General features: G+C 42.6%; 118 protein-coding genes, 2 tRNA genes and 3 other annotated features (2 of these 123 cut by a window edge). Of the genes, 88 read left to right on the top strand and 32 right to left on the bottom strand.

Annotation, left to right across the window (positions count from 1 at the left end):
* The 3 genes from QN079_RS14635 to upp all read left to right on the top strand — a co-directional run.
* Positions 1 to 72, top strand: partial view of an L-threonylcarbamoyladenylate synthase gene (locus tag QN079_RS14635; protein ID WP_016609911.1) — the end only. 957 nt of this gene lie to the left of the window's left edge; the window shows 72 of its 1,029 coding nt (coding positions 958-1,029); the start codon falls outside the window, past its left edge; its stop codon occupies positions 70 to 72.
* An 81-nt stretch (positions 73 to 153) separates the two neighbouring features.
* Positions 154 to 1,398 carry a serine hydroxymethyltransferase gene (gene glyA / locus QN079_RS14630; protein ID WP_289230022.1) on the top strand — a complete coding sequence of 415 codons (1,245 nt, stop codon included), beginning with the start codon at positions 154 to 156 and terminating at the stop codon, positions 1,396 to 1,398.
* Positions 1,399 to 1,646: 248 nt separating this feature from the next.
* On the top strand, positions 1,647 to 2,276 hold the full coding sequence (gene upp / locus QN079_RS14625) for a uracil phosphoribosyltransferase (protein WP_289230021.1): 630 nt from the start codon (positions 1,647 to 1,649) through the stop codon (positions 2,274 to 2,276).
* A gap of 174 nt (positions 2,277 to 2,450) precedes the next feature.
* Here the strand turns inward: upp and QN079_RS14620 are convergent, their stop codons facing one another.
* Positions 2,451 to 2,687: a hypothetical protein gene (locus QN079_RS14620; RefSeq protein WP_005227896.1), complete on the bottom strand. Its 237-nt coding sequence runs from the start codon at positions 2,685 to 2,687 to the stop codon at positions 2,451 to 2,453.
* 126 nt (positions 2,688 to 2,813) lie between these two features.
* Here QN079_RS14620 and QN079_RS14615 point away from each other — a divergent pair.
* The 7 genes from QN079_RS14615 (at position 2,814) to QN079_RS14585 (ending at position 8,115) form a co-directional block, all read left to right on the top strand.
* Positions 2,814 to 2,886 (top strand) — tRNA-Thr (locus tag QN079_RS14615).
* 326 nt (positions 2,887 to 3,212) lie between these two features.
* Positions 3,213 to 4,397: an FtsW/RodA/SpoVE family cell cycle protein gene (locus tag QN079_RS14610; protein WP_015510439.1), complete on the top strand. Its 1,185-nt coding sequence runs from the start codon at positions 3,213 to 3,215 to the stop codon at positions 4,395 to 4,397.
* 9 nt (positions 4,398 to 4,406) lie between these two features.
* Positions 4,407 to 4,784, top strand: coding sequence for an arsenate reductase family protein (locus QN079_RS14605; RefSeq protein WP_010749085.1), 378 nt, complete (start codon positions 4,407 to 4,409; stop codon positions 4,782 to 4,784).
* Positions 4,766 to 5,104 carry a glycine cleavage system H family protein gene (locus QN079_RS14600; RefSeq protein WP_010749086.1) on the top strand — a complete coding sequence of 113 codons (339 nt, stop codon included), beginning with the start codon at positions 4,766 to 4,768 and terminating at the stop codon, positions 5,102 to 5,104. Before QN079_RS14605 ends, QN079_RS14600 begins: the two co-directional genes overlap by 19 nt.
* Positions 5,105 to 5,181: 77 nt before the next feature.
* Positions 5,182 to 5,431: a binding site (T-box leader), on the top strand.
* Between the two features lie 71 nt (positions 5,432 to 5,502).
* Positions 5,503 to 6,537 carry a methionine ABC transporter ATP-binding protein gene (locus tag QN079_RS14595; RefSeq protein ID WP_005227918.1) on the top strand — a complete coding sequence of 345 codons (1,035 nt, stop codon included), beginning with the start codon at positions 5,503 to 5,505 and terminating at the stop codon, positions 6,535 to 6,537.
* The gene (locus tag QN079_RS14590; RefSeq protein ID WP_005227919.1) at positions 6,530 to 7,216 is read left to right on the top strand and encodes a methionine ABC transporter permease; all 687 of its coding nucleotides are present in this window, start codon (positions 6,530 to 6,532) and stop codon (positions 7,214 to 7,216) included. Before QN079_RS14595 ends, QN079_RS14590 begins: the two co-directional genes overlap by 8 nt.
* A 44-nt stretch (positions 7,217 to 7,260) precedes the next feature.
* Positions 7,261 to 8,115: a MetQ/NlpA family ABC transporter substrate-binding protein gene (locus QN079_RS14585; protein ID WP_289230020.1), complete on the top strand. Its 855-nt coding sequence runs from the start codon at positions 7,261 to 7,263 to the stop codon at positions 8,113 to 8,115.
* Between the two features lie 38 nt (positions 8,116 to 8,153).
* On the opposite strand, the gene QN079_RS14580 is transcribed toward QN079_RS14585, so the two are convergent.
* The 3 genes from QN079_RS14580 to QN079_RS14570 all read right to left on the bottom strand — a co-directional run bounded on the left by QN079_RS14580 (position 8,154) and on the right by QN079_RS14570 (position 10,697).
* Positions 8,154 to 9,200: a helix-turn-helix domain-containing protein gene (locus QN079_RS14580; protein WP_289230019.1), complete on the bottom strand. Its 1,047-nt coding sequence runs from the start codon at positions 9,198 to 9,200 to the stop codon at positions 8,154 to 8,156.
* A gap of 248 nt (positions 9,201 to 9,448) precedes the next feature.
* Positions 9,449 to 9,766 (bottom strand): DUF960 domain-containing protein, encoded by a 318-nt coding sequence (locus tag QN079_RS14575; RefSeq protein ID WP_005227922.1) that lies wholly within the window; start codon positions 9,764 to 9,766, stop codon positions 9,449 to 9,451.
* A 316-nt stretch (positions 9,767 to 10,082) separates the two neighbouring features.
* On the bottom strand, positions 10,083 to 10,697 hold the full coding sequence (locus QN079_RS14570; protein ID WP_005227923.1) for a 50S ribosomal protein L25/general stress protein Ctc: 615 nt from the start codon (positions 10,695 to 10,697) through the stop codon (positions 10,083 to 10,085).
* Between the two features lie 300 nt (positions 10,698 to 10,997).
* Between QN079_RS14570 and QN079_RS14565 the strand changes: the two genes are divergently transcribed.
* The 3 genes from QN079_RS14565 to udk all read left to right on the top strand — a co-directional run bounded on the left by QN079_RS14565 (position 10,998) and on the right by udk (position 13,119).
* Positions 10,998 to 11,714 carry a 16S rRNA pseudouridine(516) synthase gene (locus tag QN079_RS14565; RefSeq protein WP_289230018.1) on the top strand — a complete coding sequence of 239 codons (717 nt, stop codon included), beginning with the start codon at positions 10,998 to 11,000 and terminating at the stop codon, positions 11,712 to 11,714.
* A 14-nt stretch (positions 11,715 to 11,728) separates the two neighbouring features.
* The gene (locus tag QN079_RS14560) at positions 11,729 to 12,412 is read left to right on the top strand and encodes a YjjG family noncanonical pyrimidine nucleotidase (protein WP_016609901.1); all 684 of its coding nucleotides are present in this window, start codon (positions 11,729 to 11,731) and stop codon (positions 12,410 to 12,412) included.
* Positions 12,413 to 12,495: 83 nt separating this feature from the next.
* On the top strand, positions 12,496 to 13,119 hold the full coding sequence (udk, locus tag QN079_RS14555) for a uridine kinase (RefSeq protein WP_005227927.1): 624 nt from the start codon (positions 12,496 to 12,498) through the stop codon (positions 13,117 to 13,119).
* 347 nt (positions 13,120 to 13,466) lie between these two features.
* Here the strand turns inward: udk and QN079_RS14550 are convergent, their stop codons facing one another.
* From QN079_RS14550 to QN079_RS14540, 3 genes are read right to left on the bottom strand one after another with little or no spacing between them, the layout of a single operon-like run.
* Positions 13,467 to 13,940, bottom strand: coding sequence for a GNAT family N-acetyltransferase (locus tag QN079_RS14550; RefSeq protein WP_289230017.1), 474 nt, complete (start codon positions 13,938 to 13,940; stop codon positions 13,467 to 13,469).
* Between the two features lie 13 nt (positions 13,941 to 13,953).
* Positions 13,954 to 15,270: a sensor histidine kinase gene (locus QN079_RS14545; protein ID WP_005227932.1), complete on the bottom strand. Its 1,317-nt coding sequence runs from the start codon at positions 15,268 to 15,270 to the stop codon at positions 13,954 to 13,956.
* 3 nt (positions 15,271 to 15,273) lie between these two features.
* Positions 15,274 to 15,948 (bottom strand): response regulator transcription factor, encoded by a 675-nt coding sequence (locus QN079_RS14540; RefSeq protein WP_289230016.1) that lies wholly within the window; start codon positions 15,946 to 15,948, stop codon positions 15,274 to 15,276.
* Between the two features lie 132 nt (positions 15,949 to 16,080).
* Between QN079_RS14540 and QN079_RS14535 the strand changes: the two genes are divergently transcribed.
* The 6 genes from QN079_RS14535 to QN079_RS14510 all read left to right on the top strand — a co-directional run bounded on the left by QN079_RS14535 (position 16,081) and on the right by QN079_RS14510 (position 22,302).
* A complete protein-coding gene (locus QN079_RS14535) occupies positions 16,081 to 16,803 on the top strand; it encodes a polyphosphate polymerase domain-containing protein (protein WP_289230015.1) in 723 nt (240 codons plus the stop codon).
* Entirely contained in the window at positions 16,793 to 17,470 is a 678-nt protein-coding gene (locus QN079_RS14530; protein WP_289230014.1) for a DUF4956 domain-containing protein, read from the top strand. Before QN079_RS14535 ends, QN079_RS14530 begins: the two co-directional genes overlap by 11 nt.
* Before the next feature lie 15 nt (positions 17,471 to 17,485).
* Positions 17,486 to 19,351, top strand: a complete 1,866-nt coding sequence (locus QN079_RS14525) for a carbohydrate-binding domain-containing protein (protein WP_289230013.1) — start codon at positions 17,486 to 17,488, stop codon at positions 19,349 to 19,351.
* A 170-nt stretch (positions 19,352 to 19,521) separates the two neighbouring features.
* A complete protein-coding gene (locus tag QN079_RS14520; protein WP_005231794.1) occupies positions 19,522 to 21,006 on the top strand; it encodes an ABC transporter permease in 1,485 nt (494 codons plus the stop codon).
* Between the two features lie 10 nt (positions 21,007 to 21,016).
* On the top strand, positions 21,017 to 21,682 hold the full coding sequence (locus tag QN079_RS14515; RefSeq protein WP_289230012.1) for an ABC transporter ATP-binding protein: 666 nt from the start codon (positions 21,017 to 21,019) through the stop codon (positions 21,680 to 21,682).
* A gap of 167 nt (positions 21,683 to 21,849) precedes the next feature.
* Complete coding sequence (locus tag QN079_RS14510) at positions 21,850 to 22,302, top strand: YaiI/YqxD family protein (RefSeq protein WP_015510428.1); 453 nt, start codon at positions 21,850 to 21,852, stop codon at positions 22,300 to 22,302.
* Between the two features lie 52 nt (positions 22,303 to 22,354).
* Here QN079_RS14510 and QN079_RS14505 read toward each other — a convergent pair whose 3' ends face one another.
* On the bottom strand, positions 22,355 to 24,097 hold the full coding sequence (locus tag QN079_RS14505; protein ID WP_081116884.1) for an ABC1 kinase family protein: 1,743 nt from the start codon (positions 24,095 to 24,097) through the stop codon (positions 22,355 to 22,357).
* Positions 24,098 to 24,279: 182 nt separating this feature from the next.
* Here QN079_RS14505 and QN079_RS14500 point away from each other — a divergent pair, with 182 nt between their 5' ends.
* The 12 genes from QN079_RS14500 (at position 24,280) to QN079_RS14445 (ending at position 37,072) form a co-directional block, all read left to right on the top strand.
* Positions 24,280 to 25,374 carry a D-alanine--D-alanine ligase gene (locus tag QN079_RS14500; RefSeq protein ID WP_115232835.1) on the top strand — a complete coding sequence of 365 codons (1,095 nt, stop codon included), beginning with the start codon at positions 24,280 to 24,282 and terminating at the stop codon, positions 25,372 to 25,374.
* Positions 25,375 to 25,460: 86 nt separating this feature from the next.
* Positions 25,461 to 26,810: a UDP-N-acetylmuramoyl-tripeptide--D-alanyl-D-alanine ligase gene (locus tag QN079_RS14495; protein WP_289230011.1), complete on the top strand. Its 1,350-nt coding sequence runs from the start codon at positions 25,461 to 25,463 to the stop codon at positions 26,808 to 26,810.
* A 290-nt stretch (positions 26,811 to 27,100) separates the two neighbouring features.
* Complete coding sequence (gene cshA / locus QN079_RS14490; RefSeq protein WP_005227956.1) at positions 27,101 to 28,624, top strand: degradosome RNA helicase CshA; 1,524 nt, start codon at positions 27,101 to 27,103, stop codon at positions 28,622 to 28,624.
* Between the two features lie 203 nt (positions 28,625 to 28,827).
* Positions 28,828 to 29,193, top strand: coding sequence for a holo-ACP synthase (acpS, locus tag QN079_RS14485; protein ID WP_015510424.1), 366 nt, complete (start codon positions 28,828 to 28,830; stop codon positions 29,191 to 29,193).
* A gap of 122 nt (positions 29,194 to 29,315) precedes the next feature.
* Complete coding sequence (gene alr / locus QN079_RS14480) at positions 29,316 to 30,437, top strand: alanine racemase (protein WP_225000623.1); 1,122 nt, start codon at positions 29,316 to 29,318, stop codon at positions 30,435 to 30,437.
* A gap of 9 nt (positions 30,438 to 30,446) precedes the next feature.
* Entirely contained in the window at positions 30,447 to 30,818 is a 372-nt protein-coding gene (locus QN079_RS14475) for a type II toxin-antitoxin system PemK/MazF family toxin (RefSeq protein WP_005227961.1), read from the top strand.
* 8 nt (positions 30,819 to 30,826) lie between these two features.
* Positions 30,827 to 31,123, top strand: a complete 297-nt coding sequence (locus tag QN079_RS14470) for a hypothetical protein (RefSeq protein WP_289230010.1) — start codon at positions 30,827 to 30,829, stop codon at positions 31,121 to 31,123.
* 299 nt (positions 31,124 to 31,422) lie between these two features.
* Positions 31,423 to 32,490, top strand: coding sequence for a dual-specificity RNA methyltransferase RlmN (gene rlmN, locus QN079_RS14465; RefSeq protein ID WP_231435901.1), 1,068 nt, complete (start codon positions 31,423 to 31,425; stop codon positions 32,488 to 32,490).
* Positions 32,491 to 32,684: 194 nt separating this feature from the next.
* Positions 32,685 to 33,368: a DUF969 domain-containing protein gene (locus tag QN079_RS14460; RefSeq protein WP_010749105.1), complete on the top strand. Its 684-nt coding sequence runs from the start codon at positions 32,685 to 32,687 to the stop codon at positions 33,366 to 33,368.
* On the top strand, positions 33,369 to 34,289 hold the full coding sequence (locus QN079_RS14455; RefSeq protein WP_005227977.1) for a DUF979 domain-containing protein: 921 nt from the start codon (positions 33,369 to 33,371) through the stop codon (positions 34,287 to 34,289).
* 30 nt (positions 34,290 to 34,319) lie between these two features.
* Positions 34,320 to 34,967 carry a pyroglutamyl-peptidase I gene (pcp, locus tag QN079_RS14450; RefSeq protein WP_005227979.1) on the top strand — a complete coding sequence of 216 codons (648 nt, stop codon included), beginning with the start codon at positions 34,320 to 34,322 and terminating at the stop codon, positions 34,965 to 34,967.
* Positions 34,968 to 35,410: 443 nt separating this feature from the next.
* Complete coding sequence (locus QN079_RS14445) at positions 35,411 to 37,072, top strand: peptide ABC transporter substrate-binding protein (RefSeq protein WP_005227982.1); 1,662 nt, start codon at positions 35,411 to 35,413, stop codon at positions 37,070 to 37,072.
* Positions 37,073 to 37,172: 100 nt separating this feature from the next.
* Here QN079_RS14445 and QN079_RS14440 read toward each other — a convergent pair whose 3' ends face one another.
* Positions 37,173 to 37,508: a DUF3899 domain-containing protein gene (locus QN079_RS14440; protein ID WP_005227990.1), complete on the bottom strand. Its 336-nt coding sequence runs from the start codon at positions 37,506 to 37,508 to the stop codon at positions 37,173 to 37,175.
* Positions 37,509 to 37,592: 84 nt separating this feature from the next.
* Here QN079_RS14440 and opp3b point away from each other — a divergent pair, with 84 nt between their 5' ends.
* The 5 genes from opp3b to QN079_RS14415 are packed head-to-tail and all read left to right on the top strand — an operon-like array spanning position 37,593 to position 42,611.
* The gene (gene opp3b / locus QN079_RS14435) at positions 37,593 to 38,534 is read left to right on the top strand and encodes an oligopeptide ABC transporter permease (protein WP_005227991.1); all 942 of its coding nucleotides are present in this window, start codon (positions 37,593 to 37,595) and stop codon (positions 38,532 to 38,534) included.
* Complete coding sequence (locus tag QN079_RS14430; RefSeq protein ID WP_005227994.1) at positions 38,534 to 39,577, top strand: ABC transporter permease; 1,044 nt, start codon at positions 38,534 to 38,536, stop codon at positions 39,575 to 39,577. Before opp3b ends, QN079_RS14430 begins: the two co-directional genes overlap by 1 nt.
* The gene (locus QN079_RS14425) at positions 39,577 to 40,629 is read left to right on the top strand and encodes an ABC transporter ATP-binding protein (RefSeq protein WP_216593164.1); all 1,053 of its coding nucleotides are present in this window, start codon (positions 39,577 to 39,579) and stop codon (positions 40,627 to 40,629) included. The genes QN079_RS14430 and QN079_RS14425 overlap by 1 nt, the downstream gene beginning before the upstream one ends.
* A 14-nt stretch (positions 40,630 to 40,643) precedes the next feature.
* Entirely contained in the window at positions 40,644 to 41,582 is a 939-nt protein-coding gene (locus tag QN079_RS14420; RefSeq protein WP_005227998.1) for an ABC transporter ATP-binding protein, read from the top strand.
* Between the two features lie 30 nt (positions 41,583 to 41,612).
* Positions 41,613 to 42,611: an RNA-guided endonuclease TnpB family protein gene (locus tag QN079_RS14415; protein ID WP_289230009.1), complete on the top strand. Its 999-nt coding sequence runs from the start codon at positions 41,613 to 41,615 to the stop codon at positions 42,609 to 42,611.
* Between the two features lie 144 nt (positions 42,612 to 42,755).
* Here the strand turns inward: QN079_RS14415 and QN079_RS14410 are convergent, their stop codons facing one another.
* Both QN079_RS14410 and QN079_RS14405 read right to left on the bottom strand, forming a co-directional pair.
* Complete coding sequence (locus QN079_RS14410) at positions 42,756 to 43,586, bottom strand: NUDIX domain-containing protein (RefSeq protein ID WP_005228002.1); 831 nt, start codon at positions 43,584 to 43,586, stop codon at positions 42,756 to 42,758.
* Between the two features lie 50 nt (positions 43,587 to 43,636).
* Positions 43,637 to 43,912: a hypothetical protein gene (locus QN079_RS14405; RefSeq protein WP_289230008.1), complete on the bottom strand. Its 276-nt coding sequence runs from the start codon at positions 43,910 to 43,912 to the stop codon at positions 43,637 to 43,639.
* Between the two features lie 207 nt (positions 43,913 to 44,119).
* Here QN079_RS14405 and QN079_RS14400 point away from each other — a divergent pair, with 207 nt between their 5' ends.
* The 11 genes from QN079_RS14400 to QN079_RS14350 all read left to right on the top strand — a co-directional run bounded on the left by QN079_RS14400 (position 44,120) and on the right by QN079_RS14350 (position 60,025).
* Positions 44,120 to 44,608: an immunoglobulin-like domain-containing protein gene (locus tag QN079_RS14400; RefSeq protein ID WP_289230007.1), complete on the top strand. Its 489-nt coding sequence runs from the start codon at positions 44,120 to 44,122 to the stop codon at positions 44,606 to 44,608.
* A 328-nt stretch (positions 44,609 to 44,936) separates the two neighbouring features.
* Positions 44,937 to 46,943, top strand: a complete 2,007-nt coding sequence (metG, locus tag QN079_RS14395) for a methionine--tRNA ligase (RefSeq protein ID WP_289230006.1) — start codon at positions 44,937 to 44,939, stop codon at positions 46,941 to 46,943.
* A gap of 262 nt (positions 46,944 to 47,205) precedes the next feature.
* Positions 47,206 to 49,884 carry a cation-translocating P-type ATPase gene (locus tag QN079_RS14390; RefSeq protein ID WP_005228006.1) on the top strand — a complete coding sequence of 893 codons (2,679 nt, stop codon included), beginning with the start codon at positions 47,206 to 47,208 and terminating at the stop codon, positions 49,882 to 49,884.
* A 170-nt stretch (positions 49,885 to 50,054) separates the two neighbouring features.
* Positions 50,055 to 50,483, top strand: coding sequence for a hypothetical protein (locus tag QN079_RS14385; RefSeq protein ID WP_005228008.1), 429 nt, complete (start codon positions 50,055 to 50,057; stop codon positions 50,481 to 50,483).
* A 495-nt stretch (positions 50,484 to 50,978) separates the two neighbouring features.
* A complete protein-coding gene (abc-f, locus tag QN079_RS14380) occupies positions 50,979 to 52,472 on the top strand; it encodes a ribosomal protection-like ABC-F family protein (RefSeq protein ID WP_289230005.1) in 1,494 nt (497 codons plus the stop codon).
* 475 nt (positions 52,473 to 52,947) lie between these two features.
* Entirely contained in the window at positions 52,948 to 54,021 is a 1,074-nt protein-coding gene (locus tag QN079_RS14375) for an ABC transporter ATP-binding protein (RefSeq protein ID WP_005228012.1), read from the top strand.
* Entirely contained in the window at positions 54,021 to 54,902 is an 882-nt protein-coding gene (locus QN079_RS14370) for a carbohydrate ABC transporter permease (RefSeq protein ID WP_005228014.1), read from the top strand. The genes QN079_RS14375 and QN079_RS14370 overlap by 1 nt, the downstream gene beginning before the upstream one ends.
* A 4-nt stretch (positions 54,903 to 54,906) precedes the next feature.
* On the top strand, positions 54,907 to 55,725 hold the full coding sequence (locus tag QN079_RS14365) for a carbohydrate ABC transporter permease (protein WP_005228015.1): 819 nt from the start codon (positions 54,907 to 54,909) through the stop codon (positions 55,723 to 55,725).
* A complete protein-coding gene (locus QN079_RS14360; protein ID WP_005228016.1) occupies positions 55,709 to 57,001 on the top strand; it encodes an MBL fold metallo-hydrolase in 1,293 nt (430 codons plus the stop codon). The genes QN079_RS14365 and QN079_RS14360 overlap by 17 nt, the downstream gene beginning before the upstream one ends.
* Before the next feature lie 16 nt (positions 57,002 to 57,017).
* Positions 57,018 to 58,301 carry an ABC transporter substrate-binding protein gene (locus QN079_RS14355; RefSeq protein WP_016609876.1) on the top strand — a complete coding sequence of 428 codons (1,284 nt, stop codon included), beginning with the start codon at positions 57,018 to 57,020 and terminating at the stop codon, positions 58,299 to 58,301.
* A 176-nt stretch (positions 58,302 to 58,477) separates the two neighbouring features.
* Positions 58,478 to 60,025 (top strand): bifunctional metallophosphatase/5'-nucleotidase, encoded by a 1,548-nt coding sequence (locus QN079_RS14350; protein ID WP_289230004.1) that lies wholly within the window; start codon positions 58,478 to 58,480, stop codon positions 60,023 to 60,025.
* 43 nt (positions 60,026 to 60,068) lie between these two features.
* On the opposite strand, the gene QN079_RS14345 is transcribed toward QN079_RS14350, so the two are convergent.
* Genes QN079_RS14345 through QN079_RS14335 form a run of 3 tightly spaced genes read right to left on the bottom strand, consistent with a single transcriptional unit; the run spans position 60,069 to position 61,655 of the window.
* On the bottom strand, positions 60,069 to 60,230 hold the full coding sequence (locus tag QN079_RS14345) for a hypothetical protein (RefSeq protein WP_005228019.1): 162 nt from the start codon (positions 60,228 to 60,230) through the stop codon (positions 60,069 to 60,071).
* A gap of 32 nt (positions 60,231 to 60,262) precedes the next feature.
* On the bottom strand, positions 60,263 to 60,613 hold the full coding sequence (locus tag QN079_RS14340; RefSeq protein WP_005233740.1) for a hypothetical protein: 351 nt from the start codon (positions 60,611 to 60,613) through the stop codon (positions 60,263 to 60,265).
* A 19-nt stretch (positions 60,614 to 60,632) separates the two neighbouring features.
* On the bottom strand, positions 60,633 to 61,655 hold the full coding sequence (locus QN079_RS14335) for a lactonase family protein (RefSeq protein WP_289230003.1): 1,023 nt from the start codon (positions 61,653 to 61,655) through the stop codon (positions 60,633 to 60,635).
* 118 nt (positions 61,656 to 61,773) lie between these two features.
* Between QN079_RS14335 and QN079_RS14330 the strand changes: the two genes are divergently transcribed.
* The 5 genes from QN079_RS14330 (at position 61,774) to QN079_RS14310 (ending at position 66,381) form a co-directional block, all read left to right on the top strand.
* Complete coding sequence (locus QN079_RS14330) at positions 61,774 to 62,127, top strand: PTS glucitol/sorbitol transporter subunit IIA (protein ID WP_005228025.1); 354 nt, start codon at positions 61,774 to 61,776, stop codon at positions 62,125 to 62,127.
* A gap of 15 nt (positions 62,128 to 62,142) precedes the next feature.
* On the top strand, positions 62,143 to 63,324 hold the full coding sequence (locus QN079_RS14325) for an AI-2E family transporter (RefSeq protein ID WP_144771112.1): 1,182 nt from the start codon (positions 62,143 to 62,145) through the stop codon (positions 63,322 to 63,324).
* A gap of 281 nt (positions 63,325 to 63,605) precedes the next feature.
* A complete protein-coding gene (locus QN079_RS14320) occupies positions 63,606 to 64,175 on the top strand; it encodes a TetR/AcrR family transcriptional regulator (protein WP_144771110.1) in 570 nt (189 codons plus the stop codon).
* Positions 64,176 to 64,208: 33 nt separating this feature from the next.
* Positions 64,209 to 64,748: a flavodoxin domain-containing protein gene (locus QN079_RS14315; RefSeq protein WP_144771108.1), complete on the top strand. Its 540-nt coding sequence runs from the start codon at positions 64,209 to 64,211 to the stop codon at positions 64,746 to 64,748.
* Between the two features lie 322 nt (positions 64,749 to 65,070).
* Positions 65,071 to 66,381, top strand: coding sequence for a family 20 glycosylhydrolase (locus tag QN079_RS14310; protein ID WP_144771106.1), 1,311 nt, complete (start codon positions 65,071 to 65,073; stop codon positions 66,379 to 66,381).
* 226 nt (positions 66,382 to 66,607) lie between these two features.
* On the opposite strand, the gene QN079_RS14305 is transcribed toward QN079_RS14310, so the two are convergent.
* A complete protein-coding gene (locus QN079_RS14305) occupies positions 66,608 to 67,468 on the bottom strand; it encodes a MurR/RpiR family transcriptional regulator (protein WP_005228070.1) in 861 nt (286 codons plus the stop codon).
* Positions 67,469 to 67,684: 216 nt separating this feature from the next.
* Here QN079_RS14305 and rpsO point away from each other — a divergent pair, with 216 nt between their 5' ends.
* The 4 genes from rpsO to celB all read left to right on the top strand — a co-directional run bounded on the left by rpsO (position 67,685) and on the right by celB (position 73,672).
* On the top strand, positions 67,685 to 67,954 hold the full coding sequence (gene rpsO / locus QN079_RS14300; RefSeq protein ID WP_005228072.1) for a 30S ribosomal protein S15: 270 nt from the start codon (positions 67,685 to 67,687) through the stop codon (positions 67,952 to 67,954).
* Positions 67,955 to 68,600: 646 nt separating this feature from the next.
* Positions 68,601 to 70,718, top strand: a complete 2,118-nt coding sequence (gene pnp / locus QN079_RS14295; protein ID WP_005231801.1) for a polyribonucleotide nucleotidyltransferase — start codon at positions 68,601 to 68,603, stop codon at positions 70,716 to 70,718.
* Between the two features lie 210 nt (positions 70,719 to 70,928).
* Positions 70,929 to 72,329: a glycoside hydrolase family 1 protein gene (locus QN079_RS14290; RefSeq protein ID WP_144771104.1), complete on the top strand. Its 1,401-nt coding sequence runs from the start codon at positions 70,929 to 70,931 to the stop codon at positions 72,327 to 72,329.
* A 2-nt stretch (positions 72,330 to 72,331) separates the two neighbouring features.
* A complete protein-coding gene (celB, locus tag QN079_RS14285; protein WP_144771102.1) occupies positions 72,332 to 73,672 on the top strand; it encodes a PTS cellobiose transporter subunit IIC in 1,341 nt (446 codons plus the stop codon).
* A gap of 117 nt (positions 73,673 to 73,789) precedes the next feature.
* Here the strand turns inward: celB and QN079_RS14280 are convergent.
* The 6 genes from QN079_RS14280 to mvk form a co-directional block, all read right to left on the bottom strand.
* Positions 73,790 to 75,201 (bottom strand): IS3 family transposase gene (locus QN079_RS14280; RefSeq protein WP_428206824.1). Its coding sequence is split into 2 segments (ribosomal slippage): positions 73,790 to 74,733 and positions 74,733 to 75,201, totalling 1,413 coding nucleotides; the frame shifts between segments, so codons are not numbered across the junction.
* A 97-nt stretch (positions 75,202 to 75,298) separates the two neighbouring features.
* Positions 75,299 to 77,221, bottom strand: a complete 1,923-nt coding sequence (locus QN079_RS14275; protein ID WP_144771100.1) for a heavy metal translocating P-type ATPase — start codon at positions 77,219 to 77,221, stop codon at positions 75,299 to 75,301.
* Positions 77,222 to 77,515: 294 nt separating this feature from the next.
* Positions 77,516 to 78,556, bottom strand: coding sequence for a type 2 isopentenyl-diphosphate Delta-isomerase (gene fni, locus QN079_RS14270; RefSeq protein ID WP_289230002.1), 1,041 nt, complete (start codon positions 78,554 to 78,556; stop codon positions 77,516 to 77,518).
* Positions 78,553 to 79,635, bottom strand: a complete 1,083-nt coding sequence (locus tag QN079_RS14265; protein WP_010749128.1) for a phosphomevalonate kinase — start codon at positions 79,633 to 79,635, stop codon at positions 78,553 to 78,555. Before QN079_RS14265 ends, fni begins: the two co-directional genes overlap by 4 nt.
* Positions 79,636 to 79,671: 36 nt before the next feature.
* Complete coding sequence (gene mvaD, locus QN079_RS14260; protein ID WP_060791519.1) at positions 79,672 to 80,670, bottom strand: diphosphomevalonate decarboxylase; 999 nt, start codon at positions 80,668 to 80,670, stop codon at positions 79,672 to 79,674.
* On the bottom strand, positions 80,663 to 81,595 hold the full coding sequence (gene mvk / locus QN079_RS14255) for a mevalonate kinase (RefSeq protein WP_015510390.1): 933 nt from the start codon (positions 81,593 to 81,595) through the stop codon (positions 80,663 to 80,665). The genes mvaD and mvk overlap by 8 nt, the downstream gene beginning before the upstream one ends.
* Positions 81,596 to 81,900: 305 nt before the next feature.
* On the opposite strand from mvk, the gene QN079_RS14250 reads away from it, so the two are divergent.
* Both QN079_RS14250 and QN079_RS14245 read left to right on the top strand, forming a co-directional pair.
* Complete coding sequence (locus tag QN079_RS14250) at positions 81,901 to 82,545, top strand: deoxynucleoside kinase (protein ID WP_010749130.1); 645 nt, start codon at positions 81,901 to 81,903, stop codon at positions 82,543 to 82,545.
* A gap of 89 nt (positions 82,546 to 82,634) precedes the next feature.
* Entirely contained in the window at positions 82,635 to 83,540 is a 906-nt protein-coding gene (locus QN079_RS14245; RefSeq protein ID WP_060791518.1) for a magnesium transporter CorA family protein, read from the top strand.
* Here QN079_RS14245 and QN079_RS14240 read toward each other — a convergent pair.
* A complete protein-coding gene (locus tag QN079_RS14240) occupies positions 83,537 to 84,172 on the bottom strand; it encodes a pentapeptide repeat-containing protein (RefSeq protein WP_010749132.1) in 636 nt (211 codons plus the stop codon). The genes QN079_RS14245 and QN079_RS14240 overlap by 4 nt on opposite strands.
* Positions 84,173 to 84,505: 333 nt before the next feature.
* On the opposite strand from QN079_RS14240, the gene nox reads away from it, so the two are divergent.
* The 4 genes from nox (at position 84,506) to rplT (ending at position 87,316) form a co-directional block, all read left to right on the top strand.
* A complete protein-coding gene (gene nox, locus QN079_RS14235) occupies positions 84,506 to 85,840 on the top strand; it encodes a H2O-forming NADH oxidase (protein WP_005228102.1) in 1,335 nt (444 codons plus the stop codon).
* 99 nt (positions 85,841 to 85,939) lie between these two features.
* Positions 85,940 to 86,063: a sequence feature (ribosomal protein L20 leader region), on the top strand.
* A gap of 47 nt (positions 86,064 to 86,110) precedes the next feature.
* Positions 86,111 to 86,632 carry a translation initiation factor IF-3 gene (gene infC, locus QN079_RS14230; protein ID WP_005228103.1) on the top strand — a complete coding sequence of 174 codons (522 nt, stop codon included), beginning with the start codon at positions 86,111 to 86,113 and terminating at the stop codon, positions 86,630 to 86,632.
* Positions 86,633 to 86,692: 60 nt separating this feature from the next.
* A complete protein-coding gene (gene rpmI / locus QN079_RS14225) occupies positions 86,693 to 86,893 on the top strand; it encodes a 50S ribosomal protein L35 (RefSeq protein ID WP_003128650.1) in 201 nt (66 codons plus the stop codon).
* Positions 86,894 to 86,956: 63 nt separating this feature from the next.
* Positions 86,957 to 87,316, top strand: a complete 360-nt coding sequence (gene rplT, locus QN079_RS14220) for a 50S ribosomal protein L20 (protein ID WP_289230001.1) — start codon at positions 86,957 to 86,959, stop codon at positions 87,314 to 87,316.
* Positions 87,317 to 87,353: 37 nt separating this feature from the next.
* On the opposite strand, the gene QN079_RS14215 is transcribed toward rplT, so the two are convergent.
* Positions 87,354 to 88,547: a tyrosine-type recombinase/integrase gene (locus QN079_RS14215; protein ID WP_289230000.1), complete on the bottom strand. Its 1,194-nt coding sequence runs from the start codon at positions 88,545 to 88,547 to the stop codon at positions 87,354 to 87,356.
* A gap of 52 nt (positions 88,548 to 88,599) precedes the next feature.
* Positions 88,600 to 89,220 (bottom strand): helix-turn-helix domain-containing protein, encoded by a 621-nt coding sequence (locus QN079_RS14210; RefSeq protein WP_289229999.1) that lies wholly within the window; start codon positions 89,218 to 89,220, stop codon positions 88,600 to 88,602.
* Between the two features lie 112 nt (positions 89,221 to 89,332).
* Here QN079_RS14210 and QN079_RS14205 point away from each other — a divergent pair, with 112 nt between their 5' ends.
* The 17 genes from QN079_RS14205 (at position 89,333) to QN079_RS14130 (ending at position 99,972) form a co-directional block, all read left to right on the top strand.
* A complete protein-coding gene (locus QN079_RS14205) occupies positions 89,333 to 89,515 on the top strand; it encodes a hypothetical protein (RefSeq protein WP_195452506.1) in 183 nt (60 codons plus the stop codon).
* Positions 89,516 to 89,809, top strand: a complete 294-nt coding sequence (locus QN079_RS14200) for a hypothetical protein (RefSeq protein WP_195452507.1) — start codon at positions 89,516 to 89,518, stop codon at positions 89,807 to 89,809. It abuts the gene before it with no gap.
* A 90-nt stretch (positions 89,810 to 89,899) separates the two neighbouring features.
* Positions 89,900 to 90,211 carry a hypothetical protein gene (locus tag QN079_RS14195; protein WP_289229998.1) on the top strand — a complete coding sequence of 104 codons (312 nt, stop codon included), beginning with the start codon at positions 89,900 to 89,902 and terminating at the stop codon, positions 90,209 to 90,211.
* A gap of 260 nt (positions 90,212 to 90,471) precedes the next feature.
* Entirely contained in the window at positions 90,472 to 90,687 is a 216-nt protein-coding gene (locus QN079_RS14190; RefSeq protein WP_289229997.1) for a hypothetical protein, read from the top strand.
* Entirely contained in the window at positions 90,684 to 91,589 is a 906-nt protein-coding gene (locus QN079_RS14185; RefSeq protein WP_289229996.1) for a primase alpha helix C-terminal domain-containing protein, read from the top strand. The genes QN079_RS14190 and QN079_RS14185 overlap by 4 nt, the downstream gene beginning before the upstream one ends.
* Positions 91,586 to 92,989 carry a DNA primase family protein gene (locus QN079_RS14180; protein ID WP_289229995.1) on the top strand — a complete coding sequence of 468 codons (1,404 nt, stop codon included), beginning with the start codon at positions 91,586 to 91,588 and terminating at the stop codon, positions 92,987 to 92,989. Before QN079_RS14185 ends, QN079_RS14180 begins: the two co-directional genes overlap by 4 nt.
* Before the next feature lie 291 nt (positions 92,990 to 93,280).
* Positions 93,281 to 93,553, top strand: a complete 273-nt coding sequence (locus QN079_RS14175; RefSeq protein WP_289229994.1) for a hypothetical protein — start codon at positions 93,281 to 93,283, stop codon at positions 93,551 to 93,553.
* 10 nt (positions 93,554 to 93,563) lie between these two features.
* A complete protein-coding gene (locus QN079_RS14170; protein WP_289229993.1) occupies positions 93,564 to 93,854 on the top strand; it encodes a hypothetical protein in 291 nt (96 codons plus the stop codon).
* Positions 93,855 to 94,058: 204 nt separating this feature from the next.
* A complete protein-coding gene (locus QN079_RS14165; protein ID WP_169793693.1) occupies positions 94,059 to 94,199 on the top strand; it encodes a hypothetical protein in 141 nt (46 codons plus the stop codon).
* Positions 94,200 to 94,489: 290 nt separating this feature from the next.
* Positions 94,490 to 94,948, top strand: a complete 459-nt coding sequence (locus QN079_RS14160; protein ID WP_003128326.1) for a hypothetical protein — start codon at positions 94,490 to 94,492, stop codon at positions 94,946 to 94,948.
* Positions 94,948 to 95,547, top strand: coding sequence for a hypothetical protein (locus QN079_RS14155; protein WP_289229992.1), 600 nt, complete (start codon positions 94,948 to 94,950; stop codon positions 95,545 to 95,547). Before QN079_RS14160 ends, QN079_RS14155 begins: the two co-directional genes overlap by 1 nt.
* 276 nt (positions 95,548 to 95,823) lie before the next feature.
* On the top strand, positions 95,824 to 96,108 hold the full coding sequence (locus tag QN079_RS14150) for a hypothetical protein (RefSeq protein WP_289229991.1): 285 nt from the start codon (positions 95,824 to 95,826) through the stop codon (positions 96,106 to 96,108).
* On the top strand, positions 96,105 to 96,734 hold the full coding sequence (locus QN079_RS14145) for a hypothetical protein (protein ID WP_289229990.1): 630 nt from the start codon (positions 96,105 to 96,107) through the stop codon (positions 96,732 to 96,734). Before QN079_RS14150 ends, QN079_RS14145 begins: the two co-directional genes overlap by 4 nt.
* 125 nt (positions 96,735 to 96,859) lie before the next feature.
* Entirely contained in the window at positions 96,860 to 97,225 is a 366-nt protein-coding gene (locus QN079_RS14140) for a hypothetical protein (protein ID WP_060792594.1), read from the top strand.
* A gap of 13 nt (positions 97,226 to 97,238) precedes the next feature.
* Entirely contained in the window at positions 97,239 to 97,586 is a 348-nt protein-coding gene (locus QN079_RS14135) for a hypothetical protein (protein WP_289229989.1), read from the top strand.
* A gap of 8 nt (positions 97,587 to 97,594) precedes the next feature.
* Positions 97,595 to 97,906 carry a hypothetical protein gene (locus QN079_RS16615; protein ID WP_353957172.1) on the top strand — a complete coding sequence of 104 codons (312 nt, stop codon included), beginning with the start codon at positions 97,595 to 97,597 and terminating at the stop codon, positions 97,904 to 97,906.
* Complete coding sequence (locus QN079_RS14130; protein ID WP_353957171.1) at positions 97,897 to 99,972, top strand: phage tail tape measure protein; 2,076 nt, start codon at positions 97,897 to 97,899, stop codon at positions 99,970 to 99,972. Before QN079_RS16615 ends, QN079_RS14130 begins: the two co-directional genes overlap by 10 nt.
* Before the next feature lie 147 nt (positions 99,973 to 100,119).
* Here the strand turns inward: QN079_RS14130 and QN079_RS14125 are convergent, their stop codons facing one another.
* The 4 genes from QN079_RS14125 to QN079_RS14110 all read right to left on the bottom strand — a co-directional run bounded on the left by QN079_RS14125 (position 100,120) and on the right by QN079_RS14110 (position 102,241).
* Positions 100,120 to 100,683 carry a GNAT family N-acetyltransferase gene (locus QN079_RS14125; protein ID WP_272017817.1) on the bottom strand — a complete coding sequence of 188 codons (564 nt, stop codon included), beginning with the start codon at positions 100,681 to 100,683 and terminating at the stop codon, positions 100,120 to 100,122.
* Between the two features lies 1 nt (position 100,684).
* Positions 100,685 to 100,876, bottom strand: coding sequence for a hypothetical protein (locus QN079_RS14120; RefSeq protein WP_272017816.1), 192 nt, complete (start codon positions 100,874 to 100,876; stop codon positions 100,685 to 100,687).
* A 266-nt stretch (positions 100,877 to 101,142) separates the two neighbouring features.
* Positions 101,143 to 101,216, bottom strand: a tRNA-Ile gene (locus QN079_RS14115).
* An 893-nt stretch (positions 101,217 to 102,109) separates the two neighbouring features.
* Positions 102,110 to 102,241, bottom strand: a complete 132-nt coding sequence (locus QN079_RS14110; RefSeq protein WP_289229988.1) for a hypothetical protein — start codon at positions 102,239 to 102,241, stop codon at positions 102,110 to 102,112.
* A gap of 102 nt (positions 102,242 to 102,343) precedes the next feature.
* Between QN079_RS14110 and QN079_RS14105 the strand changes: the two genes are divergently transcribed.
* A complete protein-coding gene (locus QN079_RS14105; RefSeq protein ID WP_289229987.1) occupies positions 102,344 to 103,963 on the top strand; it encodes an ABC transporter ATP-binding protein in 1,620 nt (539 codons plus the stop codon).
* Positions 103,964 to 103,987: 24 nt separating this feature from the next.
* Here QN079_RS14105 and QN079_RS14100 read toward each other — a convergent pair whose 3' ends face one another.
* Complete coding sequence (locus QN079_RS14100; protein WP_086337863.1) at positions 103,988 to 104,563, bottom strand: helix-turn-helix transcriptional regulator; 576 nt, start codon at positions 104,561 to 104,563, stop codon at positions 103,988 to 103,990.
* 552 nt (positions 104,564 to 105,115) lie between these two features.
* Between QN079_RS14100 and QN079_RS14095 the strand changes: the two genes are divergently transcribed.
* The 6 genes from QN079_RS14095 to QN079_RS14070 all read left to right on the top strand — a co-directional run bounded on the left by QN079_RS14095 (position 105,116) and on the right by QN079_RS14070 (position 110,789).
* On the top strand, positions 105,116 to 105,715 hold the full coding sequence (locus QN079_RS14095) for an MptD family putative ECF transporter S component (RefSeq protein WP_010750012.1): 600 nt from the start codon (positions 105,116 to 105,118) through the stop codon (positions 105,713 to 105,715).
* A complete protein-coding gene (locus QN079_RS14090) occupies positions 105,712 to 106,413 on the top strand; it encodes an energy-coupling factor transporter transmembrane component T (RefSeq protein ID WP_289229986.1) in 702 nt (233 codons plus the stop codon). Before QN079_RS14095 ends, QN079_RS14090 begins: the two co-directional genes overlap by 4 nt.
* Positions 106,410 to 107,846: an ABC transporter ATP-binding protein gene (locus QN079_RS14085; RefSeq protein WP_289229985.1), complete on the top strand. Its 1,437-nt coding sequence runs from the start codon at positions 106,410 to 106,412 to the stop codon at positions 107,844 to 107,846. Before QN079_RS14090 ends, QN079_RS14085 begins: the two co-directional genes overlap by 4 nt.
* Before the next feature lie 141 nt (positions 107,847 to 107,987).
* Positions 107,988 to 108,695, top strand: a complete 708-nt coding sequence (locus tag QN079_RS14080) for a response regulator transcription factor (protein ID WP_008379528.1) — start codon at positions 107,988 to 107,990, stop codon at positions 108,693 to 108,695.
* The gene (locus QN079_RS14075; protein ID WP_005228139.1) at positions 108,685 to 110,043 is read left to right on the top strand and encodes a sensor histidine kinase; all 1,359 of its coding nucleotides are present in this window, start codon (positions 108,685 to 108,687) and stop codon (positions 110,041 to 110,043) included. The genes QN079_RS14080 and QN079_RS14075 overlap by 11 nt, the downstream gene beginning before the upstream one ends.
* Before the next feature lie 107 nt (positions 110,044 to 110,150).
* A complete protein-coding gene (locus tag QN079_RS14070) occupies positions 110,151 to 110,789 on the top strand; it encodes a PepSY domain-containing protein (protein WP_010750007.1) in 639 nt (212 codons plus the stop codon).
* Positions 110,790 to 110,857: 68 nt separating this feature from the next.
* Here QN079_RS14070 and QN079_RS14065 read toward each other — a convergent pair whose 3' ends face one another.
* From QN079_RS14065 to QN079_RS14055, 3 genes are all read right to left on the bottom strand, one after another.
* A complete protein-coding gene (locus tag QN079_RS14065; RefSeq protein WP_008379536.1) occupies positions 110,858 to 111,028 on the bottom strand; it encodes a hypothetical protein in 171 nt (56 codons plus the stop codon).
* A 90-nt stretch (positions 111,029 to 111,118) separates the two neighbouring features.
* The gene (locus QN079_RS14060) at positions 111,119 to 111,553 is read right to left on the bottom strand and encodes an acyl-CoA thioesterase (RefSeq protein ID WP_008379539.1); all 435 of its coding nucleotides are present in this window, start codon (positions 111,551 to 111,553) and stop codon (positions 111,119 to 111,121) included.
* Positions 111,554 to 111,742: 189 nt separating this feature from the next.
* Positions 111,743 to 111,950, top strand: a binding site (T-box leader).
* Positions 111,951 to 112,147: 197 nt separating this feature from the next.
* Positions 112,148 to 112,375 carry a hypothetical protein gene (locus QN079_RS14055; protein WP_289229984.1) on the bottom strand — a complete coding sequence of 76 codons (228 nt, stop codon included), beginning with the start codon at positions 112,373 to 112,375 and terminating at the stop codon, positions 112,148 to 112,150.
* 109 nt (positions 112,376 to 112,484) lie between these two features.
* Here QN079_RS14055 and hisS point away from each other — a divergent pair, with 109 nt between their 5' ends.
* Together hisS and aspS are read left to right on the top strand one after the other, a co-directional pair.
* Positions 112,485 to 113,783, top strand: coding sequence for a histidine--tRNA ligase (gene hisS, locus QN079_RS14050; RefSeq protein ID WP_144771084.1), 1,299 nt, complete (start codon positions 112,485 to 112,487; stop codon positions 113,781 to 113,783).
* Positions 113,784 to 113,794: 11 nt separating this feature from the next.
* Positions 113,795 to 115,343, top strand: partial view of an aspartate--tRNA ligase gene (gene aspS, locus QN079_RS14045; RefSeq protein WP_015510364.1) — the 5' portion only. 227 nt of this gene lie beyond the right edge of the window; the window shows 1,549 of its 1,776 coding nt (coding positions 1-1,549); its start codon is at positions 113,795 to 113,797; the stop codon falls past the right edge of the window.

The following is a 115,343-nucleotide window of genomic DNA, read 5'->3' as shown; positions in this document are numbered from 1 at the left end:
AGCGGCTTAGGGGCTGCTTATATGAATCGGTTGAAAAAAGCTGCAAATCAAAGTTTCTTTCAAGAAAATTAGCAAAAAACCAGAATTCATTATAGGTAGCTTATGAAGAAATGTGATACAATGCTACCATTAAGGTAAAGGGGTGTTGTAAGCATGGATTATCAAACGTTTGATCCCGAATTGTGGCAAGCGATCGAAAAAGAAACGAATCGTCAACAAAACAATTTGGAATTGATTGCGTCTGAAAATATCGTTTCAAAAGGTGTAATGGCTGCGCAAGGTAGTATTTTGACAAATAAATACGCTGAGGGTTATCCAGGTCGTCGTTACTATGGCGGTTGTGAATTTGTTGATGTGGTAGAAAACTTAGCAATTGAACGGGCGAAAAGTATTTTCGGTGCGGCATATGCCAATGTTCAACCGCATTCTGGTTCTCAAGCCAACACAGCAGCTTATTTAGCGTTGATCGAAACAGGCGATACAGTATTAGGGATGGATCTTTCCGCAGGCGGTCATTTGACTCATGGCTCACCAGTGAATTTCAGCGGCAAGACCTATAATTTTGTTAGTTATGGTGTTGATCCTGCAACAGAAGTCATCGACTACAATGTCGTTCGTATTTTGGCGCGTAAGCATCAACCGAAACTGATCGTTGCTGGTGCCAGTGCTTACTCACGTACGATCGATTTTGCGAAGTTCCGTGAAATCGCTGATGAAGTTGGCGCAAAATTGATGGTGGATATGGCGCATATCGCTGGTTTAGTAGCGGCTGGTCTTCATCCAAACCCAGTTCCTTATGCGGACATCACGACTTCTACGACCCATAAAACATTACGCGGCCCTCGAGGCGGCTTGATTTTAACAAATGATGAAGACTTAGCGAAAAAAATCAATAGTGCCGTTTTCCCTGGTATCCAAGGCGGCCCATTAGAGCACGTGATCGCAGCGAAAGCTGTTGCTTTTAAAGAAGCACAAGATGAGTCGTTCAAAGAGTACTCTGAGCAAGTCATCCGCAATGCACAAGCAATGGCGAAAGTCTTCAACCAAGCACCACAAGCCCGCTTGGTCTCTGGTGCAACAGACAATCACCTATTATTGATCGATGTGCGCGGCTTTGATTTGAACGGCAAAGAAGCAGAAGCTTTGCTGGATCAAGTCAATATCACCGTCAATAAAAACTCGATTCCTTTCGAATCACTAAGTCCTTTCAAAACGAGTGGGATTCGCGTGGGGACACCAGCGATCACTAGTCGTGGCTTTAAAGAAGAAGATTGTGTCGAAGTGGCGAAATTGATCGTCAAAGTTTTAGAAAAACCAAATGATGAAGCCGTTTTGGCAGAAGTCACGGCGCAAGTCAAAGAATTGACGGACAACTATCCACTTTATAAAAATAAATAAAAGGGGACTGTGACAGAAGTTAAGGTCAGACAAGACGTCTCACGCGTTTTTCCTGCGCTATAGCTCTTTGATCACCGAAAGTGAGAAAGGGGCTAGAATGAACGCAGAGGCGCTTCTCATGCCGTCTTGTCTCCTTCCTTCTAACGCAATCCTTTTTTTGAGGAAAAGCAGTATTGCCTGTGGCAGATGGTTGTAACAAGAGCCGATTTGCTTTAAAATAAGAGAAAAACCAAAGGAGATTTTTTTAAATGGGTAAATTTCAAGTAATCGATCACCCGCTGATCCAACACAAATTAACAATGATCCGCGACAAGAACTGTGGAACAAAGGTTTTCCGTGAAGTTGTTAATGAAATCGCAATGTTGATGGCGTATGAAGTGTCTCGCGACATGCCGCTTGAAGATCTAGTGATTGAAACACCAATTGAAGAATCAACACAAAAAACACTATCTGGTAAAAAGGTAGCGATCATTCCGATCCTGCGCGCAGGTCTAGGCATGGTTGATGGTATCCTTGAATTGATCCCAGCCGCAAAAGTTGGTCATATCGGGATGTACCGTGATGAAGAAACGCTAGAACCACACGAATACTTCGTAAAATTACCTGAAGACATCGATGAACGTCAATTATTTATCGTTGACCCAATGTTAGCTACGGGCGGTTCAGCGATCATGGCGATCGACGCACTGAAAAAACGCGGCGCTTCAAACATGAAATTCGTCTGCTTAGTTGCTGCACCAGAAGGCGTGAAAGCATTGCAAGATGCCCAACCAGATGTTGACATCTATACTGCAAATCTTGATGAACGCCTAAATGAACACGGCTATATCGTTCCTGGTTTGGGCGATGCCGGTGACCGTCTATTCGGTACAAAATAAATCAATACAAATAAGACAAAGGCAACTGAAGTTTTGCCTCGTCAATGATGCCATGGAAGAAGATCGACAGCCAAAACGGTTCGATCGGTTATCCATGGCTTTTTTTAGCTTTTCATAAAATCAGACAATGAAAAAAGGAGAAAATCAACTGATTTTCTCCTTGCATTAAACGGGTTATAGTTTGGTTAATTGTTTGTAATTGATGATCAATACACCATTACTTTGCGAAACTAATTTCTGGTTTTCTGGGGTTTCGTTCAGCTCGACCACCGCAGAGTTTTTCAACTGCTTTGTGATGGTACCAGTTTGTTTCTTCCCATGGAACGTGAACATGACAGGAGTAGCGACCTCAAACGTTGAACCTTCTTGTGACGGGACAATTGTTGTTTCGAATTTACCAAATGTTGCCATGTAAAAACCTCCTTGATAATTCTATTATATCACAATTTTCGGAAAATTTCAGTAAGTAGATTTTTTTCAGCAGACCTCTTTACAAAACAACCGTTTTTGCATATAATTTTCTTTGTGCCATACAACGCCAGCTTAGCTCAGTTGGTAGAGCAACGCACTCGTAACGCGTAGGTCACAGGTTCGAATCCTGCAGCTGGCATAACCAAAACCATCACCTCATAGACAACCTATGACGTGGTGGTTTTTTGTTTTATTTGAAAACAGAGAGTGTGTTTTTTAGGAGAAAAATCAATCAGAAAGTATATGGTTCTAAAAGATAGCCAGATATTATTATGACCCAATGTTCTATGGCATTTATTTCATAATTTTAAGAAGCAGAAAAACGAATTGCACTTCATTTTTAACCCTCTTTTCCCGAAAATCATTAAAGTTTCTAAATTTTTTGTGAATGCTCATGGACAATCCTTTCTTTTCTCCTCAATTATCACTATAATGGATAAAGATTCTACAGAAGAGAGTGTGGACATGGAAAATTCACGAATAAAAACGAACGATAATCGAATTGACTACGGTGTGATTCTACCCGTATTTTTATTATGTCTGATTGGTTTGGCGTCCCTGTATGTGGCGCTGACACACGATCCGAATAATCCGAATATGCTGCGAACGTTAGGGTTTCAAGCTTTATGGTATGTGTTAGGCGTTGTTGCCGTGATCATTATCATGCAGATCAAATCAAAATGGCTCTGGAAATTGACGCCCTATATTTATGGAGCTGGGCTAGCCGTTATGCTGGCGCTGTTGAAATTTTATGATCGGACAATGGCTGACTCGACAGGATCGAAAAACTGGTTCCGTTTTGGTCCCTTTACCTTGCAGCCTTCAGAATTGATGAAGATCGCCTATATCATGATGTTGGCGTTAGTCGTCACGCAGCACAATGTCAAGCATCGGGAACGGGATCTGAAAACAGATGGGTTACTGATTGCAAAAATGTTAGCCGTCACGATCCCAGTCCTGATCCTGATCACCTTACAAAATGACTTTGGTACGATGTTGGTCTTTCTAGCGATTTTCGGTGGGGTCTTCTTGATGTCAGGAATCTCATGGCGAATCATCGTGCCAGTGATTGCGGCATTTGTGATTCTCGGCGGTGGAACGATTTTCTTAGTGACTACCGATGTTGGTCGCGAGTTTCTGTACAATACAGGAATCTTTAAAGAATACCAATTCGCCCGTATCGATTCGTGGCTAGATCCTTTTCATGATACCCAAGGGCAATCCTTCCAATTGGCGTATGCTCTGATGGCGATCGCCTCTGGTGGGATGTTCGGGAAAGGATTTAATGTCAGCGATGTGTATGTACCAGTCCGAGAATCCGATATGATTTTTTCGGTGATCGGTGAGAATTTTGGGTTTATTGGCAGCGCGTTTGTCATTTTATTGTATTTTATTTTGATCTATCGGATGATCCGCGTATGTTTCGATACCAACAATGAATTTTATGCCTACTTGGCAACTGGGATCATTATGATGATTCTCTTCCATGTGTTTGAAAACATTGGCGCAAACATCGGTCTCTTACCGTTGACGGGGATTCCATTGCCGTTTATCAGCCAAGGAGGATCTGCCCTATTAAGCAATATGATTGGGATCGGTTTGATTTTATCGATGCGTTATCAAGCTGAGACCGCACCAAAAACACTTTAAGGAGTTCACATGATTACATTTTATTGGTACCCAAAATGCAGTACATGCCGAAATGCGAAGCGTTGGTTAGAAGAGCACGAGATTCCCTTTGAAGCGATCGATATGGTAGCTACACCGCCTCAACCGGAACAATTGCTGGCTTGGATCCAATCAAGCGAAGCACCGTTAACCCGTTTCTTTAACACAAGCGGCATGAAATACCGTGAATTGCAATTAAAAGAAAAAGTGCCGACCATGACTGCCCAAGACGCAGCCGATGTGCTGGCAACCGATGGTATGTTGATCAAGCGCCCACTGCTGGTTAGCGGCGACCGCTTTTTGATTAATGGATTTAAAGAAAATGAATATGAAGGAGTCTTACTAGAATCATGGAAAAGAAATGCTTAAGAAAAAAAGATAATTTGTGGGTTTTGTTTAACGGGAAAGAATATTGTGTCGGTTTAACAAAAGAAGCGCAAGAAGAACTTGGTGCGGTCACGTTTGCTTCGATTCAAAAAGCAGGAACTGCTTTAAAACAAGGAGAGACCCTTGTTGAGCTGGAAGCGGAAAAAGCAGTCAGTGAATTTCCAAGTCCATTGACGGGCGTGATTTCTTCCGTAAATGAAAAAATCGATCAATCGATTGATACCTTAAATGATGAAGACGAAATGAACGCTTGGCTGGTCAGCTTCAAAGAGGTTGACCCAAGTCAATTTGAAGCCTTGTAAGTCAAACCTGTAAAAACGACTATTTTTTCAAAAAGAATTGACAGTCGGATAAGACGTTGCTATAATTTGCTCAATAAATGAATGCTTTGAAAAGAAGAGTACATGTTCTTAACGTACACAGAGAGCCCTGTTTGGTGCAAATGGGCAACGGAGAGAGGATGGAAGATGGTCTTTGAGCATGATAGGTGAGTGGAAACAAGCCTATCACGGGAGGCACCCGTTACAGTGCAGCAGTATGCGAAGCAATTCAAGTACTGAGCGAGGCTGTTGATGCGAATCGACAGTAAATCAAGGTGGTAACGCGGAAGTTGTGCTTTCGTCCTTTGTAACAGTATAATGTACAGAGGATGAAAGCTTTTTTTGTGTTTAACCAACCAAAGAGGAAAGATGGGAATAACATGGCATTAATCGAATTGTCGCATGTAAAAAAGTCATTCGGCAAAAAGCAAACGGCTGTCCACGCCGTCAATGATGTTTCACTGCAAGTGGAAAAAGGCGATATCTACGGAATCGTCGGTTACTCTGGTGCTGGGAAAAGTACATTAGTACGTTTGTTGAACGGCTTAGAATTGCCGACAGCAGGAGATGTAGTCATTAACGGTCAAAACATTTTGGCATTGAAAAACAAAGAATTGAGAAACTTCCGCAAAAAAATCGGCATGATTTTTCAGCACTTTAATCTTTTATGGTCTCGAACGGTGGCGGAAAACATTGAATTGCCATTGGAGTTGGCTGGCGTTGAAAAAGCAAAACGCCGTCAACGAGCGCAAGAGCTGATTAAATTAGTTGGGTTGGAAGGACGGGAAAATGCCTATCCGGCACAATTGTCTGGCGGACAAAAGCAAAGAGTCGGGATTGCTCGTGCATTAGCGAATGAACCAGAAATTTTGCTGTGTGATGAAGCAACGAGTGCGTTAGATCCACAAACAACAGAAGAAGTGTTGGATCTCTTGCTTTCCATCAATAAAAAATTGCATTTGACGATCGTCCTGATTACCCATGAAATGAACGTCATTCGCAAAATCTGTAATAAGGTCGCGGTGATGGAGCATGGGCAGATCGTGGAAGAAGGATCAGTACAATCGGTTTTCCGTAACCCACAGCAGGAAGTGACCAAACGTTTTGTTCAGCAAGATTTGGAGCCAGAAGAAGATGCTGAAGAATTACGGCAAGCCTTTTTACGAGAAAATCCGCAAGGGCATTTAGTGACCTTGACTTTTACACAAGACAACGCCAATGAACCAGTGATTTCACAAGCGATCCGTCGCTTCCAGATCGATGTCAATGTCGTTTACGGAAAGATCCAACAAACCAATGAGGGATCCTTTGGCGGCTTGACGGTTTTATTGACAGGTGAAGCAAGTGAGATCGAAAAAGCGATCGCCTTTTTCAAAGAACAGCAAGTAGGCGTGGAGGTGATTGAACGTGGATAAGTCATTTGTAGAAACCTATTTTAATTTTGAAAAGGTCGACTGGGCCAATATGCAGCAAGCAACCCTAGACACCTTGTTTATGACTTTCTTCTCCATGGTTTTAGTGGTCGTGATCGGTTTGCTTCTAGGATTGGCGCTTTATTCACTAGGGCGTAAACAAACAGCGGGAGCCAACATTTTCTATAACGTGGTTTCCATCATCAGTAACGCCTTTCGTTCAACGCCATTCATGATTTTGATGGTCTTGATCATTCCGTTTACAACATTATTAGTCGGTTCATTCCTAGGGGCAAAAGCAGCGATCCCAGCATTAGTTTTATCTGCGGCACCGTTTTATGCTCGGATGGTGGAAATTGCTTTTCGTGAAGTCAATCCTGGTGTGATTGAAGCAGCGGAAGCGATGGGTGCTAGTTACTGGGAGATCATCTACAAGATCGTGATTCCCGAAAGTGTTCCAGCATTGATTTCAGGACTGACGGTCACAACGATCTCAATGATTGGTTATACTGCCATGGCAGGCGCGATCGGTGCCGGCGGGCTAGGCGCTTTGGCTTGGCAAGAAGGATTTCAACGTGGAAATTACACTGTTACGCTTGTTGCAACAGTGATTATTTTAATTATCGTTTTCATTATCCAAGGAATCGGCGATTTCCTTGCGAAAGCCACCGATAAACGGTAAATGAAACGAAGAACAAAAAGTGGAAAATATGGGAGGAAATGGATATGAAAAAGATTTTTGGTATTGCAACAACCTTATTGTTAACTGCCGCTTTAGCAGCTTGTGGTACAGGCTCAAATTCAGGAAGCTCTGACTCATCTGCGGCTGAGGGAGAATCAACAAAATTAGTGATCGGTGCATCAGTTACGCCTCATGCGGAAATTTTAGAACAAGCCAAACCTTTACTAGCAGAAGAAGGCATTGATCTTGAAATCAAAACCTTCGATGATTATGTGTTACCCAACAAAGCATTGGAAAATGGCGATATCGATGCCAATTACTTCCAACACATTCCCTACTTGAACAAACAAATCGCAGACAATGGCTATGATTTTGTCAATGCTGGTGCGATCCATATCGAGCCAATGGGTCTTTACTCAAAACGAATCTCTGATATTTCAGAACTAGAAGATGGTGCAACGGTTCTTACTTCCACTTCTGAATCTGACTGGGGTCGTATCCTAACGATTTTACAAGATGCTGACTTGATCACTTTAAAAGACGGCGTTGATACAGAAACGGCAACCTTTGATGATATTGCTGAAAATCCGAAAAACTTAGAATTTAAACATGACGTCGATCCATCTCTTTTGGCGACTGCTTATCAAAACGACGAAGCAGACCTAATCGCCATCAATGCGAACTTCGCATTCGGGATCGATTTGAACCCAGCGGATGATTCTGTTTTATTAGAAGCGGATAATTCGCCTTATGTCAACGTGATCGCTTTCCGCAGTGGTGACGAAGATAGCGACAAAATCAAGAAATTGATCGAAGTGCTGCATTCAGACGAAATCAAAGACTTTGTGGAAGAGCAATGGCAAGGTTCAGTGAAAATCGTTGATGCTGACGCAAAATAATTCACTGCCAACTAAATGAACCTCAAAAGAGCGTGTCGCTACTTAAGCGGACGCTCTTTTTTTTGCGGAAAGGCAATGATCGGTTGGAAAAAAGAGAGCTCTTGCCAAATGCATTCATAGAGTAAGGGCAACTCGGGATGCTTTTTTAAGAGTTTTTCGTAATGGGGAAGCTGAGTCAAAAAAGCCTGGACCAAGCGTTGGGAACGTTCAGATAGGCAAGGATTTAGTGGCGGATAGACAAATAAATTGCCTTCCAGTAAGGCGCCCAAAAGATGGGCTTGGAAAATTTTCGACAAAAGCACTTCTAATGGCTGCTGGAGCGGATGCTCCGACAAAATCGGCGTGATGATTCGTCGCAAAAGGAAGGCTTCTTCTGTTGGTACATAAAAATGCTCCAGTGCTAGCAGCTGTTGCCACAAAAATAAATAGCTGCGTTCACCAACTAAATAAAAACGTGGCACAAAGCATGTTGGATAAACTTGCTGAGTAAACGTGGCGGGGGTGTTGGGATAAAAAGCGTTTGCCCGCAACTGATGAATCTGCTTCAGTTCTTGAAACGCTTGATTAGAAGAAAGCGTCGGGCTTGCTAAGAGGGTGAGTCGAAAAATCACATAGCGCAGTTGCCGTTCATTGCCAGTAATCAAAGGAAAACTGCGACGGTCGATCCTTAGATGATAAGGTGCCAAAAAAAAGGAAAAGGACAAAAAGCGCCGATGCAAACTGGAGGGGCTCAGGTAATACCGCTTGTGGAGGTCTGCAAAGGAAATGGTCGGCATTTTTAACAGTAACAAGAGCAACTGATAGTTTGTACTTTTATTAAACAATGCAGCAAGCATTTCTGTATGGGAGAAGTTTTTGCTGGCTAGGGGCTGCTGCAAATCATGAAAGGCACGAATGTGTCCTTGCTGCACATCATAATGGAAGGAAGGGTCCTCGTTTAAACAACTGGACAGTAGCCGACGGATCGTTTTGACGGAAAGATTTTGGTCGGCAGCAGCTTTATTCAAAGGAAGGGGATTTTCGCTCAAGAGCATCGTGGACAGACGCAGCATTTGCATAATATCTTTTTCAAGGATATTTTTCAAAACCAGGCACCTCTTTCAGCTGAATTTTGCAACTGTCCTTATTATAAGGGAACTTCACACGTTATTTTCACACACAAAAAATAGTCAATAAAACGTAATAAAAAACGGGGGATTCATTGGTTGCTTCCTCGAACCCTGTATATTATAGAATTAAATGAGAGGAGGGAATCAAAAAAAACCACCTTTTAAAATAAAAAGGGTGGTTTTTTATTTAAGTATCGTTATAAAAAGAGAAACACGAAGCGCTGTTAACGAGTCTCGCTAGGCAATAAAATCGTTTGCCGCTGCCCATCGTCATACACATAGACTTTTTGGGGATAGAGGTCGGAATAACGGTAAGGCAGATCAACGCCGAGTTCGATTTGACTTTGTGCTTGAGAAAAAAGCAGTGTGACACGACCGTGATTGTTTTGGACTTCAAAGGTGAGCAGATTTGTCAACGGAATAAACCCTTTCAAATCGAGATCGATGATTAACCAAATACTATCGATCAGTTCGCCAGGCAGTGTTTGAACAATCCCGCCAGAAGCGTAGCGGCTGCGGTGATCATCAAATGTTTCAAACATAAAAACCCCTCCTTCAAGTAGGCTTGCCAATAACATCAAATTTGTCTATTTATCATAATGAAGAACCGTCAAAAATGCAACTACTTCTGCTTTTCTTTTTGGGCAGCGACGCATTTTAACTATTTTCTTAAAAATTTGTTGGGTTGGCTGGACCAAGCTTTCCCATGGCGTCTTTCAGTGGAAAATAGTCAGTTGCAGCTCACCAGCTCTTCGTAAGAATGAAAAAGACTCTTAAAGGAAAAGCCCTTCAAGAGTCTTGCATTTCTTAGAAGTGTCTGTTGATTGAAAACGCGATCTTAAGAACGATGTTCTATGATTATTCTTCGTCTTCACCGATAACTGCTGGTTCAGCAGCTTCGCCAGCTTCTTCATCTTCAGAGATTTCTTGTGGTTCAGTAACCGCAACGATTTGTTCTTCTGGATCGGTCACGATCGTGTACTCGTCGTTCTTAGGCAGATCAGCCACTGTTAATGAATCGCCGATCTCTAATGACGTTACATCGATCTCAACACGTTCAGGCAATTTGTCTGGTGTTGCTGATACAACGACTGTATACAAGTTTTGTGCTAGAACACCACCAGCTTTGACACCAGCAGATTCGCCAATTAAGGTTACTTCTGCTTCTACTTCTGTTTCTTCATTCATATCGACAGATAGGAATTCAACGTGGGTTAAATTGCGTGTGAAGGTATCTGATTGATACTCTTTGATCAGTGTATTGACTTTTTTGCCTTCTAAACTGATCGTGATTACGGTATTCAATCCATTTTCACGCAAGATTTTTTCTAATTCTGCTGCATTTACAGCAATCGGTGTGCTTTCTACTTTGTACCCATTGACAATTGCAGGTACTTTTCCTTCGTGGCGCAACTTGTTCCGTAAAGAACGTGGGCGAACTTCTCTTTTCGTAACTTCTAATGATACTGACATAACTCAATTCCTCCTAAAATTTTCTCGTTAATAACGAGATTTTTTAAGCAAATTTTGTTAACTCTGCACATTAAGTGGTACGTGAGTGAAAACACGCAAAAGGGCAGTTGTGTACACAACTGCCCCAGAAAGTTTTGGTTCAACTTTTCTCCACCAGGTCATAACGCTGTGTATGAGAAACTATATTTACTTTACTCTTTAACCTTACGCAAAAAGACAAAGAAAGTCAAATCATTTGAAATCCTGGCAGTTTCCTTTCACTAGATCCTGAGCTATAATAGCCACTATGGAGAAAAATTTATGCGTTTAGATAAAGTGATCGAGCAACAATTGAATACTTCTCGTAAAGAGATGAAACGGTTGTTTCAGCAAGGAAAAGTCCTCGTGGATCAAAGGATTGAAGGGCGACCTGAGCGCAATGTCGATAGCGCCATCCATCAAATCATCGTTGCGGGTCGTCAGTTGGAAACGCAGGAACGCTATTATATCGTCAACAAGCCCAATGGTGTTGTTACAGCGAATGTTGATCAACAGCACCAGACAGTGATCGATTTGATTGCACCAAAGGACCAGCACCCAGATTTTTATGCCGTCGGTCGATTGGATCGGGACACGGAAGGGTTGGTATTAGTTACGACGAATGGTCAGTTAGGCTATGACTTGCTGCATCCCACGAAAAAGGTGACCAAGCGATATGAAGTGGTGGTCAATGACTTGGTGACTCCTGAAGATGTGGCGGCATTTGCCACAGGGATCACCTTTCATGGTGGCGTCACTTGCAAACCAGCTGCCCTAACGATCATCGATGCCCGAGCGGATCGTTCCTTTGTTTCGTTAGAAATTGCTGAAGGCAAGTTCCATCAAGTGAAAAAGATGTTTTTAGCCCGAGGGAAAAAAGTCATTCAGCTGAAACGAACAGCGATGGGTTCGCTAGTTCTACCAGATGATTTAGCAGTGGGCAGTTATCGCTCGCTGACGCAAGAAGAATTAAGAGGACTGGCGGCGCATTTCCGCTGAGAAAGAGGGAGAAAATGAAGTATAAAACATTATTATTTGATGTCGATGACACGATCCTCGACTTTCAAGATACCGAAGATCAAGCCTTAAAAGCACTATTTGAAGCTCATGGCTTGGAAATGACCCCAGAGCGCAAACAAAGCTATCAAACGATCAATCATGATTTGTGGCAGCAGTTTGAGCAAGGGAAAATTACGAGAGACCAAGTCATCAATGAGCGTTTCGGTTTGTTTTTTGAAACGCAAGGCATTCAGGTCGATAGTCCAGCAGTTGAATTGGCCTATCGGGAATTTCTAAATGAAGGACATAAACTGTTAGACAACAGTGATGAGATCTTAGCGGAGTTGGCGCAGCATTTTGACCTATACGTGGTGACGAACGGGGTTTCTGAAACCCAATATCGCCGCTTGGAAGATGCCAAATTAAAGCCGTATTTCCGTGATATTTTTGTTTCAGAAGATACAGGGTATCAAAAACCAATGAAAGAATATTTTGACTATGTGTTTGCTCGCATACCAAACGTTAAAAAACAAGAAACAGTCATCATTGGCGATTCACTGACTTCAGATATCTTAGGCGGACAACTGGCAGGGATCGATACGATTTGGTTCAATCCAAAGAAAAAAAACAGTGGTGAGATTCAGCCTACTTATGAGATCGAACGTTTGCAGCAATTACTTCCTTTATTGCAGCACTGATTCTACAGAAACAGTAGTAATTTGCCGAATTTTCGCTATAATAGAACCAGTGTGAATTTTTTAAGATGAAAGAGGTTAATTGAATGACGAATGGCAAGCCCATTATTATTGGTGTGACAGGTGGATCAGGTAGTGGAAAAACAAGCGTGAGTCGGGCGATCTTTAATCATTTCCCCAATCATTCTATTATGATGCTTGAACAAGACTCCTACTATAAAGACCAAAGTGATCTGAGCTTTGAAGAACGGTTGAACACCAACTATGACCATCCTTTTGCATTTGATACTGATTTGTTGATCGATCACTTGCAACAGCTGCTTGCATATCAAACGATCGAAAAACCCGTCTATGATTATGTCGCGCATACCCGCAGCGAAGCAACGATCATTCAAGAACCCAAAGAAGTCATTATCTTGGAAGGGATCTTGATTCTAGAAGATGAGCGATTGCGTAATTTAATGGATATTAAACTTTATGTTGATACAGACGATGATATTCGAATCATTCGCCGAATCAAACGTGACATGGAAGAACGTGGCCGGACATTGGATTCTGTGATCGAACAATACTTGACGGTGGTAAAACCGATGTATCATCAATTCATCGAACCGACCAAACGGTATGCCGATGTCATCGTACCAGAAGGCGGCGAAAACCACGTAGCCATCGATTTGATTACGACCAAAGTAGCGACCTTCTTATCCTAAGATTTCTTAATCCATCGATGGGAATGTTTCTATTGAAAAGTAACATTTGATTCATGAAAAACTGCTGATAGGCACTCTTTCTTGAGAAATGCTTATCAGCAGTTTTAATTTTATAAAAAACAGTAGTATTCCGACTAAATTTATGGTAAAGTAATCCTCATGCGACGAGTCGAGAAGGTCTAGCATTAGCTGACCAGATTGATAGCAGAGGCACACCGCGTAAGCAACCTACCGGATTTGTAGGGTGTCGGAATATTCCTTTTGTGGAGATAGGGTATTCTACTAGCAATAGTACTGTGAGTGAAGAAAGCTATGAACATTTTTGTTCACAGCTTTTTTTTGTTCATTTAGGTGAGAGAACAGCAATAGATAGTGGAAGACTCTCCCCAAAGATGGTAGCCCGTCCCGATCGGTTCAAAAGAAAACTTCTCATAAAAAGTAGAAAGATCCGTACATAGATACAGAGAATCAAAACCAGCTCCAGCAGCACGTTGCTTGGCTGTTTCGATCAAAAGGCGGGCACCGCCTTGGCCACGCCACAAAGGGTCCACATACAAGGCGTAAAGCCAAGGGGTCAAATCCATCCGACTGATGAAGTCGTTGGGGATCAAGCCGCCGCAGCCGATGATTTGATAACGTCCGTCTGCTGCGATTTCTTCGTTGACCAGCAGCAGCCATTGCGGCAAAGGATTTGCTGAAAAACTATGGGTCAGGCTATCCTCATAAACCATGAGGGAGTCGGGACCAGCCCACTGTTTTTGGAAGTAACGAATGGCTTCTGCTAAGTAGTCAGGGTGTTCTTTAAGGGTGATGACCTGCATTTGTTTTTCTCCTTTATCCTTCTTTAGGTAAACGAATCTGAAAAATAACCCCTCGTGGCTGCAAATCTTTGACCTGGATTTGTCCCTTGTGCTCTTCAACGATTTGCTTGGCGATCGCTAAGCCTAAACCATAGCCGCCGGTCTCTTTGGAGCGGGAACGATCCTCGCGGTAGAAGCGATCAAAGATACGGGCTTTTTCTTCATCGGAAATGGCTGGTCCTGTGTTTTTGACCTCGATCAGCCATTGCTTGTTAGAAATCTCCGATAAGAGGGTGATTTTATCACCGCTACTCGTATACTTTAAGGCATTATCTAGGAGGATCACGAGGACTTGATGGATTTTCTTTTGGTCAAAGCAAGCGGTCGTTTTGGCAAAGTTTTCGACAACAAAGTGTTTTTGATCCAATTCGGCAATTTCTTTGAAAGGTTTGACTAAGTCATCGATAAAAGGAGCTAGCTCGATGGTTTCTTTTGTCAAAAGCAATTGATTGGAATCACTGCGGGCGATCGTCAGCAAATCCGCCGTTAATCCAGTCAGCCGCCGAGTTTCCGCTAACGCTTGGGCGATGCTTTCAGATTCTTCAATGATCGTATGATTGGGCTTGGTAAACAGGCGTTCCAGACTGTTTTGAATGATCGTCAATGGTGTGCGTAGCTCATGGGATGCATTTTCGACAAATTCCTGCTGTTTTTTCCAGGAGGCTAAAATGGGGCGCATGTTCAAGCTGGAAAGCAAATAGCTGATCCCGATCGAAAGAATCCAGAAAAAGATCATCGATAAAATTAAAATCGTTTGGAAATTGTTCATCGCATTTTTGATTTGGTTAGTGTTCGCCAAGACTTGGATATAGCCGACACCAGCATCATTTGTTGGCGCTTTGGTGGTGATCGAACGAAACAAAAGGGTCTCTTCTTCCTCTGACAAGGACTGATCCACCACTGAAAAAGATGTGATACTGTCTAAGTGGCTTGTATCTAAAGATAAACTCGCCAGTTGTGAAAAGCGGCCGCCCAAGGTCTGCTTGTTTAATATCTCACCGTCTTCAGACCAGAGAATCAACTGGGTATTGAAGCGATTGGTCCCAGGGATCTTTGGCATGGCACTATCTGGTGGCAATACCTCTAGATTGGATTGCGAAGCGCTGATCTCTGCTTGGATCAAGCGGGTATCTTTGACTGCTTGTTCCAAAGAAATGTCGGTTTGCCGATAAGCCGATTGGTTGAACAATTGGAGGACGATGGTTCCTAAAAGTAAGAAAACCAACGCAAAGGCACTGACATTTAGGAGAAAGGAGTGCAGCCGTTGTCTCTTAGAGCGTTCTTTATTCATAGACTAGGCTCCTTGCATAATATAGCCGACATTTCGCAACGTACGGATCTCTTTGTCGATCCCTGTCTGGCGCAAGTGTTTCCGCAGATTGCTCATATAGACTTCGACGACAGTCAAGGTCGTTTCTGAATCAAATCCCCAGATGCGATCAAAAATCTGTTCCTTAGTCAAAATAATGTTTCTATTTTGTAGAAAATAAAGCAGCAGCTCAAATTCTTTCCCTTGGATCGGCAAAATCTGCCCTTGGTAACTGACCTCATTGGTGCCAAGGTTGCACAGCAATCCGTTATATTCCAGGGTATTTTCATTGAACAAACCTAAGGAGCGTTTTAGCAACGCTTTGATCCGCATCAATAATTCTTCCCGATAAAAAGGCTTGGTCAAATAATCATCTGCCCCTTTTTGAAAACCAGTCACTTTGTCTTCTAAGCCGTCTTTGGCTGTTAAAATCAGGACGGGTGTTTGGAGTCCTTTTTTTCTTAGGGCAGAAAGCACCTCATAACCGTTCATCTCTGGCATCATCAAGTCGAGAATAATCAAATCATAGATCCCCGTTTTTGCCTCGTATAAGCCTTCACTGCCATCATAGGCTTGTGTGACGTCACCGATCTCGCTGACGATTTCTTTCATATTATCAGATAATGTTTTGTCATCTTCGATCACTAATAGTTTAATCATGTTCCCACCTCTTTAAGGATAAGAATAGCACGAATAGCATAAAAAATGCTTAAAAAAACTGTTTTGACTTAAGCTGCATTTAAGATAGCTGCCGTAAATTCAGTGCATGGATTTCAAGGGAGGAACATTTTTATGAAATTGAAAAAAGTCTTTCAAAGAAAAGAGACAAAATATTTAATAGCCAAGGAACAATTTCCTGCATTTCTTGCTGAGCTTCAGCAAAGAATGGCGATCGATGAATATGGGCAGCACACGATTATGTCCTTGTATTACGATACCCACGATTACCGCTTTATTCGTCATTCGATGGACAAACCGAAATACAAAGAAAAATTTCGGGTCCGCAGCTATGGCATACCGACAGAGCAGCAGTTGATTTTTTTAGAGATCAAAAAGAAAGTCAATGGGGTGGTCTACAAACGCCGAGTCCCGATGCCCTATGCTGACTATTGTCTCTGGTTGCAAACAGGGGGCTTGCCACCAATGGCAGAAGCACCGCAAATCGCTGCAGAGATCCACTGGCTGTTTAAGCAAAACCCAGACTTGCTGCCGAAAGTGTTGATTGCCTATGATCGCTTGTCGCTGTTTATTGATGATGATAGTGAATTTCGCGTGACATTCGACCAAAACATTCGCTTTCGCACCTATGATCTTATGTTCGGTTCTGGCAGTGAGGGGGCGCTGGTAGCACCTGAAATCGGGGTGTTGATGGAAGTGAAAGCCCTCGGCGCTTATCCGTTATGGTTTGTGGAGCTGTTGAACAAATACAGCGTGCGCAAAGGTAGCTTTTCAAAATATGCCCAAACGTATCAACGGCATTTGTTCAAGAAGGAGGAATGGTTACATGTTATCTAGTCTGTTTTCTGGCGATACGAGCACCCTTGAATGGCGTAGCTTATTGATCTGTATTGCCGCCTCATTGCTTTTAGGAATATTGGTAGCGGCGATCCATATGATCCGCAATGTCTACACAAAAAACTTCGTCATTACCTTGGCGGTCTTACCGATCCTCGTTCAATCCGTGATCATGCTAGTCAACGGCAATCTTGGCACAGGTGTGGCGATCTTAGGCGCCTTCAGTTTGATTCGTTTCCGCTCGGTTCCAGGAGGGTCTAGAGAGATCACCAGCGTCTTTTGGTCGATGGGGATCGGTCTGGCAACTGGGATGGGCTACGTCGGCTATGTCGTGATTTTTTCCATCATCGTGGCGCTTTTCTTGACCCTTTTATACACGGTGCCCTTTGGCGATCGACAAGCCACGAGTGAACGAGAACTGAAAGTCACGATTCCAGAAGATTTGGATTATCCGCAACTATTCGATGATCTCTTTGAAAAATATACGCATTCTGCCAAACTGACATCGGTTCGAACGACTACGATGGGGAGCTTATATGAGTTGCGTTATCAGTTGCTGTTAAAAGACCAAGCGCAAGCAAAACAAATCATTGATGAAGTTCGGGTTCGTAATGGCAATTTACCCGTTGTTTTAGGCAAGCTCACCGCTAACCGCGATGAGCTGTAGAAGGAGGAACCTCTTATGAAAAAACTCATTTATCCGCTCTTACTCTCATCGCTGCTCCTAGGCGCTTGTGGGCAAACCGATAAAACCGATAGTAGTAGCACGAGCAGCAGCTCCAGTTCTGCAGCGGCTGTTTCAGGTTCTGCCGCAGTGACCAACGTTGCAACGACTCTTGATGATGCTACGGACTATTATGGCAGTTACGAAGAAGAAGACGTGGATGCCTCCTACGATGAGGCGACCGCCACGCAACTTGAATTGAATGACGGCGATACGACGGCTGTTGATGGCGTTGCAGTGGAAGACCAAACGGTGACGATCACGCAAGCTGGTACCTATGTCGTCAGCGGTTCCTTAAGTAATGGTCAACTGGTTGTCAACGTCAATAAAGAAGAAAAAGTCCATCTGATCTTTGCGGGTGTCACGATCACCAATGAAGACGGGGCGGCAGTCGTCATCGAACAAGCAGAAAAAGTCATCACGACCTTAGCCAGTGATACGACAAATACTCTGATAGATGGCAGCAGCTACACCTTGGCGGAAGGTGAGACGGAACCAGATGCCGCTTTTTATAGTAAAGAAGATTTGTCCATCAACGGTGATGGAACGTTGGTGATCACAGGAAATTACAGCAACGGGCTGCGCAGCAAAGATGATTTGGTTTTAGCTGGTGGCACGATTGAGATCACAGCGAAAAACAATGCCATCAAAGGAAAAGATTCCGTGTCGATCTTGGCAGGGAACTACACACTGAACACCACTGAAGGAGATGGCATCCAAGCGAATAATTCGGAAGATGCGGAAAAAGGCTACGTTGCGATCGATGGCGGTACCTTTACGATCCAAAGTGGGCGTGATGGCATCCAAGCAGAAACGAATTTGAGCATCCAATCAGCCAATCTCACGATCAAAACGGCTGACGGGGCACAAAGCCAGTCGCTAGTGACGGATGAAAGCTACAAAGGATTGAAAGCTGGCGGTGTGATGACCATCAGCAGCGGTACCTTTGCGATCGATAGTGCAGATGATAGCCTGCATGCCAACGATACCATCAACATCACAGGTGGTACGATCACTGCCAACAGTGGTGACGACGGCATACATGCGGACAATGAATTGACGATCTCCGATGGGACGATTGCTATCGAAGAATCCTATGAAGGACTAGAAGCAAGTGTGATCACGATTGCTGGTGGTACGACACACGTCGTGGCTAGCGATGACGGGATCAATGCCGGTGGCGGCAGTGATACAGAGGAAACCACTGGCCAATTTGGGCAAGACAGCTTTGGTGGCGGTCCTGGCGGTGGCGATACCGCAGATGACAGCAAACAAGTCATAATCACTGGCGGAACGTTGGTGGTCGATGCCGAAGGGGATGGCCTGGACAGTAACGGCAATGTCACTATGAGTAATGGGGTCGTCATCGTAAATGGTCCAACGACCGGTGGCAATGGCGCTTTGGATTATAACGGGACGTTTGAAATCACTGGCGGTGTCTTGTTAGCTGCTGGTACGACCGATATGGCCATGAATGTCAGTGGGGAAAGTCAACAGTCGATCGGGATCAGTTTCGATCAAACCCAAGCAGCAGAGACCCTTGTGACCTTAAAGGATAGTCAAGGACAGACGATCTTGTCCTATGCACCAAGTAAAAGCTACCAACATGTGGTCCTTTCTAGCCCAGATTTGACCGATAGCAGCTATACATTGGTCAGTGGGGGAACGAATGATGCGCAAGCTGTTTCTGGTTATTATGCTGGTGGGACCCTTAGTGATGGGACGGAATTAGGAACGTTGCCCGTCACGGAAACGATCGCCAACTTGACCCAATCAGGAGCGACAGCGACAACCAATCAAATGGGCGGCGGCTTTGGCCGTTAGTTGAAGATTCCTCGATCATTCCCTGGGGGTCATCAATAAAACGTGCAGATCGCAGAAGACAGCTGCGGTCTGTTCCAACGTTTTGAAAAATTAGGGGAAGATTTAAGTTCAATTTAAGCTAAGGTTCTTATAGTCGAAATACAATAATTTGCCATTCAGGAGGAACAAAGATGAATTTTTTGAAACGAGGGCTCCAAAGTTTATGGGCGAAAAAAGGCCGGAGTCTGCTGCTGATCGCCGTATTTTCTGCAATCTTGATTTTTGTATTGGCGGGTTTGACGATTCGCAGTGCAGCGCTAGTAGCGACTGAAAATGCTCAGAAAAGTGTCGGCGCAACCGTGACGTTGCAAGCCAACCGTGAGCAGGCTTTTCAGCAAAGAAGTTCTTCATCTGACAGCGATGACCAGAGCACACGTCCAGATCCAGGGAGTTTTCAATCGACACCCGTAGCGATCACAGATGCCCAAGCAATCGCTGATTTAGACGGGGTTGCTTCATATAGTTTTGAAGTCAGTACCTCGGCTGATGCCGTCAGCGGGATCGAACCGATCTCTAGCAGTGACTCCTCGACAGAGTCAGAAGCAACCGATAGCAGCGAGTCGGGGCAAATGGGCGGTATGCCAGGAGGTATGCCTGGTGGGAGTATGAGTACAGGTGATTTCCAAATCACTGGCGTATCAACCAGTGCGGCGTATACGACTTTTTCGGAAGGAACAGCGACGATCACGGATGGAGAAGGAATTACTTCTGAGGACGAAGGCACAAACCAAGTCTTGATTGAATCCTCACTAGCTGAAGCGAATGATTTGGCGGTCGGAGATACGTTTTCAATTACTGATGCAGAGGACAATGAAGTAGAAGTGACGGTCAAAGGAATCTATGAAACGAGTGAAGTTGGCAACAGCATGAGCCAAATGTTTAACTTTCTCAACCCGGCCAACACGATCATTGCCTCTTATACCCTTGCCAATACGTTGAGCGGCAATGAGGATACCATTGATTCAGCAACCTATACCTTGAGTGATCCGTCTGAAATGACGGCATTCGTGGAAGAAGCAGAAGGATTGATCGATACAGAAACCTATAGCATCCAAACCAATGATCAGATGTATCAATCGATGTTGACACCGTTGAATAATGTCGCGAGCTTTGCCAAAAATATTATTGTGTTAGTTGCTGCTGCCGGTATCATTATTTTGACGTTGATCGTGATGATGTCGATTCGGGAACGTCGCTATGAGATTGGCGTATTGCTCTCTTTAGGCGAGTCACGAGCCAAAGTGATCCTACAGTTTTTTACAGAGATTTTTGTCTGCATGGTATTTGCTTTAGGGATCGCGGCGGCTAGCGGTAATCTAGTCGGTAATGCCGTCGGAGAGCAATTATTGGCACAGCAAACCGAAACGACGACGGATCAGGCAGCTGCTGAAAACGCTGGACCTGGAGGCGGAGAGATGCCGCAAATGGGCGGAAACCGTGGCGGTTCTTTCCCATCCTTCACCCAATCAGCAGAAGTGGAGTCCTTAGAAATTACCGTTTCCCCTCAACAAATTGGTCTATTGGCATTACTCGGTCTAGGGATCAGCTTTGGCTCGATCTTACTCTCGTCGGCGGGCATTTTGCGGCTGAACCCGAAAAAAATCTTGGTTTCTTAGGAGGAACGACATGACATTACGAACAGAACAATTAGGCTATTGGTATCAAAGCGAAGCAGAAGCCCTGTTTCGTGGCGTTGACTTGACCTTCGAGCCTGGCAAGATGTATGCGATCTTAGGTTCCAGCGGATCGGGGAAAACGACCTTCCTGTCGCTGATCACAGGCCTAGATACCCCGAAAGAAGGAAAGATTTTCTACAACGAAGAAACATTAGCAAAAATCGGGCTGCGGGAGTACCGCCGCAAAGATGTGTCCATCGTGTTCCAAGCCTATAATCTATTGCCTTATCTGTCGGCATTGGACAATGTGGTGACAGCGATGGCGATCGCGAAGTCACAGCAAGCCGATAAAAAGGCCTACGCTTTAGCAAACTTAGCCAAAGTTGGCATCACGGAAGAGCTGGCACTGAAAAAAGTGACCCAATTATCGGGTGGGCAGCAGCAGCGGGTGGCGATCGTTCGCGCATTGTGCTGTGAGCATGAGCTGATCGTAGCCGATGAACCGACTGGAAACTTGGATGAAACGACGTCCAAAGAGATCGTCAAACTGTTTCAAGAAATTGCTCATGAGCAAAAAAAATGTATTATCTTAGTGACCCATGAGCAAGAAGTAGCCAAGGCTTGCGATGTCGCTTATGAGCTAAAAGAGCGAGCCTTTTCTAAAGTTGAAGGATAAGCTTTGCTTAGGGTAGCTGCTAGTTATTAGGGCGGAGGCAGTTGCTCTTCTTGAGGCTTTAAATACATCCTCAAGGAAACGGCTGTAAAGTCTGCTTGCATCTTCGCCTTGCTCCTCTTACAATAGAAGTAATTGTAAACGAAGAAACTTGTGAGGGGAGTGTGGAGATGCGACTTTTTATTGACGGCGATGGATCGCCAGTGAAAAACGAAGTGATCGAGCTGGCTCAGCAATATCAGCTGCCGGTGGTGATCGTCACCAGTGTCGATCATTACACGACCAAAGATTATCCTGCCCATGTTCACTTTGTCTATGTCGACAAAGGCTCGGATCGTGCGGATTATGAAATCGTGAAGGAAATAGAGCCGGGTGATTTTCTCGTTACCCAAGATTATGGGTTAGCCTCTTTGGTCTTGCCGAAAAAAGCGCGGGTATTTCATCATAACGGCACAGAGTATTTGCCAGAAACGATCGATTTTTTACTTGGACAACGCTACTTAGGTGCGCAGATGCGTAAAGCAGGCAAGCGTACAAAAGGACCGAAGCCCTTTACGAAAGAGGATCGGGAAGCCTTCAAACGAATCTTTGAAAACGAATTGCGACAGACCCTTGCAAAATAAGCACCCTCAAGACCCAGCTTCTGCATGAACCACGGGAATTGAAGGTGCTTATTTATTTCTTGCGAAAACGATCATAGAAGTATTTGCTGACTAAAGCCACGATCGCGAAAAATGCTAAGGTATATCCGAAGATCCCCATCTGATGGACGAAGGCTCCTTGTTGCGGGCTGGCGACCACCAATAAGGAAGAGCCAAGGATGACCGCAGCTAGAATAATACCGATCACCAGTCGATTGACCATCTGATCAAAGCGGTCCAATAGCTGTTTTTGTTCGCGGATCTCTAGATTCAATCGGTGTTTACCAGTCGCAAAAGTGTCTAAGACAGCCAAGGTCCGATCGGGAAGATGGCTAAGTGCCCGCAAGCTTTTTGCGGTTGCCAAGGCGCTTTTTTTCACCTCGTCTTCAATACTCAGCTGCTGTAGGAAATATTTTTGTGCAAAAGGCTGAGTGACTTCCATCATTGATAATTCGGGATCTAAGGCTTTGATCACACCTTCCAAGGTACCAAAAGCCTTGATCAACAAGGTGATGTCTCGATGCATCTGCAGTTGGTTATCATGGCAGATCGTGATGACTTCCGCCATCACTTTTTGCAAGTCGATATCCTTTAGCGGCATATTATAGTAGTTTTCAACAAATTTTTGCAGGTCTTGGTAGAAGGCGACTTCGTCAAAGGAACTGCCGCTGCTGTTGCACAACCGCAAGACGGCTTTACCGACTTCTTGGGTGTCTTGGGTATAAAGAGCAATCAACGCATCGGCTAAACGGCTGCGTAAAGACTGATCCAAATGACCCATCATCCCAAAGTCCAAGAAAATCACTTGGTAAGGCGGCATGACAGCTTCTTCTTGCCATTTCAACGAATAATCGACCCCGCCAAGGACACCGACGCGCTGCTTGACTTGAAATGGTTGTGGGCGGTTGGCTTGATCCGTGAAGACATGCAAGAAAAGATTGCCAGGATGTGGATCAGCGTGAAAGAAGCCATCTTCAAAGACTTGTTTCATAAAGTTTTCGACTAATAGCGTCCCCACTTGTTTTTTCACGGCTTTCACGGACTGATTGTCATAAACGATGTCTTGATTTTTGCGGGTCAGTAAGCAATTCAAGCTTTCACCTGCCATGTAATCCATGACTAATACTTTTTGGGTACACCATTCGGGATAAACTTTTGGCAATGCCAACTGCGGGTCTTGGTGATTGTTGCGGTAGAATTCCTGTGCGTTTTTCATCTCTTGCAAAAAATTCGTTTCATTGGCAAGTGATCGTCGGACTTCGCTTAGCACGCTTTTTAAATCCACCACATTGGCTTCTGGAATTGCGCGAACCAACGGCAGGGCTTTTTCAAAAAGATCGAGATCCACTTGAATTGCCGCAATGATCCCTGGATGCTGTACTTTGACGATCACTTCTTTGCCGCTGAGCAAGTTTGCTCGATGAGCTTGTCCGATGGAAGCTGAGGCGACTGGAATTTCATCAAAAGCGGAAAAAACTTCCGTTAGCGGTTGCTGCAGTTCTGTTTCCAGCAGTGCTTTGACCTTGGGAAATGGATCGCTTTTGACATTGTCCTGCAGCTGCTTGAATTCATCGACAAAGGTGCTGGAAAGCAGATCATTGCGGACCGAAAGCATCTGCCCGATTTTGATAAATGTTGGTCCTAATTCTTCAAACGCTTGACGCACCATTTCGGGGTGCTGCTGTTTGCTGATATTTTGAACGACTTTGTATTTCAAAAAGACTTGAACGATTTGTTTTAATCGTCCTTTTCTAGAAGGAGCGGTTTGTTCTGTCATAGGTCCCACCTCTTTAAACGTGCCGTGATATATTCATAGTACTGACAAAATGAAAAACATTCAACTAACGACTGTGTAAGCTTAAAGAAATTTCTGCAAGATTTAATGCCGGTTGGTCGATTTTGTGCTAAAATGTGGAAGACTTAGTTTGGTAGAATCAATGAATACAGGAGGAAATTCTTTTGAAAATCATTTTATTATACGGGGGACGCAGTGCAGAACATGAGGTATCACTGTTATCCGCTTTTTCAGTTGTTAATGCTGTATATTATAATTACTACCAAGTTCAATTAGTAATGATCACCAAAGAAGGACGCTGGTTAAAAGGCCCATTATTGACTGAGGCGCCAACGTCTCCAGATACTTTGGCATTGACCAATGAAGAAACCAAAGGGGAAGAAATTTCACCTGGGGCAATCTACGAAGAAGACGCGATCGTCTTTCCTTTACTTCACGGACCAAATGGCGAAGACGGCACGATCCAAGGGTTTTTAGAAACCATCGGAATGCCTTATGTCGGAGCCGGTGTCTTGACTAGTGCCTGTGGGATGGACAAAATCATGACCAAGTATATCTTGCAAGCTGCGGGGATTCCGCAAGTTCCCTATGTACCAGTCTTGAAAAATGCGTGGAAAGAAAATCCGAAAAAGATTTTCGATCAATGTGAAGGTAGTCTGCTTTATCCAATGTTTGTCAAACCTGCCAACATGGGCTCAAGTGTCGGTATCTCGAAAGCCGAGAACCGTGAAGAACTGCAAAATGCGCTACAAGAAGCGTATCGCTACGATACCCGAGCGATCGTTGAACAAGGAATCGAAGCTCGTGAGATCGAAGTAGCCGTTCTTGGAAACGAAGACGTTCGGACCACAATGCCGGGAGAAATCGTAAAAGATGTTGCCTTTTATGATTACAATTCCAAATACATTGACAACCGAATCGAGATGCAGATTCCTGCACAAATTCCAGAAGAAACACAAGCCAAAGCTCAAGAGTTTGCGAAAAAAGCCTATACGATGTTAGGCGGCAGCGGATTGAGCCGTTGTGATTTCTTTTTGACCAATAAAAATGAGCTCTTTTTAAATGAGCTGAACACGATGCCAGGGTTCACTGAATTCAGCATGTACCCACTGCTATGGGAGAAGACCGGCTTGCCTTATGGGGATTTGATTGAAGAATTGATCCAATTAGGGATGAATCGTTTCAATCAAAGACGTTCGTTCTTGACCAATGTAGAAGCAACAGAAAAAGAAGCAGAAAACGAAAACGAAGCAGAATAAATAGCAGGAAGAAAGCCAGCTCAACTCAAGGAAAATACTTGAAGCGATCTTGTGCTTTCTTTTTTTAGGAAAAAGGAGCGAACCTGATGAATTTTACTGTAAAAGAAGCCGCTGCCGTATTTGGTCAGCAAATTGAAAATGAAACACCACTTGCCTCTGTGGAATTCGACAGCCGTCTGATCAAAGAAAACAGTCTTTTTGTTCCCTTAGCGGGGACCCGTGACGGACATGAATTTGCCCAACAAGCCAAAGACAATGGGGCGATCGCCACACTGTGGAGCCACCCTACGATCGAACCGCCGCAAGACATCCTTGTGATTCCTGTCACGGATACCGTCAAAGCGTTCCAACAATTGGCACGAGCGTATAAAGAAAAGCTTGCACCGAAAATCATCGGTATTACTGGAAGTAACGGGAAAACGACCACCAAAGATATGGTGGAAGCGGTCATGGCCCAAAAGTACCAGACCTATAAAACCCAAGGCAACCACAACAATGAACTAGGCGTGCCTTTGACTATCTTGCATGCGCCAGAAGATACCCAAGTGTTGATTTTAGAAATGGGAATGGATCATGCAGGAGAAATCGAAGTCCTTTCGCGCTTAGCAGAACCTGACGCTGCCGCTATCACGTTGATAGGCGAAGCCCACATTGAAAACTTAGGGTCCAGAGAAGGGATCGCCAAAGCCAAAATGGAGATCACCGCAGGATTGAAAAAAGACGGCTTCTTTATGATGCCAGCTGATGAACCATTGTTAGAGCCCTTTGTTCCCAATTTAACGCAGACCATTGAAACTTTTGGCTTAACTGAGGGAGATCTACAAGGAGACATCGTGGAGGAATCGCAAGATCAGACGATTTTTACGGTTGCAGGTACGACCTTTACCTTACCGGTCTTAGGCGGCTATAATGTCAAAAATGCCTTGATCGCGATTGGGATAGGACGTCATTTTGGTGTAGCAGATAAAGCGATCAAGGAAGGCTTGGCGCATTTTCAATTGACGAAAAATCGGACCCAATGGGTGACTGCCGGTAATGGGGCAGCGATTTTGAGCGATATTTACAATGCCAATCCGACGGCCATGGGTCTTGTATTGGATAGCTTCCGCAAACTGCCCTTAGCAGGACGACGGATCGCCGTATTGGCAGATATGCTTGAATTAGGACCAGATTCTCCACAAATGCACGAGCAGATGACCGCACACTTGGATGACTCGTTCCAGCTAGTTTTCCTTTATGGCAAAGAAATGCAGGCATTGCAAAAACGACTAGCGAACACCGCCCTTGCTGACAAGGTGCGCTATTTTGCGATCGATGAAAAACCACAGCTGATCGCCTCCTTAATAGAAACTTTAGAACCTTCCGATAGCCTAGTGATCAAAGGCAGCAATGGCATGGGCCTGAGTGAAGTCGTTGATGCACTAAAAGGAATGTAAAAGGGAGTTGAAATCTTGCTGAAACTTTCAAAGCGTGTTATACTTATCTAACGCCGAAAGATGAAGCACAGAATGATTACTGTAAAAAACATTGACGTTTTGAGATAAAATGATGGCTGAGACAAACAACACTTGTTTTAGCCTTTTATAATGCCTTCGTGAAGCGGTTTTTCGGTACCGAGAGAAAGATAAGAGTAAATGGGACTACTCTTGTGTTTCTGAAGAACTAACCTACGCTTCGATGATAGAAAAACAGGCATCGAAAAGATGACCAGCCTAGGAGGATCCATTTGAAATTTAAAGATCTAGAATTATCCAACGAATTATTGACTTCTGTTGAGCGTGCCGGCTTTGAAGAAGCAACACCCATCCAAGAAGCAACGATTCCATTAGCCTTAGCAGGCAAAGACGTGATCGGTCAAGCACAGACCGGTACTGGTAAAACCGCCGCATTTGGTTTGCCAATGTTAGAAAAAATTGACCCAACGAACCATCAACTACAAGGATTAGTGATTGCCCCAACCCGTGAATTAGCGATCCAAACCCAAGAAGAATTGTACCGTCTTGGTAAAGACAAAAAAATTCGTGTACAAGCAGTTTACGGTGGAGCCGATATCGGCCGTCAAATCCGTCAACTAAAAGATCGTCCCCACATCGTAGTTGGTACACCAGGTCGTATGTTAGACCATATCAACCGCCACACCTTGAAATTAGGCACCGTTGAAACGCTTGTATTAGATGAAGCGGATGAAATGTTGAACATGGGCTTCTTGGAAGATATTGAAAAAATCATCAGCCAAGTACCAGATGTTCGTCAAACATTGCTATTTTCAGCAACAATGCCGCCAGCAATCAAAAACATCGGCGTGAAATTCATGAAAGAGCCTGAACATGTACAGATCAAAGCCAAAGAAATGACCGCTGATTTGATCGATCAATACTATGTTCGTTCAAAAGACTACGAAAAATTTGATATCATGACTCGCTTATTGGATGTGCAAACGCCAGAATTGACCATCGTTTTCGGTCGTACGAAACGTCGTGTCGATGAATTGGCGCGCGGCTTAGAAGCCCGCGGCTATAAAGCAGAAGGCATTCATGGAGACCTTTCTCAACAAAAACGAATGAGCGTTTTGCGTTCATTCAAGAGTGGTCAACTAGATATCTTAGTTGCCACAGACGTTGCAGCTCGTGGATTAGATATCTCTGGTGTTACACACGTTTACAACTACGATATCCCTCAAGACCCTGAAAGCTATGTTCACCGGATTGGACGTACTGGCCGTGCTGGAAAAGGTGGAATGTCTGTGACTTTCGTTACACCAAACGAAATGAGCTATCTGCACGTCATTGAAAACTTAACGAAAAAACGGATGACACCAATGCGCCCACCGACCGAAAAAGAAGCGTTCAAAGGTCAATTAGGTGCCGCAATCGAATCTGTTGAAACCAAATTGGATGAAAATGGCTTAGATAAATACTTGCAAGCAGCCGACGATCTATTAGAACGTTATTCTGCACAAGATTTAGCAGCATTGCTTCTAAAAACTATGGCAAAAGATCCTGCTGATTTAGCACCAGTGAAGATCACACCAGAGCGTCCATTGCCTCAAGGGAAAAAATCATTCAACAAAAATGGTCGTCGCAGCAACAATAGCAACGGCAATCGTAACCGCAAAGAAAACGGTGGGAACCGTGGCGGCGGCAACGGCAATAAAGCCCGCGGCAACTATTCAAAAGATGGTGCCCGTAAAAACAATCGCCGCAGCAACGACAAAAAACGCGGTTTCGTAATCAGAAATAACCAAGATTAATTAAGTTTGTGGACCTTGTAAGGAAACTTGCAAGGTCTTTTTTTATATAAAAAACAAATACGAACGATTAAAAATCTTAATCTCCGTATAAACTCGTCAGATTTGAATGGTAATTCGCCATTTTTTTGGTAGAATGGTAACTAGCTGAACAAGGGGTATTTCCAATTTGGAAAACCCTATCTTAGGTGAAGGTAGAGAAAAGAATGATCAAAGGAATCGGGATCGATGCAGTCGAGCTGCCTCGAATGAAAGAATTAATTGAAAAAAAACCTCAGTTTATAACGCGTATTTTAACAGAGAAGGAAGCAAAATTATTTGCACGCTTGCCGCTGAAACGTCAGGTAGAGTTCCTTGGTGGGCGCTATGCCTGCAAAGAAGCGTTCTCGAAAGCTTGGGGGACAGGGATCGGCAAAGTTTCTTTTCATGATATTGAAGTCTTGACCAATGAATTCGGTGCACCGATCGTTACTAAAGCACCGCATCCTTTAGAAAAAACGTTTGTCAGTATCACCCATACAAATGATACTGCTTTTGCACAAATTATTTTAGAAGTACTAGATAGTGAATAAACCAAGTTGAAGTAGTCTGTCAGTCAAGAAGACTTTGATACTTCATGGACGAACAGCCGACTACATAAAACCAACTTAATTTGTTCGTCTGATCAAGCACTAGTAGAAAGAAGGAACTGGAAATGGTGGTTGCTTACCATAGACCAACGAAAGCGATAATTGATACAACTGCGATTACCGAAAATATCAAACATGAGATTGCTCACTTACCAAGCGAGACATTTCTTTTTGCGGTGGTCAAAGCGAATGGTTACGGACACGGAGCGGTTCAAACCGCTCTTGCAGCGAAAGAAGGCGGCGCAGATGGTTTTTGCGTTGCGACGATCGATGAAGCGATCGAATTGAGAGAAGCAGGGATTACTGACCCGATTTTGATCTTAGGTGTCGTGAATGTGTGTGATATTGCCTTGCTGACGACCTATGATTTGTCATTTCCAGTCGCTTCGATGGACTGGCTGCTAGAAGCAGGCGCTTATTTAGAGGAGAACCCTCTAAATAAGCCGCTTAAAGTGCATATCAAGGTGGATACTGGTATGGGGAGAATCGGCTTTTTGACTGTCGAAGAAGTGCGCCAAGCCGTTCTTTGGTTAGAAGATCACCTCTCTTTTGAGTGGGAAGGGATCTTTACCCATTTCTCCACAGCGGATCAAGTAGACACGAGCTATTGGGAAACCCAGCACCAACGTTTTAAAGAAGTCTTAACTGTTTTGCCCTATTTGCCGACATATATACATACAGGCAATAGCGCAACCTCTTTATGGCACAAAGAAGCAGTAGGAAATATGGTCCGTTTTGGGATCGCAATGTATGGGTTGAACCCATCAGGTCATGCACTGAGCGAACCATTTTCCTTAAAACCTGCGCTTTCGCTCGTTTCTGAACTGATACAAGTGAAATTACTTGAAAAAGGAGCGGGGATTGGCTATGGTGAAACATATATCACTCCACGTCAGGAATGGATCGGCACCGTGCCTATCGGTTATGCTGACGGCTGGTTACGAAAAATGCAAGGCTTCTCGATCTTAGTAGAAGGCGAGCGTTGTGAGATCGTCGGTCGAGTGTGTATGGATCAATTGATGATTCGTTTGCCGCGGGCATTTGCTGTCGGTACACCAGTCACCTTGATCGGTGAGAATCATGGGGAACAAATTACGATGCAGGATGTTGCAGACCAGTTAGAAACGATTCACTATGAAGTAGCGTGTACCCTTTCAGCAAGGGTTCCGCGAGAATATAAAAGTTAGGGTGGTCCTATGGTAAAAAGGGGAGATATTTATTTTGCCGATCTTTCACCAGTGGTTGGATCGGAGCAAGGCGGGATACGTCCGGTCTTGATCATTCAAAATGACTTGGGGAATCACTTCAGTCCCACTGTGATCATTGCGGCGATCACGGCAAAAATGGCGAAGCCGAAATTACCAACGCATATTGGGATTTCCGCTTCTTGCACAGGGATTGGCAAAGACTCCGTCATTTTGATGGAACAGATTCGCACGATCGACAAAAGCCGTTTGAAAGAAAAGGTTTGTCACTTAGACGATAAAGTGATGTGTGAAGTCGATGCTGCCTTGATGATCAGTATTGGTGTTGAGCCGACTTTTGCCACATCAACGATCGAGGTGTAAATCTGTCAATGGGGTATGTAGTATTAATAGCAGTTGTCATTTTATTGAGTTTCTTTACGTATAAACATATTCGCCGTTTTCTTTCAGAAACAAAAAAGCGCAACGAAATCATGGAACAAGGATATTATCTTGTGAGTCATACATATGAAGAAAAGCGGGAACAGACACATTATTACGGCGTTTTTCAGCAGGGAGACAAAGAGCTGATACTAGAAATGTCGCTACAACTTTATTTGCAACTGCAGCCGCCGCAACGGGGCATGTTGACCGCCAAAGAAGGCAGAGTGCTTTCTTTTGAAATGTGATCATGTAATGAAAGTAACGCGCACGAGGAAACAGCCCCCTCATGAAAACAAGCAGGAAAGAGCCGCTTTGTTTCGTACACCGGAGCAGGTTCTGTCACTGCTTGTTTTTTCATGCAGGTCTTTGTGAGAGGTTTCCTATGGACAAAGATTCAATGAATGGAAGAAAGAGCATCTTCAAAAAAGAGGAATACCACAAAAGCGTGGGGCTAGAATGCTTTGAAGATCAGCCAATGTACGGTTGCTTTTCACAAAGAATTCAGTTATAGTATGTAGCGACTAGTTTGAAAAGAGGGAAAAAAGTGAACCCATCGATTTATGGACTTACCAAATCAGATCTATCTTTGTGGATAACTGAACAAAAAGAAAAGAAATTCCGTGCCAACCAAGTGTGGGAGTGGCTCTATGAAAAACGAGTAACCAGCTTTGAAGAAATGACCAACCTACCGAAACCTTTGATTGAGAAACTGTCGGCAGCCTTTGTGATCAATCCCCTGAAACAGATGGTGGTACAAGAAGCCAGTGACGGAACCGTCAAGTATTTATTCCAATTGCCAGACAATCACATGATTGAAACGGTCTTGATGCGTCAAGAATATGGCATGTCCGTTTGTGTGACGACCCAAGTCGGCTGCAACATCGGCTGTACGTTTTGTGCCAGTGGGTTATTAAAGAAGCAACGAGACTTAACGGCAGGCGAGATCGTGGCTCAAATCATGTTAGTACAACACTATTTTGATGAACGCAATGAGGGGGAACGAGTCTCTCACGTGGTGGTCATGGGGATCGGCGAACCCTTTGATAACTATGACAATGTGATGCATTTCTTACAGATCATCAATGACCCGAAAGGCTTAGCGATCGGCGCGCGGCATATTACTGTGTCAACCAGCGGCTTAGCGCATAAAATTAGAGAGTTTGCGGAGAACGGCTTGCAAGTGAACCTAGCGATTTCGCTGCATGCCCCAAATAACGAAGTCAGAACCTCCATGATGCGGATCAATCGGAGTTTCCCGATTGAAAAGCTGATGGCAGCGGTCGACTATTATTTAGAAAAAACCAATCGTCGGATCACATTTGAGTACATCATGCTGGATCATGTCAATGACCGGCCAGAACATGCCCGTCAGTTGGCTGCTTTATTGAAGGATAAAAAGAAATTGTCATACGTCAATTTGATCCCATATAACCCAGTGAGTGAGCATGACCAATACGCTCGAAGTAAAAAAGCCGATGTGCTAGCCTTTTATGACATTTTAAAGAAAAACGGCATCAATTGCGTGATCCGTAAAGAACACGGGACAGATATCGACGCAGCTTGCGGACAGCTGCGAAGCAAACAAATGAAAAAAGAAGCCTCCGCTTCTTAAACGTAAAAAGCAAAAGAAGGACTGCACAAGCGCAGTTCTTCTTTTTTTATTTACTATCAAAGTAATTAAAAAACACATTAAAGAAAGCGTATTCCTCGAAAGAAAATTCAAAAAACATTGTTTTACAAGAAAAAAATAGATTATACTAAAAGCTGGTATCCATTAAAAATAACTTATCGTGAAAGGATGATTTGATGGAATGGATTAAATTAATTGGTATTCTAGTTATTTTAGTCGGCTTTTTGCTGAAGCTAGATACTATTGCTGTCGTAATCGTTGCTGGTTTTGTCACCGCGCTTGTGTCGGGGATTTCTGTTGTTGATTTTTTAACAATGTTAGGAGAAGCGTTTGTCAATAATCGACTCGTTACGCTGTTCTTACTGACACTACCGATGGTCGGCTTGTCAGAACGTTTTGGCTTGAAGCAGCAGGCAGTCATATTGATTGAAAAGATCAAAGGCTTAACACCAGGGAAGTTCTTGAGCTTGTACTTGTTTATTCGAGAACTTGCTGGCTTTTTCTCTATTCGGATCCAAGGACATACACAATTTATCCGCCCGATCGTTAACCCGATGGCGCAAGCTGCTGGGGAAAACAAATTTGGGGAACTGGATGAAAAAGATCAGGAAAAAATCAAAGCTCGGGCTGCCGCTAACGAAAACTTCGGGAATTTCTTTGCCCAAAATACCTTTGTGGCTGCTTCTGGTGTGCTATTGATCGTAGGAACATTGCAATCTCTTGGCTACGATGTGGCAGCTAGTTCGATCGCGCAAGCCTCATTGCCGATCGCATTGATCGTCTTAGTCATTGCTACGTTGTCGAACTTGCTCTTTGATCGTAAATTAGCAAAAAAATATGGCAAGAAGGAGGACAAATAGATGGAAGGAATCGTTAACGGATTACTGGAATTCTTTTATATCTTGATCGGATTGCTGTCGATCATGACGGCTGTACGGGTTTTTCGCGAAGCGGATCATCCCACCCGATTAGGCACCTCTGCTTTTTGGTTACTGCTAGGGATCGTCTTTGCTTTCGGGAATTTCTTGCCGTATCTTGTGGACGGGATTTTGATCGTTTTGATGGGCTGTTTGACCTTCTTCAAACAAGTGCAGATTGGTAAAATCGTGGACGTGGATGATGAAAAAGCAGAAGCATCGGCTAAACGGATCGGTAGTACGATCTTCGTGCCATGTATCAGCTTAGCATTGATCGCTGTGGTGATTTCTTATACACCATTAGGAGGCCAAGTTGGAATCGGGATCGCATCGATCTTAGCGCTCTTGTTGGCAGTCGTGTTGACTTCCGCTAAACCGAAAACAGTGCTGGACGATTCCGACCGGATGCTTCGTCAAGTCGGAACTGCCGGTATCTTGCCGCAGTTATTAGCAGCACTAGGTGTCATTTTTAACGCTGCTGGTGTCGGTGATGTGATTTCTCAAGGAATCTCTGGTGTCGTGCCAGAAGGCAATCGTTTTATCGGTGTCGTGGCTTACTGTTTAGGAATGATGATCTTTACTATGATTATGGGAAATGGTTTTGCGGCATTTACCGTTATTACTGCAGGCATCGGTGTACCTTTTGTGATGGCGCAAGGCGGCGACCCAGTCGTTGCTGGTGCGTTGGCAATGACCGCTGGTTTTTGTGGCACATTGCTGACTCCGATGGCAGCCAATTTCAATGCACTGCCAGTGGCCTTGTTAGAGATGAAAGACCCCAATGGCGTCATTAAAGCACAAGCCCCAATTGCTTTATTATTGTTAGTGATCCACATCGCTTTAATGTACTTTTGGGCATTTTAGTGGTAAAACAAAGAGGGAAGGATGATGGAAATGAAACTACTAATTACCGGATTTGATCCATTTGGCGGAGAAGCAATCAATCCTGCCTTAGAAGCAGTGAAATTACTGCCAGATACAATTCATGGTGCACAGATTGTGAAAGCAGAGATCCCCACTGTATTTGGGAAATCAGCAGCGATCGTCGCAGAGAAAATTGAAGAGATCCACCCAGATGTCGTTTTAAACATTGGCCAAGCGGGTGGACGGTTTGCCATCTCACCAGAACGAGTGGCGATCAATGTGGATGATGCCCGGATTCCTGATAACGAAGGCAATCAACCCGTCGATGAAGCGATCCAAACAGAAGGGAAGCCTGCTTACTTCACACAACTGCCGATCAAAGCAATGGTAGAAAACATGAAAAAAGCAGGAATACCTGCAGCCGTTTCTAATACTGCTGGAACCTTCGTCTGCAACCACATCATGTATCAAGTACAATACATGATCGATACAAAATACCCTGAAATGAAGGGCGGTTTTATCCACGTGCCGTTTATTCCTCAGCAAGTCGTCGATAAAGCAGGACAGCCTGCAATGAGCATCGAAGACATTGCCAAAGGATTGACTGCAGCGGTGGAAGCCATCGTTGATTATGCCGACAAAGAAGATCTAAAAGCAATTGGCGGCGCGATCCATTAATCATTAAAGAGTACATCCTTTCCGGGATGAAACAAATGTCTTTAAGGCGAGAAGACCTGATCAGCAAGCATGCAATCAGGTCTTTTTTTGGTCTGTTCTGATAGAAATCATTGGCGATTTCTGTATGTTTACCCTTCTATCAGACATTTCTCATTTTGACGGATCAAATGAAAAAGAAAGACGGAAAATGAATGTAAGTTACATTTAACCATGTTTTTTTATTATTTTTTTTGCTTTATTTCTTATAAATAAAGAAAGGAAAAATAGCATTTAACGAATGTTTGATGAGAGTAAGGTAAGTAAATACCAAGAAAACTTTCTGTCAGAGGTGTTTTTTATCGAAAAAAGGATTGCTTTTTTAATAATTATTAATTAAAATCTTATCTAACTTCAGAAATCGCATGATTATTCTGAAAATTAATTCAATTAAGGGGTAGGACAGGATGAAGAATAAATGGGCCTATGGTTTAGTGGCTGTGTGTGGCGTGGCGTTAGCCGGTTGTACAACGGGCGGAACAAATAGTTCAAGCAATGACACAGCAGCAAGCGGCGACAGCAGTGCAGAACAAGTGTTTAACGTAGTGGTTTCACAAGAAATGCCAAGTGCGGATCTCTCATTAGCAACCGATACGATCAGCTTCAGTGCATTGAACAATGTATATGAAGGACTGTATCGTTTGGATGCTGACAGTACACCACAACCTGCTGGTGCAGCTGAAGCAGCTGAAGTTAGCGAGGATGGACTGACTTACAAGATCAAATTACGTGAAGATGCGAAATGGTCAAATGGTGACCCTGTTACAGCAGCGGATTACGTCTATGGCTGGCAACGGACAGTCAAACCTGAAACAGCATCAGAATACGCGTATCTATTTTCACCAGTTAAGAACGCAGATGCCATCACAGCAGGCGATACGGATCCATCAGAGCTAGGCATCAAAGCAGTGGGGGATTATGAATTAGAAATCACCCTAGCAAAAGCAACACCTTACTTTGACTACTTATTAGCATTCCCATCCTTCTTCCCACAAAATCAAAAAGTGGTAGAAGAAAATGGCGATCAATATGCGTCAACTAGCGACAATGCTGTCTATAATGGACCGTTTGTCTTGACTGGGTTTGATGGACCAGGAACGGATACGGAATGGGCTTATGAAAAGAACGACCAATATTGGGACAAAGATACTGTTAAATTACAAACGATCAACGTAAGCGTCGTGAAAGAATCCTCAACTGCCTTGAACCTTTTCCAAGATGGACAAGCAGATGATGTCATCCTAACAGGTGAATTAGCGCAACAAATGGCTAACGATGAAGCCTTCGTTTCTCAACCAGAAGCAACGACTTCTTACCTAGAATTGAACCAACGTGATGAAGATTCACCTTTCCGTAACGAAAACTTACGTAAAGCGATCTCTTATGCGATCGACCGTGATGCCTTAGTGACATCGATCTTAGGGGATGGTTCGATTGCTTCAACTGGGTTGGTACCAGAAGGTATGACCTTCAGCCCTGGCGATCATACGGACTTCACGGAAGCAGCTGGCAGTGTCATTGAATACAATGAAGAGCAAGCCAAAGAACATTGGGAAAAAGCCAAAGAAGAATTAGGGATCGATTCATTAGAATTTGATATCTTAGCTTCTGATACAGACTCAACGAAGAAAATCATTGAGTACTTGCAAGATACGATCGAAAAAACATTGGACGGTGTGAAAGTCACGTTAAGTCCAGTACCATTCTCTGTTCGTTTGGATCGTTCAAACGCTGGTGATTTTGATACAGTAATGGGCGGTTGGGGTGCTGACTATGCCGATGCAAGTAGCTTTACTGACTTGTTTACGACAGGCAACTCATACAACCGTGGACAATGGAGCAACGAAGAATACGATGCAGCCGTTGAAGCAGCGGGTACAACCAATGCCAATGACCCTGACAAACGTTGGGAAGACCTAGTCAATGCAGAAAAAATCATTATGAATGAACAAGGTGTCATTCCAGTTTATCAAAAAGCGGAAGCACACTTACGTGCAACAAAAGTCAAAGGTGTTGTTGCTCACGCAGCGGGCGCACAATACGACTACAAGTGGACATCAATCGAATAATCACGAGTAGTTGACTTGAAATGCCGAAGAAAAGGCTGGGACAATTTCTTGTCTCAGCCTTTTGCTTCTCATTTCAATGAGTAAAACTATAAGAATGAAATTAACTAGTAGCAATCATTAAAAAGAGCAATGAAAGGAATAACAAGAAGACACCAGGCCATAACCAAAAGGCGTAGCTCTGTTTGCCGACTTGGGATAATTTCAGATAATCTGTTTTATTTTTGGAAAAAGCTTTCTTCATGGAGTATTGAAAATGGTCAAAGAAACCAGAAGCAAATACCCATAAAAAACCGCCAATGATCAAAAAGAACAGCGCCCACAAGAAAAGGGCATCTGAAAGAGCTGCTATGGAAAATTCATTTTTTATGGCTAACCATCCGCCAGAAATTGCGAGGCATAGGAGGGGTATGAGCCCACTACTTTTTTTTATTTTCATGATCTGACTCCTTTTTAATGATTCGTACTATGTTAATTTACATAATTATTGAATAGAAGTCAAAATACTTAAGGGGGAAACTGCGTGAACAGCTTTTTGAAATATTTATTGAAACGAGTGTTCTACATGGTCTTAACATTATGGCTGATTGCCACGATCACCTTTTTCTTGATGCAATTTTTGCCAGGAACACCATATACGAATGCTGAAAAATTAAGTCCAGAACAAATTGCCTTGCTAAATGAGCAAGCAGGATTGGACAAACCGATCATTACCCAATATTGGCTTTATTTGACCAATTTACTAAAAGGTGACTTTGGGATCTCTTTCCAATTTAAAAACCAGCCAGTAGCGAATTTATTATCAGGAAGAATCGGACCTTCACTGCAACTAGGGTTACAAGCGATCATCTTTGGTACGTTCTTTGGGATCATTTTAGGAACGATCTCTGCGATGAAACAAAATACTTGGATCGATACAACGTCTACCTTAGTGGCGATCTTAGGACGTTCAATCCCTAACTTTGTCTTTGCCGTGTTGCTGCAATACATTTTTGCCATCAAACTAGGGATCTTACCGATTGCTAAGTGGGAGACTTTTGCCAGCACGATCCTACCGACCGTCGCCTTGGCGATGTCGCCGTTAGCGGATTCCGCCAGGTTTATTCGAACCGAGATGGTGGAAGTGCTGCATAGTGATTATGTCGAGTTGGCACGAGCAAAAGGGTTGAGCCGCTGGGAAATTGCCTTCAAGCATGGTTTGCGGAATAGTTTGATTCCGTTATTGACGCTGTTAGGACCGCTAGCTGTCGGTTTGATGACGGGTTCTCTTGTCGTAGAAAATATTTTTGCGATCCCAGGTATCGGTGAACAGTTCGTAAAATCAATCATGACCAATGACTATCCAACGATCATGGCGGTAACAATTCTTTATTCCGCGATGTTGGTCTTTGTTATTCTTGTTGTTGATATTTTATATGGAATCGTTGATCCGCGGATCCGAGTTTCAGAAGGGAGTCGTGGCTAATGGCAGAGAAACCTTACACAGCAAATGATGTTGCTGCCATCGATGCAGCCAAATTTCAACCGTTACAAAAAAATACCAATGAAGAGCGTGAAGCGATCGCAACCCCTTCATTAACGTTTTTCCAAGATTCATGGCGTCGTCTGAAAAAGAACAAAGCCGCTGTTTTCTCAATCATTTTGTTGCTGATCATTATCGCGATCTCAATCATTACGATTTTTGTCTCGCCACATGATCCAACCGCGCAAAATGTGACCTTTACAAATCTGCCGCCGAAAATTCCTGGTATCAACATCAATGGCTTAAACGGCTATGCGATGGTGGGAGGCGAGCTAGTAGATAAGTATGCAGCTGCCAATGTTCCTGATGGGACGTATTTCCTTTTAGGAACGGATGGCTTGGGTCGTGACCTATTGAGTCGTCTATTCGTAGGGACACGTATTTCCTTGTTGATCGCGTTTATCGCGGCAATGCTTGACATCATCTTTGGTGTAACCTATGGCCTGATCTCTGGTCTTTTAGGTGGACGGATCGATAATGTGATGCAACGTTTTCTAGAAATCTTATCTGGTATTCCCAACTTAGTGGTAATGATCTTGATGTTGGTGGTTTTTGAACCTGGGATCTTCTCGATCGTGGCAGCAATGGCGATCACTAACTGGATTCCAATGGCGCGGATCGTACGGGCCCAAACGATGAAACTAAAAGATCAAGAATTCGTTTTAGCCGCAACGACGCTGGGGGAAAGTCGCCTCAAGATTGCGATGAAACACGTATTACCGAATATTTCCAGCGTGATCATCGTACAAATGATGTTCAGTATCCCCTCGGCGATTTTCTTCGAGGCCTTCCTAAGCTTTATTGGGCTAGGATTAAAACCACCTTCAGCATCTTTAGGGATGTTACTAAGCGATGGCTACAAAACCTTCTTGTTCCTGCCTTACCAAATGTGGGTACCAGCTGTGACCTTGTCTGTGATTATGATTGGGTTCAACTTGCTGGCAGACGGTTTGCGTGATGCCTTTGATCCGAAAATGAAAGAGTGATTGCTATGAAAAAAGTCTTAGAAGTGAAAAACTTAGAAATTTCTTTTGACACCTTTGCTGGGAAAGTCCAAGCGATCCGCGATGTCAGTTTCGATCTATACAAAGGAGAAACCTTGGCGATCGTGGGCGAATCTGGGAGCGGCAAGTCCGTGACGACCCGCAGTATCATGGGGTTGTTAGCCAGCAATGCCAATGTCGATAATGGCCAGATCCTCTTCAATGGGACGGACATTTTGAAAAAATCCGAAAAAGAACTGCAAAAAATCCGTGGCAAGGAAATCGCCATGATTTTCCAAGATCCAATGACTTCATTGGACCCAACGATGCCGATCGGCAAGCAAGTGGCAGAATCATTGATGAAGCACAACAAAATCAGTAAAAAAGAAGGCTTGCGACAAGCGTTGGAACTATTGAACCTTGTCGGCATCCCGAATGCTGAGAAACGCTTGAAAAATTATCCGCATCAATTTTCTGGTGGTCAGCGGCAGCGGATCGTCATTGCGATCGCGTTGATCTGTTACCCGCAGATCTTGATTGCAGATGAACCAACGACTGCATTGGATGTAACGATCCAAGCACAAATCTTAGAGTTATTAAAAGATATCCAGAAGAAAATCAATTCGTCCATCGTCTTCATTACCCATGACTTAGGGGTCGTTGCCAATGTGGCGGATCGGGTGGCCGTGATGTACGGTGGGAAAATCGTTGAGGTGGGGACCGCAGAAGAGATCTTCTATAACCCACAACATCCATACACTTGGGGCTTGTTAGGTTCGATGCCGACGTTAGAAGGAACAGGCGATCGCTTGTACGCGATTCCTGGTTCACCTCCAGATTTGTTAGATCCGCCAACAGGTGATGCTTTTTATCCACGGAACGAGTTTGCCTTGCAGATCGATGCTGAACAGCAACCGCCATTCTTTGACGTCTCACCGACGCACAAAGCGGCCACTTGGCTGTTAGCGCCACAAGCACCGAAAGTGACTCCGCCGGATGAGATCTTGATTCGCTGGAAAAAATTCCAAGAAAAAAATACTCAGGCATCTGTCTAAAGGAGGAGAAACGGTTGGAAAAAGTTTTACTTGAAGTAAAGAATCTCAAACAATATTTTAACGTTGGCCGCAAAGACGAAGTCAAAGCCGTCGATGATATCTCCTTCCAAATCTATGAAGGAGAAACCTTTGGTCTAGTCGGTGAATCCGGAAGCGGAAAATCGACGACTGGACGGACGGTGATTCGTTTGAATAACCCTACCGGAGGCGAAGTTCTTTTTGATGGACAAGATGTTATGAAAATCAAAGGCAAGAAACCGCTGGCTGATTTTCGCCGGGAAGTTCAAATGGTCTTCCAAGATCCTTATGCTTCCTTGAATCCACGGATGAAAGTTCGGGACATTATTGCCGAAGGGATCGATATCAACGGATTAGCCAAAAATGAAAAAGAACGCAATGATCGGGTGGATGAACTTTTGCGAACCGTCGGACTAAACCCAAGTCACGGGACCCGTTATCCCCATGAATTTTCAGGTGGACAACGTCAGCGGATCGGGATCGCCCGCGCGTTAGCTGTCGATCCAAAATTCATCATCTGTGATGAACCGATCTCGGCATTGGATGTTTCGATCCAAGCCCAAGTCGTCAACTTGCTGCAAGATCTGCAAGAAGAACATAAATTGACGTACTTGTTTATCGCCCATGATTTATCGATGGTCAAACACATCAGCGATCGGATCGGCGTGATGCACAACGGCAAACTGCTAGAAGTAGGCACCAGCGATGAAATCTATCATTACGGGGTCCATCCGTATACTGAAAGTCTTTTATCAGCGATTCCGCTGCCAGATCCTGACCATGAGCGTCAACGCAAGCGGATCAAATACGTCAGCGAACCAAACGATAACCAAGAACGAGCAATGGAAGAGATCGCACCAGGACATTTCGTTTATGCCACGAAAAAAGAAGCCAAGATCTATCAAGAAAAGTTAGCACAAAAAAAGGGGAACTAGCGTCAAAGGTATAGGGAGTGTTAGGAGGAGATGAAACTGGGTGTTTTAAAAGCATACAAATTTCGGATCTATCCTAATGGACAGCAAAAACAGTTTTTCATCGAAACCTTCGGCTGTGTACGTTTTACGTACAATCAACTGCTAGAGGCAAAGATGGAGGAGCTGGCCAACAATGAAGCAAAGCAAGGGTTGACGCCAGCCAAACTAAAAAAGGAGTATCCTTTTTTGAAGGAGACCGATAGTTTGGCATTGGCGAATGCACAACGGAATCTGGACCGAGCGTTTCGAAATTACTTTAAAAAGCGGGCTGGCTTTCCAAAAATGAAAACCAAAAAAAGTATCTGGCAATCGTATACCACCAATAATCAGCAGCACACCATTTATTTTGAAGACGATCAAATCAAACTGCCAAAGCTTAAAACATTGGTTCCCGTAAAAAAGCATCGGGCGATCAAAGGCAAGATCAAATCGGCAACGATCTCAGCAAAAAACAACGAAGAGTTTTACATCTCGATCCTTTGTTTGGAAGAGATCCCGCCATTGCCGAAGCAGCAAGCCTCTGTCGCTGTTGTTTATGATCCGCAGCAGTTGGTCAAAGCCAACCAGCCGATACCCATCACCTGTGAACATGCCATCCAAACGAAGCAAAAGCTGACGCGAGCAGAACACAAACTTCAGGTGAAAGCGACGGCGGTCAAACGGAAAAAAATCCTTTTGACCCAGGCGCGAAATTATCAGAAGCTAAAAGGAAAGGTCGCTCGCCTTTATCGTTTTCACTGCTGTCAAAAGCGGGAATTCATCGATCAAGTCAGCTACCATCTCGTAAAACAGTACGATACGATCTATTTGGAACAAATCGCAGAAGATACGGTTTTAAAAGCTGGTCATTACAGCATCAGTGATTGGCATCAATTCGTTCGCAAAATCCAGTACAAAGCGCAGTGGTACGGCAAAGAACTGCGTTTTGTCACGTTGGATACGCAGGACCAACAGAAGCTAGAACGGCTCTCAGGCGAAATGAGCAGCTGAGCCGCTTGAACTGGAAGGAACGCCAGGGATCGCCTAGGGTATAGAAAAAATCTTTCTGATTTTTGTTTCTAGGAACCACGTTCACTAATTATGATTAACCAGCAACCCCCTGCCAAACTACGGTCTGACAGGGGGTTGTATTTTTTACATTTTGTCACCTAAAAATGCGTCATTTAAACGATAGATCTTTGATGGACGCCCGATACCGACGGGCTTTTCGCCAACTTCCGTAAAATATTGGAGCATGGATTTTTTAAAGTTGGAATGATCGATCATTTTAAAATCGATCCCTAAAAACTTGGCGAATACTTTACGGGCTTCCGTGATCGTAAAGTCTTTGCCTAACACGAGCAGCACTTGTGGCTCGTGCTCCATCTTGTTGGCAACCCGTTTGAAAGCTTTGAGAATGATCGCGCTGTGGTCAAAAGCCAACGTATCTTTTCCAACAGAGGCGCCAGTCACTAGGTCAAGAATGATCTCGATCTCACCGCTGGTCAAATAAATTTGATTGGCTTTTCTTTCTAGAGAGAACCAGCGTACTTGGTTCGCATCGTCACCGGCACTTAAGGGTTCTTCACCGATAAAAGCCAAATAGCTGACGGTGATCACCCAACCGCGAGGATCGCGATCTGGGGTGCTGAAGGTATGCAGCTGTTCGATGTTTTGCTTGGAGATGGTGACCCCGATCTCTTCTTGCGTCTCACGGATCACACTTTGCCCCGTCGATTCATTGGGATTGACGAAGCCTCCCGGCAATGCCCAAGAATTACGGAAAGGGTGGCCTTTTCTTTGGATCAGCGCAATTTTTAGTTGTTCTTCTTCTTTGTTGTAACACATCAAAACCATATCGACGGTTACGGAAGGTTTCTCGTATTTCGGCTGATCTTGCGCCTGATACCATGTAAGAAACTCTGCTTCTGACGCTTCTTTTTCATAGTAGTGTTTTTCAGCTGATTTTGAGGTAAATTCTTTCATTGGTTTCTCCTGCCTTAGATAAAGTAAGTAGCTGAACGCGACGGTTTTCCTTAACGGAAAAAATAAGGAACGATCAAATTAAGGAAAAATAATGCGAGATAAAGCCAAGAAGACGGCGGGTGTTCTTTGAGTGCTGAATAGCCCCAAAGAGCGATCCAGAGCAAAAAAAGCACACGGAGGACTGCCATCGCTCTTGCAAAGAGCGCAGCATAATCATGGCTATTGAAGTACGCAAACAAAAAGGGGTAACTTGTGGTTGAAAAAAGCAAGTGTCCCACAGAAAGCACAGTTAAAAGCAAAAAATGCTGTTTGTTTTTTCGAGTCATAGCGTTCCTTTCTATAAGTGAAGTCTTCCTCATTATAGCAAAAGAAGCACCTGTTAATCAAAGACCGTCTGCAAGAAGCTTTTTCAGATCCTTTTTCTCAAAAAAAGCAATAAATGACTAGAAATGCTGCTGAAAAGGCACGAAATAGGTATACTAGAGGAAAGAAGGTGAGCCGCAGAGAATTCTTTCGAGAGGGGGAACAAAGAGGTGAAGACAATCAAGTTTCTCGTTTTTCTATTGCTGTTGTTGATCATTAGTGGCTGTACCCGTTTCCGTCAGCTGCAAGAGCAGCCGACGGATTTGATGGTTGGGCAAAGTGTCAATCGCATCCCTGCCGATACGTTTATGGGGCCCCCATTCCCTCAACAAGCAACCCTTCGTCTGGAAGTGGAAACCAGCACAGCAACATCCGGACGCTTCAAACTGTACAATCATTCCGATCAGAGGGTGATCTACGACAACTATTTTGCAGTGGATGTTTTCGAGGGGGATGAATGGCGGGAACTCCTTCTTAAAGAAGACGTGGTTTTTCAAGACATCGGTCTTTATGCCTCTGCCCACAGTCAAACAACTTTACTAATCAATTGGTCGGAGTATTTTGGCACCTTGTCGAAAGGAACCTATCGCTTGATCAAAGAAGTGACCATTGAAGAAGAGGGACCACAAACGCTGATGATAGAATTTATGATCGAATAATCGCTAGTTGCCGCTTGGAAGACACAAAACGATCAGAAAAAAGAAGCAACTCCCTCACTAGCACCCTTTCTATCTAAGCAAGATTCTTCCCCTAGAACATTGAAGTGAACGGCTATCTGCGCTATGATAACTAGTAGAAAAGAAATGCTCAAATCTGCTGGTTTATTTGCTGCGTGTTAAGGACCAAAACGATTCCTTTGTTCCTTGTAGACCATGGAAAAAGGTCTTAGGTTATCCGCTTTTTTGATTAAAATTATAGCATTTTTGGGTTGCGAACTGTATACTACCTAAGTATACACTTTACTAGTGAAAAGGAGGACTTGCGTCCATGGCTGAAAAAGAAACATTCTATATTACGACGCCAATTTATTATCCAAGCGGCAAGCTGCATATCGGGAATTCTTACACGACGATCGCTTGTGATGCGGTAGCACGATACAAACGATTGATGGGCTTTGATGTCTTTTATTTGACGGGTGTCGATGAGCACGGTCAAAAAATCGAGAAAAAAGCAGAAGAACTTGGCGTAGATCCGCAAGAATACGTCGATAAAATGGCAGCTGACGTCAAGAAACTATGGAACACACTAGACATCAGTTACGATAAATTTATCCGCACAACGGATGATTACCATAAAAAAGCCGTTCAAAAAATCTTCCAGCAATTGCTTGATCAAGGAGATATCTATCTTGGTGAATATGAAGGGTGGTATTCCGTTTCTGATGAAGAATACTTTACTGAAACGCAATTAGCAGAAGTTTACCGAGATGAAGAGGGCAAAGTCATCGGCGGTAAAGCGCCAAGCGGTCATGAGGTAGAATTGGTGAAGGAATCTTCTTATTTCTTCCGCATGAGCAAATATGCCGATCGTTTGGTTGAATACTATGATGAGCACCCAGAGTTCATTCAACCAGAATCACGTAAAAATGAAATGCTGAATAATTTCATCAAACCAGGGTTAGAAGACCTGGCTGTTTCCAGAACGACCTTTAAATGGGGCATCCCAGTCATTGCTAGCCCTGAACACGTGGTGTATGTGTGGATCGATGCGTTATCCAACTATATTACGGCATTGGGCTATGGCTCAGACGACGATTCCTTATTCCAAAAATACTGGCCAGCTGACGTGCATATGGTTGGGAAAGAAATCGTGCGTTTCCATACGATCTATTGGCCAATCATGCTGATGGCATTAGACTTGCCATTGCCGAAAAAAATCTTTGGCCATGGCTGGTTGATGATGAAAGACGGCAAGATGTCGAAATCTAAAGGCAATGTCGTTTATCCAGAAATGTTAGTGGAGCGCTACAGCTTAGATGCGTTGCGTTATTACCTCTTACGGGCGGTTCCTTTTGGTAGCGATGGTGTGTTTACACCAGAAGATTTCGTTTCTCGTTTGAACTACGATCTAGCCAATGACTTAGGAAACCTGTTGAATCGGACGATCGCTATGATCAATAAATATTGTGATGGCTTAGTGCCAGATTATGCCTCAAAAGTGACGCCTTTTGATAGCGAGCTGTCAACGACTGCTGCCAATGTTGTTGGTCGTTACCATGAAGCCATGGATAAAATGGAATTCAGTACGGCATTGTCAGAAGTATGGACGTTGATCTCCCGTGCCAACAAATACATTGACGAAACCCAACCATGGGTATTAGCCAAAGAAGAAGAAAAGCGCGCGGAATTAAACAGTGTAATGGTTCATTTAGCGGAAAGCTTACGCATCGTTGCGATCTTATTGCAACCGGTGATGACAGAAACACCAGCCAATATTTTCCAACAATTAGGACTGGCTTCTGTTGCCATGGATCTGAAAGATTTACGCTTTGGTGAATTTCCAAGCGGCACGAAAGTCGTTGCCAAAGGCACACCGATTTTCCCTCGTTTGGAACTTGAAACAGAAGTAGCCTACATCCAAAAGAAAATGGCTGAAGGGACGCAAAGTCCAGAAGAAACAGTCAAATGGAATCCAGAAGAAACCACATTGCAATCCGAAAAAGCTGAGATCAAATACGAAGACTTCGACAAGATCGAATTAAAAGTGGCAGAAGTCGTTGACTGTCAAAAAGTCAAAGGCGCCGACAAGCTGCTGCAATTCCGCTTAGCTGCGGGAGATGATCAAGATCGTCAAATTTTATCGGGGATCGCTGAATTTTATCCAGAACCGCAAGATTTGATCGGTAAAAAAGTCGTGATCGTTGCTAACTTGAAACCGCGGAAAATGCGGGGACAAGTCAGCCAAGGAATGATCCTTTCAGCAGAAGACAATGACGGTCGTCTGCAAATCGTGGAAGCACCAAAAGGCATGCCAAACGGCTCGATCATCGCCTGATTCTTAGGAGAAATCCTTCTGCTAGTTTCAGCAAAAATAAAATTGCCAGACCTGAAAAGTTTTTGTATAATGTAGGTTATTGACATGAACATGAGGGAGTAATTGGCGGATTTCATCTGCGGCAGTATCACCATCCTGAAAGAAATTTCTGGTGCTGTCTTAAACAGTGAGACTTATGTATGCTTAGACAGTGCATACATAAGTCTATTTTTTTTCATATCATGTACAATAAAGGAAGAGTAAATATAAAAGGAGGAGAAACATGTCAGAAGAAAACAAAAAGGAACAGCTATCGCAGGCGTTTTATGCGCAAGAAGCGCAGCATGTTCTGGAAGAAATGCAAACAGATGCCAATGGATTAACGAACGATGAAGCACAAAAACGCTTATCTGAGTACGGTCCCAACGAATTAGAAGAAGGCAAAAAGAAATCGATGGTACAAAAATTCTTTGAACAATTCAAAGATTTAATGATCATTGTTTTGCTAGCGGCGGCGATTATCTCAGCAGTCGTTTCCCATGAAGTCGTGGACTCAATTATTATTTTAGCAGTTGTCATTATCAACGCGATTATGGGTGTCGTTCAAGAGGCGAAGGCGGAGCAGGCGATCGAAGCACTAAGAGAAATGTCTACACCAAATGCCAATGTGTTGCGTAATGGTCATACCGTCACCATCAAGAGCGATGAATTGGTTCCAGGGGATATTGTTCTATTAGAAGCTGGCGATGTCGTACCAGCAGATTTACGCCTTTTAGAAGCAAGCTCGTTAAAAATTGAAGAAGCTGCTTTGACCGGTGAGTCCGTACCAGTCGAAAAAGAATTGACCGTCATCGAAGGGACGGATGTCGGGATCGGCGATCGCGTCAATATGGCATATTCAAACAGTAATGTGACCTATGGCCGCGGAAAAGGGGTCGTAGTCAATACAGGGATGGGAACTGAAGTTGGGAAAATCGCTGGCATGCTGGCTAGCGCCCAAGAAACCGAAACACCATTGAAGCGTAACTTAAATGAACTAGGAAAATTCCTGACGATCGCCATCATTATCATTGCAGTGATCATGTTCTTTGTTGGAACGATCTTTAACAATACGTCATGGGTCGACATGCTATTGACTTCGATCTCATTAGCAGTAGCGGCGATCCCAGAAGGGCTGCCAGCGATCGTAACGATCATCTTAGCCTTAGGTACGCAAGTAATGGCGAAACGAAATGCAGTGATCCGTAAATTGCCAGCGGTTGAAACCCTTGGGGCAACCGATATTATCGCTTCTGATAAAACTGGTACTTTGACGTTGAATCAAATGACCGTGGAAAAATTGTATGTCAATGACAAGCAACATGCTGCTTCAGAAGATATTCCGTTAGACAACATGGCATTAAAAGTCATGAACTTTGCCAATGATACAAAATTTGGTGAAGAAGGCAACTTGATCGGTGATCCGACTGAGACCGCATTGGTGCAATTCGGGATGGATCAAGGATTCCATGTGCGAGATCTTGTCAATCAAGAACCACGGGTAGCAGATCTGCCATTTGATTCTGACCGAAAACTTATGAGTACGATCCACCAACAAGAAGACGGTCGCTATTTAGTTGCTGTCAAAGGCGCACCAGATGTCTTGCTAGGCAGAACCTCAAAAGTACTATTGGACGGTCAAGAGCTGCCGATGACCAATGAAGAAAAAGAAAAAATCTTATTCAACAATACCGATATGGCAAAACAAGCACTGCGGGTATTGGGGATGGCCTACAAATATGTAGACCAAGTACCAGAAAACTTAGAATCAGAAATCGTCGAAAATGATTTGGTCTTTGCTGGCTTAGTCGGAATGATCGACCCAGAACGGGCAGAAGCAGCCGATGCGGTACGTTTAGCCAAAGAAGCTGGGATTCGTCCAATCATGATCACCGGAGACCACCGCGATACAGCTGAAGCCATTGCGGGACGTTTAGGGATCATCAAACCGGGCGATGATGATGCCGTCTTGACTGGCGCTGAACTCAATAAAATGAGCGAAGAAGAGTTTGCCCAAAAGGTAGCGAACTACTCAGTCTATGCACGGGTATCACCTGAACATAAAGTTCGGATCGTCAAAGCTTGGCAACAAGAAGGCAAAGTCGTTGCCATGACTGGTGACGGGGTCAACGATGCACCGTCACTGAAGCAAGCCGATATTGGTGTCGGCATGGGGATCACAGGTACCGAAGTTTCTAAAGGTGCTTCCGATATGGTCCTAGCAGATGACAACTTCGCTACGATCGTCGTAGCAGTGGAAGAAGGACGAAAAGTCTTCTCCAATATTCAAAAAGCGATTCAATACTTGCTAGCCGCTAACCTAGGGGAAGTTTTGACCTTGTTCTTAGCAACCTTGTGGGGTTGGGACTCGCTATTGCCGATCCACTTGCTTTGGATCAACCTAGTAACGGATACATTCCCAGCAATTGCTTTAGGAATGGAGCCTGCTGAAAAAGATCTAATGAAACATGCACCGCGGGGACGCAGTTCCAACTTCTTCTCTGGTGGTGTGATGAGCAGTATCATCTACCAAGGGATCTTAGAAGCGGCAACCGTGCTGTTCGTTTATTGGTCAGCGATCCAATGGCCCGTTCACAATACGTACGATGCGATCCATGCCGATGCCTTAACGATGGCCTTTGCCACGTTAGGATTGATGCAGTTGTTCCATGCCTTCAACGTCAAATCGATCCATCAGTCGCTCTTTAAAGTAGGGGCATTTAGAAACAAAGCCTTCAACTGGGCGATCCTGTTGTCCTTTGCGTTGATGCTGGTGATTTTCATCGTGCCAGGATTAAATGATATCTTCCGTGTTGCACACCTTGACTTGTATCAATGGGGCATCGTTTTAGGGGCCTCCTTTGCGATCATTCCAGTCGTTGAGATCGTCAAAGCGATCCAACGAGCAATGGGACGCAAATAAGCCAAAAATAAACGGAAAAACAATCAATGGTCTGCTGTCCTTCTCCCTGGGCAGCAGGCCTTTTTTGCTGGCTTATTTTCGATAAACCCTGCGGCTGTTACTTGACCTTTTCATTTGCAGTAAGAAACGGTAAAATAGGAGATAATAACAAAGAAAGTAGGGGACCCACTGTGCGACCAAACTTAGGTTTTTATGTACAAACAATCAACGATCTTGTCAAAGAAACAGAAGCGATCGGGGAGAAAATGAATCCCAATTATGAAGAGATCCGCAAAGCGATCGACGAGAAGAAAGAAGCCGAGGTAACACCTGAGCGGCTAGCTGAGATTACCAGAATTTTTAAAGAAGGCACGGACAAATACCGCTTGATGCTGGAAAAAATCAGCAAATTGCGTCCCCCAGCGAATGTGATGGGGATCCATAAAAAATTCGAACGGGCGTATATGAAATATGTTGCTGGCTGTGATGAGATGATTTTGAGTCTCGATAACAAAATCGACCAAGAAGCCTTTGATGCGGCAGAAGCCAAGCAAGATGAAGCAACCGACGAAATTTCTTTTGCCATTCAACGGATGACGGCTTTATTGTTAAAAAAATGATAAACATTCAAGTTAAACAAGAGTTATTTAATTTAACTGTTATGTTTTTCACATGTAAAGTTTTTTTATCGGAGGTATAATGAATTCACAACCAACAACCTTTTTATTTTTCATTTTACTCCTTTTGCCATCAGGACTAACCAACCTGTTGGTTTTTTTGTGTTTCAAGTGTTTTTTAATGAAACGTTTCCAGCGAAAACGGGTTTAGTTTGTGAATAAAGTATAAAGGAAAAGCAGCAGGGGGTACTGAACTTGCGCTTTTTTGCCGATCAATGCTATACTTAGGGCACTATTAAACGAAATGAGGGATCCTCCATTGAAAAATTAACCAATTTGTTGAAAGCTGCATGAAACTGTTCCTCCAAGGGGATAGTCTGCAGATTTTCAGGATTGGTTGACTTTTTCGATGGGGGATCTTTTTGTGTACCTCTAAAAACTGATTCTGAAAATAGCTTTAGGTCTACTCTATTCCGTGAATAGAGACGAGGTATATTTATGTCGAATATCAGTATTAATCATTTAACTTTTGGCTTTGACAGCCAGGAACGGTTGCTTTTTGAGGATGCCAACTTGAACCTTGATACACAATGGAAATTAGGGTTGATTGGCAGAAATGGTCGCGGCAAAACGACCTTGCTGCGTCTGCTGCTCAATGAATTGCCTTATAGCGGCTCGATCACCCATGAGCAGCAATTCGTTTATTTTCCCTTACCCGTCGCTGACGATCAGCAACTGACGCTTTTTGTTTTACAGGAATCTGGTGAATTTGAGCAGTGGCGTTTGGAACGGGAATTGAACCTGCTGCAGCTTGATCCAGAAGTTCTTTGGCGGCCCTTTGCCACTTTATCTGGCGGCGAGCAAACGAAAGTCCTGTTGGCGCGGTTGTTCGTTGATGAAGAGAATTTCCCTTTGATCGATGAACCAACCAACCATTTGGATGTGACCGCTCGCGAACATGTTGCCCGCTATTTGCAGCAAAAAACCGGGTTTATCGTTGTGAGCCATGATCGACAGTTTGTCGATGAAGTCGTCGATCATGTATTGGCGATCGAAAAAAGCCGCTTGGTGCTGTACAAAGGGAATTATTCAGTCTATGAGCTGCAAAAGCAGCAAAAAGATGCGTATGAGCAAGAACAAAACAGCAAGTTGAAAAAAGAAATCGGTCGTTTGAAGCAGACGGCAGCCGAGAAAGCGGAGTGGTCCCGAGGACGCGAACGGGACAAATTAGGGTCGCCGACCAAAAAAGGCAGCGGGGCAATCTATGATACGGGGGCGATCGGTGCCCGAGCGGCACGGACCATGAAGCGCTCGAAAGCGATCGTTAAACGGATGGAAGATCAAATTCAAGACAAGTCTGCGTTGTTAAAAGACATTGAGTGGATTGATCCTCTGAAAATGACTCCGCTTGTTGGCCATCATGATGTGTTGCTGGAAGCAGAGCATTTTCAGCTCGGCTATGAGCAGCCTTTGTTTAAACCGCTGACGTTTGCGATCCGTCAAAAAGAGCGCTTGGGGATTCAAGGGGCCAACGGATCTGGCAAGTCCAGTTTGATTGCGAGTATTTTAGGTACTTTCGATGGACAGCAGACAGGGACGATCAAAACAGCCCATGGGATCACCATCAGTTATGTCCGACAAAACTACGAGGACAACTGTGGGATGCTGACAGAATTTGCCCAAGAGCATGGCTTGAATTATCAAGATCTGCTAAATAATTTAAAAAAGCTTGGCTTGGAAAGAGCTGTCTTTCAAACGCCGATCCAGCAAATGAGCATGGGGCAGCGTAAACGCGTGGAACTAGCCAAATCATTAGCAACACCAGCAGAATTGTTTATCTGGGATGAACCGCTAAATTATTTGGACGTCTTCAATCAAAAGCAATTAGAGGAAGTGATCCATTTGGTGGAGCCTTCTATGCTGATCATTGAACACGACCGTTATTTTCTTGAGCAAGTTTCAACGAAGTTGCTGACGCTGACGGGTGACTGAGGCGAAGGATAGAATGAAAAAAGGACGATTGTTTTTTTAATAATCATCCTTTTTTTGTTATTTTAAAAGAAGAAATACTGATGGTCTTAGTAAACAATTACTAAAGGTGCTTTTGGACAAAAAGTCGCGTAAAAATAGTGTTAACATCAATGGATACTAAAGGATTGATAATTTTTGCCCGTTTTTCATGAAAATTTTCTAAAAACAGTAAAATGTTCGTGTTTACTGGCTAGAAACTGCCTTGTTTGGCTCATTGTTTTCTCATTAAAAGGTAAATTAATTAAAAATTCTTTCATAATTCCCAATGATTTTTACAAAACATTTACAATAATGGTATCGAATAAAAACATTCGTTTGTTATGATTAAAATCGAATTTCTTTGAGCGTTTGACCGAAACATCAAGAGTTCGTTTTTTTTGTGACTTGAAATGCCAGTCAACTATTCGGAGGAAAAAGAGAAAATGGAGGGGCAGTTTTGATAGAAGTAGTCGGGTTGAAGAAGGTTTTCGATAATAAGTTTGAAGCCTTGAAAGCAGTAGATTTTACAATAGAAAAAGGCGATTTGGTTTGTTTGTTGGGACCAAGTGGTTGTGGGAAATCGACGATATTGAATTTGATCGCGGGGTTGTTGAGTCCCACCGATGGTGATATCCGCTTTAATGGTTCTTCCGTTGTTAAGACCGAGCCAAAAGACCGCAATATCGGGTTTGTTTTTCAGAATTATGCCCTTTATCCCCATATGACTGTTTTAGAAAATGTCATGTTTCCGCTGACAGTCGGAGAGAAAAAGATCAAGAAAAATGAAGCACAGAAAATTGCTGAAAAGTTCATGAAACTGACCAATATTGAAGAGTTAAGTCAGAAAAAACCAGGAACCCTTTCTGGCGGACAGCAGCAACGGGTAGCGATCACGCGTGCCTTGGTGCAAAGTCCAGAAGTCTTACTGCTGGATGAACCATTGAGTAACTTAGATGCCCGTTTGCGCTTGAAGATCCGTGAAGAGATCCGTCGGTTAGTCAAAGAAGTGGGCATCACCACGATCTTCGTGACCCATGACCAAGAAGAAGCTCTTTCTATCAGTGATAAGATCATCTTGATGAACGAGGGGATCATTCAACAAAATGATGATCCGCAAAACCTTTACTTAGAACCAAACAATCTTTTTGTAGCGAAATTCATCGGTAATCCAATCATCAACATCTTGCCAGTAGAAGTCAAAGATGGCCAAATGATCCATCCTGCCTTCACTGTACCAGTTGACCGTTTTACCGACCTTCGCTTCAAGAAACCATTAACAGACGGCCAATACACGTTAGGCATTCGTCCAGAAGATGTGCTGACCACCTTGCAAGCAGGTTTGTTCCAAACGGAAGTCAAGAGTGTGGAGCTGATCGGACGAGAACGAATCTTGAACTTTGATCTGGCTGACAAACATATGAAATCGATCGTTAGTATTGAAGAAATCATTGAAGAAGGCGCGCAAGTGTCATTTGATTTTCATTACAAAAAAGCCTTTATCTTTGATGAAAAAGGAGAGCGGGTCTACTAATGTTCAAAAAAAATTATAACCCTGAGAACCAACCGAAAGCATGGCTGTTTTTACTGCCTTCATTGGTCATTATTTTCTTATTCAGTGTATATCCGCTGTTTCGTTCCTTCATCATGAGTTTCCAAAAAGGAACCTTGATTAACCAACAGTATGCTGGGCTTGAGAACTATCAAAGGGTTTTAACGGACCCAGTCTTCTTTCGAGCACTGCAAAATACGGCGCTCTTTGCTTTTGCGGTCGTACCGATCGCGTTGATCCTTTCTTTAGCGATTGCGTGGATCATTTTTGAAAAAGTCAAATACAAAAGTTTTTTTGAAACGATCTTTTTTATGCCTTATGTCACGAGTACGATTGCCATCGGGATCGTGTTTCGCTACTTTTTCAATGGCTCTTACGGGATCATCAACTATTTGTTGAGTCTTGTAGGCATTCCACCAGTCAACTGGCTGGATAATGTCAATATGAGTATGACGACCTTGATCATCTTTGGCGTTTGGACGAGCCTCGCCTTCAACATTATTATCTTGTTGGCAGGAATGCGCAATATCGACAAAGAACACTACAAAATCGCAAAAATGTTTGGCGCCACCGATGGCGAGATTTTTCGGAAAATCACCTTTCCGCAGTTGATCCCGACTTTTGCCTTCTTATTAACGGTCAATCTGATCAGTGCCTTTAAAGTCTATACTCAAGTATATGCCTTGTTTGGCGGACAGCCAGGGATCGCCCGCAGTGCAACCACGGCAGTCTTTTATATTTATGACAAATTCCATATCGCCGGACGTCCGGGGATTGCAATGGCGGCAACCGTGATCTTGTTCATCATTATTTTGCTCGTCACCTTTATCCAAAATAAACTTTTGAAGAAAGTGGGCGAATAAACGAATGAAAAAAATTGTCACGATTGTTTCGATGCTGTTTTTAGCAATTTTAGCAGTGATCACGCTGTTTCCCTTTGTCTATATGATTTTAGCTGGTCTAATGACCTACAGTGAAGCAACCAGTATTCCACCGACGATCATGCCAGAGTCTTTCCAGTGGAGCAACTACGGGGAAGTTTTTACCCGAGCACCGTTTTTACGCTACTTCTTTAATACGGTCTTCGTTTCCGCGGTGACGACTATCGCGACGCTGATCACTGCGATTCTAGCTGCCTTTGCATTGACTAGTCTTGAATTCAAATACAAACGGTTAGTTATCGGATTGATGATCTCGTTATTGATGGTTCCTTATGAATCGATCATTTTCACCAATTACAATACGATTGCGCGAATGGGCTTATTGAATACGTATAGTGCGTTGATCATTCCCTTTCTGACCAGTATTTTTTACATCTATTATTTAAATGGTTATTTGCAAAGTATTTCCAATACCTTTTACAAAGCGGCCAAAATCGACGGTGCTAGCGATTTGGCTTACATTCGGCGGATTTTGATCCCCATGTCAAAACCAGCCTTAGTGACAGTCGGGATCCTGACGTTCATCTCTAGCTGGAATTCCTTCTTATGGCCGTTGCTAGTAACCAATGAGAAAAAATACCGCCTCTTAAATAATGGGTTGGCTGCCTTTACCACAGAAAGCGGCAGCGATGTTCATTTACAGATGGCGGCAGCGACCTTGACCGTCATTCCAATTCTGATCATTTACTTGATCTTTAGAAAAGAAATTATCAAAGGAGTGGCTAAAGATGGCATCAAAGGATAAAACGACGATTACCTTTCATAGCGGGATCTTAACGATTGGAGGGACCGTCATCGAAGTTGCGTACAAAGATGCCCATATCTTTTTTGACTTCGGTTCGGAGTATCATCCAGAAACACCCTTACCAGATGAAGAATTACAAACGTTAGTTGCGCATCGCTGGATACCAGAACTGAAAAATGTCTACGATCCACGGTTAGACTACACGTACCAAGGAAGCGAAACGAAAGAATACCAAGAAACAGCAGTTTTTCTTTCCCACGCTCATCTGGATCATTCCAAGATGATCAACTTTTTAGACCCAAATATTCCTATGTACACCTTGAAGGAAACCAAAGCGATCCTCGAAGTGTTGAATCAAAAAGGGGACTTCTTGCTGCCCGTTCCTCATGAAGAAAAAAGCTTTGTCCGTGAATTGATCGGCTTAGAACCTCATGATGTGATTCGGGTCGGGGAAATCGAAGTCGAGATCATTCCAGTCGATCATGATGCGTACGGTGCGGCAGCTTTGTTGATTCGCACGCCAGATCATTTTATCGCTTATACCGGTGATTTGCGTTTGCATGGCTATCATCCAGAGCGTACCAAAGAATTCTGTCAGTTAGCCAAACACACGGATCTATTGATGATGGAAGGGGTCAGCATCAGCTTTCCAGAAAGAGAACCGGACCCCAAAGCGATCACAGTGGAAAGTGAAACAGAATTGATCGAGACCTTCGTGCGTTTGGTCAAAGAAAATCCCCAACGACAAATTACTTTCAATGGCTATCCAGCCAATGTCGAGCGCTTTATGGCGCTTGTTGAAGCCGCGCCGCGGACGGTTGTTTTAGAGGCGACGCAAGCTGCTTTGTTGAAAGAAATTTTCAATAAAGATGTACCGTTCTATACGATCGATGATCAAGTACCAGCGACTCTCGATCCTGCCTTCGCCATTTCTTATCAGGCATTATGTGCCGACACGAGCCAGTACCTTTGGCAAGCAGTCGCGCATTTTGAAAACTTGCAGACGGGTGGTTTGTATATTCACAGTGATGCGCAGCCGTTAGGCGATTTTGATCCAGCTTATCAAGTCTTTTTGGATCAATTGGCAGCACTGGAGATCGAATTTGTCCGTTTGCCAAACTCGGGACATGCGAAACCAGCTGATTTAGATCAGATCATTGCATGGATCGAGCCCCAACGATTGGTTCCAATCCATACGCTGAAACCAGAAAATCTGGTGAATCCGTATGGTGAAAGAATATTGCCGCAACGCGGTGAAAAAATTATTTTAGAGTGATAGAGGAGAGGAAAAAATGAAAACAAAGAAACTTGCATTTGCAGCAGCTGCAGCCGCGACATTGGTATTAGGGGCTTGTGGAAACAACAACGATTCATCTGGTTCTACGGAAAGTGATGAAATCGTTACAGAACTAAGCGAAGATACGACTGTCACCTTTTGGCATGCAATGAATGGTGCGCAAGAAGAATCATTGACGAAATTGACCGAGCAATTCATGGACGAAAATCCAAACATCAAGATCGAATTGCAAAACCAATCAAGCTATCCTGATTTGCAAGCAAAGGTGAATTCAACCTTGCCTTCACCAAAAGATCTGCCAACTATCACACAAGCATATCCTGGTTGGTTATGGAATGCTGCCCAAGATGACATGTTAGTTGACCTTGGCGAATACATCAACGATGATACCATCGGTTGGGGTGACCAAGAAGAGATCCGCAGTGCCCTTTTAGATGGTGCACAAATCGACGGCGTGCAATACGGGATTCCTTTCAACAAATCTACAGAAATGCTGTTTTACAATGCAGACATGTTAGACGAGTATGGTATTGACGTACCAACAAACCTGGAAGAATTAAAAGAAGCTTCTCAAGAAATCTATGAAAAATCAAACGGTGAAGTCGTAGGTGCTGGTTTTGACTCATTAAACAACTACTATGCCATCGCAATGAAAAATCAAGGCGTTGATTTTGACAAAGACTTGCAACTAGACAGCGATGAATCAAAAGAAGTCATCAACTACTACCTAGATGGTGTCAAAGACGGCTACTTCCGAATCGCTGGTTCTGACAAATACTTGTCTGGTCCATTTGCCAACGAGCAAATCGCAATGTATGTCGGCTCAATCGCAGGGGAAGGCTTTGTTAAAAAAGATACCGAAGGCAAATTTGAATATGACGTAGCAGCTCGTCCAGAACCAATCAACTTGCAACAAGGAACTGACTTGTATATGTTCAACAGCGCAACACCAGAGCAACGCACCGCTGCTTTTGAATACATGAAATACCTAACTTCGCCAGAAGCGCAAAAAACATGGGCGATCGATACCGGCTACATGCCAGTTGTTGAATCTGTTTTGGAAAGCGATGAATACAAAAACAATCCTGAAACAAAAGTCGCTGCCAAATTAGAAGATGCAACCAAAGAATTGTTCTCGATCCCAGTGATTGAAAATGCTGATCCTGCTTACAATGAAATGCGTTCAATCATGGAAAACATTTTGTCTAATACAGATCAAGATGTCGATCAATTGATTGAAAACGCGAAACCACAATTAGAAGATGCTTGGAACCAATAATTCTGAATTTCTTCGTCAAAATAGGGTATAATCAGGGAAACACCTGAGAATGAAAGACAAAAGGGTTTGTGCCATAAGGTTTGAAGACACAAGGAAGCAGAAAATGCTGGCTTTCGAGGGTTTTCGACTTATGCGCATGCCCTTTTGGTCTATTGAGGGGAAAAGGAGTCTTTTGAATGAAAATCACGTTTTTAGAAACGAGCGATATGCATGGCTATGTCTATCCAACCAATTTTGCCGATGACACGGAACAAGGATTTGGCGTGGCAAAAGTTGCTACCAAAATGAAAGAGCTACGTCAAGCAGCCACCGGACCGGTCGTAACGATCGAAAATGGCGACTTTATCCAAGGCTCGCCCTTAAGCTATTACATCGCCAAAAGCCAGCACTCCGTTGCCGCATTGACCGCTGTCGTCAACCACCTGGACGTTGATGTCCATGTCTTAGGCAATCATGAGTTCAACTACGGTCTGCCTTATTTGCAAGAAGCGATCGCCAGCTACCAAACACCAGTACTCGCAGCGAATATTTTAAATGAAGCGGGAGAACCATTCTTTGGCCAAGCTTACACCATCATTGAAAAAGAAGGGGTAAAGATCGCGATCTTAGGAATGGTGACGCCATATATTCCTCATTGGGAACAGCCTGCGACGATTCGCGGGATGCAGTTTGTCAGCATCGTTGAGACAGCGAAAAACTATGTGCCTTACTTAAGAGAACAAGCCGATATCGTTGTCGTCAGCTACCATGGCGGCTTCGAGCGTGATTTAGTCACTGGAGAACCGACCGAATTATTGACTGGTGAAAATGAGGGCTATCAATTATTGCAGGAAGTCTCAGGAATCGATGCGTTCTTCACAGGACACCAGCACCGTGAGATCGCCACGAAAATCAATGGTGTCCCCGTTGTACAGCCCGGTTATCGTGGAAGCTTTATCGGCGCCATCGAATTGACGGTTGAAAAAAATCAGACAGGGGTTCATGTCACAAACAGTACGGCTGCGTTGATCCCTGTTGCAGATGCTGTCCCAGATCAAGAGACGTTGGCTTTGTTAGCACCCATCGAAGAAGAATTACAAATCTGGCTAGATCAGCCGTTAGGCAAAGTCAGTGGGGATATGCGAATCACCGATCCGATGGGGGCACGCTTGAAAGAGCATCCTTATATTGAATTCATCAATCGTGTTCAGATGGCTGCCACCGGCGCCAAAATTTCTGGTACTGCTCTTTTCAACAATGAGGGCAAAGGCTTTGGCGCAACCATCACGATGCGAGATGTGATCACTAATTATATTTACCCAAATACGTTAGCTGTAGTCAAAATAACAGGCGCCGAATTAAAAGCCGCTTTAGAACAAACGGCGGATTATTTAGCCGTTGTTGACGGTCAGATCGTCTTCAATCCTGCTTTTATTGAGCCAAAACCGCAATATTATAACTACGATATGTATGAAGGCATCGAGTATACGATCGATCTTAGTCAACCCGTCGATCAGCGAATCACCCGCTTGGACTTTGAAGAAAAAGCCATTGCGATGGACCAAGAATTAGAGATCGTCATCAACCAATACCGTGCTGTAGGTGGTGGCAACTACGCCATGTTTTCTGCCGAAAAAATCGTTCGTGAGATCCAAGTCGATATGACGGAACTGATTGCTGACTATTTAAAACAGCATCCTCAAATCGAAGCTACGACGAATCAAAACTTTCTAGTGACGTTATAACAGTAAAACAGCCTGCGATGAAGGAATCATCGCAGGCTGTTTCTTAATTTTCTACATTGCGTACATAGTCATCAAAGTATTTTACCAAATCCGCTTTGACTTGTTGATAGTCTTCTTCGGAATACTCTTTGTCTTCTAGTTTTGCTTCGAAAAACGGCATGGCCAATTCTTCTCGTAAACGATCCAACACTTGTTCTTGGTTCATAACGTCACCTTTTCACATTTGATTTGATTTCATCATAACAAATGAAATGAGGCTGTCAATGCTTCGTAAGTGTCTTTCATTTTTTCTAAACGATTTTTTAAAGAAACAAAATCATCGTCATCATGAAAAAGGACTTGTTTTAATTCAAAATAATAGATCTCAAAAGCATCAAAGAAAGCAATGACTTCCGCTGTTTGCAGCTCTTTGGCAGTATCGCAGCGAATATAGGCTTTTTCAGCGATCGCATACGTTTCTGCAGTCGTTAATAGGACCAATGATTCATTGTATTTGCGGCTCGTCACTAGTTCAAAGGTTGATTGACATTTATTGTAGATATTAGAAAAATCTTTGAGCACAAGTTCCTTTGGTGTTTTATCAAACATGGGGGAATCCTCCAAAACTTTATTTTTTGAATAAGACGCAGACACATTCTGGTGTGTAGATGTCTTTTTCTAAGACAGTCAATTTGCCAGTGGCTTCATCGCGTTTGTATAACGTTAGGTTATCAGAATTTTGGTTGGCACAAACGAGATAATCGTTTGTCGGGTCCAAATCGAAATCGCGAGGGAAGTCACCTTCAGTCGAGATTGATTGAACAAAAGTCAGGCCAGCGCCTTCATCGGTTACTTCAAAAACAGCGATTGAATTATGGCCGCGATTTGAGCTGTAAACAAAACGGCCATGGTTCGAGATACGTACCGCAGCGCCACTGTTGAAATCCGTAAAGTCCGCAGGGATCGTTGGCACCTTTTGGATTTTCTCAAAACTGCCATCTGCTTCATTGTAGCGTAAAACAGTCAATGAGCTGTCTAATTCGCCCACTAAGTAAGCGTATTGGTTATTTGGATGGAAGACCAAATGACGTGGACCAGTTCCGTCTTCTGCCACGTAAACGGCAACTTCTGTCAGTTTGCCATCTTCTGAAATATCATAAGTATAGACCCGGTCTGTTCCAAGGTCACAAACTGCTAAACGTTGGTCTGGTGTTAAGTCAGTATAGTGGACATGAGGTTTGTCTTGGTTTTCATGAGAGCCGACGGGTTCATCATGGTAGATGCTGTCCGTTGCTTCGATGCTGCCATCCTCTAGAATTTTATAAACATTCACTTCACCTTTATGGTAGTTGGCACCATATAAAAGCTGACGGGTTTCATCAACTGCTACATAGCAAAGTGGTGCGCCTTCTTCCGTTGCGGTATTCAGCAAGGTAAAGTCTGGGGTATAAGCAGCTGCGCCGCCGTTGCCATCTACTTCTGTGACGCTGTAAACTGCTTCTTTTTTACTGCGTGCAAGATAAGTCGGACTTTTTTCTTCCGCGCATAAGGTCAAATCGGTCAGTGTTCCTTTTTCCGTATCTAAAGCGATCGAATAGATCCCTTTACTTTCGCGACGAGTGTACGTACCTAAATAAATCGTTTGCAACATAAAAAAACCTCCTAATAGTTTCATTCCTATTTAATTCTACCATAGAATGCGGTTTTGGGCGGGTAGAAAAACTCTTTATGTTATAATAAACAAGAAGATAGAAAGGGGAGTTTGTCATATGAAAAAAGGGACGATCAAAGAAATCGGTCCACAAGCGATCGATTCGCAAGAAAGAATGATCATCTTTTTTGGGGAAGAAGCGACCGACACACTGCGAGAATATTCAGTCATTCAAACGATTCCTGATTCGCAAGCGTTAGTCGTCACAAAAGGGGACCAGATCACTTTTGGTGATCAGACCTATCAAGTCCAATATGTAGGGACGGTCGTAAACCAAATCCTGCAAACGATCCAGCATGTGACCTTTGTTTTTGACGAAGTGCCGGCTGAAGATCAGCTTTCAAGTGCGATTTATTTAACGCCAACTGTTCTGCCGAAACTAGAAGTCGGCATGCAGGTGACGTACGACTAGGAGGCAAAGAATGTCATGAAAGAAACGCAGAAAAAGCCGCATTCCTGGTTTTGGAAATGGTTTTTAAACAATCAAGCAGTGACCAGCTTGCTGGTCATTTTATTGATTCTCTTGATTTTGCTGCTCTTTACGAAAGTGTCGTATTTGTTTGAACCCGTCTGGCAATTTTTAGCCATCGTCGGATTGCCAATCATTTTGGCGGGGATCTTGTATTACTTGATGAACCCCACCGTCGACTACTTAGAACGCAAGGGAATCAAACGAATCTACAGTATTTTTGGTCTCTTTATTTTAGTGGTTGGTCTGATCGTCTGGGGTGTGGTGGTGATCATCCCTAAGATCCAAGAGCAATCCATGAGCTTTGCGGATAATTTGCCAGGCTACTTGACGATCATCGAGAATAAGGTGAATGAGATCCTCTCTGATCCAATCTTCTCGCAAGTCCAAGAGCAGATCGAAGCCTCCAATGAGAAGCTGATTTCTTCTTTGACGGATATCGTCCAAAACCTTTCCCGCAGCACGATTCAAAATCTAGGCAGTTTCTTCGGCGCCGTTGCAACGGTCGTTTTAGCGGTCATTACCATGCCATTTATTTTGTTCTACCTACTGAAAGATGGCCGTAAACTAGCCCCTTATTTTGTTAAATTTCTGCCAACCAAAATGCGCCAGCCATCACTGGTCGTCTTAAAAGAGATGAACGATCAAGTATCCTCCTATATTCGGGGACAACTGACGGTGGCGTTTGCGGTCGCAGTGATGTTTATGATCGGGTTTAGTATCATTGGCTTAGATTATGCCATCACACTGGGGATTGCAGCGGGATTTCTAAATTTGATCCCTTACTTAGGATCTTTTTTGGCCATGATCCCTGCGGTCTTTTTAGGAATCGTCGGTGGACCCGTGTTACTGATCCAAGTGCTGATCGTCTTTGTCATTGAGCAGACCATTGAAGGCCGCTTGATTTCGCCATTAGTTCTAGGAAACGAGTTGTCGATCCATCCTGTCACGATCCTGTTAGTCCTCTTGACTTCAGGAAAACTGTTTGGCCTTGTTGGGGTCATTTTAGGGATTCCTGTGTATGCGGCAGCTAAAGTGGTCATTACCCATGTGTTTGAATGGTATACGCGGGTTTCCTCCTTGTATGAAGAGGAAGAACCGATCCCCGAAGCGCCACCAGAGAACACCCCAGAAGTGTAGCAGCTTCGAGTGTAAAAGAGTCCATACGTATTATCTACGGTACAGCCTTTTTCTGTGGGCTGTACCTTTTTTGTGCGGATAAAAGAGCCAGCAATCATTGGAAAGTAACGGAAGATTTACAACCTATGAACGATGCTTTGTGAGAAATCGACAACTCTTTATTCAATAGAAAGAGCGAGGGATAGTGGCCTGGACCCAATTGATTTCGAAGGAACTAAAGAATATAATCGATTTATATAAATAGTTTATATAACGAAACTTGTGCTTAGGGAGGGCAATGAATGCCGAAACAACGAATAACAAAGGAAATGGTGGTTGATGCCGCCTTTGAGATTGCACGAAAAGGCGGTATGGAGCACGTGATCGTCAAGAACATTGCCGAGAAGTTAGGCTGTTCAGTCCAGCCCATTTATAGTTACTGCACCAATATGGAGGGCCTGCGAACAGAGGTAGAGCAGAAAGCACGGCAATTTTTTCAAGCGTATCTAGAAGCCCATAGCGACCCCCAGGATCTGTTTCGCAGTACCGGACACGCGTATTTGCAATTGGCGAAAGAAGAACCCCATATTTTGAGTATTTTTGTCTTACAAAAAAGAGCGAATGTTTCGTCATTAGAAGATCTGTATCAGTTGGAGACGAATCCTGAAGTAGCCCAAAGGATTGCCGCCGATTTGACTATCAGTATAGAAACCGCCAAACAGCTACACATGCATATGCTCATTTACACGATCGGAATCGGTACGATTTTCTCAGTAACGACACCTGGTATTCCACTAGATGAAATCTATGCACAACAGGAAAAAGCGTACGAAACGTTTTTAGAACAAGCAATAGCTGGCACAAAACCATAAGGTGCAGTCCTAACTACAGAGAGGAGTTCCCCCATGAAAAACGGCATTATTGTTTATCAATCGAAATACGGCGCTGTCAAAAAGTATGTCCACTGGCTTCAAGAAGCAACAGGTTTTTCCAGCCTAGAAACCCCAAAAGCGAAAATAGCTGAAGTAATGGATTATGACACAATTATCTTCTGTGGGGGAATCTATGCATCGGGTATTGCTGGACTGTCCTTTTTAAAAATGAATACCAACCAGCTAAAAGACAAAGAGATACTTATCTTTTGTGTGGGAGCCTCTGCTCCTGAAGAAGATGTTGTGAAAAAACTCAGAGAACAGAATCTCACGGGTCCAATAAAGGACATCCCCCTTTTTTACGGCAGAGGACAATGGCAGGAAAGCAAAATGAATTTCTTTGATCGAAACTTAGTGAAAATGTTAAGAAAAGCTGCGGCTAAGAAAGCGCCGCACACCTATGATCCGCAGATGAAGGCGCTCATGGAAGCCAACGGACAAGATTGTGATTGGACAGATAAAAAGTACTTGGCTCCATTGTTGGATTATTTGGAGCAGGGACTGTTTCAATAGTAAAGGCCAATTGCAGCTCAGCTGATTTTTCTTTTGTAGTAGTGTAGGGGAGCGAATCATCATTGGGAAGCTGGCTCTTTTTCCCATTCACATCCTTCCAGAAAAGTTATAACGAATCGATCGACAACTACATGTGAATTGTTGGCTTTACTGGGATGATCGTTTGAATAGGCAATTAACTACCATACACAGGACCGGCTTTTCTGATTAGTACTTATTAAGAAATCTCTCAAAATGAAAACGTTCTTATAATCAGGTGTTATGATAGAAAGGAACCTTCATAAAAGGGAACAAATTATTAATTGTACTGGGAGAAACGAAGATGAATGAAGCACACAATGAATTCGTAGATTATAAAAAAGCAACCGCTCTTTTTGCAACAATGGGCTGGCAAATGCCAGACCACCAACCCCAAATCGTTCTCAGGCCATCACTTGATGCAGATTTCCGTTTTGAAAAGCAACGGATTATTGTCTCAACTCCTGAGAAGGTCTATCCTGCTACAACGAAATACTGGCGAGATTTCTTTACTGATCAGTTGCGGGAAGGTTCTTATACGGCGGCTATCCCCGAACGTTGCTTAATGATCGATATTGGTCGCAAATTTTACTCCTTGATGGATTTAAAAGCTGTCGTTCGTAGTATGGCTTGTTTCCAGTTTACCCATCTACAGCTACACTTTTCCGAAAATGAAGGATTTCGCATTGAATCAGAGCAATTTCCAGAAATCGTTTCGGAGGAGTATTTGACCAAACAAGAGATCCGTGAATTGATCGCATATGCCCACGAACATCGCATTGCCATCATTCCGGACTTTGATTCTCCCGGTCATTTGCGGCAAGTGTTGGCTCAAAAGCACGAGTGGCAATTACCGACAGCCGATGGTACGCGTGATGATCGAGCACTGAACATTTTGGATTCAGAAGCGGTAGCTTTTATTCAGGAAGTTTATCGGGAATATGCGCAACTGTTTGAAGACAGCACCTATTTTCATATTGGTGCCGATGAGTTTATTGATTTTGATCATTTAGAAAACTTTCCGCAAATGATCGAAGCAGCCCGCGAGCGCTATGGGGAAAAAGCTAGCGGAATCGAAGTTTTTATTGATTATGTCAATGAGCTAACGGCCTTTGTTGAAAGTCTCGGCTTTGTTGTGCGGGTCTGGAATGATGGTTTTAACCGCTTGAATCGCCAAGAGCAGACAACGTTGACGGAGAATTGCCAAATCTCCTATTGGACCCGTTGGAACCAGAATATGGCGCCGGCAGATGTCTTTTTTGAAAAAGGCTATACCATGATCAATCATAATGATAATTTTTTCTATTATGTCTTAGGAGAAGCGGCAGGCTATACTTATCCAACCTACGAAAAAATCAGCAATGAATTCCAGTTGACGACGTTTGCCAATGGACAACAAGTTGCACAGGAACAGCTTGCACAAACACAGGCGATCGCTTTATCCGTCTGGGCGGATGTACCTGAGGCTCAGACTAGTCGTGAAGTGATCCAAGCGATTTTTTGGCTCCAAGCGGCCATCGCACAAAAGGTGTATCAAGAAAAAGACCGCCCAAAAGCTGCGTATCAAAAACTATTTGATTCGTGGGTAGTCTCGTATTTGGAGGAGGGGCAATGAGGAAAGTAGTCGCGAGCAAGGAGAAAACAGGAGCGGATTTTATCTAGCGAGACGGAGTAAGAATGAATGCAACGTCCAGTTCATTCTACAACGGGGATCATTGCTTAGCATAAAAAATAGAGGCTGATGACATTCAGCCTCTTGTCTTTGATTGGAAAAAAACGTTTCATCAATGGATAGAGTCATCGCTTTAATAAAGAGTAGGAGGCTATAGCTCCCTAACATTTTACAAATACTTCTCACGAAAATCAGCGATGGCTTGGCGTGACGCATAGATATTCCGTGCCAGCTTTTCATTTTTACTTAAAAAGACATAGAAAAGGACATCGACCGCCAATAGGTGGGCGATGATCGAATTGGTAGCGGCACTCCGCTGGTTGGCTTCTTTGGAACGGGACACTTGCAGGGGAACATCCGCCAACTTCGTCAACGGGTTGCTGCCAAAGCGGGTGAGTGACAGAATCGGGACGCCAAGATTTTTAGCGATTTCGGCTAAGTGAACCATCTCAGGCGTGTGTCCACTGTTTGAAATGACCCAGACCAGACTTTTTTTCTCGTTTTTGACAAGTTGTGGCAACAAGAGATTGTAGTCATTTTCAAACACGACGATCTTGCCTAAGCGAGTCCATTTTTGTTGGATATCTTGTGCGATCAATGAGGAAGCACCGATCCCGCAGACAAAAATGCGTTCACGAGTCGCGATCAGTTCAGCGGCAGCCAACATCAGCTGTTCTTCTAATAATTGGGCCGTCTCATTCATGGTCACCTGGGCATTGTGGCTCAATTTTGAGGTGATGGCATGAAAGGGCTCGTTTAATTCAACATCGGCATAGCCTAAATGCTCATTGGCATTGTGGCGCAAGCCGGATTCGGCAGATAATTGTATTTTTAAATCTGTCAAACTAGCAAAGCCGGTTTTTTTCGCAAAACGTACAACGGTTGGTGCACTGATCCCAGTGGCTTCTGCTAATTGACTCGCAGTCATCGACGGCACTTTTTCAGGATTGGCCTCCATGAATGCGAAGAGTTTCTTCTCAGAAAGCGATAATTCATTTTTCATGCTCTCGATTCGGGAAAGAACGCTCATCCTTACACTTCCTTTAGATAGAGTAGTATCCTAAGTATAACATAAGTTTTGGAGGAGCTTTCAAAAGAAACGAAAAGAATAGGTAGATAAACTTGCTTTTTTACTTAGAATCAAGTAAAGTAATTACGTGTGAAAAGCACAGTACCTGTTACTTGGTTTAACGAATCACCAACGTTTTACTCAGTCGCAGGGGAAAAAGAAAAAGAGGTGAAAAACATGGCAATTTCAAAAGAACGCAAAAACGAAATCATCAACAAATTTGCACGTCATGAAGGAGATACTGGTTCTCCAGAAGTTCAAATCGCTGTTTTAACAGAAGAAATCAACCATTTGAACGAACATGCACGTATGCACAAAAAAGACCACCATTCATACCGTGGGTTGATGAAAAAAGTTGGACATCGTCGTAACTTATTAGCTTACCTACGTCAAAAAGACGTACAACGTTACCGCGAATTAATCCAAGCTTTAGGATTACGTCGTTAATCAAACAAAGAAAAGTGAGGTTCAACCCGAATCTCACTTTTTTGCTATGAATCACTGCGACTGAGCGGCGCAAGCCGCACAGAGCAGATGATGAATAGTACTAGGCGAGAGCAGCGAGCGTAGTGACCAAGCAGCGGAATCACTGCGACTGAGCGGCGCAAGCCGCACAGAGCAGATGATGAAACCTACTAGGCGAGAGCAGCGAGCGTAGTGACCAAGCAGCGGAATCACTGCGACTGGGCGGCGCAAGCCGCACAGAGCAGATGATGAATAGTACTAGGCGAGAGCAACGAGCGTAGTGACCAAGCAGCGGAATCACTGCGACTGGGCGACGCAAGCCGCACAGAGCAGATGATGAAACCTACTAGGCGAGAGCAGCGAGGGTAGTGACCAAGCAGCGGAATCACTGCGACTGCATTGTCGGCTAAAACAGCTGATGCAGTCTGACAGGTAAGCTCGAGCCATCTAAAAAGTGAAACACCAAAATAGCGGCCTTTTGACTGGTGAATCAAAAAGCGCAGCCAAAAAGAATTTTGGGTCCTTGTAAGCAGCATCCTACTAACCAAATGAAAGCAGCGGAACGCCATTCCGATTTTTTCATTTGTTTAGTAGTGACTTGCTGGGATCCGATGAAAAGGAGCAGAACATGACAGAAAAACAAGTATTCAAAACAACTTGGGGCGGCCGCCCATTAGAAGTAGAAGTTGGCCAATTAGCCAAGCAAGCAAACGGAGCTGTATTGGTTCGTTATGGCGACACGGTTGTCCTAAGTGCAGCGGTTGCATCTAAGGAAGCAAAAGATACCGACTTTTTCCCATTAACGATCAATTACGAAGAAAAAATGTATGCCGTAGGGAAAGTACCTGGTGGCTTTATCAAACGTGAAGGACGTCCAAGTACGGAAGCAACCTTGACTGCCCGCTTGATCGACCGTCCGATCCGTCCAATGTTTGCGGAAGGCTTCCGTAATGAAGTACAAGTTACAAACATCGTAATGAGCGTTGAACAAGATTGTACGCCTGCAATGGCAGCAATGTTAGGTTCTTCTTTAGCGTTATCTATTTCAGATATCCCGTTTGACGGACCGATCGCTGGTGTCGATGTCGGTCGGGTCAATGGCGAATATGTCTTGAATCCAACAGTAGAACAAGCAGAACAAACCGATATCGAATTGACAGTAGCTGGAACGAAAAAAGCCATCAACATGGTTGAATCAGGAGCGAAAGAAGTTTCTGAAGAAGACATGTTAGGTGCGTTATTATTCGGCTTTGATGCTATCAAAGAATTGGTTGCCTTCCAAGAAGAAGTTGTCGCAGCTGTGGGCAAACCAAAAATGGAAGTCAAATTGTTACAAGTAGATGCTGACTTGAAAAAAGAAATTTTCGACGGCTACTACCAAACAATGAAAACTGCTGTTATGACGGAAGAAAAATTGGCTCGTGAAGACGAGATCGATAAAGTCAAAGACACAGTGAAAGAAGTGTATGCAGAAAAATTTGCTGGACATGAAGAGGAAGCACAATTCTTGAAAGAAGTGAAACAAATCGCAGAAGATCTTGAAAAAGATGTGGTTCGCGAATTGATCACCATCGACAAGATTCGTCCGGATGGCCGTCAATTAGACGAAATCCGTCCATTGGCATCAGAAGTTGGCTTATTGCCACGTGTTCATGGTTCTGGTCTATTTACTCGGGGACAAACCCAAGCCTTGTCTGCTTGTACGTTAGCACCTTTAGGTGAACACCAAATCATTGATGGATTAGGGGTTGAAGAATCAAAACGATTCATCCACCATTACAACTTCCCTCAATTTTCTGTTGGTTCGACTGGTCGTGCTGGCTCACCAGGACGTCGTGAAATCGGTCATGGTGCATTAGGCGAACGTGCCTTAGCACAAGTGATTCCTGATGAAACAGACTTCCCTTACACAATCCGTCTTGTTGCAGAAGTATTAGAATCAAATGGTTCTTCTTCTCAAGCAAGTATTTGTGCAGGAACCTTAGCGTTGATGGATGCAGGGGTGCCAATCAAAGCACCAGTTGCAGGTATCGCAATGGGACTTGTATCTGATGGTGAAAACTACACGATCTTAACGGATATCCAAGGCTTAGAAGATCACCTTGGCGATATGGACTTTAAAGTTGCTGGAACCAAAGATGGGATCACTGCGTTACAAATGGATATCAAGATCCAAGGGATCACTGAACAAATATTGACAGAAGCATTAGATCAAGCGAAAAAAGCGCGGATGGAAATCTTAAATGAATTGACATCAACATTGGCTGCTCCTCGTGAAGAGTTAAGCCAATACGCACCGAAGATCGAAATGATCCAAATCGATCCTGCGAAGATCAAAGATGTAATCGGTAAAGGCGGCGACACCATCAATGGCATCATTGATGAAACTGGCGTGAAAATCGATATCGATCAAGACGGAAAAGTTTCGATTGCTTCTGCTGATGCAGAAATGATCCAAAAAGCCATCAAGATCATTGAAGAATTGACGAAAGAAGTAAAAGTTGGCGAAGTGTACCTTGGGAAAGTTGTCCGTATTGAAAAATTTGGTGCGTTTGTCAACTTGATCAAAGGCAAAGACGGCTTAGTTCATATTTCACAACTTGCGAACGAACGGGTCAACAAAGTGGAAGACGTTGTCAAAGAAGGCGACGAAATCTTAGTGAAGGTTACAGAAATCGACAAACAAGGTCGTGTGAACCTTTCAAGAAAAGCACTATTGAACGAAGACAAAGCAGAGAAAAAATAAGCTGCTACTTCTAAATCATAAGCAAAGTCTAGGAAACTGGACTTTGCTTTTTTGGTGTCTAAGTAGCAGCTCTTCAAGAGGGTCTTACTTGACAGGAGTTATTTTTTGCGTTACCGCGAAAAATAAGAGATAATTCAGAATATTGTCTTTGCCATGCAAGCAATAATTCTCAGATGTCAAACGCATCTTATTTAGGATAAGGAGTACGATATGAAACAGACATTTCCAACCGATTTTTTATGGGGAGCATCGATTTCCGCGCACCAAACCGAAGGGGCATATCAAACCGACGGCAAGGGGCTGAGTGTCCAAGATACTCGTCCAAGAGACAACCACGAGATCGCTGATTTTACAGTGGCTGTCGACCATTACCACCAGTACAAAGAGGATATCGCCTTGTTAGCAGAAATGGGGATCAAAATTTTCCGCTTTTCGATCGCTTGGTCGCGAATTTTTCCAGAAGGGCGCGATACCGTCAATCAAAAAGGATTGGATCATTACAGCGATGTCATTGATGAATTGCTGAAACACGGGATTCAGCCCTTTGTGACGCTGAACCATTTTGACTTGCCGCAAGCATTGGAAGACGAAGGTGGCTGGACAAAACGCAGCACCGTTGAGGCATTTGCCGCATATGCCAAAACGCTGTTTACAGCCTATGGGGATCGAGTGACGCATTGGCTGACGATCAATGAACCAAATATCATGCTGCTGGTGGATCAAAAAATATTAGGGAAAAAGATTCCATTATCAGAAAAATACCAGCAATTTCATCACCTGATGATCGCTGAAAAATATGCATTCGAAGCGTGTCATGAAATCGTTCCAAATGGCAAAATCGGACCGGTGCCGAATATTTCGTTGGTCTATGCGGCGACTAGTCGACCAGAAGACAACCAAGCAGCGTTGTACTTCAACAGTGTCCGAAACTGGGCTTACCTTGATTTTGCCTGCTTCGGTCGTTACAACACGGTCTTTCAAGATTATTTGAACCAAAACGGGCTCACGATTGACTTTGGTCCGGAGGATGAGGTATTGATGAAGCGGGCGCTGCCTGACTTTGTCGCGATGAACTTCTACACCACAGTGACAGTGGAGCAGCCGACGGAAACTGGGGATATGAAAAACGGTATCAGCGATCAGCAAAGTGAAGACATTATGGAGCGTGGTTTTTACAAAGGGTTCACCAATACGTTCTTGAAGAAAAATGCCTTCAATTGGACCATCGATCCCTTGGGGCTGAAAACGACGTTGCAGACTCTTTATGATCGTTACCACTTGCCGATCATCATTACCGAAAACGGCTTAGGGGCAGAAGATCATCTAGAAGCAGATGGCACGGTTCATGATCCGTACCGTATCGATTATTTGTCGCAGCATATCAGCCAATGCTTAGCCGCGATCAATGCTGGGGTGGATCTGATCGGATACAGTCCGTGGTCTGCCATTGATTTGATCAGTGTACATGAGGGGATTCGAAAACGGTATGGCTTTATTTACGTGGATCGCAATGATGCACAGGAAAAAGAACAAAAACGAGTGAGAAAAGACAGCTTTTATTGGTATCAAAAGCTGATTGAAGAAGGGGCGATCCCTTCGTTGGAGGAGTAACGATGACAAGTGTTTTTACCTTTTTAGAAACGCGTTTGATGCCGCCTTTGAATAAGTTGGCGAATTTACGCTTTATTCGCGCAATCATGCAAGCAGGGATCATTACGGTCCCTTTTACGATCGTCGGATCGATCTTTTTGATCATCAATAATTTACCGCAGATCATTCCACCACTGGCTGGCTTTTTCGAACAAACGATTTTACGATTTTCACCGCTTTATAGTGTCGTAACTACCATGTCTGTCGGCTCGATTGCTGTTTTTTATTGTTTAGCAACAGGGTATTATTTAACTGAGATTTATCATAAAGAAGATCATTTGACTATGAGCAGTTTTGTAGGGGCGTTATTAAGTTTGTTTGCCTTTTTAATGACGATCATTCAAGTCGACATTACCGACGGGGCAGCTCAATTGCTGCAGTCAGAAAGCGAAACTGCCATTGTTTACAATGGGATCGCCATAGGCGGTTGGATCACACGCTTTAGCGGGGTAGGCATCTTTATTGGGATCATCACCGCAGTGCTTGCTACGTCGGTCTATCGTTTTTGTGTAAAAAGAAAGATCACTATCCAGATGCCTGAAGGAGTTCCCGATGGAGTCAGCAAAGCATTTGCTTCATTGATCCCAGCGATTTTGATCGCCTTTTTGATGGTGGCGATCAACGGGGTACTGGCGGTTTTCCACACGGATCTTCACGGATTGCTGTCCAAACCATTTGAATTCGTGAAAGAGTTGACGGGTTCTTGGTTAGGAATCATCGTGATTATGCTCCTTATCCATCTCTTATGGGCAGTGGGGGTTCATGGGACGGCTGTTATTAAAAATAGTTTCATCAATCCCATCCTGTTGGTGGCTCTAACGGAAAATATCGATGGTGCCAATAATATTTTTGCTGGGGATTTCGTGAACATGTATATTTTTATGGGCGGCGCAGGCAGTACGCTTGGATTGGTTTTATTGATGCTGTTTGTGGCAAAATCACAACAGCTCAAAGTCTTAGGAAAAGCAGCGATCTTACCAGGGCTTTTTAATATCAATGAACCAGTGATCTTCGGGGCACCGATCGTCTACAATCCGTATTTGATCATCCCCTTTATCATAACCCCTTTGATCAACGTCACGATTGCTTACTTTGCTAGCTCATTTGGCTTTGTCGATAAAGTCATTACTGGCATTCCTTGGATCTCGCCAGTCGGAATTGGGGCGTTTTTAGGAACCGGTGGTGATTTCCGAGCCATCCTGATCGCTTTGATCAACTTAGGGGTTTCCATTCTCTGCTATTATCCATTCTTTAAGATGTACGATGGCAAACTCTACACGGAACAACTTGCCAATCACGCATAAATAGGAAAAAACAGCAAAACGCCCGTTGATGGACTTCTAGTGATGTAGTGACCCCAAAAAGTTAGACTTTTATGGAGTGGAGAAATCCACTCCTTTTTTGTACGATAAAATTAACTGTTAGACAGCTGTTTTTACAGCTTCTCGAAACTGAACCGGACTTCGCCAATTTAATTTCTTTTTGATGCGTTTATGGTTGTAATAATAGATATATTGGTCAATTTTTGTTTTCAATTCATCTAAACTCCGATAGACTTCTCCATGAAAAATCTCTTGCTTTAATAAACCAAAGAAGTTTTCCATAGGTGAGTTATCTAAACAATTCCCTTTACGAGACATACTCTGGAAGATTTTATGCTGCTTCAATTTATTCTTATAAGCATTCATTTGATAGGCCCATCCTTGATCTGAATGGAAGGTTCTACGAAATGGACAATCATTTGTCATCTGGATTGCTTCTTCTAATCCTTCCATTATGGCTAGTGCGTTTGGTTTTTCAGAAATCCGATAAGATAGAATTTCACTATTGTAGAAATCCATGAAAGGATCTAAATACAGCTTTTTCTGACGAACGACACCTGTGGTGTCTACTTCATAATACTTAAACTCTGTGGTATCAGTTGTAATTTTTTGGTGACAGATATTTGTATAAAACCGACGATGAATACGATTTTTGGCGACAGTGCCAACCTTCCCACGATAAGAATTGTACCGTCGAGATTTTCGAGTGTAAGACTTTACTTCGATACCTAGTTTTTTTATCAGACGTTGAATCTTCTTTTTATTGACATGAATCCCTTGATTCTCTAATTCTTTTTTTAGTCGCAGACAGCCATAGTCTTTATGCTCCTTGCGAATTTCAATCATTTTTTCTTCAATTTCTTGGTCTGGGTTTGGTCTGTCAAACCGTTTCTGCCAATACATATAGGTTGCTTTAGGAAATTTCAATGTTTCAAGAAGCTCAACTAGTTTGAATGATCCTCGGAGGCTGGCGATGATTCGTGCGATTGATTCTTGCGTCTTTGCTGGGCTTCCTGTTTTCGCAGCTTCCTCAACTCTTTTAAAAAGGCATTCTCAATTTGAAGGGATCGGACTTGCTTTTCTAATGCCTTGATACGATCGCGTTCTTCAGTTGTTGTATTTTCTTTTTTGTTCTCTTTTTTTCTAGCCAAAGTAAGTGATCGCCCTTTCTCTTTTGAGATCCCCTCAATACCTGCTTCTCTGAAATTACGCATCCAATTGGCAATAAGCGCAGGGTTGTTCATTTCTAAAGTGCTGGCAACTTCTCGATAGGACATCTCACTTGTTTGATATAACTCTATCGCATTTAACTTAAATTGAACAGAATATTTCTGATTTTGATGCTTTCTCAATAGACCTTCCTCTCCGTATTCACGATAGGCATTCACCCAATCACTTACTTGAGACTTGCTTGAAATACCGTATTTATTGGCAAGATGCCGATATCCACCCACACCACTAAGATATTCTTTAACGATTTTTAGTTTTAATTCAAAAGGATATTTTGCCATACAAATAGCGACCCCCAAAAGTTAGATTTTTGGTCTAACTTTTGGGGGTCGCTTCATGAAGTGCCAACAACGGGCGTTTTTCTAATGCAAGTAGTGATCACGTATGCAAAGACTGTTGATACAAGACGCAATCATCACAATCTTTGCGAGTTGGTTTGGCTTGATGGGGTGTTTCTTTGTGTAATGGCAAAAGCATACGCAACCCGTTTAAGATAACTAAGATCGTGCTTCCTTCATGACCCACGACCCCTAGAGGCAGCGTGAGAAATTCAAGGAAGTTTGAAGCAATCAGCAACAAGATGACACTGATAGAAAAGACGATGTTTTGTTTGATGATCCGCTGTAATTTTTTAGCCAAACGGTGACTGTCGACCAAGCGCAGCAAATCATTTTTCATCAAGACGATGTCCGCCACATCCATTGCGACGTCGGTTCCTTCGCCCATCGCGATCCCCACACTTGCGGTCGCTAAGGCGGGGGCATCATTGATCCCATCACCGACCATCGCATTGATTTTGTAGGTTTCTTTCATTTCTTTGATCCGAGTGGTTTTCTCATCAGGCAGGCAATCACTTTCGTAGTCAGACAAGCCGATTTCTGCTGCGATCACTTTAGCAGTACCTAAATGATCACCCGTCAGCATCGTCGTTTGAATCCCCTGCTCATTGAAGTAGGCAAGACTCTCGCGAGCTTCAGGACGGGGCTGATCCAATAGCGCTAAATACCCTGCTAACACACGGTCACGATTGATATAAATCAAGGTTTTTCCAGCTGCTTTCAATTCGTGGATGCGAGTTTGCTCACTGGCAGCAACAGAGGTTAGATCGACTTCTTTTCCAATCGTCCAATGGGCAGCTTGGTAAGTGGCGGCTAGACCGACCCCCGCTTGTTCTTCCACGGCTAATTCCAATGGCTTTTCATCGTGAAAATACGCCAAGATCGCTTCAGCCAATGGGTGATTTGATTGTTTTTCCATCCCGACGATCAGTTGGGGAATAAAGGGTTCATCCAGCAACAGATGGACATCAGTGACAGCAGGTTTGCCACGAGTCAGCGTTCCGGTTTTGTCAAAAGCGATCGCTTTGACATTGGCAAAGGCATCCAAGGCTTGTCCGCCTTTGCATAAAACGCCCAAACGAGCAGCGTGAGAAATGGCTGCTAAGGTCGCAGGAGTAGCAGAGGCGACTAAGGCACAAGGAGATGCCACCACCAGTAAGACCATGCCGCGATAAAAGCTTTCTTGGAACCCCCAATTCGTGAAAAACGTACACAAAACGATCATTAGCGGGACGGCGATCAAGACGATCGGCACATAGATCCGTTCGATTTTTTCAATCAGGGTCGCCGTTTGACTTGGCATTTGCTGTGCTTCTTCCACCAATTGAATGATTTTTGCAAAGCGAGTGTTTTCACTCGTTTGAGTAACTTCAATGTACAATGGCTGCCCGAGGTTGATGGTTCCGCTAAAGACTTCACTGCCTAAACGTTTCTCGACAGGAATGGATTCGCCACTGATGGCCGCCTCATCAACGCTGCTGTTTCCTTGGATCACGATACCATCGATCGGGATCGCACTGCCTTTTGCCACCATAATCGTATCTTTTAACTGAAGGGCTTCTACTGGTACTTCGACGAGCTCGCCACTTTCAATCATTTTTAAGGCAGTCGTTGGTTGGAGTGCCATTAATGAACTGATTTCTCGCGTACTTTTGTTGGTCGTATATTCCTCAAGGGCACCGCTCAAACAAAAGATAAAGGTCAACATCGCCCCTTCAAACCAATGACCAATGATACAGGCACCAATGGCGGCTAATGCCATCAATAGATCGACGTTCAACCGTTTGTCGTGCACCAATTCTTGCGTGCCTTCCCAGGTTTGTTTCCAACCACCAGCAAGAATCGCTAACAGATAAGGGACAAAGCTATAAGGAATGGAAAAAGATGCCATAAGAAAGCCAGTTGCCATCAATAGCAAACAAGCGATCGTTGAAAAAACAGCCGACGATTCTGATTTACTCATAAGAAACGCCTCCTTTTGAATGTAGTCTAGGAATGAAAAACCGATCCTTTTCTCAGGAAATAATCGATTGTTCCTCCCTCAACTTGAGCATAGCACATTCGAAAACAAGATGGTAAAAAAACAACGTACCTGATAATGAAAGTGATTATCAAGTAGCGATTAAATAACGTTACTATCCAAATGATAAATGGAAAATTACTATTATAGAAAAAAGAACACAAAAAAAAGCAGTACAATAAAAAACGAATTGTACTGCTTTTGCTTATTCGATGTGGTAGCCAGCGATTGGATCGCTTAACGCAAACTATACTTTGCTAAGGGAATCTGACGTGCTTCACACCACTCTTTGACAGCACCAGAAAAAATCAGCTGGACCTTGGTAAGGTCTTTGGTGCTTGTCTGTCCTGCCATTGTGTAGAGCAGCTGCAGCTGTTCCTTCCATGATTGTAAGGTGGCGATGGTTTCTTCTTTGCCTTTTGACAAAAGCAGCACGAGGATCGTGGCGGATAGTCCTACGCTATCGGCACCAAGGCAAAGTGCTTTGAAGATATCGTAAGCATCCCGAACTCCGCCTGAAGCGATGCGGGTAAAGGGCTGTTGGATCTCATTTGCTTCCAGCAAGGAAATCACGGTGGATTGACCAAAGGTGTCTAAATACGCCAATTCACGTTTTTTTCGACGAGCATTTTCGATTTGCGTAAAACTTGTGCCGCCGCTGCCAGCAACATCAATCGTTTGTACGCCGATCGCCAGTAACTGCTGGATCGTTTCACGGGACATCCCAAAGCCGACCTCTTTTACGACAACCGGAACGGCAACAGAAGCCATCGTTTTTTCCAATAAGGACAGCCATTGGCTGAATTGACGATCGCCTTCTGGCATCACTAATTCTTGCGGTGCATTCAGATGGATCTGCAAGGCATCGGCACCAAAGAGCTCCACTGCCCGCTGTGCATTTTCAACGGGACTGCCCGCGCCAATATTGGCTAATAAGAAGCCGTCAGGATTGGCTTTACGGACGATACGGAAAGAATCGGCGACACTTGGGTCTTTTAAGGCAGCCGAAACGGAGCCGGTTGCCATCATCAACTCACAGGCTTGTGCGATCTCTGCTAACTCTTGATTGATTTTTAAGGTTTTTTCACTGCCGCCTGTCATGGCATTGATGAAAAAAGGGCTGGAAAATGAGCGGTCAAAGACAGTCGTCGCAATTGACACATCAGCCACGTCAATTTGTGGAAACGACTGGTGAACCAAGCGAACTGCATCAAAATCGTTGCTGTGTTCTTTATGGAACGCTTTTGCTAAGGAAACATGTTCATCTTTTCGATTCATGATAGGTCCTCCCGGTAATGGTAAACATGCAGCGGCAAGGGGGTGATCTCGGCTTTTTCCCACGCACTCATCAATGGTAAAATACCGGTTTTTTGGTCAACGATCACGATACCGCAATCGCCGCCGCCGGCACCGGAAGATTTGGCTGCACCACAATAATTTTCTGCTAGATCACAAAGTTTTTTAAGTGCTGGAGTTTCAATCGGCACACCAGTCAGTGCGGACAACTCCCGCAGGAGCTTTCGATTTTCCGTGATCATTTTTTTGATCGTGCGACTGTCTTCATTTAAGAAGCCGTCGATCAATCGATTGACGCAGTCTTTGCTGGCTGCTAAAAAGGCCGCATAGGCGTTTTCTTTTTCTTCTTTGGATTGATAGACTTGATCCACTAAATCAGAGGTGGAGGCAGGAGAGCCTGTCCAGCCAATCAGCAGTCGAAGAGATTTCGGAACCGTCAAGGGACGGATCGATAATCCTGGCCAATCGAAAGCGATCAATTCTGTTAAGGTATGGTCTTTTTGTTTGGTTAAGACCCAGTCGTGATCGAAGGTTGAAAAAGCGATCCAGCCGCCATAGCAAGAGGCCGCAATATCACCGCACGACCCATTGCCTTGAACAGCGAGATGGGCAAGAGCCGCAATTTTGAATTGGGTCAACCGATCCATTTCCATTTGATAGTACAGATTCAATGCTTTGACCGTGGCAACAGTCACGGCACCGCTGGAACCGAGGCCGTATTTGCGACCATTCGAGTTATCCAGTTCACTGGTCACTTTTAAATCGTAAAAGGAAAGGGGGATGCCTTTTTCTTGGGCATATTTTTCCGTCAGACGAATGGCTGCCAAAATATAGTGGAACGGGTTATCCCGGTGGTCTAAGACTAATTCGCCTTTGCGACGCGTCCAGCGAATCGGCAGGTCGCTGTATTGGGCAGACTGGATGCTGCCGTTTTTACGGGCCTCTTCAACAGTGACCGTGATAAATTGGTCAACGGCAACGATGATTGCAGGATGACCAGGTTCGACAACGGCGTATTCACCAGCAATAAATAGTTTTCCAGGAACGGATAGTTCAATCATTTCGACACTCCTAATCGATGGCTTCTTAATGGCTTCTTAGTTGATAGGGGAAGATTCTTCCACCGGTAAAAAGGCTAATCCTTTGCCCGCATGAGCAGTTACTAATTGTTCTGAGGCAAAGTGAGCACTTAATTCACGTAAAATCGTTTGTTCTTCTTGTTTTTGGCATAAAACTTTGACATTGGGACCAGCATCCATCGTGAAATAGCAAGCCAATCCTTTTTTTCGCAGCATTCGGACACATTCCATAGCTCGTAAAGATTCAGAAGACCAATAAGTAAAAGGTGGTTCGGCGGCTAAGGTCGTTCCATGCATTTTCAAGGCGTTGGCCTCGGTCGTTTCACCTAAAGCAGTAAAGTCTTTTTCGGCAATCGCTTGTTTCATTTTCACGAGATCGCTCGCAGTGGCAGAAAGCCAGCCTGGATAAAAGCTCGAGGTTTCAACGGTTCGGCGCATCCCCTCACGACTGGAGACTTCTTTGGCTTGTGCGTTGATCAAGATAAAGATCATACTCAATTCTTCTTCCCAGCCATTCGACGGCACTTGGGTGGCAAAAGAAGTCTCATCGGTGCCTTGATGCCATTCAGCAAAGCCACCGTAGATACTCCGACAAGCCGAACCAGAACCGCGACGGGCCAAACGGGATAGCTCTTGCTCCGACAAGTTTAAGTCCAGTGCTTCACTACAGGCACCCGCCAATGCCGCTAATCCGCTGGCAGAAGAGGCAAGTCCAGCAGCGGTTGGGACGAAGTTTTGACTTTCCACCGTGGCATACCACGGGCAGTCCGCTTTTTTTCGTACCAGATCCAAAAAGTCCGCAACTTTTTTTGTGGCAGCGTCTGTTTGCACCACGCCATCCAGCGTAAAGCGATCCTGTGTAAAATCGGGTGAAAAAGCCACCGTTGTTTCTGTGTAAAAAGCATCGAGGGTCAGGGACAAACTATTGTTCATCGGTAAAATGAAGGTTTCGTCTTGTTTTCCCCAATACTTGATCAATGCGATATTCGTGTAGGCACGAGCCTTTCCCTTATACATGTTCATAAACTCCTAATCCTTGTATCCATGCCGCACGAGCGCCATCGGACAATAAAATACGGCTGATATTCTCAGCCTGTTCCTTCGTTTTGGTTAGTGCGATCATACAGCCGCCTCGGCCCCCGCCGGTCAGCTTCGCCCCATAAGCCCCGTGTGCCAATGCTGAGGAAACCAACTGATCCAGTTGCTGATTGCTGACCCCTAACTGCTGCAGTGCCTGATGGGCATTGTTCATGCTTTCGCCTAATATTTCTAATTGATTGGCAATAATTGCCTCTTTGGCTCTTTTGGTTTCGATCCCTAAACGCTGGATCGCTTGACTAGCCAGCTGCTTGCTGGTTTCAAAAAGATGGGCGACACTTTTGACAGCTTCTCTCGTTTGCCCTTTGATGCCAGTATCAGCGACGAGCAAATAACCGTCGATCGTGAGGGGAAACGAAGTGATGGGATGCCCTTTGATGAAGTAAATGGCATCCGTCCCACTGGCTGCCGCAGCATCGATCCCGCTAGGATTGCCGTGAGCGATTTTTTCAGAAAAGTTGACATAGGTCATCAATTCTTCTTTTGTAAAGTCTTTTTTGATCCAATCAAAAAAAGCGCGAGTCAGTGCAACAGCGACCGCCGCGCTAGAACCCATTCCCCGTTCAGAAGGGATGGTACTGACGATGGAGGTTGCAAAAGGACCCGTGTGGAAATCTTGTTGCAGACGATGCAGCAAGTCTTTGACATTTTTTAAGTGGCTGGGGACTTCTTCAAGCAGACCGTGATAGTAACTTGAAATCAAGGTGTTTGTTTCATTTGCTGTGATCTCGACTTGTACTTTTGCTCCCGCAAAAGGGAAAGCAATTGCTGGTTCACCGTAAACAACTGAATGTTCACCCATTAAGATGATTTTTCCTGTAGCTATGCCAGTACCAATTGACATTATTTTCCTCATTTCTCTAGGGAGCTTACCCCACATGATTCATTTATCGTTTGTCAGTCAATTGTAACTATCTCCTGACAAAAACACAATTTAATTAAAGATCCTTTCCTATTTTACTAGAAGAAGGCTCTTTCGTTAAGCATTCCGTATGAGATTTCAAAAAAAAGCAAAAATCTTTAAACTTTTATTGAAAAACTTCTTGATCTGTGCTTTAAAAGTTTCAGTTGACGGCACAAGATATAGTATTGTATAGTTGATATCGCAAATGCAACATACAATATTTAGTGATGAGTGAGTTGGGGGATATGAGCGTGATCGTATTAGCAGGAACGATTGGTGCCGGTAAATCAAGTTTGACCGCATTGATCGCCAATCATTTTGGCAGTCAAGCCTTTTATGAATCGATCGATGACAATGAAGTGTTACCATTATTTTATGCAGATCCAAATAAATATGCGTTTTTACTGCAAATCTATTTCTTAAATAAACGATTTGAAAGTATCAAGCAAGCTATGAAAGACGACAATAACGTCTTGGACCGTTCCATTTATGAGGATTCACTGTTGTTCCATTTAAATGCGGACCTTGGGCGAGCAACCGATACCGAAGTCAAAGTCTATGATGAATTGTTAGCCAATATGTTGGAAGAGCTGCCGTATGCAGCCCACAAAAAGCATCCAGATCTTTTGGTGCATATTCGCGTTTCTTTTGAAACGATGCTGGAGCGTATTGAAAAACGTGGGCGGGAATATGAGCAGTTGACCTTTGATCCTTCGTTATACGACTACTACAAAGAGTTGAACAAACGCTACGATCAATGGTACGAAGAATACAATGAGAGTCCAAAGATCCAGATCGATGGCGATCAATTCAATTTTGTCGAAGACCCGCAAGCGGCACAGGCCGTTTTAACAATGGTGGAAGATGCTTTGAAAGACGCCCGCAAATAGCAATAGCCGATACAGCCAGGAAAGTCCTTTGATTGGGCTTCTGGCTGTTTTCTTTTATAATAGAAGAAAGCAAGAGTGGAGGATGGACTGTGGAAAACAAACATGTCTTTTATGACGGAAACTATGAATGGATTCAAGTCGACCAACAAGACGCAAAAAGCGTGATGGCACTGCAAAAACAATATCATTTGTCTGACGAGATGCTTACGTACTCTTTAGATAAAAACGAACGCGCCCGGGTCGAATATGATGCCGAAGAGGAAGCATTGCTGCTGGTTTTCAATGTACCTCAGCAAGAAAAGCGAGACAATCATTTTGAGACCAGCCCAATGACGTTTATTTTAAAAAAGAAGCAGATCTTTACTTTTGCCTCCCATGATACCCGTTATGTGATTCCGATGATGGAGCGCTTGATCCTGCAAAAGCCGCAGCAAACACCGCTGCACTTTTTGTTTCAAAGCTTATTCTTGATTTCAGGCACGTTTTTTCCACTAGTCGAAGAAGTCAATAGTGAACGGATTCGCTTGAATCAGCGACTACGGGAAAAAACCACCAATAAAAACCTGCTGCAAATGTCCGATTTGGAAGTCGGTTTAGTCTTTTTAGTGTCTGCCACGAAACAAAATGCGGTCCTCTTGGAGCAGATCAAAGCGTTATCCATTTATCGCTTGATGGATGATGACGAGCGGGAACAGCTGGATGATGCCCTGATCGAAGCCAAACAGGCAGTGGAAATGACGTTGCTGGCTTTTCAAATTTTAGAGCAACTATCTGGAACCTATAATAATCTGTTAAACAATAACTTGAATGATACCATGAAGTTTTTGACCGTTTGGTCTCTCTTATTGACTGTGCCTTCCATCGTCACCAGTTTCTTTGGCATGAATGTTCCACTGCCTTTTACCAATAGTATTTTCGGTTGGGGAATTGCCTTATTGATCAGTTTAGTGTTATCCATCTGGATGTTGATTGCTTTATGGCGCAGAATTCGTTAATCGATCACCAAACCTAGACCGGCGGCGATGACCAAGGCTTGTTCTTGATCGACCGTTAGCCCCCGCAATTGTTCAAAGGACAACGCGATCTTTTGAAATTGATTGGTCCGAAAATCTAAAGTTGCTAATTTTGTGTGAAACCAGTTGCTATTGTTCAACTGGTTTTCTTGTAGCGTCAAGTGTTTCCAATCCATTTCATAAAACTCACTGTCGTTTAGTTGGCACTGACGAAACAGCATCGTCCGTAAATTGGTGTTGCTAAAAGAAGCAAAGTTCGCCACGCAATCTTCAAAGGTGCAGTCACGGAAATAGCTTTCCGCAAAATTGGTGCCAGTCAATTTGCACTGTTTAAAGTGAACCCGATGAAAGCTGGCGCCAAAACATTCCAGATTAGAAAAATCGCAATTCTCAAAAAGAACGTTTTGGCATTCCCATTGACTCAAGCGTGTTTTTTGCATCGTCACTTTCTTGAAATGACATTGCTTTAAGATGAGATTTTTACAAGCATCATAGCTATAGTCACCGCCTTCGAAGAAAGCACCTTCGAAAAGCAGTTCTTCTTCTAAATAAAAATCCTGTGGCTCTAATGCCGACAATAAGGGCGGTAGTGGCAATACGATTTTTTTCTTCATCAAGATCCCATCCTATCTGTTTTTCTCTTCAGTATAACACGGCGAATCGCTGCCGCAATAGGTACGAAAAAGCAGTAGAATATTGTGAAATTTATTCAATCGGTTTGCAGAATGCTTTTATAACAAGGAAAATCCTTAGGTTTAAATACATAATTTTTCACAATCTTTTTGCTTGCAAGACGAAAATAATTTTGATATAGAAACTTGACCCGCTGAAAGTGACGTATATCAACGGAAAACTGTCATAAATTTTTAAAATCGCGAAAAAGTTGATAGTTTTCAAATTCACAAGCAAGCTATAATGACAATGTAAACAAAAGGAGGAAATTTTCCATGACAAAAACAGTTATTATCGGTGCAAACCACGCGGGGATTGCTGCTGCCAATACACTATTAGATAACTACAAAGACCAAGAGGTCGTAATGATCGACCGTAATACAAACTTAAGCTACCTAGGTTGTGGGACTGCTTTATGGGTTGGACGTCAAATCGATTCATACGAAGGCTTGTTCTATACAAAACGTGAAGATTTTGAAGCAAAAGGTGCAAAAATCCATATGGAAACAGTGGTTGACCATATCGATTTTGAGAAAAAAGAAGTGCACGCTGTAACCAATGACGGTGAAACGATCGTTGAATCTTATGATAAAGTTGTCATCGCAACTGGTTCTGTACCGATTTCACCAAAAGTACCTGGACGTGACTTGAAAAACATCCATTTCTTGAAAAAATTCCAAGACGGACAAACGGTTGATAAAGAGTTAGCATCAGAAGACGTGAAAAACGTTGCCGTTATCGGTGCTGGTTACATCGGTGTTGAAATTGCTGAAGCAGCAAAACGCCGTGGCAAAAATGTGTTGCTTTTTGATGCAGCGACACGGGCATTGCCAAACTACTATGACAAATGGTTTACAGAAGATATGGACAAAAACTTAGCTGACAATGGCATTGAATTGCATTTCGGTGAATTAGCACGTGAATACAAAGGAACAGAGAAAGTAGAAGCAGTTGTAACAGACAACGGCGAATACCCAGTTGATCTAGTGATCAACGCGATCGGTTTCTTACCAAACAACGAGCTAGGCAAAGATCATTTGGAATTGTTTGCTAACGGCGCGTACTTAGTGGACCGCCATCAACGGACAAGCGATGCAGATGTTTACGCAGTCGGTGACTGTGCAACGGTGTACTCAAATGCTTTGCAACAAACAACGTATATCGCATTAGCAACGAATGCCGTACGTTCAGGGATCGTCGCTGCCCATAATATTGGCGGAACGTCTCTAGAATCAACAGGTGTTCAAGGATCAAACGGGATTTCGATCTTCGGCTACAACATGGTTTCAACTGGCTTGTCAGTCGAAGCTGCCGAACGTAATGGCATGAAAGTGAAATACTCTGATTACGAAGATACTCAAAAACCAGGCTTCATGAAAGAAAATGCGACAGTTAAGATCCGCATCGTCTATGAAGAAGAAACACGCCGCATCGTTGGTGCACAAATGGCGTCACGTACATCTGAAATCGCAATGGGCATCCACATGTTCTCACTAGCGATCGAAGAAGGCGTAACGATCGACAAGATGAAGCTATTAGATATCTTCTTCTTGCCTCACTTCAACCAACCATACAACTACATCACGATGGCTGCATTGAAAGCAGAATAAGAAACACGAAAGTCGGAGCGTATGCTCCGGCTTTTTTTTGAAACAATCATGAAAACCGTTGACAATAAGAGAAAAAAGCAGTATACTATAAAAGTTGAGAAATAAAAGCAGAAGCACCCGCTTCTCGCCTGAGTGAAGATATCGCTGGGCAGAATAGGATTCCTACCATTTATTTGTGTGGAGTACGTGCGGGTTCGTGAAGAACTCGTTTTTTTATTGTCTGATTTCGAATCGACAAGCTTTTCTTTCTCTCAAAAAACTCGGAGGTGAATGACCATAGCAAAGGATATGATGGTAAACGACGGCATTCGTGCACGTGAATTGCGTTTGATTGATCAAAACGGCGAACAACTTGGTGTAAAGAGTAAAGCTGAAGCATTGCAAATTGCAGAACGAGCAAACCTTGATGTGGTATTGGTGGCACCAAATGCTAAGCCGCCAGTAGCAAGAATTATGGATTACGGGAAATTCCGCTTTGAGCAACAGAAAAAAGACCGTGAAGCTCGTAAGAAACAAAAAGTAATCAACATTAAAGAGGTTCGTTTAAGTCCAACGATCGACGTCAATGATTTCAACACAAAATTGCGTAATGCACGTAAATTCCTTGAAAAAGGGGACAAAGTGAAAGCTTCGATCCGTTTCAAAGGCCGTGCCATTACCCATAAAGAAATTGGTCAGAAAGTGTTAGATCGTTTGGCGGAAGAAACTGCTGATTTGGCAACTGTTGAGCAAAAGCCAAAAATGGATGGCCGCAGTATGTTCTTAGTATTAGCACCAAAAAACGATAAATAATGACTCACTGAGTTTCAGTTTAAAGTCAGATAACGAAAGATTTTGAGGAGGAAATTAGTTATGCCAAAACAAAAAACACACCGCGGATTAGCAAAACGCGTAAAACGCACTGGCGGCGGCGGATTGAAACGCTTCCGTGCCTTTACCAGTCACCGTTTCCACGGCAAAACAAAAAAACAACGTCGTCAATTGCGTAAAGCTTCAATGGTTTCAGCTGGCGATTACAAACGTATCCGTCAACAACTAGCACGCATGAAATAATTGCGTAACCCAAGCTTCACGTATACAAACAATTATCGATTTTCATATTAGGAGGAATTATACATGGCACGTGTTAAAGGTGGAACAGTAACTCGTAAACGTCGTAAAAAAGTGCTTAAATTAGCAAAAGGTTACTACGGTTCTAAACACACTCTATTTAAAACAGCAAAAGAACAAGTAATGAATTCATACAACTACGCATACCGCGATCGTCGTCAAAAGAAACGCGACTTCCGCAAATTGTGGATCGCGCGTATCAACGCAGCGGCTCGTATGAATGGCTTAAGCTACTCAAAATTGATGCACGGCTTGAAATTAGCTGAAATCGACATCAACCGCAAAATGTTAGCTGACTTGGCTGTAAACGATGCAGCAGCATTTACTGCATTAGCTGACCAAGCAAAAGACGCTTTAAGCAAATAATCAATAAAACATTGTTATATCAACGTTTATCCCTACTTTAATTAGTAGGGATTTTTTTTGACCCAGAAATTGACCCAGATTGTTTACCGTTTTTCATATAATCAGCAAAGTTAGTTGCAGCTTCTACTTTAGATTGTTCGGTTGATTTTACATAAATAGAATTTGTCGTTCTCATGCTGCTATGACGTAAACGGTCTTGGACTTGTTTCATATTAGCGTTTGAATCAAACAATAAAGAGCCGTGAGTTTTTCTGAATCCATGAACAGTAATACGCTTCATTGTTTTATGCTTATTGTAAAATGTAGCTAACCATGTTTGAGGTACATTAGGCGTTAAAAGTCCGTTATCCACACCAGAGAAAATCAACTGATCCAAGTTAGGTAAAAACCCTAATTGTTCTAACTCATTGCGCTGCTGCTTTTTCCAGTCTTTTAATACGGAAATAGTCCCAGAATCAAGCGAGAGTGTACCTACACTTGATTGAGTTTTAGGCGTTTGGATCAGTAGTTTTCCATGAAGTCCAGTAGCTAAAGTTTTGTTTACAGTCAGTGTATTTTCTTTGAAATCAATATCTTTCCATTGCAGCGCCAGAGCTTCTGATTTTCTTAATCCAGTAAATGCAAGCAAATGAAAGAACGTATACCGCTTTAGTGGGTATTCTTTCATACGTTGCAAAAATAGAAGAAGTGTATCACGTTCATAAAAATTAGGTTCTTCAGCTTCAGATGTTTTCTTTGGTTTAGGCGGTACAATTTTTTTCATTGGATTGTCTGGAATTTCTCCAATAGATACGGCATATTGAAATACCATACTTGTATAACTAATCAAGCGGTTATACCGTTTAGGGCTTGTTTCTGACCATTGATTAGCTTGTTTTTGACAGTAGACAACGTTTATACTCTTTAGCTTTAAATCCCCCAGAACAGATAATATATGCTTCTCAAAAACGATTTGAGTAGTGTATAACGTACTTTCTTTCACGTTATTCTTATATATATTTTCTAACCACTCATCATAAACTTCTTTGAACGTTCGTTCTTTTTTTACTGTACTCAATCCAGTAGTAGCAATTTCATATTCTAAGCGAGAAAGCGCAAGTTTAGCTTCTTTCATAGTAGAAAATCCACGCCTTGTGGTTTCACGCTGCTTTCCAGTGACAGGATCAATACCTAGATATTTTTTAAACATATAGGCGGTAGTACCATTTTTCTTTGTGTATTTTTTAATCATTGTTTTTTCCTCCAGTTGCTAACGCTGGGGGCGTGTGGAGGGTTATTTTTTCTTAGTTTGAACGATCGTATCTAATACCATATAAAGTATTTTTTAAAAACTCAATTTCTTCTTTTGTTAATTGTTTATTATCTAGTAGCAAATTAAGTTTATGTTTATTTCCATCTAAAAGAAAGTTTAAATCTAAATCATAATCTAAGATTCTAATAAAATTATTTAGATTAGCAGGTTTATCTTCATTATTGTTATTAATAGAATTTGTAATAAATTCGATAGGTAACATTGGAGTGGTTTCGTCAAATTCTTTTTGATACTGCTTTAATATATCAAGAATGTTTTTTTCACTATCAGAAAGCGAAAAATTGATAGCGTTTTTTGTGCTTTCCAATTCGTCAATTAGAAACTCAACAATTTGTTCTGAAAAATATATAGTTGAAAAATATTTATCTGCACTATCCAAATCATCATCATTATCTTGTTTATTTTTTCCATTTTCAGCTAACACTTCTATTATTTTGAATAAAGTTTCTACAGTTGGTGTTTTTTTACCATTTTCAATCATAGAAAGATAGGGCTGGGATAATCCAGTCTTTTTTGCTAAATCACTTAGGGTCAAACCAATTTCTTTTGATAGCCTAGTAAATCTTAAAATTGATCCTATTATAGCACTCATTTTATCACCTCATAAAGAATATAACATGGTTATATAACTGTTGACAAGAATAATAATTACTGTTAAATTATAACTAGGTTATATAACCGAAAAAGTGAAAGGAGAAAATAATATGAAAGCGAACGATGATATTAGATTTAAAATTGTGGACTGCCGTTTGAAATATTGGGAAGTTGCAAATAAGATTGGCATTGCAGATACAACGTTAAGCAGATGGCTAAGAACTCCACTAAATGAAAAACGTAAAAAGCGTATCTTAGCTGCTATTAACGATTTGAAGAAGGAGGTAAGCTAAATGGAAATAATCGTTGATAAGCTTTCGTTTGAAAGTGAAAGTTTTAAACCTATCAGAGAACAAATTTCTGAAGAAGCAGCAAAAAAAATGAAACAGATCATTGAAGCTATCAGAAAACAATATGAGTTTCCAAAATATATGAACAAGGCACAAGCTGCTAAGTATATGAACGTTTCATACAATACTATGATGCAGAAATATGTTCCTAACGGTTTAAAGTTGATTATCGTTGATTCAGTCGTAAGAATTTCACAAGATGAATGTGATCGCTTTATGGAAGAATACCAAAAATAAAAAAATCGCAGCGCTGGGGGCGTGTGATTGTCGTTCGTTACTTAGTCAAATGTATATCGGAAGTAGTTAAAAATTAGGAGGAAAACCAATATGAGTGAAATCACACAAACAGAAGCAATCGAAAAAGCTTTACGAGAAGTCATTTCAAAGGAAGCAGCGGCAGAATTAGCAAACTTGGAGGGACAAAACTTGGAAGAAGTTTGCAATTCATTGTTTGAACAAATGGAATATCAAGAATTGATGCCTGAAGCACCGACCGCTACAAGCCTTCTAAGAGAATTGTACGAATTGACGGAAGCAAAGTTCGTCGATGATTTTGAGATCGGGAATCTTCAGTATCAAGTATATGCAATTGTAGAAACGCTGGCAGAATTGTTAGGAATTGATTTGGAAAGAAAATGATATCTGTTTGGTGGTATGAAGATTGAAATAAGTGCATCAGATGCACAAATAGATTTGTTCAATTAATGAACGAATTGGCATTTGTCCATTTAATGGAAGAATTATCATTAAAAGAATGAGAGGTTTAATGAATGATTGGAGAAAAGAAAAAGCCGTTGCTGTAAAGATTCTTGGCGGAATCAGCAAAAGGCTACACGTAGGTAAAATACCTATATTTCTTTTCTCTAATTCTAACACATATTGATGGAGGAATGAAGAGAATGAACAAAAATATTGATATAGATATGTTAATTACTGATTCAAATTATATAAATAGCGCTGTTTCAGCATTACTTAAAATGTCTTACGAATCTTTGCAAGGGGGTTCTACAAAAACTGAAGATATAAACAAAATAATAGCTATTATTGCAAGCATCCAGTGTTTGTCAGACAGACACGCCGAAGAAATGAGTAAATTAGAAGAGGTGGCACAATGATTTATATAGGCAAAGTGCGACCATCCATTATGGAACCACCAATAGAGAAAAGTATTATTCAATTCTTTTCAGAATATGTACCGCTACAAGTCAATGTTTCTGATGATCCAGAAGAGCAGAAAAAGCTAAAAACGATTGTCATAAATGGTTTCATAGCTGGTGAAATGAAAGCCTTGATACGTAAGAACGAGAATTTGATTAGTCGTGACTGCTTAATTTTAGATTTAGATGATGTGGTTGTATCTGAAATTGATTTGATAGACGCCATCAAACAAAAACTAGGCAAATTTGCTTATGTTCTTTATCCAAGTGTTAGTCACGGATTAAAAGGCGTACGCTATCGTTTAGTAATTCCATTGGATAAGCCAGTGGACGAACAAGACTATAAGATACTGATTTACTTCTTTTCAAACAAAATACTGGATGACATTATCCACAACGTGGATCAGTCAAATCTTACCTGGTCGCAAATACAATTGTTTCCAGTATTGACACAATATATTAAGGAAGAACAAATTATTATCCATGACGGAGAAAACTTATTTCCCGTATCTGATGGCTTAGATGCCGCAAAACGTTGGCTGAAAGATTACAAGCAAGACACAGGAGGCTTAACTACACGCAAACTGTACAAAAACACAAGCCAATTCAAAAAAGGCGGTTCTCGTTATCGGAATACTACAACTGAATTATTTGAAAGTATTGTGACAGGTTGTGAAGAAGGAAACCGCAATAATCGCATTGCACAAATCACAGGAGGGTTGTTGGCAAGAGCAGTAGATGTAAAGGCGGTATTCGAATTAGTTAAAGTTGCCAATCAATATTTTACAGAACCGTTGTCAGAAAAAGAAGTGGAGGAAACTTTCTATTCGATAGCGAAGAAGGAGTTGGGAGCCAATTGAGTGAAATTATTGAATTACAAGAATTACAAAAAAAGAAGATTGGCGAAGAAAAGAAACTGCCTTCTTGGATTTACACAGATGAAAAAGGAAACACTAAAGTAAATGCTTCTAAGTTAGGTTATGAAATTATGAACGAGATTCCAATGATCCGAACAAATGGTTTGCTCTACGGTGCGAGGTTTGATAAAAAAACAGGATCATGGCGAATTGATAGTTTAAGCGATTTTTTAGACGGTTATATCACTGACAAATTGGAATCTTTCAATAAGTGGAGTCAGCAAAAACTAGGCGAAACAAAAAAGTTCATCATGATTAAGATTTTTGACCCGACTATGAAAGAAAATCCCTTTAACAATAGCAAGCCGTATCTGGCCAATTTTAAAAACGGAACTTACAACATAAAAACTGGTAAACTGAAACCGCACGATACTAAAGACTATATTCTTCAAAGTCATGATTATGTTGTAGATCCGAAATCAAATTTGAAGCCAGAGAAGGCAATCGAATGGCTGCGAGATTTGACCGGTGATGAAAAAAGCGCACAGCATTTAATGGAAATCATAGGATACTGTTTCTATCGAAGTTATGCACCTTTTCAAACCATAACGATTTTGCAAGGGAGTGGCGAGAATGGTAAATCCACTTTCTTAGATTTTCTAACAAAAGTCATTGGTAAGGACAATACCAGCAATATGACGCTTCAAGAATTAGGGAATAAACAGAATCGTTTTGCTGGTGCCAACCTATTTCAGAAAGAAGCTAATCTATTTGCGGATGTTGATTCCGAGTTTCTCAAGTCAACAGGGCTACTCAAAGCCCTCACTGGTGGGGATCGTTTATCTGCTGAGTTTAAAGGAAAAGACCACTTTATGTTTGTTAATTTTGCGAAGTTGATATTTTCAGCCAATGAGTTACCAGCATTCAATGACTTCACACACGGTTTTGAGAGGCGATTATATGTAGTTCCTTTTGATTGCGTGATAGACGAAAGCTTTAAAACTAAGCACGATTTAAAGGCCATCGAGAAAGAGATTCCACTATTCGCCACCTATTGCATAAGTATGTTTAAAGAGGCGCTAGACCGCAAAGAACTGACTGTATCAGACAAGATGAATCAAGCAAAAGATAAATGGTTGAAAGAATCGAATCATATTATGAGGTTCATTGAAGAAGTGTGCGAGGTTGACATGGAATCAAGTGAGGGAGATTCTTCTAAAATGATTTACGAAGAATATAGAAACTTTTGTTTCAGGGAGAACCTCAAAGAACTATCTCAACCGAAGTTTACTAAGCAACTTGAAAAAATAGGGATTTATAAAAAGAATCCAAGAGTAGAAAATCAGCGGATGAAACGATACATTCATTTGTTTTTGAAACAATATATTTCGAGTGAAGACTGAGAGTGTGTCTGGAAGAATTGAAAATTATCGAACCATCCAAACCATACTTTGCAAACGTTGGTATAGCAGCGTTGTGGAGTCGAACCAACTAAGAAACAATACCGAACCAACCCGAACCAGAATTTTCAAAAAATGAACAGAGTACTTTGTGGTTCGGCATGGTTCGGTTTAGGTACTTTATGGTTCGATAATAAACAGCATTGCAAATGCTGATAAATCAAGGTCTTGTACTAACGGTTCGGACGGTTCGGCTGTATTTATCTAAGGAATACACAAGCAAAGAAGATAGGAGTGAAAATACTGAAAACCAATAAAAATGAAAGAAAATACCCAATTTTAATTGCTTATGATACAGGATCACAATATGCAATTTGGTGTCCGTATTGTTCGAAATGGCATTTTCACGGAAAGAAAGATGGAATGAGGGTGGCGCATTGCATTAACCCACACTCACCGTTTAAAAAAACTGGTTATATTATCAAGTTAGCTACAAGAAACGATTTGGATTTTAAAAGTCATAATCTCTACCCAAATGACTATCCAGCATTTGAAAAAAATAGATAGGAGGGATGAAATGAAAAAGCCAACTTTAAAAGAATTGATCATATCTGCTGAAAAAGAAGTAAATCCAGATGATTGGTATCGGCAAGGGCTTATCCTAGAAAAATTTCATGGAATGTCGAAATCGGCTTTGCTGCAATATTGCAAGGAGATGGACGAAATTCCTGAATTCGCAGAAGGCTTACTTCGCCCGGGGCCTTCAACCACGTTTATTCATTACCAAACATTCTTATGGTTCTTAAAGTGGAAAGATACTAACAAATATTTAACCAATAAGTTATCTCCAAGCGAGGTTCTTAGATGATTTGGACCTTGTGGCGGTTAAGAACGGTAAAGGATACGATACTTGAAAAAGTGTTAGCAAGTATCTTTCGGCATCTATGTCGAAAACCGATTTTATCATCGAACCAAATAAAAGAGCATGGAGCAAACAATAAAGAATATTGAACAAGCGGATCTAAAAATCTGGCAAGATTCACTAAAAATTGCAAAATAAGGAGAATGAACAATGAGTATGGATAAAGTATATATTGATAAACAAACAAAAACAGTGGGTGTCGAGTTACCTAAATATGGGGAAATCATCCTAATCGTAAAAGATGGTCAAGTAGTCAGATATGAGACGAAAACAACAAATAAATTAGATTGAAAAAGCGTGTTAAAAGCTGATATATCAACGTTTTATAAAGATTTTATCGCTCAAATATGGTATAATAAAGACAACTTAATAATAATATCTGATTAGGAAGAACCAACGGATATGAGACGAAAAAAGCCAGTAATACGGCAGACGTCTCGTGTCCGTTTTTATTATTAGTTGTCCTTTGAAAACTGTATACTGCGGTTGCTGAAAAAGCCGTCCTAGATGATGACAATCCCAAGCTAGACCAACGATCAAAACCGCAACATAATAGAATACTGTTTTTTTAGGAGGGAAGCATGGATAGTGAATACAATTTAAACCGCTATTTGAACATAGAGGCTTATATCAGAAAGCTGGAACAAGAAAAACGATTAATCAGGCAAGAGCTTTATTGCCAAAGCCTATGCACAGGAATTGCCTATGATGAAATTGCTATCCATGCAAAAGCTCCCAAGATTGATTATTTAGTAGCAGATAACGTTGAAGCATGTATGCTCATTGACAAGCGGATAGAGCGGTGGAAATTTAGGCACAAGCATTTTATGCACTTCTTAGATGAATTGCCTGTAACTGAACGTGAGAGCCTTTTAAAAGGGGTTGAAAGCCCATCTTTGAAACAGAAAGCACTCGATGAAATATACGAGATAGAAACAGCTATGGCGTTCAGATATGAATGGGAAGTGCCGCAAGAAAAGGTTGAACTAACAGATGATTTGTTCTCGAATATTGCACTAATGGCGGAGGTGTTTGGATAGTGGTTTATGATTATGACATTCGCCCAAAATGGATACTCACTCAATGGAAGGCCTTTGTGGTAAATAGAAATCATTTAAAAGAGGGGAATACAGCAGGATATGCTCGTTTGCTATTTACTGCTTTAAAAGAGCTGCCAAAAGAAGATGTTTTAATTCTTTCTGAGAAGTATTACGAAACTGAACAAGGTGCCAACTTTAGTTATATGCATAACGGTTATCGAACTTATATACCTATAACAGATAAGGTATTGGCTGACCGAAGAAGAATATCTGTTCTTGAATATCGAAAAATCAGGAGCAAGTCAGAGGCGAAATTACAGGCTATTCTCAACCGATTGAGAAAGGAGTTTATCGAAATTGATGCTGACGAACTTGAGGAATACATTCTAGGCGTTGGGACTATTTATTTGAAGGATTATAAAATTATCGAGGGAAAGCGTGCGGATCCAGATTCTTATGTCTTCACGCAAGATAGATCCAAAGCGAAAAGATTCAAACAGGACTCTACACAGGGTAACCAGCTAAAGATGTATCTTCGATTAAAGAAAATGGAACCTCGAGACGAGTATATAAAATTCATTGATATATGGTTTGACTGATTAAGCAGAAAGGAAAGTGTAAATGACTATTGTAGAGATTATGAAGACACGCAAAATCAAACAGAAGCATTTGTGCGAAGTCACAGGGCTAAGTCCTGAGCAAGGAGAATGCTCTAAATGAGGATCGGGATGGATTGTTAGCTGATAAGAAGAAGTTGGTTTTGCTTAAAGGTATTTGTACCGCTGAGTTTAAACGCAAAGCAATGCTCACATTTGTAGCAAAGAACACGAATGGGTTAGATCCTGGTACTCGCAAGAAAGTAGAGGAGTTGGCAAATGAAAACAGAAGATGATTTCTTTAGCTATAGAGAATGGGAGAAATACCTGGAAGAACAACAAATGAAGCAAGAGCTGGAAGGAAATCCAGATGCTATTAAAAAGCTATCGCTGGTTGAATTAAATAAGCTGATCGAGGAAGACAGTACAAATGAAATTGCCATTGAGCGCCGCAGAGAGTTGTTGGCTCAATATAAGAAAGAACGAGTAACACAGATCAAAGAACCTAAGAAAACAGTAGTAAGTAAACTCAAAGAAAAAATCAAAGGAGCGAATCAAGAATGACAGTAGAGTACACAGTAACCACACCAGAGGTAAAAGAATTAAAAGAGATCGATATCAATATCAATGAGTTGGAGAAAGAGCTAGATAGTCTGGTTGAAAAGAGAGACAAGAAAGCTTCAGCAAAAGGTAAGTATAGTCTAGAAACATTCAAGGCTAACAAAGAAGCGAATAAGGATATTGAGGATCTTGAGAAGGTGATTGCCGAGGCGTACCAAGAACGTGCAGAAATTGCCGATAGTATCTATCTGAATTATATCAATCAGTTGAGAAATGAAACAAATCGAAAAGAAGCAGCGCTGTTATCTGAAACAAAAGAACTATTTGACAACAAGGGATTCGCTGAAGTAACTGCTTTATTGGGAACAGAAGCAAGTAGACTTTTGCAATTAAAGGATCAGTTGTTCCAATCTCACAACAAAGCAATGAAACATCTTGTAGAGGTTCTGGGTATTAAGAACAAAAATCTATTGGATAATATGAAACGAGAATACTACAAAGGAGGGATGGGCAATCCTTCAGTATTGAGTCTGTACTTCCATGATGTTAAACGATCAGTGAGTAACTACTTAGATGAAATCATTAGACTGAATGGCATGCCAAATAATAAATTTGAAATTAAAAAATAAATTAAATGGTTAACGGTGTGGGATGGCTATATCCCCCCGTTATTTTTATAAAAATAAAATCGGTTAGGAATCGGGGATGGAACTCCGATAAACACACAGGACCACACACGGGAGGGGGGCAAACATTGAAAAAGAAAGCAAAAGAAGCACGAATAGCGGCTGAGAAAGAAAGACTAACAACATTGATGGACGGAGTACCCAGTAGTAGCGCTGAAGTAGTCAAAGGTTTGATTGAGCGAGTTTCATTTATGAATGTTACTTTGTCAGAACTTGAAGAGGATATCAATAAAAATGGGTCTATTGAACTTTTCAAGAATGGCAGCCAAGAGTTTTACAAAGAATCGGCTTCAGTCAAGACATATAACACGATGATCAATAGATATACTGCCGCAGTTAAAGAATTGCTTAGATTGGTAATTGAAAATGACCGTGGGAGGCAGGGCGATCCTGATATGGATGAATTTATGAACTTTCTATCAAAAAGAGAATGATCGGGGGATAAAAATGGATAGATTAGAATATTTGAGGGATAAGGCGGATAACATTTGGTATCAACACACATTAAAAACAGACTTGGGAAACTCTTTTGATTCAATTTTAAACTACAAAGAATTACTTCGAAAGTTAAAAGCGATCGAGCGAGAATTAAGGCTGATTCAGAAGAGAAACAGCTCTAACCGAGAATTTATCAAGGCGTATTGTTCGCTGCTTTCGAAAAGGTTGGAGATTTGTAAGTTTTTAATTAGTGGATGCCAAAAAAATAATGACTTGGACAGCGCAAAGTATCGTGAATTAGTACAAGAAATGAAGGTAAAACAAGACGAATTTATTGCTATTAGGAGTAAGGGGTGAAATAAAACATGGCGAAAAATACAAAGGAGTCTGATGTAGTCCTCAATTTTAGGATGAACGGTGAGGTCGCTTATTCTAAAACGATTAAAGAAATCAATAATGATATGAAATTGGCGAAGTTAGAGTATCAAAATCAGGTGTCTGCAATGGATAAAAACGCTAGCGCATCTGAAAAATTAGCAGCTGCTAAGCAAAAGCTAGAAAAGCAATTAGATATAGCGGCAGCTAAAACCGAAGCATTGCGTGAAGAGTATGCTAAATCAGCTAAAGAAACTGGTGAAAACTCAGAAAAACACGTAAGCTTTACGAGATGTTACTAAAGTCTGAAACTAGCGAAAATAATCTTCGAAAAGCTCTTGAAAGTACTAATGATGCATTGGATGCGCAAGGAGATAAGGCATTAACGACTGCCGAGAAGCTAGAAAAAATTGAAGCGGCTGGAGAGAAGATAAAAACAGCTGGTAAAGGGTTGAGCGCCGCTTTTACAGCACCCGTTGTTGGTATTGCAACAGCTGGAAGTAAATACTTTAGTGATCTATCTTCCGCTCAATCTCAAGTTCAGGCCGCCTTTGGATTAACGAAGAAGGAAGCAGAGAACTTGAATCAATCGATTGAAAATGTATTTACTTCTGGAATGGTTACAAGCATTGATGAATCAAAAACGGCGGTTATGGAATTAGCTAATCAATTTCCAGAATTACGAAATGCTAGCGCTGAAACCATCACTGATATGACCAAGAAATTTTTAGCAATTGAAACAACGTTAGGTTCTGATATGACTGAAACTATGCGAGGCGTAAATAGCTTAATGGAGCAGTATGGTTTATCCGGTGAAGAAGCGATGGATTTGATTGCAAAGGCTGGACAGAACGGTTTAGATAAAACAGACGAGCTAGGAGATAACTTAGCAGAGTATGTGACAAACTTTAAAGATGCTGGTTATTCAGCAGAAGATATGTTTGCAATTTTGGAAACAGGTTTGGATTCAGGCGCTTATAACCTCGATAAAGTAAACGATCTAGTAAAAGAATTTGGTAATCGCTTAGTCGGCGGAGACGTTCAATCGGCTGTTGAAAATTTGGGTGGTAATTTTGTTAATCTGTACAAACAAATCCAAGACGGGAATCTCTCTTCCAAGGATGCTTTTCAGTTACTTGCTGGCGAAATCAATAATTTGAGCAGTGATCAAGAAAAAGCCGCGGCTATCGCTGCTATCTTTGGCTCGCAAGGGGAAGATGCTGGTATTAAAGTTGTTGAATCTATGGGGAAAGCTAGCGATGCGTTACTAGAAAACAAACAAGCCTATGAAGATGCAACTGGTGCAGCCAAGGGAATGACTGATGGCGTTGAAGAGTCAGTTACGTATCAATCAGCTATGAATGAGTTATTGTCAGCTGCAGGCGTTGTAGGCGAACAATTGGCGCCTACAATACTTGGCGTTGCAAAAGCTGTCAAAGAAGCCGCACAGTGGTTTAAAGGGCTTGATGAAAATACTCAAAATACCATTATGACGATAGCAGGAATCGGCGCAGTTGTTGGCCCTTTATTAGTTGTTTTAGGCAGTGTTGCTGGATCAATCACAAAGATAACCACAGCTGCATCAGGTTTTTTCGGCGTATGGACAAAGCTAGCTGGATTTTTAGGTTTATCAGGAGGAGCGTTTGCCCTAGTGGTTGCGGGTATTGCCTTGCTTATTGCAGGTTTAGTTCTCGCCTATAATAAGGTTGAATGGTTTAGAAATGGCGTGAATGCATTCTTTCAAGGTGTATCGGATGTCGCCGTTGAGGTATTCAACTTTATTGGGGGATACATTAGTGGAGTATTCGAAGGACTTTGGACAAATATTTCCAACGTATTCGAAGCTGGGAAACGCATATTCACTGGTTTTATTGATTTTATCACTGGAGTTTTCACAGGGGATTGGGAACGAGCTTGGAATGGTATTGTAAACATTTTTGGTGGTATCTTTGATGGAATTGTTGCGATTGCGAAAATGCCACTAAACAACATGATTGGATTGATCAACGGATTCATTCGAGGGATTAATAATATCAAGGTTCCTAAATGGGTACCCGGAATGGGTGGTAAAAGCTTCAGCATTGGAGAATTACCTTATCTAGCAAAAGGCGGGCATGTACTGAACGGCCAAGCAATCGTTGGTGAAGCTGGACCAGAATTGCTTACGAACAAAAACGGCAAGACAACTGTTACTCCGTTATCAGACGAAGAAAAACGCAAGGGCATTGGCGGCAAAGTACAGCCTTCTAAAGTGGAACAACATATCCATATTGGCAATGTCGATGCGAATAACCCAAGCGAATTAAACAAAATGAACCGTAAATTTTACCGTGCAAGCAAACAAGCACTTGCCGGTGTGGGAGGATAAATACAAGGCACCTAGCTTATCGGCTGGGTGCCTTTTTGTTATGCTTGGAATAACATATACTAGGAGGGTGATTGGCAAGACGAAGATCATGATTGAATTTGAAGCAATGAAAAAAGACCTTAGCGTGAGCTAAGGTCTTTACTATTTTTATGTACTCATACCGAGTATCGTTTCTATATCAGTAATGGTTAGCGCCATTAATCTATCGTTTCCGCTCCGAGTTTTATGGTGGGTAAATCCCATCTTTTCATAAAATTCAGTTGCTACATTTCGAGATTCTAATGTAACCATTATAAATCCCACATAAAGATACACGTTGTAGTAAAGCATCTCTAATATGGCATACATCATGCTAGTTCCTAATTTTTTATTTTGTTCGCTATGTTTTATTGCGAAATAAGTTAGTTCGATACTCGGAAAAATTGTTGGAGAAATGGGTAAACTGAACGTTCTGTTCAGTAATTTTGTTTGTTTAAACTTTTTAGTTACTTGCGTTTCTGATGTACAAAGAGAAAAGAAGCCTACTAGCTCCTTATCTCTCATATATAAAAATGTTTTGGAAATTCCTCTAGAGTCGAACACTTTTGACTGGTTTTTCAGGAAATCATTTATCTTTAATTCTTCTGCCTCATTTCCACAAGTGAAAGAATCTAATTGTTCATTTTCTATCAATGAATTGACGGGAATAATCGAATATTCTTCCTCATTCATATTACTTAGATCCTGAAATTTTTGTTAGTTTAGTTTTTCCGTGCAATCTCTTTGCTTGGCTAAACCTATTGGAAACAACTTTTAATTCTTGTTGTCTTTCTTTGGAAAGCTTCCTACATTCGACGTTTTTAACGAAATTTTGATACTCCATTTCGTTAAAATACATTGCTTCGTTGGCATTCAAAGCTCTCATATATATCCCTCCCGTAAATACAAGATAACTATCTTATACTTAAATGTAACAAAAAGAAACGTAACATGGACTCTCCACGTCATCGCTACTACAAGTTAAATATATCATTCTAAATTTGCTTAATCAATAGTTACGCCTAATCTTGTCGAAAAATTTGTCTTAGTTAAATGATATTTAATCTATGTACTTATTTTATTTCCTAATATAAATTTTTAATTGCTAGATTTAAAAAGCACCCTACTCAAAAGAGAAAAGGGGTTCTTTTATGTACCTTGTAGGACTCGAACCTACGACCGGACGGTTATGAGCCGTCTGCTCTAACCAACTGAGCTAAAGGTAAAAAGTAAAAAGAACCACTCCCGGGGAGGAGTGGCACAATTAGATGAAAAAGTTTTTCACATTTCATGCTGGTCAAAAAAAGTTATATACTTCTCTAAAAGTTTAAAATCCTGTTCCAAATTTTTTCTAATGATTATCTGATCTCCGAAAAACGATTTTCGAGATGTACGTGCTATCTTGTGATAAACATTATTTTTAATTAAATAGTCTAATTCTTCATTATTTTTCTCGAGGTTGCTTTGATCAGACGAAGATTGAAAGTATCGTATCGAATAGTATTCTAGGTGTCTTGCATTGTTAATGACTTTTCTATAATGTAGTTTATCAACTTTCATAGAATCACCTCTAATACAAATTTACATCATTCTTAACTTTCTATCAATATGTTTAATTAATAAAATGCAAATTTTAATCCTATAATTAATATAAATGGGTAAAATTTTAAAGTTAAGAACATATTATAAGAGATTTATAATCAATAATATCTATTACGTTGAAATAATGATAAAATAAACAAGAAGAGTATTAGGCGCACTTCCCCAAGTTTTCACCGCCTAACTACTCTTCTTAAAGTATTGCACGCAATTACTAATTTATAGCATAAACTAAATTACTGCAAGTAATATGAATATATTTATGTACAAGCTCGCCTTAGCAAGTCATTTGTTTACCAAGGAAATTTGATGAAGATAAGAAGAAAAAAATTATAGAACAATTGATTGCCCCCAGCGTTAATGAGTATTTTTTGACCCAGACATAAACGACCATTTTATAAAAATGACCCAGAAAATGACCCAGACAAAAATTACAGTATATGATTTATAATGAAATACTTTTTAAGAGTTGCTTATGTTTATGCTTTTTTTGATACTTATTTGATAGATAAAAAAGATTTTAATTAGCTGACCAAGCAAAAGACGCTTTAAACAAATAATCAATCGTTGGCAACAACGTTAGCCCCGCTCTTTGAGCGGGGTTTTTTGTTTTTTCTCGATGACCGAAGAATGGTTTTTCACTATCTTTCATATGTTTCTTTCCATTAAGCGAAAAATAGATTATACTTTTGAAAGCGTTTGTTTTATTTATCTTACGATTTTTCCACGAACACTGCAGCAAAAGGAGCATACGATGGCAATTGATTTATGGCGGCATTTTAAAAAAGGATTGACGGTATATGTTGGGATTGGAATTGCGGTCTCATTTTTGAGTGCCGCGAATGTTTTTTATTTTCAAAAACTACTCGATTCATTTGGCAAGACACTTGATTGGCCAGTCGTTTTTATCTATGGGTTAACGCTAGTACTGGTACCGATTTTGTCCTATCTTGAGCAGAAACCAAAAACAACATTGCACAACAGCATGTATTTCTATCTCAAAGAACAAGCTTTAGTAAAAATCAGCAAGATTGCCTATTCCGAGTACTTGCAGATCGGCTCTGGAGCACTCTTACAGAAAACTGAAGCGGGAGCAGCGGCTGGCAGAAATATCCATTTGAATTTTTATGGACGCTTGTTTAAAGAATTGCTTCCCGAAACACTGTTTAACTTAGCTTTTATTGCTATGATCGATAAAAGATTGATTCCAGCGATCCTTGTGGGCTATCTAGTGGTGTTTATTGTGACCAATCTGCTTTTGAAAGTTTTACGCTCTCTCAAAGAACGTGCGCTAGTTTCAGAAGAAGCCATGAATAGCACCTTTATTCGCGGACTAACGGAAATGGTCACGTTTCGGATCAATAAGCGGTTTGAAAAAGAGATCGCACAATATAAAAACATGTCTGCTGACACAACAGAACGCTTGACGAAAATGACGATGATCCATGAGTTTTTCTTTGGTTTTTTTGCAGTCTTAGTCGCATTGATCAAAGTCGTAATTGTGGTATTGGCATTTACAAATCAGATTACGGTCAGCCTGGGCGGTTTAGCAGCATTGATTATTTATGTGGATCGAATCTACACGCCTGTTGCAATATTTAACGTGATTTTTGTTCAATACAACTTAGATAAAGTTGCCTTTGAACGGTTAAACGAATTTTTCTATCTGCCAGAGGATAAAGCTTTAACACAAGGCGATGCATTGTCTGAGGCCATTAACTGCATCACAGTTAAGGATCTATCCGTCATACTTCAAGAAAAGCAAATCTTAACCGATAGCACACTGGAGCTGAAGCGAGGAGCGATTTATGGGTTAGTAGGAGAAAGCGGCGCAGGAAAATCAACGCTGGTCAAAACGATTTTAGGCTTGTATCAGCCGACGACCGGTGCGATCCTGATCAATCACAAAAATTTAGCTGCTTACAACTTAAATGATTACTATGAGCATATCTTTTATCTATCGCAAGATGCCCCAATCTTCCAAGGAACGCTGAAAGAAAATATTATTTTTGATAAGGAAATCGCAGACGAGGAAATCATAGCGGTATTAGAAAAATGTCAATTAGGCGCATTCTATCAGGCACTCAAGGGAGGACTATCAGCTGAAATTGGAGAAAAAGGAGCCAACCTTTCTGGTGGGGAAAAACAGCGAATCGCTTTTGCCCGATTGTTTTTCTCAGACGCAGAAGTCATTGTTCTTGATGAAGCCACATCTGCTTTAGACGAAACAACAGAAGAAAAGCTTTTTGCAGCGATCAAAGACCAATTGAAAAATAAACTAGTCATTATGATCACCCATCGCCCGCAAAATTTGATTTATACGGATGAGATCATTGAATTGAAAAAAACACAGGTTGTACCGGCTTTATCATAAAAGCAGCTTCAACCTGTGTTTTGATCAGCGCATCAGTAAATGCGGCAGTGTACTAAGGCATGCGATGATACCGACGATCAAGGTAAAGACCACGACGATGACTGCTGTTGAAAGGAAATCTTTTTTGACGTCGCGCTTTATCCTAATGGCATCGAGGTCTTGATTTTCCATGAAGGCAACGATCTCTTTATACGTTTTGATATTTTGGGTTTTCTTGATTTTTTCGATCTTTAATGCGGCATACATGGAGACGAGCCAAAAACATAGAGGCGGGACAATCCACCAGTATCCGGGTAAATAAAGAGCAGGCCCAACAGAGAGTGCGGTCAATAGTATAAAAAGCAGCATCATTTTTGTGTAACGATCCATTTCTGTTTTCTCAATCGTTTCTTTCATTTGTTCAACATCCCCTTTGACTAATTCATCTAAAGAAACATCAAATAGAACACTGAGCAATAATAAATTGTGAACATCAGGATAGCTTTTTTCATTCTCCCAATTGGAGATCGTTTGTCGGGAGACATAGAGTTTTTCTGCCAGCCCTTCTTGAGAGAGACTTAATCGTTCCCGATGTTTTTTTATTTGTTTGCTTAAGTTCATTTTATCCGCTCCTTCTACCATTAGTTTAGGCCAATGTCTGCATTCTAACGATCAAATGTCTTTGACAATACCTTGAAATCAAGTGTCAAAATGTTTTTACAGTTGGGTTTGGGGTGTTTACATAGCGGTACAGCGTTGATTTTCTTCCGTTAACAAGCGACGGTCAACTTGGTTATTGTTTTTTTTTAGACATACCTGCTGGGTTCTAAAAAAAAGAAAAAAGATGGCGAGTCTTTGCTGATTTTAAGTGTTTGTCCTTGTCTATTATTCATTAATTTCGCAAAGATGGGAAGAGGAGAAAACAACTAAGCGTGTGAAAGATTCATTTTTCCATTAGTGATTCTTTAAAGGTACCTGTGTGTTGAAATGGAGCCCTTCAGAAGACACCTCTATTTGTTGGTTCTGTTTTAGAAGAAAATCGACTGTTGGTAAGCATATCTCCCCATAAAAACGTCTGCTTTGTGCTATACTGAGGCTTTGTAAAAATAAGTTTGTACAAGCAAGCAGCAACGGTTTTTTCATTGATTGCTTGCAAGAAGGAGCGAATACGCAGTGAAAAAACTAAAGGTTCAAGATTTAATTGCAGTGGGGATCTATACAGCGATCTATTTTCTTTTAATGAGCGTCTGTCTATTGATTTTGCGTTTTGTGATCCCAGGTTTTCATAATTTATTTATTCCAGCAGTCACCGCTTTGTTTTCTGGCATTATCTATCTGATTTTATTGAATAAAGTACCGAAATTTGGCGCAATCACCATTATGGGTACCGTGGTAGGGCTCTTTTTTTTGATTTCAGGACATTTTCCATTGGCCTTTTTGCCCAATATGATTTGTGCCTTAGCAGCTGATTTGATCCAATACAAAACAAAGCTCAAAGGAAACGTTCGCGTACTGGCGAGTTATATCGTCTTTAGTTTTGGCTTGATGGGTCCAATCTTGCCCCTGTGGTTTATGAAAAATGCCTACATCGATTCATTAGTGGCTCGCGGAAAAGATGAAACCTACATTGCCGGCGTGTTTGCTCATACCTCCAATTTGATGTTAGGGCTTTGTGCATTGGCGGTTTTGATTGGTGCGGTGGCTGGTTTAGGTATCGGCAGTCGCTTGATGGAAAAACATTTTCAACCAACGATCCAATCGCATAAAGGGTGAGGAATGTGTCGAAAACAAGGTTTGATCCCCGCAGCAAATTGGCGGTGATTCTCTTTGCTAGTTTTACTATGATGGTGACCATCAGCTGGATCGATGAGTTTGCCTTTGTCACTTTCTTGCTGCTGCTATTTATAGTCAGCGGCTTTTGGAAAAAAGGCTTGCTGCTCTATGGCGTGTTTGTCTTGCTGACAATGGCAGATAGTTTTTTGTTTCGCCAAGGCAACCACGTACTAATCGTGTTGCTGGATTTCTTTTCCGTCGGTTATCGCCGCTTATTGCCAACGATCATGGCGGCGGCTTTTGCCATTAGCGGGACGAAAAACAGTGAGTGGATGGCTGCGCTGCAAAAAATGCACGTGCCCAACGTATTATTAGTCCCGCTGGCAGTCTTATTTCGTTTTTTTCCCACATTGGTACAAGATTTCAAAAGTATTCGCCAAGCGATGCGCTTTCGCGGCATCTCGCTGTCGGCAGGATCGATCTTGCTTCATCCACTGCAAAGTGCGGAGTATTTTTTGATCCCATTACTGATGTCGGCTGAAAAGACCGCAACCGAACTGTCGGCTACGGTGCTGGTTCGCGGGTTAGCATCAGAAACTCCCCATACCACCGTCCACGAACTGAAGCTGCGCTGGTGGGATGGCTTGGTCTTTTTAGCATTATGCGGCTTTATCGTGAAAAGGATGTGGCTTGGATGATCACATTAGAACAAGTGTCAGTGAAACGAGAAAATCGGACCGTATTATCTGAGCTCTCTTTGACGGTCGCAGCTGGGGAAGTCATCGTTTTGTGCGGCGCTAGCGGCAGCGGAAAATCGACCTTGCTCAATGTTTTGAATGGCTTGATCCCTGAGCTGTATCCCGCCGAAGTGCAAGGAAAGATCCGTGTCGGAGAAACAGACTTGCCAGTTGCCGATTTCTCCCATTATGCCCAGACGATTGGCGTCGTCTTTCAAAACCCCAAGACGCAATTTTTCACCACGGATGTCTATTCGGAGTTGGCTTTTTCGATGGAAAATGCGGGCGTCGCACCAGAAAACATTCGGCAGCGAATCACCGAAGTAGCACAGCAGTTTTCCCTGACCCCGTTGCTTGATGCTAGTGTCTTTGACCTATCTGGTGGGGAGAAGCAGCTGATTGCTCTCGCTGCAGCCACGATGTTGCCCCATGATGTGTTCTTATTGGATGAGCCTTCCAGTAATTTGGATCAAGAAGCGATCCAAAAGTTGACTCAAGGATTGGCTTCTTTAAAACAACAAGGGAAAACCATTGTGATCGCCGAACACCGCTTGGCGTATTTGGCGCCAATGGCAGATCGCTTCTGTCTATTAGAAGCAGGACGATTGCGGGCGTCTTATCCAGCAGCTCAGCTTTTGTCACTGCCCGAGGAGGCAATTCACGAGTTGGGATTGCGAAAAGTAGGCGAGGCGGCATTGGAAACTCAGCACTGCCGAGAATCTTTGCCAGAAAAGTCTGGATTAAGGGCAACGCATCTGCAGATCAAGCAATCGAAACGCTCAGCAAACAGCAGAAATTGGGCGCTTAACTTGCCTGAACTACAATTGCCGACGAAGCAAGCTGTGGGGATCGTTGGACCAAATGGTGCTGGCAAAAGTACGTTGGTGCAAGTCCTGTCAGGATTGAAAAAATGCCCAGAAGCAGTATTTGCCATCAATGGACAAAAGCGGACCCAAAAGCAGCTGCTGCAGGAAAGCTTTCTTGTGATGCAGGATGTCAACTTGCAGCTGTTTTTTGAAACGGTGGAAAAAGAGCTGCTGATCAAAGCCCAAAACCCAGCTCGTTTTGAAGAAATTGTCTCATTGTTGCACTTAACACCACTCCTTGCCCGACATCCGCAAAGCTTGTCGGGTGGGGAAAAACAACGAGTTGCCATCGGCAGTGCCCTGCTTTCTGGTAAACGCTTGTTGTTTTTCGATGAACCAACGAGTGGGTTAGATTTGCAGCAAATGGAAGAAGTCGCAAAACTGTTGCGAACAGTCGCTAAGGAAGTTGATCTGTTAGCGGTGATCAGTCATGATCGTGAGTTTTTAGCTGAAACATGTCCTTACGTGCTTCAACTCCAACAAGGGGAACTCGTTGGCACGTATCAGCTAGCAAAAAATATGGAATAAATGAAAGACGGAGTGGACCTTGGTTCATGCCGTCTTTTTTTGTTGAACATGAAAAAATCTTCATGATTTTTTTCTTTCAATCAGTTAGGAAGTTTCGAAAAAATCCGTTATGATAGAAGCAAAACAGGAGGAGGAGTGCATATGGCCTTGAAGATCTTGCTAGTAGAAGACGAAGAAAGTTTAGCCAGTTTTATTCAGACCGAATTGACTTTTGAGGGATATGACACGGTCTGGGCCAAAGATGGGCAAGAGGCATTGACCTTGTTCAATCAGCAAGCAAATGCCTTTGATCTGATTTTATTGGATTGGATGCTGCCAATCTATGACGGCATCACAGTGGCGCGGCGGATACGCAAAGAAAGCGACATCCCGATTTTGATGATGACCGCCAGAAATCAAACCGCCGATGTGGTGACGGGGCTTGATGTCGGATTAGATGATTATTTAACGAAACCTTTTGAAATCGAAGAACTGTTTGCCAGAATTCGGGTGATCGAGCGACGGTTGCAACGAGAAGCCAAACAACAAAAGAACCAGCAAAACCAATTAGTGGCGGGGGAGCTGATGATGGACATCGCCAAGCACTTGGTTCAGGTTGCCGGTGAAACCATTGAGTTGACGCCCAAAGAGTTTGGGATTTTATATGAATTGATGAAAGAACCCGAGGTCGTCAAAACGAGAGATGACCTGTTGAATGAGATTTGGGGCTATGAATACGACGGCCAAACAAATGTTGTAGATGTCTATATCCGCACACTGAGGAACAAGCTGGATGTTTGCGGCAAAGGCAAAATGATTGCAACCGTTCGTGGATTAGGCTATGTCTTGAGGACCGATCATGAAGAATAAATCAGCCAACCAACGTAGAAAAACAGCCCAATTTCAATTGACGAGCCGCTTTTCCTTGATTCTCTTTGGTCTGCTGATTCTCTTCAATCTGCTGTTTATTTTATTATCCGTAGGTTATTTGTTTGAACATATCGAAAATCGTGCCAGCAACATCCTTGAAGCCATCGAAAAAGGTGAGGCATCAGGGGATGCCTGGGACTTTCTCGTCAATGCCTATGTCTCGGCAGATGAAGAAGACGCCCTGCAAGTGATCTTAGCCGATGGCAGTGTCGTTTCATCAGAAGATGCGGAAGAGATTTTTGCCGATATCAATCAAGGGCGAGTGATTCCTTTTCTCGAAGACATCGTTTTTACAGAGGAGGGCATCTATTACACGAAAACCCAAGAAGTCGATGGGGATCAGGTGACGATCGCTATCAATGGGGAGGATAGTGTGGAATTAGCCTATGGCCTCTTTATGATCAGCAGTTTCTTGAATCTGATCGCTGTTGTGGTGGGCAGTCTGCTGATTTATTGGAGTGTCGGGAAATGGAGCCAGAAGCTTACTGGCATGGCGCAAGAAATTGCTGCCATTGAACAAAGCCGAACAGGAGAACTGACGGTTTCTGAAGAGCCCATCGAGATTCGTTCGGTGGCATTGGCCTTTAATAAATTATTGAAAGAACAGCGAGAGACGATTGAGCGGGAAAAACGGTTCGTTGCCGATGCTTCCCATGAGCTGCGAACACCTTTAGCTGCGATTCGCGGACATGTCCAATTGATCCAGCGGCGTGGAACCAAACATCCCGAAGTCATTCCTTCCTCAATGGCGTTTATCGACAAAGAGTCGAAGCGTTTGGAAACATTGAGCAATCAATTGCTGGACCTAGAAAAAAATCAATCCCAAGATGAAATGACCCTCGTTGATGTTTCTCAGATCGTCCGAGAAGAGTGTGAAAAACAAGCGACGATCGTTCCGCAATCGATTGAATATTTTGTGGAGAACCAATGTATGAAACGTGGGCATAAACGTGACTTCCAGCAAATCATCCAAAACCTGTTAGAAAATGCCGCGAAGTATTCACCTGCCGATCAGCCGATTCATGTGACCTTGACGCAAGAGCAGACACAGATGTCTTTGACCGTCGTCGATTTTGGCATTGGGATTCCCGATGATAAGAAAGCCTTGATTTTTGAACGGTTCTATCGAGTAGAAGATTCTCGTTCCAGCCAGATTGCTGGTTCAGGCATCGGGCTTTCACTGGTAAAACAGCTGGCAGACAAGTATCATGCCAAAATTACCGTGACAGACAATCAACCGCAAGGCAGTATCTTTAAACTTGCCTTTCCAAATGAAAGAGAAAGATGAAGATTTTTTTAGATTTTCTTCAAGCATTTTTGATTCTTTTTCATGAGGAACTTGTTATTCTAAATATATAGAAAAAAGGAATACACAAACAATTGGAGGAATGAAACATGAAAAAAACAACTATTTTATTCGGAATTGCCGCATTAGGATTATTGGCAGGATGTACACAAAACAACACTGGAAATTCAGAACCTGCGCAAAACAGCAGCTCAAGCACAGCAGTTGCCTCATCAAGTGAAACAACGTCGTCACAAGCAACAGACAGCTCTTCAAGCAGTGCAGCGATCGCCAATGGCGGCTTACCTACGGTGACCGTAGAAGAAGCGATCCAAATATTCCAAGACAAATACCCAGATGCAGCGATCACTTCGATTGATTTGGATACTTCTTTTGGCAATTACTTCTACCAAGTAGAAGGCGTGGATGACACGAATGAGTTTGAATTAAAGATCGATGCAGAAACCAAAGAAACTTCTGAAGAAAGAACGGAAAAATTGGATGCCGATGAACAAAACGGTGTCAAAAAAGATGCCGATCAATTGGACCTAACCAACTTGCTTTCATTGGAAGAAATTTCTGATATCGCCGTGAAAGAAGCTGGCGGTGGTCAAGCAACAGATTGGTCATTAGACAAAGAAATGAATGTAACCTATTGGGAAGTCAAAGTAGAAGATGGCAACAAACAAACAGATGTGAAAATCAATGCCCAAACAGGTGAAGTACTAGAAACCGAATTGGATGACTAATCCTGTTTCGCAGTAAAAAAAATAAGCCGCTATCGTCTATGCGCAAAAGACGATAACGGCTTATTTTTTTACGTATGCTGTTTGACTTCAGTTAACGGTTTGACGCGACCACCAATTTTATCTGCAAATGCTTCGGACTGCTTCCGATCTTCAAAGACCCATAACTTGTCTGGAATTTTTTCACGAGTGCGACGACCATCTTTGCCAATGTAACCATGCAAAACTTTAATCACGTACATCGCCATCATCCTTCCCTGAAATTACTATTGATTATACGAAAGCCGTTTCAAAAAGCAAGGATTTTGACTTAAATGAGTGATCAGAATTGATTATTCCCCTGACAGGGCAGCATAATCAGCAAATCGTTGATGGATTTCAGGAAAACTACGCTTCAGCTGCACGATGCGATTGGTCTCTTTTGCTAAAAAACAATGCTTTGAAGTCCCCGTCGTTGCCAACTGACCATCACTAGTTTTGTAGATCTCATAGCGAAAATCTAAACGCGTGCCAGTATATTTGTCGACCAAAACATCGATTCGCACCTCATCTTCGTAACGAATCATCGTTTTGTATTGCGCACTGACTTCCAGCACGGGAACGATCAAGCCCGCTTCTTCGATGGTATGATACGGTAAATCCAAGAACGCGAGTAACTCCACGCGGGCCTCTTCAAACCAGCGGATATAATTGGCATGATGGATGATCGCCATTTGATCGGTCTCATAGTAGTGTGGTTGACGGATATAGCCTGAATATAAAGACATAAAAACAGCTCCTTTCATAGAAACAAAACCTTCGTTATTCAGCATAACGCAAAAAGGAAGAAAAGCAAACAGAAGGAGAGCTTCTTTGTGTTGACCACTAGAGAAAATGCTACTAGAGAGCAGCGGAATGAAAAAGACAGTGAAACACCTTGACTTTTTCATAGCTTTCTTGTAGTTTATAGATAATATCAAAAATCAGTGAAGGATCGAGTACTTTATTCTACTCCTTAAAAGAGAAAACTGCCCCGGCTGAAAGCAGTTTAGGACGTGTAAAGGAAAGACAATCTGGAGATGAACAGAAGAAAAGCTGTTCCGTGACCGAGCGTTAATCGAGCGAAGGAGAAGAACATTTCTCGAATTTAGGTGGTACCGCGTGTAATCAAAACTCGCCCTTGTATAAAAAAACAAGGGCGAGTTTTTTGCTGTGAATCACTATGATTGGCTTGCGGAGCAAGGCAGAATAGATGATGAACAGTACTAGGCGACCACAGGGAGCGTAGTAACCGAACTAGGAATCACTATGATTGGCTTGCGGAGCAAGACAGAATAGATGATGAAGAGTACTAGGCGAGTGTAGGGAGCGTAGTAACCAAACTAGGAATCACAATGATTGGCTTGCGGAGCAAGACAGAGCAGATGATGAACAGTACTAGGCGACGTAGGGAGCGTAGTAACCAAACTAGGAATCACTATGACTGGCGTAAGAAGTGAGACATGAAAGCTGTACTTGGCATTTTTTGCTTTGTTCAATTGCAGTCGAAGCCAACGAAACCATGACCAGCAACCAACGGCAAAGAGCGCAATAACCCAAAAGTCAAACACGAGAACAACCCACCCACATCAATGAGCAACAAGCAATAGGTGAATAAGCAAACAAGCAATGAAAGCAAAGAACATGGGCAACCATGAAACAAATAGGAGGATGCATACGATGAGTTACCAACGTCCAAAAGGAACCAACGATATTTTGCCAGGAGAATCCGAAAAATGGCAATTTGTGGAAGAAACAGCACGCTTAGTGTTTCGCGATTATCAATTCAACGAAATTCGGACACCGATTTTTGAGCACTTTGAAGTGATCGCCCGCAGTGTCGGGGACACAACGGATATCGTTTCAAAAGAAATGTATGATTTCTACGATAAAGGAGAGCGTCATGTGACGTTGCGTCCAGAAGGCACCGCACCGATCGCTCGTTCTTATGTCGAAAACAAACTATTCGGACCAGAACATACGAAGCCTTATAAAGTGTTTTACATGGGACCAATGTTCCGTTATGAACGTCCGCAAAAAGGCCGTTTGCGTCAATTCCACCAAATCGGTGTCGAAGTTTTCGGTTCAGCAAATCCAGCGACCGATGTTGAGACAATGGCGATGGCAATGGATTTTTATCGTCAATTAGGACTGAGTCAATTGCGCTTGGTCATCAATTCATTAGGCGATAAAGAAACACGCCAAAACTATCGGCAAGCGTTGATCGACTATCTAGCGCCCCATGAAGCGGAGCTTAGTGAGGATTCAAAACGCCGCTTGCATGAAAATCCTTTGCGGGTCCTTGACAGCAAAGACAAGCGTGACCAAAAATTCGTGGCGGATGCACCATCGATCCTAGACTACTTAACACCAGATGCCAAGGCACATTTTGAAACTGTAACGAATATGCTGGATGCGTTGGAGATCCCTTATGAGATTGATTCAAATATGGTGCGCGGTTTGGATTATTATACCCACACGATTTTTGAGATCATGAGTGAGTCACCAAAAATGGGGGCGCAAGCCACCATCTGTGCCGGCGGTCGTTACAATCATTTAGTGGAAGAGCTAGGCGGACCAGAAACACCTGGTTTTGGTTTTGCTTTAGGGATCGAACGTTTATTGATCACTATGGAAGCCGAAGAAGTTGTGATTCCTGCTTTGAATGAGTTAGATGCGTATGTGGTTGGTTTGGGACAAGAAACCAATTTAGAGGCGTTGAAAGTCGTGCAAGCGATTCGTAATTTCGGCTTTTCTGCCGATCGTGATTTCATGGATCGTAAAGCCAAAGCCCAGTTTAAATCTGCTGATAAACAAGGGGCACGGTTGGTTCTGACTCTAGGCGAAACAGAATTAGCAGAACAAGTGATCAATATCAAATCCATGGCAAGCCGTGAAGAAAAACAATTTCCGTTAGCGGATCTTTATGCCCGCTTCGATGAGATCTACGATGAAATGACAACCAAAATGTTTGAGTGAGGAGAAAAAGAATGACAAAACGTACAGTATATTGCGGGTTAGTAAATGAGACCCATTTAAACCAGACAGTGACTCTAAAAGGCTGGGTGCAAAAGCGCCGTGACTTAGGGGGCGTGATCTTTATTGACTTGCGCGACCGAGAAGGGATCGTGCAAATCGTCTTCAATCCTGAGGTTTCGAAAGAAGCCTGGGAAATCGCGGACAAATGCCGCAGCGAATATGTATTAGAAGTAACGGGTCAAGTCATCAATCGTGCACCAGAAGCCATCAATCCGAAAATGGTGACAGGTGCCTATGAAGTGATGATCAGCGAAATCACGATTTTAAACACTGCAAAAACACCAGCCTTTTTGATTGAAGATGATCAAACCGTTGGCGACGAGATTCGCATGAAATACCGTTATTTAGACTTGCGTCGTCCAAAAATGACGAACAACATCGTGATGCGGGCGAAAACGACGCAAGCGATCCGCAATTTCTTAGACACGAACGACTTCTTGGATATCGAAACACCTTATCTAGGAAAATCAACACCAGAGGGTGCGCGGGATTATTTGGTTCCTTCACGGATCTATCCAGGTCATTTCTATGCGTTGCCGCAATCACCACAAATTTTTAAACAGTTATTGATGGGTGCTGGCTTCGATCGCTACTATCAAATCGTACGTTGCTTCCGTGACGAAGATTTGCGGGGCGACCGTCAACCAGAATTTACCCAAGTCGATATCGAAACCTCTTTCTTGACGGCAGAAGAAATCCAAACCTATACGGAAGAGCTGTTGGCAAAAGTGATGCGAGAAGTCAAAGGCATCGAAGTTACCTTGCCATTCCCACGGATGACCTATGATGAGGCAATGGGACGCTACGGCAGTGACAAACCAGATACACGGTTTGACATGGAGCTTATCGACTTATCAGAAGTTGTGAAAGACGTTGATTTTAAAGTTTTCCAAATGGCTCTTGAAAAAGGCGGCGTTGTGAAAGTCTTGAACGCCAAAGGGGCTGCAGACAAATACTCCAGAAAAGACATGGACAATCTAGGCCATTACGCTGGCCAATTTGGTGCCAAAGGATTGGCATGGGTCAAAGTTGAAGAAGATGGATTGAAAGGACCGATCGCTAAATTCTTGACAGAAGCGACCGACGCGATCATTGCAGCAGCCAATGCGGAAGTTGGCGATATTCTGATGTTTGGTGCCGATTCCTTTGCGATCGTTTCAGCAACATTGGGGGCGATCCGTAATAAATTAGGAAAAGAATTAGGCTTGATCGACGAGAGCAAATTCAACTTCCTATGGGTCACTGACTGGCCGCAATTTGAATACGATGAAGAAGCAGGCCGCTATGTTTCTGCTCACCATCCATTCACATTGCCAAAAGAAAGCGATCTGCCATTGTTAACGACAGACCCTTCAAAAGTCTATGCGCAAGCCTACGATATCGTGCTAAACGGTTACGAGCTAGGTGGCGGATCATTGCGTATCCATACACGAGAAGTGCAAGAGCAAATGTTTGAAGCGCTAGGTTTCTCACGTCGCGAGATGCAAAATCAATTTGGCT

Origin of the sequence: Enterococcus sp. FZMF, from assembly GCF_030263915.1 — a bacterium.
GTDB classification, from domain to species: domain Bacteria; phylum Bacillota; class Bacilli; order Lactobacillales; family Enterococcaceae; genus Enterococcus_D; species Enterococcus_D casseliflavus.
Note: the sequence above shows the minus strand (reverse complement) of the source record. Positions and strands in the feature narration are given on the sequence as shown.

What these genes read in the sequence shown, in the direction of transcription:
- glyA (WP_289230022.1), top strand. Translation starts at nt 154, where the DNA reads ATGGATTATCAAACGTTTGATCCCGAATTGTGGCAAGCGATCGAAAAA.
- upp (WP_289230021.1), top strand. Translation starts at nt 1,647, where the DNA reads ATGGGTAAATTTCAAGTAATCGATCACCCGCTGATCCAACACAAATTA.
- QN079_RS14620 (WP_005227896.1), bottom strand. Translation starts at nt 2,687, where the DNA reads ATGGCAACATTTGGTAAATTCGAAACAACAATTGTCCCGTCACAAGAA.
- QN079_RS14610 (WP_015510439.1), top strand. Translation starts at nt 3,213, where the DNA reads ATGGAAAATTCACGAATAAAAACGAACGATAATCGAATTGACTACGGT.
- QN079_RS14605 (WP_010749085.1), top strand. Translation starts at nt 4,407, where the DNA reads ATGATTACATTTTATTGGTACCCAAAATGCAGTACATGCCGAAATGCG.
- QN079_RS14600 (WP_010749086.1), top strand. Translation starts at nt 4,766, where the DNA reads ATGGAAAAGAAATGCTTAAGAAAAAAAGATAATTTGTGGGTTTTGTTT.
- QN079_RS14595 (WP_005227918.1), top strand. Translation starts at nt 5,503, where the DNA reads ATGGCATTAATCGAATTGTCGCATGTAAAAAAGTCATTCGGCAAAAAG.
- QN079_RS14585 (WP_289230020.1), top strand. Translation starts at nt 7,261, where the DNA reads ATGAAAAAGATTTTTGGTATTGCAACAACCTTATTGTTAACTGCCGCT.
- QN079_RS14575 (WP_005227922.1), bottom strand. Translation starts at nt 9,766, where the DNA reads ATGTTTGAAACATTTGATGATCACCGCAGCCGCTACGCTTCTGGCGGG.
- QN079_RS14570 (WP_005227923.1), bottom strand. Translation starts at nt 10,697, where the DNA reads ATGTCAGTATCATTAGAAGTTACGAAAAGAGAAGTTCGCCCACGTTCT.
- QN079_RS14565 (WP_289230018.1), top strand. Translation starts at nt 10,998, where the DNA reads ATGCGTTTAGATAAAGTGATCGAGCAACAATTGAATACTTCTCGTAAA.
- QN079_RS14560 (WP_016609901.1), top strand. Translation starts at nt 11,729, where the DNA reads ATGAAGTATAAAACATTATTATTTGATGTCGATGACACGATCCTCGAC.
- udk (WP_005227927.1), top strand. Translation starts at nt 12,496, where the DNA reads ATGACGAATGGCAAGCCCATTATTATTGGTGTGACAGGTGGATCAGGT.
- QN079_RS14550 (WP_289230017.1), bottom strand. Translation starts at nt 13,940, where the DNA reads ATGCAGGTCATCACCCTTAAAGAACACCCTGACTACTTAGCAGAAGCC.
- QN079_RS14545 (WP_005227932.1), bottom strand. Translation starts at nt 15,270, where the DNA reads ATGAATAAAGAACGCTCTAAGAGACAACGGCTGCACTCCTTTCTCCTA.
- QN079_RS14540 (WP_289230016.1), bottom strand. Translation starts at nt 15,948, where the DNA reads ATGATTAAACTATTAGTGATCGAAGATGACAAAACATTATCTGATAAT.
- QN079_RS14535 (WP_289230015.1), top strand. Translation starts at nt 16,081, where the DNA reads ATGAAATTGAAAAAAGTCTTTCAAAGAAAAGAGACAAAATATTTAATA.
- QN079_RS14530 (WP_289230014.1), top strand. Translation starts at nt 16,793, where the DNA reads ATGTTATCTAGTCTGTTTTCTGGCGATACGAGCACCCTTGAATGGCGT.
- QN079_RS14525 (WP_289230013.1), top strand. Translation starts at nt 17,486, where the DNA reads ATGAAAAAACTCATTTATCCGCTCTTACTCTCATCGCTGCTCCTAGGC.
- QN079_RS14520 (WP_005231794.1), top strand. Translation starts at nt 19,522, where the DNA reads ATGAATTTTTTGAAACGAGGGCTCCAAAGTTTATGGGCGAAAAAAGGC.
- QN079_RS14515 (WP_289230012.1), top strand. Translation starts at nt 21,017, where the DNA reads ATGACATTACGAACAGAACAATTAGGCTATTGGTATCAAAGCGAAGCA.
- QN079_RS14510 (WP_015510428.1), top strand. Translation starts at nt 21,850, where the DNA reads ATGCGACTTTTTATTGACGGCGATGGATCGCCAGTGAAAAACGAAGTG.
- QN079_RS14505 (WP_081116884.1), bottom strand. Translation starts at nt 24,097, where the DNA reads ATGACAGAACAAACCGCTCCTTCTAGAAAAGGACGATTAAAACAAATC.
- QN079_RS14495 (WP_289230011.1), top strand. Translation starts at nt 25,461, where the DNA reads ATGAATTTTACTGTAAAAGAAGCCGCTGCCGTATTTGGTCAGCAAATT.
- acpS (WP_015510424.1), top strand. Translation starts at nt 28,828, where the DNA reads ATGATCAAAGGAATCGGGATCGATGCAGTCGAGCTGCCTCGAATGAAA.
- alr (WP_225000623.1), top strand. Translation starts at nt 29,316, where the DNA reads ATGGTGGTTGCTTACCATAGACCAACGAAAGCGATAATTGATACAACT.
- QN079_RS14475 (WP_005227961.1), top strand. Translation starts at nt 30,447, where the DNA reads ATGGTAAAAAGGGGAGATATTTATTTTGCCGATCTTTCACCAGTGGTT.
- QN079_RS14470 (WP_289230010.1), top strand. Translation starts at nt 30,827, where the DNA reads ATGGGGTATGTAGTATTAATAGCAGTTGTCATTTTATTGAGTTTCTTT.
- QN079_RS14460 (WP_010749105.1), top strand. Translation starts at nt 32,685, where the DNA reads ATGGAATGGATTAAATTAATTGGTATTCTAGTTATTTTAGTCGGCTTT.
- QN079_RS14455 (WP_005227977.1), top strand. Translation starts at nt 33,369, where the DNA reads ATGGAAGGAATCGTTAACGGATTACTGGAATTCTTTTATATCTTGATC.
- pcp (WP_005227979.1), top strand. Translation starts at nt 34,320, where the DNA reads ATGAAACTACTAATTACCGGATTTGATCCATTTGGCGGAGAAGCAATC.
- QN079_RS14445 (WP_005227982.1), top strand. Translation starts at nt 35,411, where the DNA reads ATGAAGAATAAATGGGCCTATGGTTTAGTGGCTGTGTGTGGCGTGGCG.
- QN079_RS14440 (WP_005227990.1), bottom strand. Translation starts at nt 37,508, where the DNA reads ATGAAAATAAAAAAAAGTAGTGGGCTCATACCCCTCCTATGCCTCGCA.
- QN079_RS14430 (WP_005227994.1), top strand. Translation starts at nt 38,534, where the DNA reads ATGGCAGAGAAACCTTACACAGCAAATGATGTTGCTGCCATCGATGCA.
- QN079_RS14415 (WP_289230009.1), top strand. Translation starts at nt 41,613, where the DNA reads ATGAAACTGGGTGTTTTAAAAGCATACAAATTTCGGATCTATCCTAAT.
- QN079_RS14410 (WP_005228002.1), bottom strand. Translation starts at nt 43,586, where the DNA reads ATGAAAGAATTTACCTCAAAATCAGCTGAAAAACACTACTATGAAAAA.
- QN079_RS14405 (WP_289230008.1), bottom strand. Translation starts at nt 43,912, where the DNA reads ATGACTCGAAAAAACAAACAGCATTTTTTGCTTTTAACTGTGCTTTCT.
- metG (WP_289230006.1), top strand. Translation starts at nt 44,937, where the DNA reads ATGGCTGAAAAAGAAACATTCTATATTACGACGCCAATTTATTATCCA.
- QN079_RS14390 (WP_005228006.1), top strand. Translation starts at nt 47,206, where the DNA reads ATGTCAGAAGAAAACAAAAAGGAACAGCTATCGCAGGCGTTTTATGCG.
- abc-f (WP_289230005.1), top strand. Translation starts at nt 50,979, where the DNA reads ATGTCGAATATCAGTATTAATCATTTAACTTTTGGCTTTGACAGCCAG.
- QN079_RS14370 (WP_005228014.1), top strand. Translation starts at nt 54,021, where the DNA reads ATGTTCAAAAAAAATTATAACCCTGAGAACCAACCGAAAGCATGGCTG.
- QN079_RS14365 (WP_005228015.1), top strand. Translation starts at nt 54,907, where the DNA reads ATGAAAAAAATTGTCACGATTGTTTCGATGCTGTTTTTAGCAATTTTA.
- QN079_RS14360 (WP_005228016.1), top strand. Translation starts at nt 55,709, where the DNA reads ATGGCATCAAAGGATAAAACGACGATTACCTTTCATAGCGGGATCTTA.
- QN079_RS14355 (WP_016609876.1), top strand. Translation starts at nt 57,018, where the DNA reads ATGAAAACAAAGAAACTTGCATTTGCAGCAGCTGCAGCCGCGACATTG.
- QN079_RS14350 (WP_289230004.1), top strand. Translation starts at nt 58,478, where the DNA reads ATGAAAATCACGTTTTTAGAAACGAGCGATATGCATGGCTATGTCTAT.
- QN079_RS14345 (WP_005228019.1), bottom strand. Translation starts at nt 60,230, where the DNA reads ATGAACCAAGAACAAGTGTTGGATCGTTTACGAGAAGAATTGGCCATG.
- QN079_RS14340 (WP_005233740.1), bottom strand. Translation starts at nt 60,613, where the DNA reads ATGTTTGATAAAACACCAAAGGAACTTGTGCTCAAAGATTTTTCTAAT.
- QN079_RS14335 (WP_289230003.1), bottom strand. Translation starts at nt 61,655, where the DNA reads ATGTTGCAAACGATTTATTTAGGTACGTACACTCGTCGCGAAAGTAAA.
- QN079_RS14330 (WP_005228025.1), top strand. Translation starts at nt 61,774, where the DNA reads ATGAAAAAAGGGACGATCAAAGAAATCGGTCCACAAGCGATCGATTCG.
- QN079_RS14325 (WP_144771112.1), top strand. Translation starts at nt 62,143, where the DNA reads ATGAAAGAAACGCAGAAAAAGCCGCATTCCTGGTTTTGGAAATGGTTT.
- QN079_RS14320 (WP_144771110.1), top strand. Translation starts at nt 63,606, where the DNA reads ATGCCGAAACAACGAATAACAAAGGAAATGGTGGTTGATGCCGCCTTT.
- QN079_RS14315 (WP_144771108.1), top strand. Translation starts at nt 64,209, where the DNA reads ATGAAAAACGGCATTATTGTTTATCAATCGAAATACGGCGCTGTCAAA.
- QN079_RS14310 (WP_144771106.1), top strand. Translation starts at nt 65,071, where the DNA reads ATGAATGAAGCACACAATGAATTCGTAGATTATAAAAAAGCAACCGCT.
- QN079_RS14305 (WP_005228070.1), bottom strand. Translation starts at nt 67,468, where the DNA reads ATGAGCGTTCTTTCCCGAATCGAGAGCATGAAAAATGAATTATCGCTT.
- rpsO (WP_005228072.1), top strand. Translation starts at nt 67,685, where the DNA reads ATGGCAATTTCAAAAGAACGCAAAAACGAAATCATCAACAAATTTGCA.
- pnp (WP_005231801.1), top strand. Translation starts at nt 68,601, where the DNA reads ATGACAGAAAAACAAGTATTCAAAACAACTTGGGGCGGCCGCCCATTA.
- QN079_RS14290 (WP_144771104.1), top strand. Translation starts at nt 70,929, where the DNA reads ATGAAACAGACATTTCCAACCGATTTTTTATGGGGAGCATCGATTTCC.
- celB (WP_144771102.1), top strand. Translation starts at nt 72,332, where the DNA reads ATGACAAGTGTTTTTACCTTTTTAGAAACGCGTTTGATGCCGCCTTTG.
- QN079_RS14275 (WP_144771100.1), bottom strand. Translation starts at nt 77,221, where the DNA reads ATGAGTAAATCAGAATCGTCGGCTGTTTTTTCAACGATCGCTTGTTTG.
- fni (WP_289230002.1), bottom strand. Translation starts at nt 78,556, where the DNA reads ATGAATCGAAAAGATGAACATGTTTCCTTAGCAAAAGCGTTCCATAAA.
- QN079_RS14265 (WP_010749128.1), bottom strand. Translation starts at nt 79,635, where the DNA reads ATGATTGAACTATCCGTTCCTGGAAAACTATTTATTGCTGGTGAATAC.
- mvaD (WP_060791519.1), bottom strand. Translation starts at nt 80,670, where the DNA reads ATGTATAAGGGAAAGGCTCGTGCCTACACGAATATCGCATTGATCAAG.
- mvk (WP_015510390.1), bottom strand. Translation starts at nt 81,595, where the DNA reads ATGTCAATTGGTACTGGCATAGCTACAGGAAAAATCATCTTAATGGGT.
- QN079_RS14250 (WP_010749130.1), top strand. Translation starts at nt 81,901, where the DNA reads ATGAGCGTGATCGTATTAGCAGGAACGATTGGTGCCGGTAAATCAAGT.
- QN079_RS14240 (WP_010749132.1), bottom strand. Translation starts at nt 84,172, where the DNA reads ATGAAGAAAAAAATCGTATTGCCACTACCGCCCTTATTGTCGGCATTA.
- nox (WP_005228102.1), top strand. Translation starts at nt 84,506, where the DNA reads ATGACAAAAACAGTTATTATCGGTGCAAACCACGCGGGGATTGCTGCT.
- infC (WP_005228103.1), top strand. Translation starts at nt 86,111, where the DNA reads ATGACCATAGCAAAGGATATGATGGTAAACGACGGCATTCGTGCACGT.
- rpmI (WP_003128650.1), top strand. Translation starts at nt 86,693, where the DNA reads ATGCCAAAACAAAAAACACACCGCGGATTAGCAAAACGCGTAAAACGC.
- rplT (WP_289230001.1), top strand. Translation starts at nt 86,957, where the DNA reads ATGGCACGTGTTAAAGGTGGAACAGTAACTCGTAAACGTCGTAAAAAA.
- QN079_RS14215 (WP_289230000.1), bottom strand. Translation starts at nt 88,547, where the DNA reads ATGATTAAAAAATACACAAAGAAAAATGGTACTACCGCCTATATGTTT.
- QN079_RS14210 (WP_289229999.1), bottom strand. Translation starts at nt 89,220, where the DNA reads ATGAGTGCTATAATAGGATCAATTTTAAGATTTACTAGGCTATCAAAA.
- QN079_RS14205 (WP_195452506.1), top strand. Translation starts at nt 89,333, where the DNA reads ATGAAAGCGAACGATGATATTAGATTTAAAATTGTGGACTGCCGTTTG.
- QN079_RS14200 (WP_195452507.1), top strand. Translation starts at nt 89,516, where the DNA reads ATGGAAATAATCGTTGATAAGCTTTCGTTTGAAAGTGAAAGTTTTAAA.
- QN079_RS14195 (WP_289229998.1), top strand. Translation starts at nt 89,900, where the DNA reads ATGAGTGAAATCACACAAACAGAAGCAATCGAAAAAGCTTTACGAGAA.
- QN079_RS14190 (WP_289229997.1), top strand. Translation starts at nt 90,472, where the DNA reads ATGAACAAAAATATTGATATAGATATGTTAATTACTGATTCAAATTAT.
- QN079_RS14185 (WP_289229996.1), top strand. Translation starts at nt 90,684, where the DNA reads ATGATTTATATAGGCAAAGTGCGACCATCCATTATGGAACCACCAATA.
- QN079_RS14170 (WP_289229993.1), top strand. Translation starts at nt 93,564, where the DNA reads ATGAAAAAGCCAACTTTAAAAGAATTGATCATATCTGCTGAAAAAGAA.
- QN079_RS14165 (WP_169793693.1), top strand. Translation starts at nt 94,059, where the DNA reads ATGAGTATGGATAAAGTATATATTGATAAACAAACAAAAACAGTGGGT.
- QN079_RS14160 (WP_003128326.1), top strand. Translation starts at nt 94,490, where the DNA reads ATGGATAGTGAATACAATTTAAACCGCTATTTGAACATAGAGGCTTAT.
- QN079_RS14150 (WP_289229991.1), top strand. Translation starts at nt 95,824, where the DNA reads ATGAAAACAGAAGATGATTTCTTTAGCTATAGAGAATGGGAGAAATAC.
- QN079_RS14145 (WP_289229990.1), top strand. Translation starts at nt 96,105, where the DNA reads ATGACAGTAGAGTACACAGTAACCACACCAGAGGTAAAAGAATTAAAA.
- QN079_RS14135 (WP_289229989.1), top strand. Translation starts at nt 97,239, where the DNA reads ATGGATAGATTAGAATATTTGAGGGATAAGGCGGATAACATTTGGTAT.
- QN079_RS16615 (WP_353957172.1), top strand. Translation starts at nt 97,595, where the DNA reads ATGGCGAAAAATACAAAGGAGTCTGATGTAGTCCTCAATTTTAGGATG.
- QN079_RS14130 (WP_353957171.1), top strand. Translation starts at nt 97,897, where the DNA reads ATGTTACTAAAGTCTGAAACTAGCGAAAATAATCTTCGAAAAGCTCTT.
- QN079_RS14125 (WP_272017817.1), bottom strand. Translation starts at nt 100,683, where the DNA reads ATGAATGAGGAAGAATATTCGATTATTCCCGTCAATTCATTGATAGAA.
- QN079_RS14120 (WP_272017816.1), bottom strand. Translation starts at nt 100,876, where the DNA reads ATGAGAGCTTTGAATGCCAACGAAGCAATGTATTTTAACGAAATGGAG.
- QN079_RS14110 (WP_289229988.1), bottom strand. Translation starts at nt 102,241, where the DNA reads ATGAAAGATAGTGAAAAACCATTCTTCGGTCATCGAGAAAAAACAAAA.
- QN079_RS14105 (WP_289229987.1), top strand. Translation starts at nt 102,344, where the DNA reads ATGGCAATTGATTTATGGCGGCATTTTAAAAAAGGATTGACGGTATAT.
- QN079_RS14100 (WP_086337863.1), bottom strand. Translation starts at nt 104,563, where the DNA reads ATGAACTTAAGCAAACAAATAAAAAAACATCGGGAACGATTAAGTCTC.
- QN079_RS14085 (WP_289229985.1), top strand. Translation starts at nt 106,410, where the DNA reads ATGATCACATTAGAACAAGTGTCAGTGAAACGAGAAAATCGGACCGTA.
- QN079_RS14080 (WP_008379528.1), top strand. Translation starts at nt 107,988, where the DNA reads ATGGCCTTGAAGATCTTGCTAGTAGAAGACGAAGAAAGTTTAGCCAGT.
- QN079_RS14075 (WP_005228139.1), top strand. Translation starts at nt 108,685, where the DNA reads ATGAAGAATAAATCAGCCAACCAACGTAGAAAAACAGCCCAATTTCAA.
- QN079_RS14070 (WP_010750007.1), top strand. Translation starts at nt 110,151, where the DNA reads ATGAAAAAAACAACTATTTTATTCGGAATTGCCGCATTAGGATTATTG.
- QN079_RS14065 (WP_008379536.1), bottom strand. Translation starts at nt 111,028, where the DNA reads ATGTACGTGATTAAAGTTTTGCATGGTTACATTGGCAAAGATGGTCGT.
- QN079_RS14060 (WP_008379539.1), bottom strand. Translation starts at nt 111,553, where the DNA reads ATGTCTTTATATTCAGGCTATATCCGTCAACCACACTACTATGAGACC.
- hisS (WP_144771084.1), top strand. Translation starts at nt 112,485, where the DNA reads ATGAGTTACCAACGTCCAAAAGGAACCAACGATATTTTGCCAGGAGAA.